We start from the raw sequence: 113,232 nt of genomic DNA on the forward strand, positions 1-113,232 counted from the left end.
ACGGGACTGACGCTGCTCCATCTCCTGGCGCTTCGCCCGCTTGGACTTGCGCGCCTTGGCCTTGGAGCCGCCGCGCCCGAAGGCACCGGCTGCGCCGCCACGGCGGGGTCCACCACCACGACCACCGCGCGGCGGACCGCCGGCGGGTGCGCCCGGACGACCACCGGCAGGTGCCGGGGTCTGGCTGGGCATCATCGAGGGCTTGGGACCACCCGGACGGGGAGCGGGACGCGCTGCGCCGCCTGCTGCAGGAGCTCCTGGGCGGGAACCGGCAGCGCCTGCCGGGCGGGGTGCGCCCGGACGCGGTGCGCCACCGGGTGCGCCCTGACCGCCGCGGGGACGAGGTCCGCCGCCGCGCTCAGTGCGCATGCCCTGCTGGGGTGCGAACGGGTTGTTCCCCGGACGTGGTCCGGCCGGCTTGGGTCCGGGGCGCGGACCGCCGGTCCCACCGGGACGCGGGGCCGCACGCTCGGCGCCCATCCCCTGGCTCGGGGCGTAGGGGTTGTTGCCCGGGCGGGGAGCACCGGGCTTCGCGCCGGGAGCGCCCGGCTTGGAGCCGGGCTTCGCCGCGGGGGCCTCGCTGGCCGCAGCCGGCTTCTCCGCCTGGGGCGCTTCAGCCTTGGGGGCCTCGGCCTTCGGGGCTGGCGCCTTGGCGGCGGGGGCTTCCGGTTCGGGCTTGGCAGCGGGCTTCGGGCCGGGCCGGGGGCCGGGCTTGAAGCCGCCGGAGCGCGGCGCGGAGGAGCTGGATTCTGACTGGGGCGAGCGCTCAGCGGCAGGCGCGGAGGCGCCGTCGGACTTCTTCGGAGCCGGACGAGCAGCGCCGTTGGACGCAGGGGCGTCAGCGGCGGGCTTGGCGTCAGGGAATGCCTGGCGCAGCTTCTTCGCCACCGGGGGCTCCACGGTGGAGGAGGGCGACTTCACAAATTCGCCCATGCCCTGCAGAGTTGCTAGGGCTTCTTTCGAGGTGATGCCGAGCTCTTTGGCGAGCTCGTGTACGCGGGCCTTGGCCACATTTCTCCTTGTCTGGCCCACGCTTCCCCGCCGGCACCAGCGGGGCTGATGTCAGCGGTTCATCGGCGAAGGCCTTTTGAACTGTTCTGAAACCTTGACGGAGTTGCCGTGATGGGTCATCGCTGCGAACTCATGCGTCGGTCTTCATCGGGGATCCATCTCTCTGAACCCGCTTTCTGGTCTCCCCCGCTGATCCGCCGCATTGCTGCGGCGAAGGCGGCGTCAGCCGTCGGTGCCAATAATGTCGTGCAGATCAAGTGCGCTCGGGTCCACTTTCCGGCGGAAGGCCCGGTTGAAGGCCTTGCGCTTGAGCGCGGTCTCGAGGCATTCGCGCTGCGGGTGCAGCCAGGCGCCTCGTCCGGGCAGTGCCCGGTCGGTGTCCCACACCACCAGAGGCGGTGCGGTCTCGGCGGTCTGAGCTGCGGTGAGTGCGAGCCTTATTGCCGTGTCCTGAGCGACCGCACGGCGACAGCCGATGCAGGTACGCACTGGAACCATGACAGTCTACCCCTTCCGGCGGGATCGAGCAGAAACGTGGGAGTCGGTCGTCTGCTCAGGACGCGGCGAGCGTCGCATCGGAGACGATGTCGATCCGCCAGCCAGTGAGCTTGGCCGCGAGCCGCGCGTTCTGGCCCTCTTTTCCGATCGCCAGGGAGAGCTGGTAGTCCGGAACCACCACGCGGGCGCTGCGGGTGGCCTCATCCAGGATGGTCACCGACTTCACCTTCGAGGGTGAGAGCGCGTGGGCGATGAACTCGGCCGGGTCATCGGAGTGATCGATGATGTCGATCTTCTCGTCGTTGAGCTCGTTCATCACCGCGCGCACCCGGGACCCCATCGAGCCGATGCAGGCGCCCTTGGCGTTGATCCCGGACTGGTGGGCGCGCACCGCGATCTTGGTGCGGTGCCCGGCCTCGCGGGCGATCGCGGTGATCTCCACGGAGCCGTCGGCGATCTCTGGGACCTCGTGTTCGAAGAGCTTCTTCACCAGTCCCGGGTGGGAGCGGGAGAGCGTGATGGAGGGCCCGCGCATCCCGCGGTGGACGTCGACGACGTACGCGCGGATCCGGTGCCCGTGGACGTACTCCTCGCCGGGGACGTGCTCCTGCGGGGGCAGCAGCGCCTCGACGCTTCCCAGGTCCACCTGGATCATGTGCGGGTTCCGGCCCTGCTGGATGGTGCCGGAGATCAGCTCCCCCTCGCGACCCTTGAACTGGCCCAGGACCTGATCGTCCTCGGCGTCGCGGATCCGCTGCATGATCACCTGGCGGGCGGTGGAGGCGGCGACCCGGCCGAAGTCCCGGGGGGTGTCATCGAACTCGCCGATGAAGGTGCCGTTCTCGTCCTGCTCCTTGGCCCATACCGTGACGTGGCCCGTGGACTGATCGATCTCCGCCCGGGCGTGCTGCAGTGCACCGGGTGATTTGTGGTAAGCCAGCACCAGCGCCTGTTCGATGGCGGGGATCAGCCGCTGCAGCGGGATCTCGCGCTCTTTGACAAGCATGCGCAGTGCGCTCATATCGATATCCACTTGTGCCTCCGGTTAAGCCAGTATCTACTGCGTGTGGGAAAACTCTACCTGCACTCGTGCGTGCGTGATCGCCGCGAAGCCGATCTCCATCGGGTCACCATGCTTCACCGGCATCCCCTTCTTCGGCGCCGGCTTCTGCTCGATCACCGTGATCGAGCCCTCCTGCACGGCCTGCAGCCTGGCCAGCATCGGAGAGTGCCCGGCCTGTGTGATCTCCAACAACCGGCCCACATTTCGCTCGAAGTGCCGCGGTTCGGTCAGCGGACGGGTCGCCCCGGGGGTGGACACCTCGAGGTCGTAGCTCTCGAGCTCGGGCAGCACATCTTCTTCGTCGAACCGGGCAGAGATCGCCTGCGAGATCTCGGCGACAGTGTCCAGGTCCACCTGCTCGGTGCCGCTGAGCAGATCCACCGAGACCTTCAGCGTGGTGCTCGGCCCGGTGGCGGTGAGCTCGACGTCTTCGAGGTAGAGCCCGTGCGCGGTGATCGTGGGGGTGATCAGCTCGGCGATCTTCGCGGCGCGGGGATCCTTGAAGCGCTGCTCGCCGGTGGGGCGGGGGGCGGTGGCCATGACGGTCCTAACGGTGGTGGTCTGCGGTGCGTCTCCATTGTGCCTGACCCTCCCCCGCTCGTTGCACCTGCCCCTGCCCCCCCTGCCGTTTTACCTGGCTCTGCGTGGTCTACCGGCCCTGCGGTTGTCTCGGTAGAACACGTGCGCCCCGGTAGAACGCGCGGAACGGGGAACTCCTGCGTTGCTCAACAGGCGCTGGAGTCGAGTGGAGTCCTGCAGGTCAGCCCAGGTGAAACGCACCACCCTGACCCCCAGCGAGCGCAGCCCGTCCTCGCGCTCCTTCTCCGCGATCACTGCCTGCGCAGGGTGGAGCCCGGAGAGCGTCATGGAGGCCCTATACTTCTGCAGCCCGTCGAACTCGCCCACGATTCCTGGATCCTCCCAGTAGAAGTCGGTCCGGCAGGTGACCCCGTGAGGGAGCAGGAACCGCCGCTGCAGCTCTGGTGCAGTGAATCCCAGTTCGGCGATGCGCACCCGAGCCCATGACTCCCCCACAGATTCCGCGCCGGCCTCGGAGAACTCCCACGCCACCTTCCAGCGCTCCCTGCCCCGCGCGGAGGCCACCAGAGACAGCCAGGGTTCGACGGCGGAGAGCGCCCCACCCGGCTCAGCCTGCGCGCCGAAGCGTCCGGCCCGATACGCATCGAGCACCGCCACCGCCTCCGCGAAGCTCATTCGGGGCACGGTGTCGGCCAGCACAAGCCCGATCGGCTCCAGCCAGGTCCACATGCCCGCGACGAGGGCCGCCGGAAGGCTCTCCGGAATCGGGAAACGCTGACGCACCAGGGCGTCCTGGTAGGGCTTATCCCATTCCTGTCCCAGTCCTTCGCGCAGCTGGTCCCGGAAGGCGCGCGGGTACTGGTGGCGCCGAGTGCCCAGGGCGCGCAACGCTGCCGGACTGGGGGCGCCGCCGTCGTGCGCCTCGGGGTGGGCCTCGGGGTGGGCCTGCAGCAGCCGCTGGATCGCGGAGGCGGAGGCGCGGCCGGTCAGCGCCGTGCCGGGGTGCAGGCCGACGGCGTCGTTGCGCGCCGTGCGCACCGTGACCGCCTCCGGGGGCCGCAGCAGGCCGAAGCCGTGCATCGCCAGTGCGGTGGTGCGGCAGAAGCGGGTGCTCGGTGACTGCAGGTTGACCGCCGCGGCGACGATCAGATGACGCTCCCATGGAGCCGTCTGCAGCCAGATGGAGGGCTCGATGTAGACGCCCCGCTGGACGCGCAGCAGCTGCCCGGCGTCGACCATCGCACTGAGCCTGCGTCCGATGTCGTCGACCTCGAGGAACCCACCGGTCAGCTCGGAGGAGCCGTAGGCGTCCCAGAGGTCCTTGGCGCGCAGGAGTCGCTTGCGGGGCAGGTCTCGCTGCGGGGTCTGCGGGGTCTGCGAGGTCTGCGGGATCTGCGGCGGCGTGGTCTGTGCGGTCATGGCAGAAGCCTGCCCCGCGCCGTCGGGAGCCGGGGATCACTGGGGCCGACTGTGGATAAACCTCCCACCCGCCCTGCGCGCCCCACCCGCCCCACCCGCCCCACCCGGCGTTTTACCGGGGCTGACGTGAAGTACCGGGCCAGCCAACGGCCCGGTGATCTACGCAAGGGCAGGTAAAACACCTAGGTGAGGAGCGACCCTTAGACTTGGGGCGGTAGAAGATCCCTTACCGGAAACGAGTTCACCTGTGCCGCTCCGCCTGTCTCATCTGTTCCTCCGCACGCTGCGGGACAACCCGGCCGACGCCGAGGTCGCCAGCCACCAGCTGCTGGTCCGCGCCGGCTATATCCGCCGCGCCGCCCCGGGCGTCTACACCTGGCTGCCGCTGGGCCTGACCGTGCTGCGGAAGATCGAGGCGATCGTCCGCGAGGAGATGAACCGGATCGGCGCCCAGGAGGTGCACTTCCCGGCGCTGCTGCCCAAGGAGCCCTATGAGGCCACCGGGCGCTGGGACGACTACGGGGACGGGATCTTCCGGCTCAAGGACCGCAAAGAGGCGGACTACCTGCTGGCGCCCACCCACGAGGAGGTCTTCACCCTGCTGGTGAAGGATCTCTACAGCTCGTATAAGGACCTGCCGCTCTCGATCTATCAGATCCAGACCAAGTACCGCGATGAGGCGCGCCCCCGGGCGGGGCTGCTGCGAGGCCGCGAGTTCATCATGAAGGACTCCTACTCCTTCGCGCTCACCGAGGAGGACCAGAGCGCGGCCTATGACGCGCACCGCGAGGCCTATCTGCGCATCTTCGATCGCCTCGGCCTGCCCGTGGTCCCGGTCAACGCCCAGTCCGGCGCGATGGGCGGCTCGGCGTCGGAGGAGTTCCTCTTCCCCTGTGACATCGGCGAGGACACCTTCGTGGAGTCCGACGGCGGCTTCCGCGCCAACGTCGAGGCCGTCACCACGCCGGCCCCAGAACCGCTGGACTTCTCCGAGCTGCCCGCCGCCCAGGTGCACCACACCCCCGGCACCGACACCATCGCCACCCTGGTCGACGCCGCGAACACCCACCAGCCCCGCGCGGACCGGGAATGGACCGCAGCGGACACCCTGAAGAACGTCGTCGTCGCCGCGGTGCTCCCGGACGGGACCCGCCGGATCGTGGTGCTCGGCGTGCCCGGCAACCGCGAGGTGGACCTCAAGCGCGCCGAGGCCACCATCGGCGGACTGCTCGGCGTCGGCGGCGAGGTCGCCCTGGAGGCCGCGAACGAGACGGACCTGAAGAAGCACCCCGGACTGGTGCGCGGCTACATCGGCCCCGGCCTCTCCCTGGATGCTCCGGTGCTCGGCACGGAGTCCAGCGGGATCAGCTACCTGGTGGATCCCCGCGTGGTCTCGGGCACCAGCTGGATCACCGGCGCGAACCAGGCCGACCAGCACGTGTTCGGCCTGGTCGCCGGGCGCGACTTCGGCTGGGACGGGATCATCGAGTCCGTCGTCGTGGAATCCGGTGACCCGGCCCCGGACGGCTCCGGGCCGCTGCGCACCCGCCGCGGCATCGAGATGGGCCACATCTTCCACCTGGGCACCCGCTACGCCGAGGCGCTGGGCCTGCAGGTCCTCGACGTCAACGGCAAGCTCGCCACCGTGACCATGGGCTCCTACGGCTTCGGCGTCACCCGCGCCCTGGCCGCCATCGCCGAGGCCACCCACGATGAGAAGGGCCTGATCTGGCCCGCCGCCATCGCCCCGGCCGACGTGCACCTGGTCGCCACCGGCAAGGGCGAAGAGGTCTACGCCGCGGCCGAGGCGCTGATCGCTGAGCTTGAGGACGCCGGTCTGAGCGCCATCTACGACGATCGCCCCAAGGTCTCCCCCGGCGTGAAGTTCGGCGACGCCGAGCTGCTCGGCGTGCCGATGCTGGTCACCGTGGGCCGTGGCCTGAAGAACGGCACCATCGAGCTCAAGGATCGCCGCTCCGGTGAATCCCGCGAGGTCCCGGTGGCCGAGGCCGCGGCAGAGGTGCTCGCACACGTCAAGGGCCTGCAAGACTCCAAGGGCGCGCGCTGAGCGAAGCCCTCGAGGCCGCCACTGATCTTCTCATCGGCGGCGGCCTCGAGATCACCTGGGTGACCCTGCTGCTGCTGATCGCGGCGGGCTTCGCGGCCGGGTGGGTGGACGCCGTCGTCGGCGGCGGCGGGCTGCTCCAGCTGCCGGCGCTGCTGATGGTCCCGGGGATCACCCCGGTCCAGGCGCTGGCCACCAACAAGCTCGGGTCGATCTTCGGGACGACGACGTCGGCGATCACCTACGCGCGACGAGTCAAGCCCTCGATGACCACGGCCCTGCCCATGGCGGCCGCCGCCCTGCTGGCCAGCTACGGCGGCGCAGTGGTCGCCGCCTCACTGCCAGAGCGGATCATCCTGCCGCTGATCCTGCTCGCGCTGATCGGGGTGGGCGTGTTCACCGCCGTCAAGCCCGACGTGGGCCAGCTCGAGAAGCTGCGCCACGCCAGGATGGGACACCTGGCCCGGGCCCTGACCATCGGGCTGATCATCGGTTTCTACGACGGCGTGCTCGGCCCCGGGACCGGGACCTTTCTGGTGATCGCGCTGGTCACCGTGCTGGGCTACAACTTCTTGAACTCCTCGGCACAGGCCAAGGTGGTCAACGTGGCCACCAACCTCGGGGCGCTGCTCTACTTCTTCCCCGCCGGCCACGTGTTCATCGGCCTGGGGCTGGTCCTTGGCGCGGCGAACATGGCCGGGGGCTACCTCGGCGCCCGGATGGCCATCGCCAAGGGATCGAAGTTCATCCGGGTGGTGTTCCTGGTGGTCGTCTTCGCCCTGGTGATCAAGCTGGGCTACGACGTCGCCGTCGACCTCTTCGGCTGAGCGGCAGTCCCGCGCTTCTCAGTACCGGACGACCGGCCCGGCCCCCCTCTCCCAGCGTTTTACCGGGCCTTACGAGGACTACCGGGCGGACGGACGGCCCGGTCAGCCACGTAGAGCCCGGTAAAACGCAGCAAGGGGTGGTCAGTCGAGGCTCTCGATGAGATCGGCGGCCTCCGCCTGGAGCTCCTCCGCGGCGACTTCGGCTTCCTCCTCGGACAGCGCCTCGGACAGCGGCACTGCCACGGTGACGATGTGTGAGCCGCTGCGCAGGGTGACCGCGGCGTCGTGCTCGCGCTCCCCCTCGGAGCTGATCCGCCGCGTGGTGCCCAGGGCGTCGTCTGCGGTGGAGGAGACATCCACGGTGTCCACGGAGGTCGAGACCTCTGGGGAGTCCTCGCTGCCGCGGCTGGCGGTGTAGGAGTCGCAGGACTCAAGCCCGTCCTTCTCTGCGGCGAGGTGGGCGTCGGCGGCGCGCCAATCGCGGAAGGTATAGATCACGGCCTGACGCTGCGCCGGGAGATCCACTGTGACCGGCTCTGATTCCTCCTCGGAATCATCCCCTCCGGAGTCGCCGTCACCGGAGTCACTGTCGCCGGAGTCGCCGTCACCGGAGTCACTGTCCTCGGAACCTTCGCTGCCGGAGTCGACCTCACCCTCGGAACCATCAGCGGAGTCTTCGCCATCACCAGAGCCATCCCCCTCGGGGTCCGCACCCTCGGAGCCCTCCCCCTCGGAATCCTCACCCTGCGGTTGCTGCTCCTGGTTGCTGGCGAGCTGGAATCCGGGCGCGGCTTTCAGCGCGCCGGCCTCCGGCTCACCCTCGGTCTCCGTGCCGGAACCCCCGCTGGAATCACCCTCAGAACCCTCACCAGAACCCTCACCAGGGCCCTCTGCCGCATCCCCGGGCTCGACGGTGCCATCGGCATAGGCCACCAGCGCGCCGGCTGGGACCGGCAGGGCCGAGCGCATCACGAATTGCTTGCACTCGGGCGGGTCGACCACCAGACGCTGCAGCTCGGTCTCGATATCGCGCAGCCCGGCCCAATAATCCTCGGTGTCGCTCAGCGCAGCATCTGGGTACCGGGACTCCAGCTGCTCGCGCATTTCATCGTGGGAGAGCTGGTTTCCCGCGGGTTCCGGGACCTGCTGCTGCACGCCGGCACCCCCGGTGCCCGGCTCGGCGGCCGGGGTTCCGGCCTGCTCCGCGGTGGAGGCACCACAACTGGTGAGCAGGAGCACCCCGAGGAGGCCGAGCGCGGCACCTGAGCTGGCTGCGGTCCTGGCGGAACCGCGGCGACGCAGCGGCGCCGTCCGGGGGAAGGGGAAGAAAGTCATCTAGAACAGTATGGTCGCGAAGGTCCCCACCTGAGTGAATCCAACACGCTCGTAGGTCCGAATCGCCGCGGTGTTATAGCTGTTCACATAGAGGCTGACGGTGGGCGCGAGCTGGAGTCCGCGCTCGACGACGGCGGCCATCCCCGGCCCGGCCAGGCCGCGTCCGCGGTGGCTCGGCCGCACCCACACACCCTGGACCTGGACCACTTCGGGGCTGACCGCACCGAACTCGGCCTTGAACATGATCTCCGAGGTCTCCGGGTCCACCGCGATGATCGAATGTCCGGCGTTGATGAGGCCGCGCACCCGCTCCCGGTACTGGCCGGCGCCCTGGGCGTAGGGCGAGAAGCCCAGCTCCTCGGTGAACATCGCGGCACTGGCCTGCTCCACCCGGGGGAAGTCTCCAGACCGGGAGAGCCGCGCACCCGCCAAGGGCTGCACGCCGGAGGCCTGCGTGATCGCCATCAGCGGCTGATCGGCCCGGACATCGCGCGCACCGGTCCACCCGGTGGCGTCGAAGATCTCCAGCACAGCCTCGGCGTCGCCATAGATCGAAGCCACCCGGCGGCGCATCGCACCGACCGCCACCCCGAAAAGCTCACCCTGAGCCGGGGTGGCCCCGACCGGGATGATGTTGCTGCCGGTCCAGCAGGCGGCGAGCAGCCCGTTATCGCCGTCGATGCCCAGCACCACGGCGCCGTTGCGGCCCTTGCCTGGTCCCGCCGATCGGCGGGCACGGATGGTGGCGCTGACCGAGACGTTGGCCACCGGGTCGGTGGCCAGCAGCCGCTCCAGAGCCGGGGTGTCCCCGTGTCCGAGCACGCGGACGCCGCCGCGGGTGGCGCGATGCACCCGGGCGGCTGTGGCGTCAGCTGACGGAGACCACAGGGGCACTTGCTGCCTGAGCATCTCCATCGGATTCGCGTTCCATCTCTTCGGCCAGCCGGTTGGCTTCTGCGATCAGGGTCTCCACGATCTGGTCTTCGGGAACAGTCTTGATGACCTCGCCCTTGACGAAGATCTGGCCCTTGCCGTTGCCCGAGGCCACCCCGAGGTCCGCGTCGCGGGCCTCACCGGGTCCGTTGACCACGCAGCCCATGACGGCCACGCGCAGCGGCACGGTCATGCCTTCGAGCCCAGCGGTGACATCGTCGGCGAGGGTGTAGACGTCGACCTGCGCGCGTCCACAGGAAGGGCAGGAGACGATCTCCAGCTTGCGCGGGCGCAGGTTCAGCGACTCCAGCAGCTGGTTGCCCACCTTGACCTCTTCGGCCGGCGGGGCCGAGAGCGAGACCCGGATGGTGTCTCCGATGCCCTGGGAGAGCAGCGCGCCGAAGGCCACGGAGGACTTGATGGTGCCCTGGAAGGCCGGGCCCGCCTCGGTGACCCCGAGGTGCAGCGGCCAGTCCCCGCGCTCGGCGAGCATCTGGTAGGCCTGGACCATCACCACCGGGTCGTTGTGCTTGACCGAGATCTTGAAGTCGTGGAAGCCGTGCTCCTCGAACAGCGAGGCCTCCCAGACCGCGGATTCCACCAGCGCCTCCGGGGTGGCCTTGCCGTACTTGTCCATGACCCGCTTGTCCAGGGATCCGGCGTTGACCCCGATGCGCAGGGAGACCCCGGCGTCGCTGGCGGCCTTGGCGATCTCTCCGACCTTGTCATCGAACTGCCGGATGTTGCCGGGGTTCACGCGCACCGCGCCGCAGCCGGCGTCGATGGCGGCGAAGACGTATTTGGGCTGGAAGTGGATATCGGCGATCACCGGGATCTGCGACTTCATCGCGATGATCTTCAGCGCCTCGGCGTCCTTGTCCGTCGGGCAGGCCACCCGGACGATGTCGCAGCCGGAGGCGGTGAGCTCCGCGATCTGCTGCAAGGTGCCGTTGATGTCGTGGGTCTTGGTGGTGGTCATGGACTGCACCGAGACCCGGTGATCGCTGCCCACACCTACCGACCCGACCTGGAAGTTCCGCGTCTTCCGGCGCGGCGCCAGCACTGGCGGCGGCGCGGAGGGCATTCCGAGATTGATCGCGGGCACAGACTCTCCTGATGCATCTTGGGCGTGGACGTCACGGAGACGTCGGGGTTCTTGGGGGCTCGGCGCCTGGCGTCCGCAGTGGACGTCGCCGCCGATTCTTCATGGTCACCGGCGAGGGTCACCCGCCTCCTCCATGGTACCGCCCGGTACGGGGGCGGCTAATCGAAGAGACGGATCGGGTTCACGATGTCGGCATAGATCAACAACACGCCCATCAGCAGCATCATTACGGCGACCACGTAGGTCAGCGGCAGCAGCTTGGAGATGTCGAAGGGCCCTGGGTCCGGGCGGCCCAGCAGCTTGGCCAGGCGCCGCCGCAGGCTCTCGTAGAGCGCCCCGGCCACATGGCCGCCGTCCAGCGGCAGCAGCGGGATCAGGTTGAAGACCATCAGCGCCACGTTGACCCCCGCCACCAGGGAGAGCAGCGAGACGAAGCGGGATTCCAGCGGAATCTCCTCCTGCGCGGAGAGCTCGCCGGCGATCCGTCCCACCCCCACCACGGAGAGCGGGCCGTCCGGGTCCCGCTCGGCGGAGGTGAAGGTGGACACGGCCACGTCATAAAGACGCACCGGCAGGTTCGCGACGACGGCGCCGACCGCCTTGGACTGCTCCCACACCACCGGTCCGGCCTCCCAGAACGGCTGCTGGACTATCTCCTGGTCCGCTCCCATCCCGATGAAGCCCACCGGTTCGGTGATCAGGGCGCCGTCGTCGTCGCGCTGGGCCCGGCCCAGCCCGTCGCTGATCGGGCGCTCGGTGAGGATCGGGGTCAGCGTGGTGGTGGTCTCCTCCCCATCGCGCAGGTAGGTGACCTGGCTGGACTGATCGGCGGATTCCCGGATCAGCGCGGTGAGCTCATCCCAGGTCCCCACCGGCTGGCCGTTGAAGGCCAGGATCTGGTCCCCAGGACGCAGCCCGGCCTCGAAGGCGGGACCGGCGGGGTCGTCCTGGCTGCATTCACTCTGGCCCGCGTCGGCGGCCTCCGCGGAGACCACACATTCGAAGACCTCACGCACCGTGGTGTTCGGCTCGCTGGTGCCGTGGAAGGAGATGATCCCGGCGGTCAGCGCCAGGGCGATCAGCCCGTTCATGGCGGGCCCGCCGAGCATGATGATGATCCGCTTCCAGGTGGCCAGCCGGTAGAACATCCGGTCCTCGTCCCCGGGACGCAGGTCCTCGGCCGCCACCTCGCGGGCGTCGGCGGAGAGCTGCTGGAAGATCCCGGTGGACTGCGAGCGCACGGTCTTGGTCGTGGTCCCGGCGGTTCCGGGCTCGGCGGAGTCAGGCGTGGAGTGTCCAGCCGACGACGACGACGCCGCGGGAGCCCCGTACTGGGCGCCGACCTCGCGCAGGTAGGGATCCCGTGGGGCGACGTCCTGTTCTGCGGCCTCCTCGGCGGCAGATGTCCCAGCAGACGTCCCAGCAGACGTCCCAGCAGACGTCTCCGCCGACGTCTGCGAAGACTCATGGTCACCCTCGGCGGGGTGGTTCATGGTGCCGGTCTCATCCGGGGGCGGGTACATCCCGATCATCGCGACGTAGCCGCCCAGCGGGATCGCCTTGACCCCGTATTCGGTCTCTCCCCGGCGCCGGGACCACAGCGTGGGGCCGAAGCCGACCATGTACTGGGTGACCCGGACCTTGAAGAGCTTGGCGGGAAGCAGGTGCCCGATCTCATGCAGCGCGATGGACAGCGCGATCCCCAGGGCGACGAGCGCGATGCCCGCGATCATCAGCAGCGCGATCATGCGCGCACCTGGACCTTGGCCGCGGCGATGTGCTCCTCGGCGGCGGCGCGGGCCCAGCGCTCGGCGTCGAGCACCTCATCCAGGGTGGGCGTCGCGGAGCTGCTCACCGCCTGGTGGCGCTCCAGCACCGCCTGCACCGTGGCGAGGATTCCGGGGAAGCTGAGGCCTCCGGCGTGGAACGCCTCCACCGCTTGTTCATTCGCGGCGTTATAGACCGCCATATGCGTCGGGGACGCGGCGCAGGCCTGTTTGGCCAGGGCGACTGCGGGGAAGGCTTGTTCATCCAGGGGCTCGAAGTCCCACTGCATCGCCTGGGTCCAGTCGATGGGGGCATCGATCTGCTCCAGACGCTCGGGCCAGGAGAGTCCCAGCGCGATCGGGATCAGCATCCGCGGGTGCCCGGCCTGAGCGATGGTGGAGCCGTCGCGGAACTGGACCATGGAGTGGATCCACTGCTGCGGGTGCACCACGGTCTGGATGTCGGCCAGCTCGATCTCGAAGAGCAGATGCGCCTCGATCACCTCCAGCGCCTTGTTGACCATGGTGGCGGAGTTGGTGGTGACCACCCGTCCCATCGAGTAGTTGGGGTGTTTCAGCGCCTGGGCGGGGGTGACCTCGGCCAGCGCGGCCGGGTCCCAGCCGCGGAAGGGCCCACCGGAGGCGGTGACCACCAGGCTGGAGACCTCCGAGGCCCCGCTGAGCCGGTCCTCACCCTCGGCGGGGACCGCGCAGAGCCCGCGCTCGTGGCGTCCCGAGCTCAGCGCCTGGGCCAGCGCCGAGTGCTCGGAGTCCACCGGGATGATCTGACCTGGTCGCTGCACGGCCTGGGCCACCAGCGCCCCGCCGACCACCAGAGATTCCTTGTTCGCCAGCGCCAGGGTGGCCCCGGAGCGCAGCGCGGCAAGGGTGGGGCGCAGCCCGATGGAGCCGGTCATGGCGTTGAGCACGACGTCGGCCCCGGACTCGGCAGCGATCTGCACCGCCGCCTGCTCCCCGGTGAGGATCTCGGGCTCACCGGCGGTGAGCGTCCCTCGCTCGCTGGCGGAGCTCAGCGCGGCCCGCAGCCCGGCCGCCGCGCCGGCGTCGGCGAGCCCGATAAGCCCGGCGCCGGTGGCGGCGACCTGCTCGGCCAGCAGTCCGGCGTTGGATCCGCCGGCCAGCGCCACGACCTCGAAACGGTCTGGGTGAGCGGCGATGACCTGCAGCGCCTGGGTCCCGATGGAACCGGTGGAACCGAGAATCGCCACGCGGCGCTTGGGAGAAGCCATAGTCCCCATTATGGCGCACCGAGCTCGCCCGTGATGGGTGTGCACAGTACGCTGGGAGCACAGCAGTTGCAGACCCATGCGGCCACAAGCCGATGAAGGAGCCTCACCGATGATCACACTGCGCGCAGTGGAGACCGAGGACCTGGAGCAGTTCTTCGTGTTCCAGCAGGATGCCGACGCCGCCCATATGGCAGCATTCGCCTCGACCAACCCCAAGGACCGCAGCGTCTTCGACCATCACTGGGGTCAGCTGCTGAACTCCGATGACACCATCGTGCGCACCATCGAGAGCGACGGCCAGCCCGTGGGCTCGATCGCCGCCTTCGAGGACGAGGCCAGCCGGGAGATCACCTTCTGGATCGAGAAGCGCTTCTGGGGCCAGGGCATCACCACCGAGGCGGTGCAGAAGTTCCTCACCGAGTTCCCGCAGCGCCCGGTCACCGCCCGGGTCGTGATCGACAACCTCGGCACCTTGAAGATTCTGGAATCCCTGGGCTTCACCGAGACCGGCGAGGAGTCCAGCTTCTCCAACGTGCGCGCCAAGGTGGTGCAGGAGAAGATCCTGCAGCTGGACTGACCCCCGCCGCGCAGCATCCCACCCGGGGCCGCCCCGCATCCACTTGCCGGCGTACCCCGTCGCGCAGCTGCGCACCCACGCAGCGCCTTGCCCCCGGGCACCCCCCCCGTTAGCTTCTAAGGACACCGTTTCTCCGGCAGGATGAGGGGTGTTGGCCGGTCCGGTCTCTGGGCATGATCGTTTGCCCCCAGTCACCCCATGATCCGGGGGGTGTTGTCACCCAGGGACTGGTCGCGGCGGAGCATGGATCGCTGATAGAGGCACGACACCCCAACGTTGGATGAAGGCGTTGAGGGCTTGTTTTCTAACGTGGATGCCGAGCATGACCCGCCCACCGACTCTTTGGACTGGATGACTGACTGCCACAGGCGTCGTGCCCGCGGTGGTGACGAGATCCGCAACGATGGGAGCCCGCCATGGCTTTTGATCTGCGCAGTTTCGCCCTCTTCATCGGCCTCGACGTGGGTAAATCGGAACATCACGCCACGGCCCTGACCCGTGACGGGGAGAAGGTCTACGACAAACCTCTGCCCAACGACGAGACTCGGCTTAGGGAACTCTTCGCCGGGCTGACCGGTGAGCATGGCGCAGCGCTGGTGATCGTGGATCAACCAGCCACGATCGGAGCCCTGCCCGTGGCAGTCGCCCAAGCCGTGCCTGGCATTGAGATCGCCTACCTGCCGGGGCTCACGATGCGCAGGATGGCGGATCTGCACGCCGGATCAGCCAAGACCGATGCCCGCGACGCGTTCATCATTGCCGAGACCGCTCGCACGATGCCCGCCGCGCTGCGTTCGATCGCGGTCTCAGATGAACAGGTCGCTGAACTCGCCGTGCTGGCTGGGTTCGATGATGACCTGCTGGGCCAGATGACCGCGGCCAGGAACCGGCTGCGCGGACTGCTCACTCAGATCCATCCCGCCCTGGAACGAGCAATGGGACCGCATCTGCATCAGGTAGGGGTCCTCGACGCGTTGGTCACCTGGCCGACCCCGCAACGACTCAAGAGCGCGGGGCGGGGTCATGTGCGCAATCGGATCAAGAAGCACAACCCACGATTGGCCGAGCGGGTCACTGAGGAGATCTTCTCGGCTCTGGAGGCCCAGACCGTGGTGGTCGCCGGCACCGGGGCGGCCGCGACGATCGTGCCGATCCTGGCGAGTCAGCTACAAGACCTGACCCGGCAGCGGGCCGGGGTTCTGGCCCAGGTCGAGGCTCTTGTGGAGGCCCACCCTCTTTACCGGGTCCTGACTTCGATGCCCGGAATCGGGGTCAGGACCGCTGCCAGGATCCTCACCAAAGTCGTGGGCAAGGACTTCAAAACGGCAGGCCATCTGGCCTCCTACGCCGGGATTGCGCCCACGACCAGGCGTTCCGGGACTTCCATTCGTGGGGAGTTCGCCAACCGCGGCGGGAACAAGCGGCTGAAATCGAGTCTCTACAACTCAGCGTTCGCGGCCCTGCACCACCCGCCCTCGAGGGCCTACTACGACCGGAAGGTCGCCGAAGGAAAGCGGCACAAGCAGGCCATCATCGCGCTGGCGCGGCGCCGTTTGGACACGCTCTATGCGATGCTGCGCGACGGGACTCTCTACCAAGACCCAGCCGCCCCGATCGCATCAGAACACTCCCTGGCGGCTTGACTAAAACCATAGAGGCACCCCCCCCGATTATCTCGACACATTCGTTGGTGCCGACCTGACCTGCGCATATCATGTGTCCTACGCCGCTGACGGTGGCGTCTTGAACCCACCAGGGGGTCACGCGCGTGAAAGCCAAAACCGCGGCGGTCGTGCTCGGCCGCGAACCGGAGCGCGCCAAGGTGCTGCGCGCGATCTACAGCACCCTCGCCGGTCGCAGCGCCGTCTGCCTGCTCGAAGGCACGATCGGCTCAGGCAAGTCAGCCCTGGCCGCTGAGGCCCGCGGCCGCGCAGAGGCCGCTGGACTCAGGATCGTCTCGGTCACGGATCTCTCCGCGACCCTGGATCTGCCCGAGGCCCTGGAGCAGCACGGCCCCGGGCCGCACTGTGTGGTCGCCGATGACCTGCACCGGGCATCGGCGAAGACCAAGCAGGCCCTGGATCGGCTGGTGGAGCAGGGCTCCCGGGCGCCGGGCGCCGCCCCACCGGTGCTGCTGCTGGCCACCGCCTCCCCGACCACCGATCCGCTGGTGCGCCGGCTCGCCAAGCTCGCCGCGCACACCGGCACCCGGATCACGCTGCGCGGGATCCCGCAGCCTGAGCTGGCGAAGCTGCTGGGGCAGCACGGGCATCACCTGAGCGAGCCGCTGCTCTCCGCCACGCATCGACGCGCCGCGGGCAACCCCGGGATCGCGCTGCGACTGATGAGCGCGGGCCTGGATGTGGCCGCCGTCGAGGCCTCCACGATCCCGCAGTCCTATCTGGAACCGGAGATCACCGGTCTGGAACCATGCCTGCGCACCTTCCTGGAGGTCCTCGCGCTGGACTCCGGGGGCTCCCGAGCCGAGATCGCGGCCGAGGCGGCGATCCTCGCGCTGCGCGCGGCCCGCCTGGACCTGCTCACCCCGCCGGAGCCCGGCGACCTGGTCGAGGCGCTGAGCCCGATCCTCTCCGGAAACGGCCAGGAGGTGCACCTGGCGGACCAGGCCTGGCGAGAGGCGGCGGTGGCGCTGATCGAACCGGTGCACCGGCGGCAGCTGCACAAGCTCCTGGCGGAGCGCACCACCGGGCTGCCGCGCGCCCGGCACCTCTGCGCCGCCGCTGCCCAGATGGACCCCACGCTCGGTGATGCCCTGGAGGCGCAGGGGCTGCAGGCGCTGGACGCCGGTGACTACTCGGCCAGCGCCGAATACCTGGCTCTTGCCATGAGCGTCAGCCATGGCGACGAACGACGACGCCGGATGGTCTCGGCCAGCCTCACCGTGGGCATCGCCGAGAACCCCGGAGGCGTCGTGGAGCTCTTCGCCGAGATCGAGCTGCTCGAGGACCCGATCCTGATCTCTTTCTTCCAAGCCGGGCTGGCGTTCTTCACCGGCGAGCTCGCCCAGGCCCGCCGCCTGCTCCTGGGTGTGCTGCGCAGTCCCGGCGCGCCGGAAGACCTCGAAGACCTCACCCGCTGGCGGATGCTGATCCTGCTGTGCACCGTGGAGATCGCCTCCGCCGAGGAACAGGCGGCGCAGGCCGCGGTCGCCGAGCTGCGAGAGCTCGACGTCGAACTGGTCTCCCCCATCGACCGGGTGCTCAGCCGGCTGCTGGTGATGCATGAGGTCTACGCCCTGTGGAACACCGGAGCCATCGAGGAGACGATCACTCGGCTCGATGTCTTCCTGATCGAGGCCGCCGGCACCGCAGAACACACCGACGCGCTGTACTTCCGGGGCCGGGCGCACTACTACGCCGGGCACACCGCGGCCGCGCTGGATGACCTGGAGCGGGCCGAGGCTGGCCGGCACCACCGTGTGGTCCCGGCCGCGGCTCAGCGCGGGATGGCGGAGCAGGCCATGATCGATTTCCAGCTGGGACGCTGGACCGACGCGATCCTGCGCGCGGAGCGGGTGATCGCGATGGCACGCACCAGTCAGGACTGGCGCGGCCTGGCCAGCTCGCATGCCGTGCTGGCCATGGTCGCCGTCGCCCACGCCGATGAGACCGCCGCCGCGGAGCACACGGATTGGCTGGCCCACCACGTGACCACCGCGAGCGCGCTGCCGCTGTACAACGTGATGATCGCGATGGCGTGGACTGCCCGGATGTCCGGGGATCATGAGCGCGCGCTGCAGGTGATCGCGGACTTCCGGCGCAGCCGGCTCAACAGCTGGTCCGATGCCGTGGGGCTCATCGGGTGGCGGGCACTCGAGCTCGATGCCCTCCTGGACTCCGAGAAGAACCTCTCGGCGGCGAAGCTGGCGGAGGCGGAGCGGCTTCTGGAGACGTTCTCGCAGAAGGTGGCGCTGCGCCCCGGGCTGCCGCTGCCCTTCGGCCACCCGGTGGCGGTGCGGGCGAAGCTGGCCGCTCGGCGGGGTGACCTGGTGCGCGCCGTGGCAGATTACCGGGCCGCGATCTGGCTCTCCACCGACTTCCCGCACACCCGGGCCCGGATGCACCACCTGCTCGGTGTGACCCACCGGGAACGCGGCGAGCACATCGAGGCCGACGAGCAGCTCGAAGCGGCGCGGGACATCTTCGCCCAGCTCGGCGCCTCCCCCGAACTGACCGCGGTGAAGGGCCGGCTTCTGGCGGTGGCCGGCCGCTACGCCTCGCTGACCCCGCGGGAGCGCGACATCGCTCACCTGATCTCGCAGGGCCGGACCAACCAGGAGATCTCCGAGGGCCTGTTCGTCTCGAAGAAGACCGTGGAGTATCACGTCTCGAACCTGCTGCCGAAGCTGGGGATGGGGTCCCGGCGCGAGCTCTGGACCGCCGCGGCGGTGGCCTCCCAGCGCACCAGCCCGCCGGCCCAGACACCGGGGTTCTCCCCCGGCGTCCGGGCCTGAGCGGCAGCTTCCTGCCAGGCGGTGCACGAACCCTTGAGGTTCAGCTCCTCGGCGGGCTGCCCACCTGGTCAGCGCTGGGGCCTACTCGAGGTCCTGCTCGACGTCCTCGGCGCTCAGCGGCACCCAGGGGGAGCTGTCCGGGTCGACCTGTGAGGCGTCCGGGCTGTCCCCCTCGGTCCACCATTTCGCCTCATAGGGGGTTCCTTCGGAGAGCACCCGGTCGCCCTTCTCGTAGGCCGACGACCCCTTCCACTCCGGGTAGGTTCCCTTCTCCACGGTGAACACCGGCATCGGGGTCTCTCCAGGCATCACCGGACCGATCAGCTCCCACGGGGTGTCCCAGGCCTCCAGGACGGGGTTGTCCGGAAGCTCCCCGCGGGTCCACCACTTCGCCTCATAGACGTTGCGGTGCCAGACGATCTTGCTGCCTTCGAGGTAGGAGGCCTCTTCGTTCCAGATCGGGTAGGGGCTGGTCTCGGGATCATCCTCGGCCGGTGCCGCCGCGGCCGGATCCGGCTCGGTCGTCGCCGAGGCCGCCTCGGCGGCGTGTCCGGAGTAGCCCTGGCTGAGCAGCTCCGAGAAGCGCGCATCCCCCTGATCGACTCCGCTGCAGGCATCCGAGACCCGCGAGGTGTCCGGGTAGTTCGACCCGCAGGTCACGTCGCGGTTCAGCGACCACATCGAGACCCGTCCGATGCCGTTTTCCACCGCGAACTCGTTGAACCGCTGCGCGTCCTCGAGCGTGAAGACCTCATCGACCACATCGTTCTGCCCGATCATCGGGGTCGCGCCGAGCTTGCCCCAGAGTGCGGCGCTGCTCAGCGGCAGGCCCGCCTGTTCGTAGATGATGCCCAGCTGGCGGTGCGTGGAGCGCATGGCCGCCGCGGAGGCGTCGAACATCGAGCGCGCGTCCCGCGCCTGCCCGTAGTTCATCGTCATCAGGTTCACCCCGGCCAGGTCCGTCCCGGACTCGAGCATCGCGATCACCACGTCTCGACCCTCACTGGTGAGTCCGCTGGGGATCACCGGCAGCGTGAGCCAGACCGCGAGCGGCTTGCCCTCGGCGCTGAGCTCCTCCTGGAGCAGCGCCACGGCCTGGGCGCGGAGCTTGACGCTCGCCGGGTCCTGCAGCGCGGGCCCCTCGATGTCCAGGTCGATGGTGTCCAGGTCATAGCGCTCGATCACTTCCCGGTAGGCTCCGGCGAGCTCCTCGGGGGACTCGCACACCGTCGCCAGCTCCTGGTTCAGGGCCCCGCCGAAGGAGACCACGACCCCGGAGCCCTGTTCGCGCAGCCGCTGGATCCGGCGGTCCAGGTCGAGCTCTGCACCGGCTTCATCCAGGCCGTAGTAGGTGCCCCAGCTGGGCGTGCAGGTGCCTTCCTCATCGGCCACGATGAAGGAGAGCACGACGTCGGAGACGTGGCCTTCGGAGTCGGCCGAGCCCTCTTCGAAGGCGTAGCTCGGGGTGGCGGTGACATCGACGTAGCCGGCGAACCATTCGGGCGCGGGTCCCTGGGTGGCGCGTGCCTCGTACATGCGTGCTCCTAGCACTCCGGCCACCACGGTGGCCAGGACGATGATGACGGCGAGGCTGACTCGCCACGGGGAGAGTCGTGCGGTGGAGCTCATGCCTTGGCCTCCTGGGCGCTGCGTGGGTCATCTGCCGGCGGCGTCGCCACGGACAGCGGCTGGAAGGTGAGTTTGTGACTGGTCAAGGGGTGCAGCACCGCCGGGGAGGCCGCGACGGGGAAGCCGCGCGGTGCCAGCGCGATGCTGGCTGCCTCCTTGCCTGCCGCCGTCCTGCTGGCGGCTCCCGTCTTGGCGGCTCCATTCGAGGCGGTCCCCCTCTGAGCGGTCGCCTTCTGCCCGGTCGCCTGCTGAGTGGTGCCGCGCAGCGTCGGTCCCAGGCTTGCCCGTCCCCGGGAGGCCGGTGCCCGGTGTCCCGACGCTGCGCCCTGCCGGGAGGCCGAGCTGGCCCCGAGGGTGCCCTCATCCAGCACGGCGCGCCAGTCCAGGGTCTCCTCCTGGGGTTCGTTGGAGGCGGCCTTGCGCCGGCCGCCCCGGGTGCGCTTGGAGGCCTTGGGCTGCTCGACGTAGAACCAGCCGCGGATCGCCAGGGCCACATCCACCAGCGCGTTGACGGCTCCGATGTAGGCGATGAACGCCCAGGCGCCCCAGAAGGCGTTGAAGGCGGCGAAGGCGGCGTTGCCCCAGTTCTGCTGGCCGATGTCGCGCCACAGGGTGAGCAGCGAGAACGCGACGATCAGCACCGGCGCCAGCGCGTAGAGCCAGGGAGCAGCGGTCCGGTCCTTGACCTTCGGGGTCCGGGCGAAGGGGATCTTCTCCCCGGTCAGCGCCTGCTGCAGCGACTTGATCACCCCGGCCAGGTTGACCGGGAGCAGGATCAGGTTGAACCCGTAGATCCGGAAGATGTCGGAGAACTTGTACCCGCACTCCCGCAGGTCCGCCCCCATGGTCAGGAAGTAGGGCACGGCCGCGAGCAGGATCAGCGGGCTGAGCAGTCGCGAGTCGTAGGGGTAGGCCAGCAGGAAGATCAGGCCCAGTGAGGCCCACGCGATCGAGGCCATGTAGTTCAGCCGCAGCAGCACCTCGGTCAGCCGGATCTGCTCACCCCGACGACGCCGAGCGCGCAGCTCCCGCACCAGCTTCGGCAGGATCAGCAGGCCCCCGTTGGCCCATCGGCGCCGCTGGACCACCAGCGAGCCGAAGTCGGGCGGGGTGGCGCTGTAGGAGAGCCGCTCGGGGTAGTTCATCAGTGTCCAGCCGTGGGTGCCGAGGTCGATGCTGGACTCGGTGTCCTCGATGACGGTGCGGTCCTGCACGAAGCGCTTGACCAGCACCCCGTTCTCCCAGCTGGTCTCCGCGATGTCCTGCAGCGCGGCGGTCCGGATGACCGCGTTCGCGCCCACCCAGAAGGTGGCTCCGGCGTGGCTCATCCCCTGGTGCAGCAGGTGCTGGATATCGGTGGTCGCCCCGGCCAGGCGCTCGATCCGGCTGCCGGCTCCGCGGAAGGAGGAGTACGGGGTCTGCGTGACGGCGATGCGTTCGTTCCCGGGCTGCTCGAGCAGGTGCACCAGTCGCAGGCAGTACTCCGGGAGCAGCAGCGAATCCGCGTCCAGGGTGAGCACGAACTCGGCATCCGGCACGCTGAGGTCGGGGGTCTCTCCGGGCTGGACGGGTCGCAGCGCGGTACCGGCGAAGCTCAGCTCCGCCTTGTACTCGCCACCGAGCAGCCCGAGGTAGGCGTTGAGGTTCATCGCTTTATTCGCCTCGTGGGAGAGGTTCGTGTAGGACTTGCGCTCGAAGCTGGAGAGCTTCGCGGTGAAGATCCAGGCCAGCCGGCGGTGCAGCTGCAGCATCCGCTCCGGGGCGGGGAGCTCCTGGGACTTCGCCGCCATGACCAGCGCGTCTGCGGTGGCCTCCAGCTCGGTGGCGAGGCTGCCCAGGACCTGGTCGCAGAAGAAATCGTCCACGTGATCCGCCCGGGATTCCTGGCTGGCCATCTGACGCAGCCAGCTTCCACCCCAGGAGTAGTGCCCGGCCAGGGTCAGCACCTGCAGCGAATTCACGTGCTGACCCTGGGCCAGACCCATCTCATAGACGACCTGGGCGTCGGACATCCGGGTCCCAGGCTTCTTCAGAGCGGCTTCGATCTCCGCAGAGAGGCTTCTGGTCTGCTCCAGCGCGGGACTCTGCGAGTCCGGGGCGTCGTCGATGAGCAGCGCCACGTGGATCTCGGGGTACTCCTGCAGCGCCGCCGACCACAGGGTCTGGCGCACCACGCCCGGCTCCTCGGCGTAGGAGGGCACCAGGACGACCATCGGGGCATCGTTCTCGGACCGCTGGGAGACGGCGCTGTGCCCGCTGAAGTGCGCGTCCAGCTCGGCCCGCGAGGTTCTGCGGTGTGCGCGGAAGCGCAGCAGCGCACCGTGCCGAGCCACCAGGTACATCAGGGCGGAGAAGGTCAGCATCGTGACCACCATCAGGTAGCCCACGGTCTCCATGGTGAAGCGGAAGTTCTGCGATCCGTACTCCAGGAACTGCCAGAGCACCGTGCTGACCACGTAGCCGATCCAGGCCAGGCCGGTGGTCAGGATCGCCAGCCGGCTCAGCACGATCCGACGCAGACTGGGCCGGGGGTGGACCACCGGCAGCGGCTCGGTGCGACGTTCGGCCCCGAGCTGGCGGCGTCGTCGGGGGCTCTTCGCGGCCTCGGCGGAGCTCGAAGCGGCGGCGGCTTCGCGGCGGGAGGAGCGAGAGCTGGAGGCCGACCGGGCCGAGCTGGGGGGAACAGACATGGGGAGACATCCTCAGGCTCAGGCAGGGGGACCTGCGAAGAGGGTGGGTCCGCCGGTGAACGGTCCGGCGGACCCTGGTGCGATATAGAGACTATTGTCTATACCCGGTGCCCGACCCTGGGGTCCCACCCTAGGGTTTCACCGACTGGCGGACCGATGTCCGAATTAGTTGCCCCAGGAAAACTCCTGCTCGGTGTATTCTCAGCCCCATGACTGTGAGCCAGACAACACCGCCGGCAACCGAGGAATTCCCCCAGGGCACGGGCACCACCCGACCCAGCGGGCTGCGCTGGGGCATCCTGGCCACCGGATTCATCGCCGGGCAGTTCACCGCAGACGCCCTGCTCGCCGGGCTCAACGTGCGCGCCGTGGGCTCGCGCTCGCTGGAGTCCGCGCAGCGCTTCGCCACCACCTACGGGATCCCCCGCGCCCACGAGAGCTATCAGGCGCTGGTGGCGGACCCGGAAGTGGACATCGTCTACGTGGCCACTCCGCATCCGATGCACCGCGAGACCGCCGGGATGGCCCTGGAGGCGGGCAAACACGTGCTCGTGGAGAAGCCGTTCACGCTCAACCGGGCCGAGGCCGTGGAGCTGCGCGAGATCGCCGCGCGCCGGGGGCTGCTGGTCATGGAGGCGATGTGGACCCGGTACCTGCCGCATATGCGCCGGATCCACGAGATCATCGATGCCGGGGGCATCGGGGAGGTCCGCACCGTGTTCGCGGACCACACCCAGTCGCTGCCCACGGACCCGGAGCACCGGATCAACGCCCTGGAGCTCGGCGGGGGTGCCCTCCTGGACCTGGGCGTCTACCCGGTCTCCTTCGCCTGGGACATCCTCGGTGAGCCGATCAGCATCCAGGCGGCCGCACACTTCGGCGCCACCGGCGCGGACACCGAGGTCGCCACCGTGATGACTCACCTCTCCGGGGCACTCTCGACGACGACGACCTCCTCGCGCGCGAAGGGTCCCAACACCGCCCATATCGTGGGCTCCGAGGGCCGGATCGACATCGATGGTGTCTGGTACACCTCTGCCGACTTCAGCCACCGCGCCGCCGACGGCACACTCGTGGAACGCTACGAGTCCCCCCGGCAGGGCGTGGGCATGCAGCATCAGGCGCTCGCCGCCGAGGACTATGTGACCCGCGGCGCGCTCACCGGAGAGCGGCTCAGCGTAGACGACTCGGTGCGGATCATGGGCACTCTGGACGAGATCCGGTCGCAGATCGGTCTGCGCTACCCGGGCGAGCCCCGCCTGCGCTGAGCTTCGGCTGCGCTGAGTCTCGTCCCACATGAGGCCCGGCCCGGGGCGGGTCTCGTCTTGTCGGGGCCCGCGCCGGGTCTCATCTTCCGCTGAGCCTCGTCTTGCGCTGGGTCTCGTCTTGCGCTGCGGCTCAGCTGCGCTGGGCGGTGACCTCCGGAGTGTGCAGCCGCTGCATGACCGCCTCGGTGTGGCCCGGCGGCTGCCCGGGTCCGAACCGGCTGACCAGCACGGTCACAAAGAAGGCCAGCGGGACGCACCACAGCGCCGGTGAGACCAGCAGCTGCAGCGGCCCGTCCTGGACCGGGCCCTCCCCCAGGGCAAGTCCCAGCACCTGGGCGAGGAGCGCGCTGAGCGCACCGACCAGCATGCCCCAGAACGCCCCCTGGGCGGTGAGCCCGCGCCACCACACCCCGAGCAGCATCACCGGAGCCAGCGCCGAGGCGGTGAACGTGAAGACCATCGCCACCGCGCCGGCCAGGGCAAGCTCGGAGGTCGCAGAGCCCACCACCAGCGGCACGGCGATCGCCAGCAGCGCACCGAGCCGGAACCCGCGCACCGTGCCGGAGAAGAACTCCTGGGAGAGCACCCCGGAGACCGAGACCACCAGGCCCGAGGTGGTGGAGAGAAACGCAGCGAAGGCTCCCCCGGCGATCAGCGCGGTGAGCATATCGCTGGCGAGACCGTCGAAGACCGCCGAGGGCAGCCGGAGGATGGCGGTGTCGTGGCTGAGGCCCCCGGTCCCGGCGAGCTCACCGGCCGCCGTCGCCGTGCCCCAGACCATCCGGGCGATCACGCCGAGCACCACCGGCAGCAGGTAGAACAGTGCGAGCAGGCCCAGCAGGAAGGTGGTGGTGCGGCGGGCGGCGCCGCCGTCTGGGTTGGTGTAGAAGCGGACCAGCACGTGGGGCAACCCAAGGGTTCCCATCATCAGTGCCACCAGCACCGAGAGGCTGCGTGAGAGCTCACCCCAGGCATCGCTCGGCGCCCCCGATGCCGCCAGCCCCGCCGACCAGGCGCCATGGAACTCTGGCAGCTCCAGCCGGTCCCAGATCCCGACCTGGAGCAGGATGAAGATGGTGGGCACCAGCAGAGCAGTGAGCTTGACCCAGTACTGCACCGCCTGCGCGAGGGTCACCGAGCGCATCCCCCCGGTGAGCACCACGAAGAGCACCACCAGGGCGACCAGCAGCGGCCCCACCCAGCCGGGTGCCCCGCCGGTGGCGGAGAGCGCGATGGAGGCCCCGTGCAGCTGCGGCACGATGTAGAGCCAGCCCGCGGCGACCACCACGATCACCGTCATGCGGCGCATCAGCGCGGAACGGAAGCGCAGCACCACGAAGTCCGGGATCGTGTAGGCCCCGGATCTGCGCAGCGGCGCGGCCATGAAGAGCAGCACGATGAGGAATCCTGCGGTGTAGCCCACCGGGAACCACAGTCCGTAGGTCCCGTGCGCCAGGATCAGGCCTGCCACCCCGAGGAAGCTGGCTGCGGAGAGGAACTCCCCGGCGATCGCCGAGGCGTTCATCCACGGCGGGACCCGGCGCGAGGCCACGAAGAAGTCCCCGGTGCTGCGGGAGAATCCGGGCCCGCCCAGCAGAAGGGTCACCGCGCACACCAGGGCGACGGCGCCCAGCACGGTGATCTGCTCCCCGGTCACCGGCCAGCCTGTTTCAACTGGAGTCCGAGCGTCTCGGCCCACAGCCGTTCGTTGGCCTCGGCGCGCCGGCGATACCAATAGGCCAGGCCCAGCAGGACCGGGAAGAACCCGACTCCGGGGACTGCCCAGGCCAGCGGGACGCCCCAGACCGTGAGCGCCCCTACGCCGGTGCTCACCAGCAGCAGCGCGACCAGCACCACCGTGCAGAAGAATCCGACGCCGAGGGTCAGTGCGAGCCGAAGCTGCGCCCGGATCAGGCAGCGCACCGCGTGGGAGCGCTGATCCGAGTCCTGTCCTGCGCTGCGCGCGTGATCGGCGGCCTGCTCCCGGGTCAGCAGGGCTTCCCGGACCGTGGGCACCGACTGCGGACCGTGGACTGGAACCCGCCGGACGGCGGAGCCGGGGGTGCGGGGCTGGGGTGGCTGGGGTGGCTGGGGCATCAGCGACCGGCTTCCAGGCGTTCGCGCACCTGCGGCATCAGGCGTCGACTGACCTCCAGCTCAGCGCCGGGGACTTCGATGATCATGTGCCCCTGCCTGCGGGTCACCTTCTGCACGTGCGCCACGTTGACCAGGGAGGATCGGTGGGTGCGCAGGAACCCATGCTCCTGCCACGCTTCGGCCAGCTCGGCCAGCGGGGTCCTCAGCAGGTAGGCCCCGGCAGGGGTGTGCAGCCGGGCATAATCCCCGTGCGCCTGGACCCAGCGGATGTCCTGCAGCGCGATCAGCACCGTGGAGTCACCCTGGAGCACCGAGACCCGGGGGGATTCCTGCCGCTCCTGCTCGGCGGACTCTCGCGCCGCCGTCGCACGGCGCAGCGCCTCGGCCAGGCGCTGCGCGCGCACCGGTTTGAGCAGGTAGTCCCGGGCCTCCAGCTCGAAGGCCTCCACTGCGGGATGGGCGTCTGCGGTCACGAAGATCACCTGCGGCCCGGGCCCGGCCTGAACTCCAGCTGATGACTGATCCCGCAGCCTCCGGGCCAGGCCGAGCCCGCTCATCCCGGGCATATGGATGTCCAGCAGCACCACATCGATGCGTCGCCGCTGAAGCTCCTGCTCGGCGCTGCGCGCATCGGTGGCGGTGAAGACCTCCCCGGCATGCGGCTCGGCGGCGAGCAGCCACGTCATCTGCGAGACCGCGAGCGGTTCATCGTCAACCACCAGGATGCTCAGACCCGGGGGACGCATAGCGACATCTGTCATGACGCTCCCAGATCCTCGCCTGGCTGCCGGGCCGGCGGGGACTGTGTCACCGGCTGACGCTGGGCGTTCGACGGCTCGGTCCGCACCGGGTCTGGCTGGAACTTCGGGACCCGCATGGAGACCTTCATCCCGGCTCCGGGGGCGGTCTCCACCACGAGCCCGGCAGCGGCGCCGTAGGCCTGGCGCAGTCGAAGATCCACATTGCGCACCCCGATGTGCGCATTGCTGGCCGCGCCGTGGAGCACCTGGCGGATCGCCTCCGGGTCCGCACCAGGACCGTCGTCCTCCACGCTGATCTCTGCATGGGTGGCGGTGTCCGCGGCGCGCAGCCAGACCGTCCCGGAGCCGGTGTCAGAGTCGACTCCGTGCCGCACCGCGTTCTCCACCAGGGGCTGCACGGCGAGGAAGGGGATCTGCACCCCGAGCACCTCCGGAGCGATCTGCAGCTTCACCTGGATCCGCTCCCCGAAGCGGGCCTTCTCCAGGAGCACATAGCTCTCCACGGCGGCGAGCTCCTCGCGCAATGTGGTGTACTCCCCCTCCGCGCGCAGGCTGTACCGGGTGAAATCAGCGAAGTCGAGCACCAGCTCCCGGGCCCGGACCGGGTCGGTGGGGATACTCGCGGCGATGGCGTTGAGGCTGTTGTAGATGAAATGCGGGGAGATCTGCGCGCGCAGCGACCGCAGCTCCGCCTCCACCAGCTGACGGCGCAGCGACTCCTCGGCCTCGCTGAGCTGTTCCCGGATCTCTGGAGAGATCACCGCCTGGCGCGCGGAGGCGGGGCCGGCGTCGTCGTCGTGGGTGCGGTAGAGCAGGACGGCAGCCAGCACCACCCCAGCCACCAGGGCCAGGGCGAGCACCAGGGGGCCGAGCTCTGCCAGGAAGTTCATCGCCCTCATCCTATGAGCCCGCGCACGGATCTGTTGCACAGCTCACGGCCGGTCCACCTCATACGAGGACGACCACTCATCGCTTATCCGGTGCCGCTCATCGCACAGACCAGCCACCAGCGCGACAGTGACCCGGATCACACTGCACTCTGGAGATACACCACCATGACCGAGGCCCGCTGCGGCGTGCCGACGCAATCCGAAGGAGTCGTCATGACACAGGTCGATGCCCCCAATGCGGGGCCTGTTGACTACCAGGAGGTGCAGGCGCGCGAAGACTTCCAGGAGCTTCGCAGGACGCATCGGAGCTTCGTGTTCCCGATGACCGCGTTCTTCCTCATCTGGTACATCGCATTCGTGCTGGTCGCCGCGTTCTTCCCCGACGTGATGGCGATCCCGGTCTGGGGGAACATCAACCTCGGCCTGGTGCTCGGACTCGCGCAGTTCCTCACCACGTTCGTGATCACCGGACTCTACGTCTGGTTCAGCAACTCAAAGATGGACCCCAAATCCTCGGCGCTGCGCACCGAGCTCGAAGCCCGGGGCGCGGGCCTTCCTGAGGAGGAGAAGCACTGATGAACTCCCTGATCAACGCAACCAGCTCCGAGGCGGCCGGGCTGCCGCTGGCCACCGCGGCCGCAGAGGCCGGCTCCGACGTGGGCAGCCCCCTGGCGAACATCGCGATCTTCCTGGTCTTCGTCGGCGTCACGCTGTTCTTCGTGATCCGTGCATCGAAGAACACCAGCACCGCCGCTGACTACTACGCCGGCGGACGCTCCTTCTCAGGCACCCAGAACGGCACGGCGATCGCCGGGGACTACCTCTCCGCGGCCTCCTTCCTGGGCATCGTGGGCGCCATCGCGATCTACGGATACGACGGCTTCCTCTACTCCATCGGCTTCCTCGTGGCCTGGCTGATCGCCCTGCTGCTGGTCGCCGAGCTGATGCGCAACACCGGCAAGTTCACCATGGCCGACGTGCTCAGCTTCCGTCTGCGCCAGCAGCCGGTCCGGATCGCCGCGGCGATCTCCACCCTGGCGGTCTGCCTGTTCTACCTGCTGGCCCAGATGGCCGGCGCCGGAGCGCTGGTCTCGCTGCTGCTGGGCATCGACAGCGGGATCGGCCAGTCGCTGATCATCGCCGTGGTCGGCGCGCTGATGATCTTCTACGTCTTCATCGGCGGCATGAAGGGCACCACCTGGGTGCAGATCATCAAGGCCACCCTGCTGATCGCGGGCTCCGCGGTGATGACCATCTGGGTGCTGGCCCTCTACGGCTTCAACTTCTCCGAGCTGCTCGGCGGCGCGGTGGAGAACACCGGCGAGGCTGCTCTGCTCGAACCGGGCCTGCAGTACGGCGCCGACCTGTTCACCAAGCTGGACTTCATGTCCCTGGGCATCGCCCTGGTGCTGGGCACCGCCGCCCTGCCGCACGTGCTGATCCGCTTCTACACGGTGCCCACCGCCAAGGACGCACGCAAGTCTGTGGTGGTCGCCATCGCCCTGATCGGCGCGTTCTACCTGTTCACCCTGGTGCTGGGCTACGGCGCAGCAGCCCTGCTGGACACCGAGACGATCCTCGCGGCGCCGGGCGGTCAGAACTCAGCGGCACCGCTGCTGGCCTACGAACTCGGCGGAACCTTCCTGCTGGGCTTCATCGCCGCCGTCGCCTTCGCCACCATCCTTGCGGTGGTCGCCGGGCTGACCATCACGGCCTCGGCCTCCTTCGCCCACGACGTCTACGCCCAGGTCATCAAGAAGGGCAAGATCGACTCCGCCGGTGAGGTCAAGGCCGCGAAGATGACCGTGATCGTGGTCGGGATCCTCGCGATCCTCGGCGGGATCGGGGCCCAGGGTCAGAACGTGGCCTTCCTGGTGGCGCTGGCCTTCGCGGTGGCCGCCTCGGCGAACCTGCCGACCATCCTGTACTCGTTGTTCTGGAAGCGCTTCACCACCCGTGGCGCGCTGTGGTCGATGTATGGCGGGCTGGGTTCGGCGCTGCTGCTGATCGCGTTCTCCCCCGTGGTCTGGGGCCGGGACACCTCCTTCTTCCCCGATGTAGACCTGGCGCTGTACCCGCTGACCAACCCCGGGCTGGTCTCGATCCCGCTGGCCTTCCTGCTGGGCTGGATCGGCTCGCTGACCTCGAAGGTGGCGGAGGACCCGGCCAAGCAGGCCGAGATGGAGATCCGGTCCCTGACCGGCGTGGGAGCGGAGAAGGCCGTGGAACACTGACCTGATCCTCCCCTCCTCCCCCTTTCGTTGAGGGGCGGATTCTACGAGTGATTGAGGCCGGCATCGGCGTCAGATACTCGCAGAATCCGCCCCTCAGCGGTGTGTGGTGAAGCTTTCCGGACGCCAACCCCGCTGCACCAGCGCACGCTGGATGCGCTGGACCGCGAGGCGTCCCTGATCACTCATATGGTCTGCGGTGATCCTCACCTCGACCCAGCCCAGCTCCTCGGTGATCTCGCTGCGACGCACGTCCTTCCGCACGCTCAGCGGGGTGGAGTGGAAGTCCTCCCCCTCGTACTGGATTGAGACGCGGAACTCCGGGATGGCCAGGTCGGGCTCGAAGGAGGGATATCCAGTGGGATCCCGAATCACCGGGTTCACCAGTGGCTCGGGAAGGGCGGCGAGGTGCATGAAGTACCGCAACCGGGACTCCTGCGGGGAGTCGACGCCGACCCGGACCAGGACCACAGCCTCACGGACGTGCCGAATGCCCTTGGTGCGACCACGCACCCGCACAGCCTCACGCAGCTCGTCGATGCTCGCCAGCGGCCCACCGGTCTCGCCGAATTCGCGGCGCGGGGAACGCACCGCCTGATCACCCAGGAGCACCGCACGTTCGACGGCGCGGCCCGCTGATGCGCTCGCGGCTGCGCGCAGCGAGAGGTCCAACCAGGTCCAGGCCGGGCTGGTGACCCGGATTCCGTGAAGGTCGACGACGAACTGATCCGGGACCGTGATCCGGTGCCCCACCACCAGTTTGGGCCGCTGCACCCGCGGGCCGCCTGCAGGACTGCTCAGGTGGAACGGCGGGGCGACCTCCCCGGGAACCAGTCCCCAGAGCCGGGCTGCCGTCTCGAAGCTGACCACCCGTGGGGTGGCCTCGGTGAGCCCCTGCAGCAGCGCGCTGATCGGATCAGACTCCGGCTCCTGCGGCAGCCCTGTGCCGGAATACACGCCGTGCGCCAGTCGGCGCAGGAGGTCGTTCGCCCAGGAATGCTCGAGATCGCGGCGCGTCATACCCTCGGCATGGAGCCGCGCCCGTCGTCGTCCGTCTGATGGCACGAACATGGCGGGGCGACGACGGCCATCCTGGGATCTGCTCGGTGACTCCACGGAGTCAGTGCACACCGGCTCGCCGCCTCGCCGGGGGCCCAGGGCTTGGCTGTGGAGAGTCCCGGCGGAACCCGAGGCTGGGGATGAAGCGGCGAAACCGTGCCACACACGTTGAGGGGCGGAATCTGCGAGCATCTAGGGCCAAAAACCCCATGAGATACCCGCAGAATCCGCCCCTCAACGAAAGGGAAAGGTAAGGAGAGGCTGGGTCAGCCGACGGAAGCCATGATCTCGGTCATCTTGTCCAGGAATGCGTCCACCTGGGCCTCGTCGTAGCCGTTGTGGCCGTGGGCGCCGGAGAAGGTCATGGTGCGGACCTCGTCCACGCTCATCGGGTTCTCCCCGTCGAGGTACTGCTCGAGCTGGCGGCAGAGTTCGTCGACCTGTTCCTTGCGGTAGCCGTTGGAGGAGGAGTGTGCCGGTTCTCGGAAGCGTTTGCCGTCCGGGCGGGAGAGCCGTCCGCGCAGCGGCTCCGCGCGTTCGGCGAGCATCTCATACCAGGCGTCCTCGCCATGGGCGTCGATGTACTTGTCCCGCTCGGCGCCGGCGAACGCGTCCTCGAGCCGGTCCAGCGCGCCGTCGACCTCTGCGGGGTCATAGCCGCCGCCGGTCATCGAAAAGCTCACGTCACGGATCTCGGCCAGCGCCATGCCCTCGCCGGAGTCATAGGCCACGCGGGCGCGTGCCATGAATTCATCCACCTCGTCGCGGTGGTAACCCTGCTCGCCCTCGTTGAGGAGCGTGAAAAGTGCCGTCTCGTTCTGCGCCATGCTCATAAGCCTAGTGGAACACCACCGGTATCCCCGCTGAACGCCACGACCACGAAGAACGCGGTGGGCATTGCGAAGACCAGCGAATCCAGGCGATCCATCACTCCGCCGTGACCCGGAAGCAGCCGCGACATGTCCTTGATGCCGAGTTCGCGTTTGACCATCGACTCGGAGAAGTCCCCGGCGGTGGAGGCGACCACCACGGCCACGGCGAGCACCGCTCCGACGAAGAGCGGCTCATCGAAGATCAACCAGGAGGCCAGCACCCCGACACCGGAGGCCCCGAGCAGCGAGCCCGCGAAACCCTCCCAGGACTTCTTCGGGCTGATCTTCGGCGCCATCGGATGCTTCCCGAAGAAGACCCCGAAGATGTAGCCGAAGGTGTCGTTGGAGACCACCAGCAGCACGACGACGACGAGCCGCCAGTCGCCTTGGTCAAGGTTGAGCAGCAGCACCGCGAAGGACATCATGAACGGCACCCAGCTGGCCACGAACACCGAGGCCAGGATGGAACGACCGGGGTCGCGCACCTTCCAGAGCGCCGCGGCGACGATGATCGCCAGCCCGGTGGCCATCAGCGCCAGCGTCAGCGCTTCCACCCCGCCGAAGTAGGCGGCGGTGGGCATGGCCACGGCGCCGAGGAACAGCGGAATCTTCGGCAGTCGCAGCTGGTGTCCGTTGGGTGCCACCCGCGTCTCGAGGGCGCGGGCCACCTCCCAGACCCCCATGGAGAGCAGGATGGTCCAGACGAAGATCAGCAGCAGCTCGAAGAAGAAGATCCCCAGGAGTGCCGGGACCAGCAGGACGACACCGGTGATGATGGCTGCGGGCAGGTCCCTCCCAGCTTTGCCTGACATCAGACCTCGAGCAGCTCAGCTTCCTTGCGCTTGCTCATCTCGTCGATCTTCTCGACATAGGACTTGGTGAGGCTTTCGAGCTCCTTGGTGCCGCGCTCGCCGTCGTCCTTGCCGACCTCGCCGTCCTTGATGGCCTTCTCGATGATCTCCTTGGACTTGCGCCGGGTGTTGCGCACCGAGACCTTGTGGTCCTCGCCCTTGGACTTGATCAGCTTGACGTACTCCTTGCGGCGCTCCTCGGTGAGGTCCGGGATCGTGATCCGGATCTGCTTGCCGTCGTTGGAGGGGTTGGCCCCGATCTCAGAGTCAGAGAGGGCGCGCTCGATGTCGCGCATCGCTGAGATGTCGTAGGGGGTGATCAGGATGGTCTTGGCATCCGGGGTGGAGAAGGCTGCCAGCTGCTGCAGCGGGGTGGCGGCGCCGTAGTAATCCACCAGCACCCGGGAGTACAGCGCCGGGTTGGCGCGGCCGGTGCGCACGGTGCTGAAGTCGACCGAGGTGGCCTCGATGGCTCGCTCGAACTGCTCCTTGGCATCTGCCAGGGTCTCATCAATCACGGGGGTCTCCTTATGGGATGACGTTGTGGGAAGACGTTGCGGACTCAATAGAGGTCCAGTCTAGTCCGGGCCACCAGGTCAGGGGGTGACCAGCGTGCCGATCTCCTCTCCGAGCAGGGCGCGGGTGACGTTGCCCTCGCCCTCCATGCCGAAGACCCGCATGTTCAGGTCGTTGTCATTGCACATGGTCATCGCGGTCTGGTCCATCACCCGGATGTTCTTGCGCAGCGCGTCGGTGTAGGTGAGGTGATCGAGCTTCTGCGCGTCGGGGGTGGTCTTCGGGTCCGCCGTGTAGATCCCGTCCACACCGGACTTGGCCATCAGCACCATGTCTGAACGGGTCTCCAGCGCGCGCTGGGCACAGACGGTGTCGGTGGAGAAATACGGCATGCCTGCACCGGCGCCGAAGACGACGACCCGGTCCTTCTCCATGTGGCGCACGGCGCGCAGCGGGATGTAGGACTCAGCGACCTGACCCATGGTGATGGCGGTCTGCACGCGGGTGGGCTGCCCGGCCTGCTCCAGGAAGTCCTGCAGCGCCAGGGCGTTCATCACGGTGCCCAGCATGCCGATGTAGTCGGCGCGGGCCCGGTCCATGCCGGCCCGGGAGAGCTCGGCGCCGCGGAAGAAGTTGCCGCCGCCGACGACGACGGAGACCTCCACCTGACCCTTGACGGCGGCGATCTGCTCGGCGATCCCGCGCACCGTGGCCGGATCCACTCCCACTGCACCTCCGCCGAAGACCTCTCCGGAGAGCTTCAGGAGCACACGGCGGCGGTGGGTCGGGGTCTCTGCGGTCATGGGTGTCCTCCAGGGGTTTGTGGGGCGGGGTGAGGTGGTCTCGGTCGCGGTGAGCCGCTCACTGGCGGCCGCTGCGACCGAAGCAGGTCGCGGTGGGCACAGAAAAGGGGGTGACCACCTCGTGTGAAGTGGCCACCCCCTTGACGTCTGAACTGTTGAGCTGCGACCAGTCTAATGGTCAGCGGCTCTGCAGTTCAGCTGCCGCGAGTCTCAGCGGCATCAAGCATCAGGCTCCGACGCGGAAGCGAGCCAGACCCTTGGCGGACGTGCCGGCGGACTCGAGGACCTGGGTGACGGTCTTCTTCGGGTCCTTGGCGAACGGCTGGTCGACCAGCACGTTGTCCTTGAAGTACGCGTTGGTGCGTCCCTCGATGATCTTGGTCATCGCCTGCTCGGGCTTGTTCTCGGCCCGTGCGGTCTCCTCGGCGATGCGGCGCTCATCGGCCACGGTCTCCGCGGGGACCTCGTCGCGGGTCAGGAACTGCGGGGACAGCGCGGCGGCGTGCACCGCGATGTCGTGGGCAGCTTCCTTGGCCTGGTCCGAGTCGGCGTCGACGGCGAAGAGCACGCCGACCTGAGCCGGAAGGTCCTTGGAGGTCTTGTGCAGGTAGGCGTCCACGAAGGAGCCCTCGACCGTGGCAAGACGACGCACGACGACCTTCTCGCCGAGGATCGCGCCCTCTTCGGTGACGAAGTCGACGAGCTTCTTGCCCTCGACGTCGGCCTCCAGGAGCGCCTCCACGGTGTCCACGTCGTGGGCGACGGCGGTCTCGAGGACCTTGTCGGCCAGCGCGACGAACTTCGCGGACTTGGCCACGAAGTCGGTCTCGGCGTTGATCTCGATCAGGAAGCCCTTGGTGCCGTTGACGACCTTGGCGGTGACCAGGCCCTCCACGGCGGAGCGGCCTTCGCGCTTGGCAGCACCCTTGAGTCCGCGGATCCGGATGGCCTCGAGGGCCTTCTCGGTATCGCCGTCGGTCTCATCCAGAGCCTTCTTCACGTCCATCATGCCGGCGCCGGTGCGCTCACGCAGGGCCTTGATGTCTGCAGCGGTGTAGTTCGCCATAGAAAAGCAGTTCCTCTCTTTACTTGGCTTCTTCAGCCGAAGCGTCGGTGGACTCGGTGGACTCAGCGGCGGGAGCCTCGGTGGACTGCTCAGCCTTGGCGGGCTCTGCAGCCTGCTCCGACTTCTCAGCCTCGGCGGACTTCTCGGTGGCGTGCTGCTCGAGCAGCTCGCGCTCCCACTCGGCCATCGGCTCGGCAGCCGCGCCGGAGCCGCCGCCGCGCTTGTTCTCGCGAGCCATGAGGCCATCGGCCACGGCGTCGGCGATCACGCGGGTCAGCAGGTCCACGGACCGGATGGCGTCGTCGTTGCCCGGGATCGGGTACTGGACGTCATCGGGGTCGCAGTTGGTGTCGAGGATGGCGATCACCGGGATGCCCAGCTTCTTGGCCTCATCGACCGCCAGGTGCTCCTTGTTGGTGTCGACGATCCAGACCGCAGAGGGGGTCTTGGTCAGGTTGCGGATACCACCGAGGTTCGACTGCAGCTTGGTGAGCTCGCGGCGCATCAGCAGCAGTTCCTTCTTGGTGTGACCCGAGCCTGCGACGTCGTCGAAGTCGATCTCCTCGAGCTCCTTCATGCGCTGCACGCGCTTGGAGACCGTCTGGAAGTTGGTCAGCATGCCGCCGAGCCAACGGTGGTTGACGTAGGGCTGGCCGACGCGGGTGGCCTGCTCGGCGATGGCTTCCTGGCCCTGCTTCTTGGTGCCGACGAAGAGGACGGAGCCGCCGTGGGCGACGGTCTGCTTGACGAACTCGTAGGCAGTGTCGATGTAGGTCAGGGACTGCTGGAGGTCAACGATGTAGATGCCGTTGCGCTCGGTGAAGATGAAGCGCTTCATCTTCGGGTTCCAGCGGCGAGTCTGGTGACCGAAGTGGACACCGGAGTCGAGCAGCTGGCGCATGGTGACGACAGGCATGGTATTTCCTTTCAATGCCGGGCTTAGAACATGCAGGACATGCCTGATGCAGCTCCGGCTGGGATTCTCGGTTGGACAATGGCCCGGTTCTCTCGGGCTCCTGGCAGAAGAGGGAGAGGCCTCGCGTTCTCGCCGCACGGCTGTTCCAGGGTCAGGGACAGCGATGTGGACCGATGAGAAACGCCCCGATCACTCGGGCAGCTCCTGCGCGTAGTCAGCTGATCCAGGCACGCCGGGGCACGCCAGTGTCAACTGCTGGGGTTCAGCTTAGCCGCTCGACGGCGTTTTCCCCAACCGTCGCAGGGATCCGCCGGGGGCCCTCACGCTGCACACTTCAGCGCGTTCGCGGGGATCGGGGTTCGCCGGTGGTCGAGGCTGGATGCATGGACGCGAGCGGGTGCAGATTCGGACGGCTGAGGGCAGCAACGCTGGGTCTCACGCTGCTGCTTGTTCTGGGGGTGTTGACTCCCGCCTCAGCCGGATCGCTGCTGCTGGGAATCGACCCTACGGAGCTCGACGCGCCATCAGCGACACGGGCGCTCTGGGTCCCTCCGGTGTCCGCAGGTGAGCTGCGGCCTTTCACCAGACCGCCCTCCCCCTGGGGTGATCATCACTAGGACGTACTAAGATGAGCAACATGTCTGAGCCATCAATTCCAGCTGCCATCTACGTCCGAATCTCCAAAGACTCCGAGGCCCTCGGCCTCGGAGTCGCCAGGCAGGAGAAGGAATGTCGGGAGCTGGCCGAGCGCAAAGGCTGGCAGGTCGTTGATGTGTTCAAAGACAATGACGTCTCCGCTACTCGCAGCAAGGTGCGTCCTCGCTACCAAGACATGATCAGGGCCATCGAAGCTGGGTGGATTCGCGGAATAGTCGTCTACGACGTTGACCGGCTCACCAGGACACCGCGCGAGCTTGAGGACGTCATCGAGTGGGCAGACCGGCACCAGCTGCACCTCGCCAGCGTCGGCGGCGTCATCGACCTCGCCACCCCGCAGGGACGGATGACGGCGCGTATCAAGGGCACAGTAGCTAAACATGAGGCCGAGCAGCAGTCGCGGAGGTTGAAGAGCAAGATGCGGGAGTTGCGCGAGGACGGCCGGTACATCGGGACGAAACCCTACGGTTGGGACTGGTCTGTCAACGAGGACGGGACCAAGGGCAAGGACCTGGTGCTCAACCCCGTCGAGGCCGCTGTGGTCAAAGAGTGTGCTGAGCGCACCCTCAACGGCGAGAAGTGTCATGCCATTGCGCAGGACCTCAATAAACGCGGCATCCCCACGATGAAGAACAGTCGGGGCTGGACTTCCAGCCACCTTCGCCGGATGCTACTGCGCCCCATCAACGCCGGGTTCACCATCCACGACGACGTCGAGTATCCGGGGAAATGGCCGCAGCTCACTACCCGTTCTCAGTACGACCGTCTCGTCGCCATCCTGACCGACCCGAAGCGAGTGGTGAATCGCGGGACCCCGAACCGGTACCTGCTGAGTGGCCTCATCCGCTGCGACCTGTGCGGCCAGGCGATGCGCCGGAACGTAGGCTCGAACGCGAAACGCTCGTACACCCTGTCCGACGGCACGATGAAGAAGTACGAGTACGAACGTGTTGAGATCTATCGCTGCGTCCCCCCTGGCTGCAACAAGGTCGGCCAGAACCGCGAAGGTGTCGAGATGATGGTGACTGAGTACGTCCTGCGGCTCCTGGAACGTGAAGGCGTTGAGATCTTCGGCGGGGACTCAGCACGCCTGGAGGCTGCGCACGAGCGCGTTGAAGGCCTCAAGGCGCAGATGAGGTTGGCAGCGGGCCGTGTCGCCGAGGGGAAGATGACCTTCGATCAATTGGAACAGTTCAATGCCACGGTTCAGCCGCAGTTGGATCAGGCTCAGGTCGAGCTGCGGCAGGCCACACCGGATGAATCCATGATCGAATTCACCGGATCATCGGCGCGTGCTGCGTGGAAGAAGGCGGATCTGGATAGGAAGCGCGAGGTCATCCGGTCCCTACTGAACCACGGTCTGCGCATCACCGTGGGCCAGCCCGGGCAGAAAGGCTCGCGTAGGAGGAAGATCGAGGGCCGGATGAAGACTTTCAATCCGGATACGGTCTACATCACAGCCGATTGGTGACAATTCTGGAATGAATTTTCTGCTGGTCTTTGAGCAGAATCGAGCCTTTAACCTGCGAGAACGGCGCAATGTAGTTGAGCAGTGTGAGCTAAACAGGTAAGCTGGTGAGTGTTCGGCACACGCCGGACCGCAGTTTTGATCACTGCGTCTCACCGGCAGGTGAGATAGCGGAGAAATAGTTGCGGCTATCACTTCGGTGATGGCTAGGTTGGTCAGTCGGCAGGCTGATCCGCTGAATAACAGTTGCGGGTATCGACCGCTGTAGGCGATACCACCGGCTCCTAGCTGGCAGGCAGGAACACCGGTAGAAATTAGTGCGGCCCTCGGGCCAGGCCACCGCGTCGGCAGGCGCGGATTCGGCTGAAAATTTGTGCAGATCTTGAATAACTGCGCCCATCGTCATATGGAGCGCTGCACATGCCTGCCACCATCACAGAAGACCTGACGTATATCAGGATCTCCGCTGCCGCTGCCAAATATCCGGTCAGCCGCAGCTCGATCGACCGCCTCATTCGCGAGGGGAACCTCCGCGCCCGAAAGCGCGGCACCATCCCCCGTGAGGTCTGCGTCGAAGATCTCGAAGCATTCGCCACTGAGCATCCCGTCGAGCCGGAGAATCTCTTCGCCAAGGCCGAGGCCGCCGTCGAGCGCGCCCTGGCCGCCACTCCCCCGCTGAGCGCCGACAAGCGCGCTGAGCTGGCTGCCCGCCTGAGCGGAGGCGGTGCCGTATGACAACAAACGAAAACCCCCACGCGGCGAACGTAGGGGTCTCCAACCATCTCACTGGTTCTTCAATTGTTGCTACTGATTTTACTTCGCAAGTTTACAGTGTGGCAACCCCTGCCCTGCTGCTGCCGAGTGCCGTTGTGCAGGCTGTGCAGGCAATCTTGGTTCGTCACAGAACAGCGTCTCGTGAGGTGGAACCTTTTCCGCCTGCACAGCCTGCACAGAACCTCCTGACCTGCGGTTTCGTCGTGAATCGTCTAGGCGGTGGTCTGTGATGATTGACGGCATTCTTGGCCGGCTCGACCGGGTCTCTGCTCCGCAGGTCGACACAGACAGCACCTCGTGGAAGGCCTGCTGCCCTGTTCACGATGATTCGAACCCCTCGCTGTCCATCACCGAGAAGGCAGACGGCACTGTCCTCGCTCACTGCTTCGCTGGATGCGATCAGCAGGATGTGCGCTCGGCGTTGGGCTTGCCGTCGCCTTCCACGAACACTGGGAGTGGTGTATGGATGCCTGGCGGCATCCAGCATGAGGAAACCTATGTTTATACCGACGCTGACGGTAAGCCGCTCTTTGAGGTGTTGCGGGGCCGACTGAAAGGAAAGAAAGAGATCCGGCAGCGCGTGCCTGACAGCTCGAAGCGCTACGGCTACTCCTGGTCGCTAAAGGATCTCGATCGGGACAAACGCAAAACTCTCTACATGCGTCCGGTTGTGGATACGGCCATCGATGAAGGGGAAAGGATCCTCGTTGTAGAAGGAGAAAAGGACGTCCACACCGCCTTAGCCCTTGGCGAGGTCGCTACGTGCAATGCCGGTGGTGCAGGGGGATTCGAGTTGCGCCATTCCCAGCAGCTCGAAGGTGCCCATGTAAACATCATTCAGGACAAGGATGACCCCGGGCGCAAGCACGGATCTCTTGTTTACCGCCTGCTTGAGGTTTATGCCGCGAGTGCCCGTCTGTTCGACGTGCACCCCAGCCTGCCTGAGAAGGCGGATCTGACCGACCACGTTGAGGCCGGTTTCGGTCTCGATGACCTCGTTGAAGTCGAGCCAGACGCGAGCGTGGGTCGCCCGTCGGGTGACTCATCTGACAACAGTGTGGTCCAGACCGTCTCCGAGTGGACCGACTCTGGTGTTTCTGAGCGGCTCGCCCAGGCTGTCGGTGATCGGTGGCGGTGGGTCGCCGGTGTCGGTTGGTACCGCTGGACCGGGAAAGTCTGGCAGCGCCAGGAGGACGACACGACCTTCGCAGAGGCGGTCCGGAAGTTCGCCTCCTCAGAGATCCAGCGTGTGCTCTCATCGGGTGGTGTCGTCGGAGAAGCCGCCAGGCTCCTGAGCAAGTCCAAAATCACCGCAGTCTCTGCGCTGGCCAAGGGCCAGCTCCACGCCAGCCTGCTGGACTTCGACACTGACCCGGACATCTTCGTCGCCAACAATTGCGTGGTTGACCTACGCACGGGTGAACAGATGCCGCACGACCCGTCACGTCTGGTTACGAAGTGCTCGTCGGTCAACTACCGACCAGACGCGACCCATCCGGATTGGGTCACAGCGCTGGGGGCGGCCGATCCCTGCGACGCCGACTGGTTACAGATCCGTTTCGGTCAGTCAATGACCGGGCATGTCCCGGACGACGATGTGATGCCGGTGCTCAAAGGTGGTGGCGAGAACGGGAAGTCTACGATTCTGGGTGTTGTCCTTGAGGTAGCTGGCGACTACGCCATGTTGGTGCCCTCGGAACTGCTGCTGGGTAATCCGAACGACCATCCGACCAAGAAGATGGTCCTCAAAGGTCTCCGCCTGGGTGTGAAGGAGGAGACCACAGAAGGACGCCGTCTCAACATGACAGGCATCAAGGAGGTCATGGGTACCCCCATGATCACCGGCCACTACATGCGCCAGGATGACATCACCTTCCGAGCGACCCACGCTCTGGTCGTCTCGACGAACCCGGAGCTGACGGTCGATGAGGACGATGACGGCACCTGGCGTCGGCTCGCCAAGGTGGAGTTCCCCTACCGCTACCGGAAGCCCGGAGAGGCTCTGGAACTCCCGAAGGACCGGCGCGGTGACCCCCTTCTGCGAGATCGGCTGCGGTCCGGTCAGGAGCAGCAGGAGGCTGTTCTGGCGTGGCTGGTCGAGGGTGCCCGCCGCTGGTATGAGGACGGCCGGCATATGCCTCCGCAGCCTCCAAAGGTTGCCGCGGCGACCGAGACGTGGCGTCGGAAGTCGGACCACTGGCGAGCATTCGCCGAGGACCACCTGGTCTTGGACGGTGCATCGGCCGTGTGGATCGAGGACCTGCACAAGGAGATGAACACCTTCCTCATGGGACGAGGTCACCAGCGGTGGGGATCGAATCTGTTCCGCGGCCGACTGGAAGAGAACTCCTGGCTGCAGCAGCCTGGTGTGTTCCTCTCCGGTCGTGAACGCCTGAGCACGCTGGGCAAACGCTTGGGCAACCCGGTGACGCTGGACCGCCCGCTCACCGCTGACCCCATAAAGTCTCCCCCTGTACAGGGCCAATACGTCGTCGGCGTCCGGTTCCGCGCTCCCGAGGACGATCTGGACACTGGGTCCCCTGCCCCCGCTGCGAAGCAGATGCCCGCGGAGCGTGACCGCCCGATGCCTGTCATCGCAGACGTGGACGAGGAGTCGTGATGAGGACCGTTTTCCTCGACATCGAGACCGGCTCGGCAAATGATCTGTACACCTACGGCCCAGGATTCTGCCGGCTGGCGGGCTGGGCCATCGACGACGCACCGGTGCAGCTGACCACTAATATGGACGAGCTGTGCGACGTGGTGCGCAGCGCCGACCGGGTGGTGGCACACAACGGCCTGACATTCGACCTCGCAGCCCTGGAACGCTGGCACGGCTTGGATGTCGGCAAGATGGTCGAGCAGGGTCAGGTCCGGGACACCCTGCTACTTGCTCGGCACAACGACCCGCCGTTCTCCGGTCACGTTGATGCGCGGCGATACAACCTCGACGCGATCGGCCAACGGCTAATCGGCGACGGCAAGGTCTCCGAAGCAGGTGAGTCGGCGTTGAAGAAACTTGCCAAGGAGTTCGGGGGCTACGATCAGATCCCCGTCGATCACGAGCAGTACCGCGAGTACCTGGTACAGGACGTCGAATTACTGCGCAGGGTGTTCGCCTACCTCCGGTGTGATGCATACGCACTCCGGGAACACCGTGTGATGTACCGGCTGAACCACATCTCACGACACGGGTTCCGTGTAGATGTGGCGGAGGCAAAGCGCCGCCTGGCAGCGCAGGCTGAGCGTATCGAGACTGCCAAGCAGAAACTGGCAACGTCATACGGCCTCCCGACTTCTGGTAAGGCTCCGCAGCGGACAAAGGCCGGCGTCACAGCCCTGGAACGGGCTTTCGCTGACTGTGGCATCGAGCCGCCCAGGACACCGAAAGGCGCGCTGGCGACCGGAAAGCAGGCGCTGGCCGATCTCCTCGACGAGCACCCTGAAAACACCGCCCTGTCTGAGCTGGTCGGCGTCCTGGGCTCCTTGAACGGGGAGCGCTCGGTGATCCAGACCGTCCTCGATCACACTGGCCCGGATGACCGTGTGCGTCCCTCCGTGGATGCCCGGCAGACCACCGGCCGCATCTCGGTGACCAATCCTGGCCTGACGGTGATGGGCAAGCGCGACCGCGGAAACGTCCTTGAACGGTCACTGCTGCTGCCGGACCCTGGTGATGTGCTCATCGCCTTCGACCTGTCCCAGGTCGATGCGAGGGCGATCGCCGCGCACTGTCAGGATGAGGGGTACATCGCCGCCTTCAAGCCGGGCTTGGACTACCACTCCGAGATGGCTGCAGAGCTGTTCAACGGCGACCGAAGCCGCCGTGATGATGCAAAACCCGTCACCCATGCGACCACCTACGGCATGGGAGCGAAGGGGCTCGCGACCGAGGCGGGCATCGGCCGCACCGAGGCCGAGCTGCTCTTGTCGAAGCTGGACCGTCGCTTCCCTCGGCTCGCACGATTCAAACAGAGCTCTCGGCAGGAGGCGGAGCGGCGGCATCTCCTGTTCAACGCGTTCGGGCGGCCGATGCGGATCGAACGCGGCCGCGAGTACACCCAGGCACCGGCAGCGCTGGGCCAGGGGACAGCCCGCGATCTGATGATGGAGGGCATCCTCCGGCTTCCCGACTGGCTGGTGTCCTGCCTGCGGGCCATCGTCCATGACGAGGTGGTACTCAGCGTGCCCGAGGGCCGCGCCAACGATGCCGAGACTGAGGTGCTGAGCGCACTCCAGTTCTCCTTCCGGATCACTGCCGATGCAGAGCCTGTGCAGATACTCGCGGACAAATCCGAGCGCGGCCGTGACTGGGCCGACTGCTATAGGGCCGAAAAGCACAAGTGGCCCGAGGTGGCCCGCGACCACCGCGAGCTTCCGTCCTGCGATGACGACGGCTGTACGTATACCCACAAGTTTCATTCCCGGGCGCTGGCTACCAGTGCCGATGCCAATGACGATCTACACAAGGAGACACCATGACTGATGATCTCACCCAGCGTGCGGACAAATTCTACGAGCTGCTCGACCAGGAGCGTCGCTACCTGGATGCCTATCGCGCCGAGGAGGCTGAGCGGAAGGCCACCGCACTCGCTGAGGCCAATCGCGCAGCCGATGATCGGCGCGCAGCGCGCGGCCTGCCACCTCTGCCGCGTCTTTCCGCGGCCGAGCAGCAGGAGATCCTCCGCGACGTGAAAAACGGCTGGGGTTACGACGACGATGGTGGCAGCGAGGATACCTGGCGTGCCGAATACGAAGCCGCCACCGCAGCGCAGTGGGACCCGCCCGATGAGCCCGATGAGCCCGACTACGTTCCCTACGAGGATTTCGAGCCGCCCGAAGAGGTCACCGTCGATATTTCGGCCTTGTCCGCGGTCGAGACTTACGACGAGTTCCACGACCGGATGCTCGCCACCGGCCACTTTGTCCGTGGTCACCGCCGCAAGTGGGTTGGCCATCCGTGCAACAGCGCTGCATCCTGCAGCGAGCTGAGTGACGTCTGGTGGCCGGTACGGCTTTGGTACCGGGATTACCGGCGGGAGGTGGCCATCCGCGACGCGGCAAGGATCGTCAATGCCGATCGTAGCGACGCGAAAATCGCCTGGGTGAATCTGCCCGTCACCATGTTCCTCACGGAAACCACCAATTCCGGGCTGAGTGAGCGGCGGCATGACCTCCTGGTCTCCCGGTTGGTCGAGCTGACTCGCGAAGTTCTGGAAAGCAGGAGTTTCGGAATCACGTCAGTTTTGGAACTGAACGCGCGGGACAACGACGCCCGGGTCCGCCGGCTGCTCGAGCAGACGGGCCGGGATTGGTCCCGCATGCCGGACCACGACGCCCTGATGCGCCGGCTGGTCGGGCAGGCGAGCCAGGATTGGTCCCACAACCAGCTTCACAATCCAACGATTGGAGACCATCGTGAGTGAGAGCAACGACAACGTTCTGTCCGATGACGGAACAGCCGTCGCCGAGCCTGCGAAGAAGTCGCGGCGTAAGCCGCCCAAGACTTTGGAGCAGCGTTTCCTGGAGAAGCAGCAGGAGGCTGAGAAGCTGAGGCTGCAGATCGAGGAGAAGCGCGAGGAGCTTCGCTCGGAGCTTGTCGATGCACTGTACGCGAAGTACGGCATCGACGCCCGCAAGGGCGACCCGACGGAGACTGGACGAATCAACAGGCTCCGCTCCGAACTCGGACTGTCTACTGTGTAGCAGTTCGAGCAGCAGCAGCTGAAACCCCCTTCGCCATGATTGGTGAAGGGGGTTTTGCTGTGCGTTGAGGTAAAAAGAGTTACTCCCGCAGCCCTCTGGGCTGCGGGAGTAACTCTTTGTTCAGTGCCACGTGTCGGTGGACTCGCCGACGGACGCGCTCAGGGTAGACCTGGCTACCATGCCAGCGGCCGCCCAGCGAGGACTCGGCCAACCGTTGCAATAGTGAGTGGCGTGCCGAGAATCGACCTCGTCCGAGAGTACGTAGTGCACGCCGCCGATAGCACCCTGGTTCAACTTCTCTGAAAGCGTGAACGCAGACTTCGACCAAAGGTCTGAGATACGGATAACAGAGTCGTCGACACTGAAATAGGCGTAGATCGTCCGCCGGGCACCGTGTCCAACATTCTCGAGAGTGTAGGTCTTGCCCCTGAACTCGGTAGTCTTTCCGCGATCGCGATGGCTCTTCCGCCGAAGGAACTTGAGCAGTGCACTGATGACGTGATCGTTGACGGGCTTGAAGGTGATCGAAGGTTCAGGCTTCACCGGCTTCTCCTTTGTCGTTTCGAATCTGAGGGTGGACCCCCTCGCAAGCTCACCCGGCGCAGGCCCCTGCCTGCGCCCGCACGCCCGGAGGGCGTGCTCAGTGAGCACTGCGGGTGAAGATTCGACGTCGAGGGGGTGGAAACCGAAGGCTGGGAGGTTCCAAGGAGGGCGGAAGTAGTCCTCCTTGGTGGGGTGGTGCAGGAGGGGCGAAGCCTATCCGCCGGGGTCGAGGGGCGGAGCCCCCGCAAGCAAAGGCGCGAAGCGCCGTCCCGACCGTACAGGTGAGCGAAGCGAAACCTGTAATACGGTCGGGTTGCTTGCCAGACACTGGAGCCCCGGTCATAATGGAAGCAAGTGAAGGTTCGCCAGAACCGAGGCCTTGGTCCATAGGAACGCCGGGGCTCCAGTGTCTTGGAGGAGGCAGGGATGAGCGCAGCGAAGACCGGAGCGCCGACGACCGAAGGCGAGACGCGCAGCGACGAGCAAGACACAGCCGGTGGCGGAGCCGCCGTCGAGAATGGTCTTGAGGCAAGGTCGGAGAGCGCGCCGGTCAGCTTCCGGATGACCGGTGAAGCGCTCGATGACCTTGGGTATATTGCTTCAACACTTGGTGAGAATCGTTCGGCAGCGGTTCGTTCAGCGATCACCTTGCTGGCCGACGCGCTGCGTTCAGCAGACACCGCTGAGGCCGCGCAGAAGGCGTTAGTGAAGCGACTCGGACAACAGCAGGTCGCCTCCGTGCCGATAGCACCGGACGTCGATCAGCAGGTGCTGCAGGACCTCCGCGACGCTCTGCGGGACCTCGATGACGGGTACCGGCAGCGTGCGCGGGAGCTGCAATACGTGGGCCACAACTGGAACCAGCTCGCCCGGTGGGCGAACAGTGGGAAGCGCGTCGATACCGATGCCATCAACGCCGTGAAGCGTGAACTGAACCGTATCGAGACGCGCATTGCCGAAGATTCCCGGCGCGATGTCGAGATCCGTAAGGCACTCTCATGGCTGGCCTGAGTCTGGCTCCCATCGTGGTGATGTCCCGCGCTCAGATCGCGGCCCGGATGCTCCGCTACCCGGAGAAAGAGAAGGACGGCACCGACGCTCCCCGAGTCCTCTACCGCGACGGCATCAACTGCCGTCCGGAGACGGCCGTCGAGGAGTTCGCAGCGCTTCGCCGCAAGCATGGCAAGCAGGGTGCGACGAGGAAATCGCCTGCTCGGTACGAGCTTCCCGAGGACGGCGAGACGCCGGTCTATATCCAGAAGCGCCGCCCTAACGGACGCAAGTACTGGGCCGTCGCTAAGGACGATGAGGAGGCCACCCACGTTCGCCACGAGGGTGAAGTCGTGCGTGAGTCAGAGGCCATTCATATGATCTTCTCTGCTGAGTTGGCATCAGTGAATCCCAACGATCCGAAGGACGTCCAGCGACTCTTCGACTACGTCCGGGACGTGGTCGAGAACAATTTCAGAGCCACCGATGGCACCTGCGGCGTCCAGGCGAAGTTAGTCGCGCAGGCCGATGGGCAGGGCATGATCGACGAGAACGGTAGGCGGCTCACGGACGGTGGTAAAACGCATGTCCATGTGGTGATCAACGCTGTGGCGATGAAGCAGATGACCGTCAACGGCGAGACCTGGGAGCCCGGCCGGAAGCTCTCGGGTGCCCTGACAGACATCGAGCAGATCAAAGACCGTCACGATGCATTTGCCCGTGAGCACGGCGCAGATCACGGCTTCCGCCCGCAGGAGAAATCACGCTCTGAACGCCGCGCTGAGACGCGCACGGTGACTGACCGCCGTATGGCTGCTCAGGGGAAGATGAGCAACCATGACACGATCCGCGCAGCCTTCGAGACCTCGATGGAGGACCACCGTTCCGTGGATCTCGATGGGTTCCGCGAAGTGCTCAAGGAGCACGACGTGGACATGAATGTGCGTGTGACAAAGTCAGGCAAGAACGTCGGTCAGACTAATCTCAGCTACCGCACTGGCGACATGAAGCAGTTCGTCCGCGGTGCCCGTCTCGGATCTCATTACGCCTTCGATGACACCGTCGATGAAGCGACTGGCGAGATCATCAGTGGGGTGGGGTCTCAGTTGGAAGCGAACGCTGCGGGAGCACCTCGCCAGGGGCGTCCTGCAGCGCATCAGACTGCGCCGCCTAAGCCTGACCCGGTCGCCTCAGATGAGGAGCTGGCGGAGGCCCGCGAGACGATGGAGAGGCTCGCCGCGCAGGAGCGTCTGGACGCCCGAGAGGACCGCTTGGACGCTTGGATTGACGAGTTGGCTCACCGTGAGAGAACGCGCAGGAAGGTGATGCTCATGCACCGCGGCCTGGACGACAGGACACCGGCTGGTCGGGCGGAACTGCACAGCATGATGGAGGTCGAGCTGGAACAGCAGGAGGCGGCCGCCGCGCCGGAGCCTGCACATGTGGCTGTGCCTGTGGATGTCCCGGTGCCTGAAAATGTGCCCGAGGATGTCGCGGACAGCGCCAAGGACGAGCGGCCGCGATCGCGCCCATCAGTGAGGCTCAACGCCAACCTGCCTCCGGTGGTCACCGTGGAGGACATCCTGCGCCGTCGCCAGGAGAAGCAGGAGCAGAGCACCGCCGAGATCGCTGCCTTCGAGGAGAAAGCCCGGGCAGCCCTGGAGACTGGCGAGGACATCGTGGAGGTCACCACAGATGCTGAGAGGACAACGGCACCGGAACAGCCAGAGCCCGCTGTGGAGCCTGTCAGGGCCGAGCGACCCGAGGAGACTCCTGCGGTGTCTGAGACCACCGAGGACGCCTCAGAGGACACTGAGGACACTCAGCAGGCAGTACGGCAGCAGCGGCAGGTCCGCGAACGGCAGCAGAGTGCCTTCCAGCAGCGTGAGCAGCAGCCTGACTTCTCCAAGCCTGCAGCAGCGCAGCCCGAGCCCGAGCCTGAGCAACCGAAGAAGAAGTCTGCCCGCCAGCTCGCCGAGGAGGAGGTCCAGCGGGAGCTGGACCGCCGCGGCCTGGGAGGTCAGCAGCCGTCGCCGGAGCCCGAGCCGGTGATGCCGCCTCCTCGCCGCCGCCGGAAGTGATGACAGAATGTCATCAATATTCCATCAACATTCTGCGCGATCTGTGCAGGATGGATGCAGGATTACGTCAGCGTGATGGCGATGGTCAGAATCGCCTCAATATCTCTTCAAGATTCCGCGCTAAGGACTCAGGACGGCATCAGGAACACGATGTCATCAAGATTCCATCAACATTCTGCGCTGTGGGATCAGAATTGCGTCAAGATGATGCAGCGGGCTATGGGGAAATGAGAAACCCCCGCACTGGACCATGCTCGGTCCTGGTGCGGGGGTTTCGATGTCAGCTAGTCAGTCAGTAATCCAGTTATCATTGGCGTCGAGCTGCCAGCCGTTGATGTGGCTTCGGACGATGTGCAGCTGACCTTCTGAGTCGACGTTGATGTCTGCTTCGGCGAAGTTGCCGAGCATGGCACGGGGTGGCGTATAACCGCCGTCAGTATAGGGGTCGTAGTCCTCGTCGACCGACGCCTCCTCACCATCGGGCGCGTCTCCCTCTTCCGGGACGGCGACTACTTCCTCGTGCCACTCGATCCTGTTGAACTGGATTTCGACAACGCTGCTCGAGTCGCCGCTGGATGCGGCGCAGTCAACAGGGAGCACGGCGGTCTGGAGGTCGTCGGAGAGCTGATCGCCGTCGTAATCGTCACTGGGCGACACAGTGGTGAGCCCCAGGGCGGAGGCGTGTCGGTATTCAACGGGGGTATCGGCGTAGTCATCGGCAATGAGAGTTATCTCATCCCATGAGATGGCTTCCTCCCAGTCACCGGATTCCAGTTCGTCCTCTACCCCGTCAGCGTAGAGGTATTCGATTTCCACGGCGCACTGTGCGTCGGGGTGCTCTGCTGCGCGGACGATGACAGCATCGAGCACCCGGTCCTCGCGGTAGGCGTCATCGGCCTGCAGCAGATCAGACGGGATCTCCACGAGGATCTCGTCCTCCGGCCCCCACACTGGCTCGTGGAAGCCGGCAGTGAAATCGAAGATGGCTTCTGCGTCGCCGGAGTCGCCGTTCTCTGCGGCCTGCTCCTCGCCACCACCACCGGCCTCGTCGTTGTCGTCATCGCCGCAGGCAGTGAGCGCCAGGAGCAGGGCGGCGGACAGGGCTGTGGTCTTGCTCAGAGTGGTGCTGCGCATAGATGTATCTCGCATTCTGTGGTCTGTGGTCTTGTGGGTCACTGCTGCGGTTGCGGCGGGGCAGGCTTCTTCTGCGCCAGAAGAGCGATCACGGACGCCCCGATGAGAAGGATGCCGAGGATGAGCATGAGTACTGCGCCGAAACCGACGGTGAGGTGGTCGTCTCCAGCGGCGACGAGGTAGATGATCGAGACGATGATGCCGATCAGCCCACTCAGCGCACCTGTGGCTGCAGCTGCCAGGCGCAGTATCGCCGTGCTGGTCACCAGTGAGGCCACCGCGAGGCCGATGGCTGCCACAAACAGCAGCAGCAGGATCACCCCAGCCGCGGTCATGTCGTGGGTGATGAAGTTCTGGGTGGTGTGCAACCCGAGTTCGTCCCGGGCGGCAGAGAGTTCATCGGAGAGTCCCAGCTCCTCAGCAAGTCCCTCGGCATACCCTTCGATGTTGTACTCATCCAGGACCCGTATCGCCGGGGTGAACAGGGTGATGAACCCAAGAAAGGCGATCACCGGCTGCGATAGCTGGACCCAGAACTGCCATGATCCCCGGTTGGCCTGGACCGTCCGTTGGGCGCTTCGTGTCGCCCCGGCAACAGCCGGGGCAGCGCTGTTGGTCCAGTAGTCCTTCGCACCGTCTGCGACCTGCCGGGCTCCTGCGGTGATCTGCTCCCCAGCGCCAGGACCCTGCTGCTGTGGCTGCCCCGCCGGAGGCTGAGGAGGTGCCTGCTGGCCCCGGATGTACTCGGCGAGCCCCGGATAGCAGTTCGGATGCTGCAGGATCTGCGGCCAGAGGTCCGCCCGTTCTGCGGCCAGTTGACGCAGGGTCTCCGCGTCAATCGCCGGGTCGTTCAGGTCATCGGATGTGTAGCTTCCTGAGTCTGTCATTCTCCATCTCTTCCGTTCCGTAGCTGCCGGGTGCTATAGCACAGCATGCGGAGCTATTTAGATCCGTATCCGGTGCTGATTTATCAGCATATACAAGATGAGCTGATAGCTATGCCAGATTCGTTCGACCCACCTGATCCCGATCTGGATCAGCTCCGCTTCATCATCGGCGCGGCAAGGGTAGAAGCGCGCTTCACCATCGATGAGCTGGCCGCTAGAGCGGGCGTAGGCCGACAGACGATCATCAATCTGGCTGCCGGCACGTATTACGGCGACTTGAAGACATGGCTCAAGATCTCACGGGCACTGGGAGTTGGCCTGGATGAATTGCTCGCTCCGGTCTGGGAGAGAACACACGGCTGCACTCCTTGATACACTGGGAGCCTGTCTGCATCAGCAGCGTCGCCAGTTGAGAACGCAGCACCACACTCCTTGATACACTGGGGTATCCCAGCGAAACCCCTGATCAGACCGGGAATATCGTCACTTTTCCGACAGGAAAAATGGCTTCCCGGGACTGGTCAGGGGTTCTCTATGTCTGCTGAGAAATCAGCGGATCAGTTAGTCGTCAGCCCATTGGATCGAGCATTTCGCACGGCCGATCGTTAGTGCAAAGAGATATCCCTGCAGTCTGGTGTAGACGCTCTCCGGCCAGTCGTGTCGTGCACCCGCACCACGCCCGTATGACTCACTGTTTGGGTAGAGTTCCAGCTCGAAGACGAGCGGTTGACTGAATATGGACTGCCACCGGGCCGAGATATCCAGCACGTAATCCGCATACTCGTTGAAATATAGGAGAGCGGAGTACACGTAGACAGCCGCCTCCGCGGAGGGCTGCTGACCCGGCTGCTCCCATGTCCGCACCACCGAGACGTCTACACCGCAGTGGTCTGCGATGTCGGCTGCAGTCAGGCCGACGAACTCTCTGATCGTACGGAACTCGGCACTGTGCATCCGGGGTCCTCCCTACTGGTAGACGTGAACATGTTGAGCATGGCGAGGGCCTGCCTGCTGAGCATCATCGCGCTCTTGGCCTGATACTCCACCTCGAACCAGCGCCGCCTGCTGGCGCGGAACTGACCGGCTAAGGGGCCTTCCAGCGGCGCGGTCACGTGCAGCTGGTGCAGCTGCCGCTGCAGCACGCAGAGATCGGTCTGGATGCGGCCCATGGTCTGCTCGGCATCGAGAGTCGTGGGTCTGGTGGACATGATGCTCCCCTTCCTCACAGGGACCGGAACACGTAGACGCCGCCGCCGGGAGCAGGCTCGGTGGTGTAGTCGTGGTGAAGGTCGTTTGTCCAAGAGTCCCAGTGGAAATATCGGGCGATCTCTTCTGGGACGCCGTCGAGCAGGCAGATGTCCTCGGCCAACTGATGCGCGTACTCGTCGAAGCTGTCCCACTCACCGCAGTAGCGCTCATCGAAGTCGCTGATGCTCGGCAAGTCGCCGGTCCCCTCGGCGACATAGTCACCTGAACGCACCCAGGCACACAGTGCCGGAAGAAGGTGGTCCTCGACTTCGTCGAGGCACCTGCCCCACTCGGCTGCGTGCATCGGCGACATCTCGCCTGATACTGGGATGCCCTCTGTATCAAGGCACCAGAGTTCTTCGCAGGCTGCATAGGAGCGGCCACCGCCGCGGTGGACATCGGCGAGGGTGACATCGTCGGCATCGATGGCGTCGAACCAGTCGCCCACCAGGGCACCGGCGTTATAGCAGGCCAAGCAGCCTATCCAAACGGCGGGAGTGATCTGCTGAGTAGTAGTGAACATGGCAAGTCCTCTCTCATGGATGAAGATTTCGCCAGCGATCCCGGCAGCGGCCTCCGCTGCGACCTGCTCTACGGGATCCAGGAGCCAGGCCGCAACCCGCCACAACACACGCAGTTGGGGGACCTCGGAGGGCGCAGCCAGACGGTGAGAGGAGAGTCGGTTGGGTCGGTTGGGTCGGTTGGATCCTCTCTACGCGTGAGGGTTTTTCTGTGTGGCTACGCGAGCCCGCCTGCGTTCTTTATGTGTGCGGCAGGCGCTGCGCGGGAACCGACCCAACCGACCAAACCGACCTTTGGGGGCTTATTACCCGTAAGTAGCCACGCTTTAGTCTCATGAAGAGCAGCACCGACTATGTGCATACCCTGACCACCAAAGGCGGGGGATATCGATTGCCCGCGCGAACCTTAGCATTGAGGGGCGAAGCCTTGCTCGCGCAGCAGGTCTTTGACCGGCTGATGGTCGCCTTGGATGTAGGCGATGGCCAGTGCGTCGTTGAAGGCGTCGGCGAGGCTCAGATCGTTCTCGTCGACAGGGATCGTGAGCAGCCGACCTGCGTTCTTGTTCAGCAGCAGCCCATTGGCGGCGAAGATCGCAGTGCGCTTGTTGCCGTCCTGGAACGGTTGGGTCTTGGCTGTGTTGACGAACAGCTCCAGCGCCTTCTCCTGCGGATCAGGACCAGAAGTGCTGCTCTCCACGAGGCTCTGCAGGTCTGGTTGGGACAGAGCTTTCGGCTCATGGCGGCCGTAGCGGGTGTTCACCCCGATCTGCTGGCCGGAGCTGCGCCGTTTCCCGGGGTTGATCGCTCCGGTACGGGTGATCTGCGCGTTCACTTCGCAGAGGTAGTCCGCATCGATCGAGCGTTGTCCCTGATGGTCGATGACGAAGGCTGCGACATCGCGCAGGTCCTGCAGCAGGGCGAGGTCGAAGCGTGAGGTTACCCCCTCGATGCTCCCGGAGTGCAGGAAGCTCTCGGTGTCCTGACGGCTGACCGAGAGCCCATCGAAGACTGTGCCCGCGGAGAACACCACTCCGGCCATATCAGCAACACTCATCTTTGGCACTGCGCTCTCCTCTCTGCCGTCATCCTACGGTCGGTGCTCCCTTGCCATGCCTGCCGGCGACCAGCTGGTCCCCCTCGTAGACATGCCGTCGCCTACCTACGTGGCGGTGACCCGCTTCTGCCCTCTACACGGTGGCGTCGCAGGTACGGGTATTAGTTCCGCTCCGATCATCACGGTCACCGGCCATGAGTGAGGAGGCGCGCTGACTCGTAGAACGCACGTGCGTTCGCCTGATCCAAACTGGACAGCAGGTCGGCAAGCGACACTCCGGTGTCTTGCTCACCTAGCTCGATCACCAGCAGTGCTACAGCTCGTTCGCCGGAGCTGAAGCCGAAGGAGTCGACAAGGGTCGGGGCACTGTCCAGCGCCAGCCAGGGAGTGTCGTCGTGCCGGGTCCTCACCAACGCGGGCCAGAGCTTCTCACGCTGGGGGCTGGAAGTCAGTAGGTGAACTGCGGCCATGAGCGGCAGCGAGCCTGAGGCCCACGCGTTGAGCTGGTTGATCTGCTCGGTGGTGAGGGTCATAAGGGTTCCTTTCAGAGTAGGGAGTTCTTCCAGCTCTTCTCCCGCAGCCACCTATGGTGGCCTCAGCAGACTCTCGTCGGCAGGAACCGGACGGACAAGAAAACGGCCCCACCTGACTTTGCGTCATGCGGGGCCGTCGTGGTTGTAGCAACCTGTGTCGAAGGTCAGCGCAGCGGCTCTCCGACTTCGCGCATGAACTCGAGGTGACGACGCAGTTCCTCAGCGGACTCGTACTCCTTACTCTCGATGGTGATGCCGACGCGTGCCTCCTGCCCATTCTCAGAGTCGGTCTCATTCTTCTTCCTAGGGTCGGCCACAGCTCGTCCTTTCCTTGTCATTTGATACGGAAGCGCAGATTGCATCTCCGAGGGTACGTCTACCGAGGTGTACCCTATTGGACACTATACTGGAGTGCGCTGTAGCGTGTCAAATAGGGTACTATTTAGAGTAAATAGACAACTATGACGGAGAGTCTAGAGATGAGTAGACACAACGGGCAGGTCGTTGGCTACGTACGTGTCAGCGCTGCCGACCAGAATGAAGAGCGGCAGCTAGAAGCGCTCGGCGACGTTGACCGGCTGTTCTCGGAGAAAATCTCAGGCAAGAACATCGATGACCGGATTCAGCTCAAGGAGATGATCAAGTACGTCCGCGATGGGGACACCGTCCGGGTGAAATCCCCTGACCGCTTGGCGAGATCGACGGTTGATCTACTGGACCTGATCAAACAGCTGCAGCAGAAGGGTGTTGGTGTCGAGTTCGTCGATAACCCTGCCCTCAACACCGATACACCGCAGGGAGAGTTCATGCTGACCATTCTCGCTGCGGTGGCTCAGCTGGAGCGTGCGACGATCAGGGAGCGGCAAGCGGAAGGCATCGCGATTGCTAAGAGGAAGGGAGTTTATGACCGCGTGCCGAAACTGTCCCCTGACCAAATCCAGCAGGCGAGCGAGCAGGTCGCATTGGGGGTACCCAAAGCGAAGGTCGCCCGGGATCTCGATGTCAGCCGTCAGACTCTTTATGACGCGCTGGCTGGTCGCGGCCGGTACGCCGAGGTCGGCCAGAAGTATGGAGAGGACAAATGATGGACGAGGTCGAAGAGTTGGCTAAAGGGTTGGCGGCTCTCGCAGATCGGAATCCGGTCAGCTTCCCGCTGGCCGTCTCCAATCTCGCCGAGGAGCGGCCCGATCTGGTGGAGATCCCGGTCTGCCTGGAACCTCCACCGAACGCTGGACCCTGGCAGCAGAGGTGGCACGAAGACGCCAAGCACCTCTACCGCGTGGTGGCGCTGGTCGGGGACTACGGCATCCAGCTCAGGCACCTCAAGCACACCCTTGGCAGCGTCGCCTTCCAGGAGGCGCAGAAGATCTTGCGCAGTTCCGGTGCCGTCGTCGAGTCCAAGGAACCGCGTCTGGGCATGGGCGACAAACGGAGGAACCTCATCGTACTGCGGACCCACGGAGCGGCTGACCAGCACGGCCGGCTTGGCTTCGACGAGTGAGAGGGGCCTATTTGGACGACTGTCTTTACTCTCTATGAGTGGAAGCAGTGCCGTCCGGTTCCTGCCCCTTATCCTCTCTAGTCCGGGAACGAACAATATCCCTGAGCCTGTCGGACATTTGCTTTTCGTCCTCGCTTGAACCGTCTTGGTCGCGCAGAACGAAAATGGACCTGGCTGCTTCGGACCGAATCAGCTCCCTGACGTCCTCGTGGATATTCACCAAGAACGGGTCCATAGTGGTCAGCACGAGTTCCCGCGCCTTGGCCTGGCGCTCTTCCTTCCGGTGCTGCCCCGCCTCTTTCGCAGCATAGAGAGCCCCGGCGAGGACTACAGCCGTCATGCCCAATCTGGTGACTACTTCACCCCACAGGCTCTCCCCACTGGGAATCACTGATGGCGAAGTAATGAACTGGAAGGTGCTCTCGATGAATACTCCCGCTGCAAGGACGAACAACACCACTGCTATCGCGCTCCACCAACCTGCCGCCCGGCGCTGCTGCTTGGCCCACTCACCATAGTTTTCCGCCGTGCTTCTCTGAGCCAGCGTGCCAAGTATTGCCTCGGCATCTTTCTCCTTACTTTCGATGCTGGCCACCAGGGAGTCAGTTCGGCCTGATGACTCGTTGTAGAACTCCTGGAAAGCATCGGCTTGCCCTTGCATTACTTCTTCAAACTGATCTGCTCTTTCCTGGCGTTCCGTCTGAAACTCCGTTTTTTGGGTCTTGATCGCTTCTTCGATGCGCCCCTCTGACTCAGAGACAGTTGTACTGACGGACTCGGACCTGTTCGTGAGGTTCTGGATCTCTGAACTCAGCTGTCCTATTTCCCCGCGGAGGTCTTCAAGGGTTTTGGCATGACTCGCACGTAGAGTATCGGCAGCTGACTCGCCTTCTTTCATCAGCTCTTCCATGTTCCGTGACGCTGACTCTTTGAAACCAGCCAGTGTGCTATCGAGCTGTTGCACCTGCTGCGTAAGTCCTACGAGTTTGACGCTTCCTCGTTGGGGCCATGAACGGAGGTTTCGAGCGAGTTCTTCGAACTTCGAGACTGTGCCCCCAGCGGGCGGCTTATAGATCCCCTCAATACCCGGGAGTTGCGAAGTTATCGTCTCCACCACTTTTCCCGTGTTCTTCCGCGCAGCGGGTGTGATGAGGACGTCAGGATGATCGCGGTAGCCAATCAAAATGGACAGAATCGCCCTTAACTGTTGGACACGAGCATCTGAGGTGTCTAGCGCCTCTGCACGGACATGCTCTTCCAGCACGCCTTGTGCCTCTTCGACACGAGCCCATAGGCCGTCCTCGCGATGATCATCTTCCCAAGACACGAAAATCCTCTAACTTCGAGAGCAGCTTCGCCTCGTAGACGTGCGCGGTCTTTTCCTTGGGCTTGGCCATAGATCAGACTCCTTGGGTGAGTCGCTGGTAGGCGGGGAAGAGTAGTTCCAGACGCTGTTTGTCCGTCCTGAGGCGGCGGGATGCCCCGAAAAGCTTGTCCACTTCGGTGTCGAGGGTGTCGTGGGCCTTCTGAAGGCTCTTGTGCCCGCCCATGAGGTAGGGGTCGTAGAGGTCGGCCAGGGACTGGTCGGGGCGTTCGGCCCGGGCGTCGATGATCTTTGTCCCGGCCTCAATGATTCGCTGGCGGGCGGTGTCGTCCAGGTCAGGCACGGGAAATGTGTTCCAGGTGAGCCTGTTGGAGAAGCGCAAGTCGGACTTGATACGACCGCCTACTGCACGTTGCCAGGTGATGAACATAGACGATGAGATCAAGGCGAAGAGTAGGCCGTCTTCATCGGGGGCTAGGAAGTTGGCGTTGCTGCAGATGACTTCGGGTCCGAACCGCGGAGCCGTCCAATATCGACGGTTGGCGCTTACGTGGATCGGAACGCAAAGATACGGCACATCGGGTTGTCGGACCTCGGTGAATAGGTGCGGGGTGTTCGCTGCCTCTTGAGTAGACTTCTTGTCACTCGATGCGCGTTCGGCTTTTACGGAATCGAGTATTTCTCGGAGTGCCGGCGACGATTTCAGATCTTTTGGCGTCAGGTCCTCCAGCCAGAGGCACCAGCGTTCGACGTTGTTGATGACCTCCTTGGCTCCGATGAACCGGCGCAGGTACTTGGCGGCGATGGGGTCTTGGTCGAGTCCTCGGGTGCCTTCTTTCGGTTTGAATACGAGGTGGCCGCCGTCGGCGGGCTTCGACCCGTAGCGCACCGGGGGCAGGACCGGTGAGAGTGGCTTGCTCACTCCATTGATGAAGACCTCAGGTCCGTCGATTAGGTAGGGGTTGATACTGCCTGTCACCCGCTGTGGTTCGGGGTCTGCGTTAACCTGGGCGTAGTCGTAGAGGCGGCGTCGGATATTCCGGTCCTTGCTGAATCCGACGACGACACAGTGCACAGCGGCCTTGCCAGGGGCTTCGGAGTCCCAGCCGAAGGTGCGGTGCGCGAACTTGATGCTCCAGCCCTCCCGGTAGAGAGGGCCGAACAACGCTGGGACAGGCTGTCCCTGGGTGATGCTGTTGGTGGTCACGTATGCGAATTCGCCGGAGCGCTCGGCCAACAGATCTTTCGTCTTCGCATGCCACGCGGTGACGTAGTCGAGATAGCCGTCGTAGTCCTTGCCCCACACCCGCTTCATGTCTTCGGTCTGCACCAGTGTCTTGGTGTATTGGCCGATGAACGGCGGGTTCCCGAAGACATAGGTCTTGCCGTCTGGCGCTGGAAGCGCCGCGCTCCAGTCCAGGTCCAGGGCATTGCCGTGGATGATCTTGGCGGTGGTCGTGATGGGAAGACGGTCGGGGGCTTGGCCGGTGCGAGCGGCGAGCTCACGGTTGGCTTGCTGGTCTACCAGGAACATGGCGGTCTCTGCGATCTTGGCGGGCCACCAGTTCAGCTCGAAACCGTAGAACTTGTCGATGGTCAACATCTGGTCCAGGGTGGCGTCCAGCGTGCCGGTGGTGGTGCCTTCGCGCTTGCGGCGCTCCACAATCAGGTCGGTCTCGATCTGGCGCAGCTGGGCGTAAGCGACGTTGAGGAAGTTGCCGGCCCCGCAGGCGGGGTCAATGTAGATGTTCGATGCCATCTCATTCAGTAGTTTGCTAATTGCCTCAGTGGACTCGGCATCCTTGTTGCGAATAAGTCGATCTGCGCGAGAACGGTACTCCTCTAGGAACAGGGGGCCGATGGTTTTGAGAATGTTTTTCTCACTGGTGTAGTGCTCTCCGTCGCCGCGGCGGGCGTCCTTGGACTTCACCAGCTGAAACATGGCACCAAAGATGGCGGGGCTAATTGCGGTCCAACGGAACCGGGCTGCGTCCAGGAGCACTTCTCTGAACTCAGGAGGAACTGAGTATCCGACCTGACTGGTGCCATCAAAAATGCCACCGTTGACGTAGGGGAACTTCGATTCCAGTGCGGGGAGGTTGTCCTTGAATTTCCTCTTTCGTACGGGGCCGCTGGTATTGAGCACCTCGAAGAGGCCGTCGAGTGCTGGTCCTATGTTCTTGGAGGCCACGGACTCGATCCACCGATAGAACAGGTCCTCCTCCCAAAGCCCTGCATCGTCGCCGTAGAGCAGGAACAACAGACGGGTCATGAGCACCGACGCGAGCTCGGTATCGTCGTCTTCTTCCTCCGGTGTGGTCGGTGCGTCATCACCAACTTCCTCGTCGGTATCTTCGCCGACCAGAGTATTGAAGAGATTGGCCATGAGCTTGGCGGCCTCGATGGAGGCGTTCTCCTGCTCACGCTTCGTGAGCGTCTCCACCCCGGCGAAGAAGAGCAATTGCTCTAGGTGATCGGGAACCTCGTCGATAGAGAATCGCAGGGTCCAGGATTCTTCACCGAGGCGGTCGAGGCGGAAGTTCTCGAAATCGGTGGCGATGATGAACCGGGGCCACTCGTGGGTACCTACGCTGCCACCGTTGAGGTAATCGATGGCCTGGTCGTAGGCAACGTCGAGGTCTTTGCCCAAGCTCTTCGCCTCACCGATGACCACCCCCGACCAAAAGAAGTCTATGAACCCGCCGCCCCCAGTCGAAGCACGGTCGGCATTGCGTTCGAAGACATCGATGCGTTCGGGATTGATCTCGAAGCAACGCATGAGGTCTGACCAGAACTGCTGGGCGTGACGTTTCTCTGTACCGGACTCAGTACCCCCTTCACGCCAGGATGCGATGCGCTCCTGCCAGTGCGCGGAAAAATCGATCAGCCGGCGGTGGATCGCCTCCCGGTCTACTACCTCTTGCATACACGCCCCTCAGCATTCGGCCAGATTCTATGAATCAGCCTATGCGAGGCGGAGGCCATACTGGCGGAACCACTACTCTTGGCGTTGACTGCACTGCTCCTCGTAGAAGCGCTCAACATACTCGTCCAACGTCACGTCCTCTATCGGCCAATATCCGTGACCGCCGATCCGGATGCCCTTGATGCCCCGCGCATAATCAGCGCGTATCTGCGACATGGGCCTGCCAATAGACCCTGCGGTCCTTGCCCTCGGTGAAGCCTAGACGTTTATAGCCTGCCAGCAGCCGGTCGTTCTGCGCCGCGGCCACGACCACGGTGCCAGCAGGTGCTGAGTCCCGCAGACGCAGCGCCAGCGGCAAAGCGCTGAGCCGGGTTCCAGGCCGCTGGGCGAGCCCTGCGATCTGCCACCGGTCCCCCGCTGGTGTCTCAGACCCGGTGGGCATCACCATGGATCCACGGGCCTATCGCCGCCAAACCGATACCCAGCAGGCCCATTCCTACCGCCCACAGAATTGATGCGTAGGTCGGGCCGAAAGTCACCATCACCCAGAAGTACAGAACCAGCGCAGGCAGGAGAAGTACCACGAGGATGGCCATGTCCTTGCCGAGCCTGTAGGGACCGAAGATCACCATCCCGTTACCGTCGGTGCTCTCATACACCTGTCGGCGGATCGCGTAAGGAAGCAGAATCATCATAGCGACCGGCACCGACAAGTAGGCCATGACCCGGTTGGGTGCAAATGCCAGTGACATCAGCCATGACAGAGCCGGGAGACGCGCCGGGGAGGCTGGAGAAGGCGTGGAACTCATCAAGACCACCATAATTCGAGCTGCGCTCATTGCAGTGATGTCGAGACTCTCAAACCACCACGCATCAGAGTGAGACCAGGCCGGAGACTCGGTTCGACCTGGGGTTTTGACGGAACGTTCATTAGTGAGTGCTAGTAAATATCTTCGTGAGGCGTAGGCGATAGTACGAAACTCCGCACTCACCCTGGACACCGCCGAGATCGCCGACTCATCAGCCGACGGCCTCATTGAAACCATGAGTCGCGGCCCGGGAGGAGATCCTGGCGTTCACCGCTTTCCCCAAGACAATCTTGCGCAAGATCTGGTCGAACAACCCCAACGAGCGGCGGAACAAAGAGCTCTGCCGGCGCACTGATGTCGTCGGGATCTTCCCCGATCGGGAGGCCATCCTTCGCCTGGTCGGTGTCATGCTGGCTGAGCAGCACGATGAATGGGCCGAGACTTGCCGCTACCTCAGCCTTGAGGCCCTTGCCCGTGCCAGAGCCCTCGGCACCGATACCGAGGATGTGACCCAGCCCCGCACTATCGAGACCATCGCCGCCTAACAAAAATGCACCCACGAAGGATCACGATACATACACCACCTCAATGGACTTGACCGCGCTGGCTGCCGACTATTGCGAGTCCAAACGCTGTCCGTGAGGTACTGTGAGTTGACGAACATGTGGCCGGCCGGACAGGGTTTACCTCAGTCCCGGACGAAGTCGACCGCGGGGCGCGGCGTGGTGTCCACTTGCAGCCGGAAGATGTCCGACCTTGAGTAATGTCCCACTGAGTCGAAGTCGAGGTGAGAGCGGGTCTTCACGGAGGGGTCGACCTCGGCTACCAGGATGGCATCCTCGTCGAACACTGGGCCTGCGAGAATCTTGCCTGTGGGATCCACAATGACACTGCCTCCACGCATGAGGACATCGCCGAGCTCCTGACCAAATGCGGGCGCGTAGTCCTCCGGGAAATCATCCCGGGTAATGTATTGGCACGCCGAAAGCACGAAGCAGCGGCCTTCCAGTGCGATGTGCCGCACAGTATCTTGCCAGGTATCCCGGTCATCAGCGGTGGGGGCACAGTAGATCTCCACCCCCTGGCCGTACATGGCCTGCCGCATCAGCGGCATGTAGTTCTCCCAGCAGATGACCGAACCTACCTTGCCTACCGGAGAGTCCACGGCGGACAGTGTTGAGCCATCGCCGAAACCCCAGACTAGCCGCTCCGCACCGGTAGGCATCACCTTGCGGTGATGGCCCACGAACCCTTTCTCTGGGTCGATCATCACCGCGGTGCAGTATAAGGAATGTCCCACTCGCTCGATAATCCCCATCACGACGAAAATCCCATGCGCCGCTGCCGTTTCGGCGAGCCTCTCCATTTCCGGCCCATCCAGGACGACGGCACCGTCGAAGTAGCGCCGATATTCGTCCCGACCCTCCTCCGTGCGGCGACCGATGGGGCTTCCGAAGGTTAGCCCCTTGGGGTACGTTCCAAGGAAAGCCTCCGGGAACAGCACCAGCTTAGCCCCGCTCTCGGCGGCCTGACCTATGAGTTTTAAAGCCTTCCGCGTGGTGGCTTCAGCGTCAAAGGGGACAGAGCTTGACTGGACCACTGCAACAGTTGTCATGATCTTCCTTCCTGGAGGTTCCGGTATGAGGGATTGGGTGTCTCGTGGTAGTGCCTGCCTCTGCTGTTCAAGATTTCTCAGCGTAGGTCTTGTCGGCAGAGTTTCGGTTAGTGTAAAGCTTCTTAATCAGCGAATCGTGGAACTCGTGTTGGATGGGTGTCGGACCGCGCGGGTCCAGGAGGCTGACCACGACGAACACGACACTACCGGTGATAATCCCGGAGGCGGCGGGGCCCATGGGGAGCGGCGAGTCCACGAGATACACCAGAGTAAGCGCGCTCAGCCCTGCGATGAGGCTGGTGATTGCGCCTAGTCGGGTGGCGCCGCGCCACATGAGGGCGCCGAACGCCGCCGGGCACATCTGGATGGCGATGGCAAAGCCTAGCGAGGACAACGGCACCAGGAAACCCTGGGCGGCGGGCGTGAAAGCCAGCACCACGACCATAATAGTGAGCCCTCCGACCGCGATCCGCCCAACATACGCTTCTCCACGCATCGTCAAGCCCGGATTGACGAAGCGCTTGTACAGATCAGTGGTAAGGATGTTGGCCGAGGTCAACAGCTGACTGTTGATAGTAGAGATCGCAGCCGCGATGATCGCAGCAATGACGATCGAGCCCAGGAGCGGGGCATGTGCGGCGAAGAACAGCGGGATGGTCTGGTCACTGTTATCGGCACTCAACCCCGGCACCAAACCCGGATAATGGGCCAGGATTCCGATGGTCAAAGCACCCAGCGCCATCAGCCAGGAGTTCCAGAATGGCGTCAGGAGCGAGGTCTTGGCCAGCACCAACGGGGAACGAGCGGAGTAGAACTTCTGCCACATGTGCGGCATCACCCAGAAGGCTAGGCCGAGACCGAGCGCAGTATCGAAAATGCCCCAAAAATTACCTTGGTTTACGAGAACCTCGGGGGAGACTTCGGAGATATTTCGGAAAGAGTCGAAGCCTCCGGAGCCAAAAACGAAGACCAAGGTGATGAGCAGCAGCACCGTTCCGAAGAACACGCCCATGAACGTGTCACCCCAGGCTGCACCGCGTCCGCCGCTAATCGCGACCATGGCGCCCACGAAGACACCCATCAGCGTCACGCCCACCCAGTAAGGCACGGCCCCTTCCGTCAGACTGGTCAGCGCACCAGCGCCACCGGTGACCTGAATGAGCATCACAGGCACCAGACAGACGATGCCGACGACGGCGAACAGAGTGCGCAGGAGTGGACTTCCGTAATAGCGTTCCACTAGCTCACCGGGGGTCACGAAGCCGAACTGCCGCCCTAACTGCCATATGCGGGCGCCGAAGAGCCAGATGAACAGGGCGTGTACGACAGTCCATGCCGCGAAGGCGATGAACCAAACACCTTCGCGGTAGTAGGAACCAATGGCGCCCAAGAGCGTCCAGGTGCTGAAGAAACTCGCACCAGTAGTCATCAGAAGCACGACAGTGCCAAGACCGCGGTTCGCTAAAAAGAAATCATCCGGAGTGGCCTTGTTGGACCTGGACGCCCGGTAGGTGATCAGGCCAAGTACGGCAAAAAACACAAACAGGACCACAAGCGTCATGATGGTAGTGCCCATCAGCGTATCCCCTCTTTCGTATCAGTCTCTGTATGGGCCATAGTCTTCTCCTCAGCGGCTATGCGCTCCGCATAGGGTCTGAAGTATCGGCGGTAGACGATGATCACCAGGACGGTGTTCAGGGCGTTAAGTCCGATCACCCAGGCCATAGGCAACGAAAGCGGCCCGATCCAGGTGAGTGAATTAAAAATCCCGAAGTTCGGCAGGAACGTCGCGGCATACGCAACGAAGAACACGGCGATGATGATGGCGTGTGTCTTTCGCACAGGTTGGCCTTTCTATTGGTGTGACTCGCAAGCTAGCTTGCCTCACACAAACGTTTACGTCAATCGATTTCCTTGTAGAGTCTTGTAAACAGTTTGTTACGGTCCACAGAGATTGCGATCAGGCTAAGCTGAGCGCCCAGGAGGTTGTCATGACACAGAGACTCGGCCGTGCTATCACTCAGCGCGGTCTGGCGAAGCTGGCGGGAGTCAGTATCGCCACCGTGTCCCGAGTACTCAGCGCTCCTGAGCACCAGCGCGGACGCTGGGCATCCCCAGAAACTGTGAGCCGTATCCTCGAGCTAGCCAATGAACTCGGCTACAAGCGCAACCCGCACGCGGCCAGCCTCCGGACTTCCCGCTCAGACCTCGTGGGCGTCCTCGTCCCCCGCTTGCAGGACTTTGTGCTCGCCACCATCTACGAGGGGATCGAGGAGGCCGGGATGGAGCTCGGCATCAACACCTATGTAATGAACTCTCACGACGATGTCGAACTTCAGCGCTTACGTACTCAGACGATGCTGGACCGACGCGTGGACGGTCTCATATTTGGTGACGCCCGCCTCGATGCACCGTTCCTCGACGAACTTCGGGAGCAAGGGGTCTCCTACGTGCTGACGTCCCGCCGTAAAGAGGGACATCTCTCGATTACGTGTGATGACTATGCCGGCGGACGAATGGTGGCTGAACATCTCATCGAACAAGGTCGTACCGATGTTGTCATTCTTGGCGGCCTGCAGTTCGCCTCCACCGCCCAGGACAGGACGCATGGACTGATCGACCGACTACGAGAGGCCGGGATCGAGGTCCCCCCGGAGCACATCGTCTACCGTGGCTTTGACACTGCAGCGGGGCGCAGGGCCATGGCGGAGATCCTCGAGGCCGGAATCAGCACCGATGCCGTCTTCGCCGCCAACGACTTCGCCGCCATCGGTGCTCTGGGGGTACTCCAAGACCACGGATACAGTGTCCCTCGAGATGTGGTCCTCATCGGTTATAACGACACCCCGTTGGCAGAATCGGTCGGCATACCGTTGACAACCATACGGTCTCCCATGCACCTCATGGGGCGAGAGTCGCTCCTGACGCTGTGTCGTTTGATGGCGGGCGAGCCTGTGGAGTCCCAGCGGCTAGCACCCGAGCTGATCGTCCGTGCCTCCAGTCGTGGCTAGCGCTGGAAGCAGCAGGTAGACGAGTGAAAGGACCGGATCCCCCATAGAAGCCGCGGTGATCCGGTCAGACTCAACTCGAACACGTGGAAGCAGGTCGAGAGGCTGGGATCCGCACGGGAACTGGCGAGACGGAATGCCGCTGACTCCTCTGCCGAGGCACTTCGTGGGCTCGTAAGGGAACCAAAGAGACGAACCCGAACACCTTTGACATCTCACCAAGTGGATGAGGTTCAAACCGGCCGAGACAGCGGTGAGAGCGTCGTGGGGATCACCAAACGACTCGGCGTGCATCGGGCCACAGTGTGTGAAAAGACGCGATCCTCAGCGCTGCGAGCAACCACAACCGAAGAGCACCGCCATGCATTGCTGTACTGACGGCGAATCCAAACAGCTATCTACGTGAGCGGCGTTCCGCCGCGCGGATAATGGTTAGCGGAAACGTTCATCGACCATTAGGAAGCGGCCCTCTTGTCCCCGGGCCTCACACGCTGGACAGCCAATAGACCCTGCGGTCCTTGCCCCCAGTGAAGCCTAGACGTTTATAGCCTGCCAGCAGCCGTTCATTCTGGGCGACAGCCACGACCACGGTGCCAGCTGGCGCTGAGTCCCGGAGCCGCAGTGCCAGCGGCAGGGCGCTGAGTCGGGTTCCCGGCCGCTGGGCGAGCCCTGCGATCTGCCACCGATCCCCCTCTGGCGTCTCGGAGCCGGTGGGCATCCCCATGGAACCACGGCCTATCCCAGCCAGACCGATACCCAGCAGGCCCATTACTACCGCCCACAGGACCGAGGCATGGGTCGGACCGAATGTCACCATCACCCAGAAGTACAGGGTCAGTACAGGCAGCAGAATCGCAGCGAGAATGGCGAAATCCCTGCCGAGCCTGTAGGGGCCGAAAATCACCATCCCGTTGCCGTCGGCACTCTCGTACACCTGCCGCCGGATCGCGTAGGGAAGCAGAATCAGCACGGCGACCGGCACCGACAGGTAGGCCATGATCCTGTTGGGCGCGAACGCAAGTGACATCAGCCACGCCAGAGCCGGGAGGCGCATCAGGGAGGCTGGAGCAGGCGTGGAACTCATCCAGACCACCATAATCCGGGCTGATCTGTCGATCAGGTGTTGGTCAGAGCAACCACACCCGAGAGAGGCTGACCGGTGCCAGGGTCCGGGCAGTCCGGCGCAAAACCAGGCCATGTGCGGCAGGTACGTCATAACCAGAGACACAGGGATCTCGCAGCAGCCTACGGTGCCGAGGTGTCTGATGGCATAGAGACCCGGCAGTCCTAGAACGTTGCCCCTACCTCCACAATGCCCATCATGCTTGACCTGGACGATGCAGACGGCTACCAAGAGCTGAACACCGCTCGCTAGGGCTTGCTACCCGTTTGGGTGGTGTGCAATGACTTCTGGTGCAGCGGTGGAGCGCGACACCGCAACCGTGTGGACGACGCCTTCCGGTGCCCCTGAGCGGCTGGTCTGGGGTGGCCGGCGGTTCCTTGTGGTGGCCAAGCCGATCCCGTGGGTGGACCGCACCGTCTGGTGGGATCTCTCGCCCCGGGTGCCTGTCGGCGGAGCTGCCCAGCTGCTGGAGCAACCGATGTGGCAGGTCCAGGCCAAGGCCCTGGACATAGGGGAGCTGCTGATCCTCAACCTGGCGGTTACCGACGGGCAGCACTGGCCGATCACCGCAGTCTTCGACTGAGGAGCGTGGCGGGGTTCAGTTCGCTCATCTGCACGTCGTCAGCGCTACACCTATCGCGCGCGAGGCTGAACGCTGAGTAGACTGAGGAAGATGAAGGGAGAGACGTTGAGCATCGGTCAAGATATGGAGCGGGCAGCTCTTCTGGCCTTATTGACGCGTTCTGAAAAGATGCGGTGGGCAGAGTACAGAGATGAACTCGCCACTGGGCGACAGCCCTCCGAAATCGTGGAAGCGCCGGAGCTGGAACGGGGCGGACAAGTACTTGCTGAGTGGCAGTCCGCTGTCCCTGCTGCCAGCTTCTACACCTACCTGGATGACGGTTACCCTCAACAGCTTCGGGACGTCTGGGACTTCCCACCGTTCGTATTCGTTCAAGGCGATGAAGCCCCTATGCACCGACTCAGCGGGGACTCTGGCGTCTCCATCGTTGGTTCCAGGGAAGCCAGCGGAGCTGCAATGCGGGATGTTGAGAGTCTCGTGCAGCTGCTGGCAAATGAGGACATCACCATCATTTCCGGGCTGGCAGGTGGTATCGACCAAGCCGCGCACACTGCAGCGCTGAGGTTTGGGGTAAGGACAGTGGGAATCATTGGAACGGGCATCGACCGCTACTACCCAGCATCCAGTCGAGACATTCAGCGTCGGCTTGCGGCCGGAGAAGGCATGGTTCTTTCACAGTTCAAGCCCGGATCATCGCCGAGTAAAAGTTCTTTCCCCATGCGCAACGCGGTCATGTCGGCTTATGGACGTGCGACGATCATTGTTGAGGCGGGAGAATCTTCCGGCACTCGGCACCAAGCGAGGAGCGCAGTTAAGCACGGTAGGCCCTTGATCCTGTCTGGTTCCGTAGTCAAGCACACGACTTGGGGGAGAGACCTATCCGAAGATAGGAGCCTGGATGTAATGGTGGCAGGTAGCCCTGAACAGGCAGCCCAATTCGCCAAAGAGATCCTGCGCCGCAGTGTATCCGCCCTAAAGCAGGAACCTGCCCCTTTCTGATGCAGCGAGTTCACACGAGGAGCCTCCCCCAGCTACGTCGAATATCCCCAATCATGACAAACGTAGGACGCTCAGCACGCGAGATTCAGTTAGAAGGACTCCTGGATATACCCGAGTTCTGCGGATGGTGTGGCACCCCAGTAGATGGGTATGAAGTCTGCTTTGGGTGCAAACAAATTAGTGACAGCACGAGTCAGTCGCTGCTTCCAGACAATATAGCGCTGCTTACCTATGCCATCCACGGCAGACAGTCTGCCACTGATGTCTATCGATATAAGGAGGCGGGGAAGCAATCAACTGTGAATGAAAGTCTGTCGCGGATGAAAATCCTGACCAACTTCTTCATTTACCACCATTCTGGATGCTTCCGACACGCAACGGGTTCCACGGTCGACTCCATCACTCATGTTCCATCGGGTAAGGGTCGGCATCCACACCCTCTTGAAACTCAGATCGAACAGCTCTTCCCGCCGGAGCTTAGACGCGTACGCCTCTCCCCAACAAAGGGGCCACGAACCGAAGGGCGGGAGGAGACTGTTGATCCGAAGGGGCACAATGTGGCTGATGGCGTAGAGGGAAGTCACGTTTTGCTGCTCGAAGATACATGGGTTCGTGGATTTAGTGCCCTAAGTGCAACTGCGGCCCTCAAAGAGGCTGGAGCGGATACTGTGAGCCTCTTGGTCCTGGCTCGGTACCTTCGGCCAAATTTTACTGCGACACAGACATGGCTAGCACAACAGGAACGGCTGACTCCTTACGATCCGACATTCTGCCCGGTCACCCGGTCGCAGACATGTCCGGGAGGCTAAGGTTGGGATCGTGCTGGCAGTTCCAAGCATCGAATCACTCTGAGCCCCACCTCGCTCACACCTCTGCTCTTCGTAGAGGCGATCGATGTACTCATCAAGCTTCTGAGAGAAAAAAGAATCCCCTCCCGCCGGGTAGGCAGGAGGGGATTCTGCGATCAGAGATCAGTCGTTGACCGTGACGCGGAAATTGGGATCGTCGAGATTGAACTCACACATAGTCCGCAGCGCATCCAGTGAGAACCCCACGTGCATCACTTCACTTTCGCGTACAACCACCGTGGCATCAGGTCCGTGCTCGGCAAGGAGTTCGACCGAACGGGCGAAACGCTGGACGTACTCGATGTAGTGGTCGGCGTTCCCCCTGGGATATTCGGGTAACACCTGATCTTCTAAGTCCCCCTGAACGTATTCCTCGCAGTATTCAGCCAGCGTCCAGAGATTCGCGAGCATTGACCCGTCAGCACCTCCATTACGTGCGTTCCAGGCGACCTCGTCCAGGTCGTGCATCGCATCCTCGATGCTGTTGTAGGTGTCGGACCAAGCGCCGCAGCCGTTAGCGATCAGACGGGGGCTGCTTACGGTGACAGTAGACATGTCGATCTTCTCCTAGAGTGTTTGTGAAGTGGCTTGTCCACCTCTCACAAACACTCCCGGTGCCGGCTCTGCCGGCACCCGGCGAGGGTGGGTGCCTACGAGCAGATCGACCTGGGAGTGCCGAAGACCGGGGTGGCTGGGCGCGGCCCCCTACGTCCGGGGTGCATCGAGCCCGCCGCCGAGAAGCTCGACGTGCCCTTCGACTAGATGTCGAGCGCGGTGGCACGGTGATAACACCTTTCTGGTCTTCGTATACGCGTAGTTTATCCGTCGAGATCCTGTTCTGACCTGCGGTTTTGGAGAATCTGCTCATTAGTACGTCCTAGCGATCCTCCCCGTGGGGTGCAGGTCACCGAGGAGCAGATTTGGGTCCGCTGGAGACCTCGGTGAGCATCCGTGCACCTGCCGAGGGTGAGGTCAGCTTCGTCGGCGTCGTCGTGGACCGGCCCGTGCTCTCCATCCGCCACGGCGACGGCTACCTCAGCTCCTTCGAACCTGTGGAGAGCAGCCTTCAGGTCGGGGATCGGGTCAGCACCGGGGATCCGGTGGCAACGCTGGCGGTCAGTCCGAGCCATTGCGCCACACCCTGCCTGCATTGGGGTGTGCGGCTCTACGGGGAGTACATCAACCCACTCCTGCTCACCGGTGATCTGGAACCCTCGATATTGCTGCCACTGGACGACCGGTGACGCCGCAGTTCCTGAGCGGCCGCGGCAATGGCAGAATATTCTCGCCCGCTGCCGAGAACTACCCGAGGAGGACTCGTGGCCCGCCGCCACCAGGAGACGACGCCGGAACATCCGCAGCGAGACACCGAGCAGCACCCGGGCCACGGCTCGGCCCCGGAGAGACGCAGCCGTGACATCCGAAGCCTGCTTCAACGTCCCGAGTTCATCACCGACGTGCTGCAGATCCTCAAGACCGTGATCGCCGGCACGGGCGCGTGGTGGGTCTCGACCGAGGTGTTGGAGTCCGAACTGGCGTTCCTCGCCCCCTGGACGGCGATCCTCACCGTGCACGCCACGGTGCACCGCTCGCTCACCCGCGGCGTCCAGACCACCATCGCCTCGACCCTCGGGGTGGGACTGTCCTTCCTGATCGGACACTTCCTCGGGGTCAGCCTGTGGACCTTCGCGCTGGCACTGCTCGTGGGGATCACCGCGGCCCGGGTCTCCTGGATCCGAGACGAGGGGATCGCGATCGCCACCACCGCGATCTTCGTGCTGGGCAGCGGCTTCGACGATCAGCAGCCGCTCCTGGATGATCGCATCATCGAGGTCGCCGTCGGGGTGGCCGCGGGACTTGTGGTCAACCTGCTGATCCTGCCGCCGCTTCGGGACAAACAGGCCGGGCGCTATGTGGACAGCATCAATGAGCGGATGGGCGGGGTCCTGATCAGCATCTCCGAGGAGTTCTCCGACTCCTGGGACACCGATAAGGCCGAGGCGTGGTTCCAGGAGACCGAATCGATGACGGCGGAGCTGAACTCCGCCTGGACCGTGGTGCGCTTCGCCCGTGAATCCCGCCGCGTCAATCCGCGCGCCCGGCAGGGCCGGGAGAGCCTGCAGACCAGCAGCTGGAACGCCGCTGAGGCGAGCTATGAGGAGATCCTGGAACGCGCTGACGAGGGTGTCTCACACCTGCGCCATCTGGCACGGACCCTGCGTGAGGCCAGCTACACCGAGGGCGAGTGGGACCACCAGTTCCGTGAACGCTGGGCACAGATCGTCGGCGACGCCGGGCGCTCCATCGCCGACCCGGACGCCGAGGTCGCCTCGCTGCACGAGAACCTGAGCTCGCTCTCGGCAGAGATGTCGGAGAACCAAGGCCTGCCGAGAGACACCTGGCCGCTCTACGGGTCCCTAATCTCCAGCGTGCGCCATATCGTGATCGTCTTGGACGACGTCGCCTCGGCACGCAGGGCCCGGGAGGGAACCTCCGAGAACCCGGTGGTCTCCGGCTGACACAACGGGCACAGCCACACCCTGCGTCGCGTGGGGATCTGCGGTGCGTGATCAGCAGTGCTTGATCAGCGGTGCGGGATCAGCCGCGTCAGGCTCAGCCGCGTCAAGATCAGTGTCCTCCCGCGCGGCCGTGCCCGGCCAGGCGCTCCCCCAGCGTGACCAGGGCTGCCGCCGACTCGGCCCAGGAGAACTGAAGGCTGCGGGCCCGCGCGGCGCCGGACGCGCGGCTGAACACCGCGGGCTGCTCAAGTCTGCGCACCGCCTTGGCGAAGGCGTCGGGATCCCGACCAGGAACCACCTGGACACCAGACTCTGCCACCGCGGCTCCCCCGATCTCGGTGAAGATCGGAAGCTCGGAGAGCACGCAGGGCGTTCCATGGGCCATGGCTTCCACCACCGGCAGTCCATAGCCCTCGGCCTGGGACAGTGAGACCAGGGCGCTGGCCCGTCGAAGCAGGACGCGGTACTCGGCGTCGGAGATCCCGTGGTGAAAGATCAGCTGGCCGGGATCATCTGCGAGCGCCCGGAGCGCAGCTTCTTGAGCGGGCTGGATCGGGCTGCACAGGTGCAGGGTATATCCGGGGAGCCGGTTCAGGCCCGCGATCACGGATTCGACGTTCTTATAGCCCATGAAGGAGCCCATATAGATGAGTTCACGGGTCGGATCTGCGGAGGCGTCTCGAGGCTGCTCCACGGTGGGCGGGGCATTGGAGATCAGCTCCACCGGACGGTGGGTCAGCCGGTGGCCCCGGATCAGCCCGCGCGTGGTCTCGGAGACCGTCGCCACGGCGTCGGCCTGGTTGAGCACCAGCCGCTGCGGCAGGTAGGAGAGGTGATAGGCCCGCCACCCCAGACGCACCAGGGCGGGAAGATCCGGGGGCGGCGTGCGATGGGCGTAGTAGATGAGGTCGTGCACCGTGAGGATCAACGGGTAGTTCCGGCCCCGGCCGCCCATGGTCTGCATCGGGGAGAACACCACATCGGGCCGGTGCGGGTTGATCTGCCGGGCGACCCAGGGCTCGCGGGCGGAGGTCGGCGCGGAGATCTGCAGATGCGGCAGCTCCGGCAGCAGGTTCAGCTGCTCCGGATCGCTGATCAGCATCGTGACATCGGCCCGCTCGGCGGCCGCCTCCACCAGGGAGGCGGTGAACCTGGAGATGCCGTCGTGGACCTGGGTCCGGGTGTACCGGCAGTCGAAGAAGAGCTTCAGCACGTCCTGATTCTGGCACAGCCGGCACCGCAGCGTCCGCGCGGAGACCTCTGGCATGATGAGTGTCATGAGCGAGTCGAGTGTCACCGGTGTCAGTGCAGATCTCCAGGGGCCTGATCGGACCTCGCACCCGTCGCAGACGTCTCAACAGTATTGGACCGAAGCCGCCCACACCGGGGCGCTGCGCGAGGTCGGTCTGCCTGAGCCGGGACCGGGTGAGCTGCTGATCGAGACGCTGTACAGCGGGATCTCTCGCGGCACCGAATCCCTGGTGCACCGCGGTGAGGTGCCCGCGAACATCACCGAGACCATGCAGGCGCCCTTCCAGCTCGGCGAGCTGCCGTTCCCGGTCTCCCACGGCTACCTCAACGTCGGGGTGGTCCGGCAGGGCAGCGAGTCCCTGATCGGAGAGACGGTCTTCACCCTGGCCGGTCACCGCGAGCATGTCGTGGTCCCCGAGGCCGCCGCCCATGTGGTCCCTGAGGGGTGCACCCCGCAGCGGGCGCTGCTCGCAGGGATTGGTGAGGTGGGACTCAACGGGCTCTGGGAGGGCCCGGTCCTGGTGGGCGACCGGGTCGCCGTCGTCGGCGGGGGCCTGATCGGGCTGACCACCGCGCTATTGGCCTCGAAGATGGCACTGCAGCGCCTGCAGGTGGTGGAGATCGACGCCGAGCGGCGCGGCTTCATCGCATCCCTGGGCCTGGAGGCCGTCGCCCCGGACGAGGCGTCGCCCGATAACGACGTGGTCCTGCACAGTACCGCCAGCTCCGCCGGTCTCACCAGTGCGCTGCGACTGGCCGGCGACGACGGCGTGATCGTCGAGCAGTCCTGGTACGGCACCACGGAGCAGCAGATCCCGCTGGGGGCCGATTTCCACGCCCGCCGGCTGCGGATCGTGGCGACCCAGGTCGGCCAGGTACCCGGGCCGCGCCGGATGCGCCGCACCCGTGGTGAGCGCCTCGCTACGGCGCTGGATCTGCTCGACTCCCGTTTTGAGATGCTGATCAGCGGGCACTCCCCGTTATCGGAGCTGCCCGCGGTGATGCGCGACGTCGCCGCCGGCGCGCCCTGGACCCGGGAGCAGATTCTGCACGTGATCGATCATCCGCTGGCGGAGCACCACGCCTTCGGGTGAACTTCGCCCCGCGCCGACCCCATCCCCCCCACCACCAAGGAGATCCATGAGCCGCTTCCGTCTGACCGTCGATGACCACATCATGATCGCCCACAGCCTGCAGGACCCGTTCTTCGGGCCCGCGCAGAACCTCCACGGCGCCACGCTGAGCATCCAAGCCAGCTTCTTCCGAGACGGCCTGAACGAGTACGGCGTGGTGTTGGACATCGGCGCCGCCTCCGAGCTGCTCGCCGCCACCCTGGAGCCGCTGCGCTATCAGAACCTCGACGAGGTCGACGCCCTGGCCGGGAAGTTCACCACCACCGAGGTGATCATCGAACACATCGCCGAGACGCTGGCCGCCGGGCTGCCGGCCGATCATGGTCTGACCGCTCTGGAGGTCCAGGCCGAGGAGCACCCCCGGGCGCGCGCCTCGGTCTGGGTTCAGCTCTGACCGGAGACCCTCGGTAGTATGTCCGAGTGTCCTCGTCTGGCGGCCTCGCGCGGCGGACGAGGCCCCGAGGGGCGTTAGCTCAGTTGGTTAGAGCAGAGGACTCATAATCCTTTTGTCCTGGGTTCAAGTCCCAGACGCCCTACAGACAGGCGTATTGACCCGCCGCGCACCGCATGTGATCGTGTTCACATGTGGAGCCAGCCTGAGAATCACCTCCTCGAAGCGGGGCAGCAGCGGCCCTCACCTCTCGTACGCCCGGCTCCCTCACGCCCGGCGACCTCGGTCCCGGCAGTCCCCGAAGCCCCGGCAGCCCCGGCCGCCCCGGCAGCCCCGGACCTCCGGCTCCCCGAGGAACCTGACTCACCCCTGGACCCGGAAGCCGGCCGGGTCAGCATCGGCATCGTCGGCGCCGGCCAGTTCTCCAAAAGCTTCGCCACCCTATGGCATCTGCACCCCCACGTGAGCCGGCTGAGCATCACGGATGTGATCCCGGAGCGAGCCGCCGCCCTGGCCGCCGAGTACGAGGATGCGCAGACCATCGGCAGCTACCAGGAGATGCTGGACTCGGACATCGACGCGGTCGCGATCTTCACCCAGCGCTGGACGCATGGCCCACTGGTGCTCCAGGCGCTGCGGGCTGGCAAGCACGTCTACTCCGCGGTGCCGATGGCGGTGGAGCTCACCGAGATCGAAGAGATCATCGCAGAAGTCCGACGCACCGGACTGACCTACATGATGGGTGAGACCAGCTACTACAATCCGGCCACGGTCTACATGCGCGACCGCATCCGCAAGGGCGATCTCGGACGCGTCTTCTACACCGAGGGTGACTATGTCCATGACATGGACCTGGGCTTCTATGCCGCCTACCGGTACAGCGGTGGACCCGGCTGGAAGGCCACCGCGAGCTATCCCCCGATGCTCTATCCCACGCACGCCATCGGCGGAGTCCTCGGTGCGCTGCCAGCCCGCGCAGTGAGCGTGAGCTGCATCGGCGTAGAAGATGATCGCGACGACGGCGTGTTCGACCGCGAGCTCAGCCAGTTCAACAACAGCTTCTCCAACGCCTCGGCGCTGTTCAAGCTCTCCGACGGCGGTGCCATGCGCACCAACGAGATGCGCCGGGTCGGCTACCCCTCCCCGATCAGAGAATCGCGCTTCCGATTCTTCGGCACCGAGGCCAGCTTCGAGCAGCTCGCGCATCAGACGGTCTGGAATGACAAACAGGAATCTCACGACATCTCCGCGGACTTCATCCCGGTGCGGCACCCTCAGCCCGAGGTCGCAGACCTCGACCCGGCCCTGCGCGCCGCCTTCAGCTCGGGAACGGCTGCGGTCCATGACCGCTCCAGGCTCCCCCGCGAGTATGACCACGCACCCAACGGCCACGAAGGTGCGCACCATTTCCTCGCCGATGACTTCATCCGGTCTCTGGTCACAGGAGAGTCCCCGCCGGTCAACGCGTGGCGGGCCGCGATGTTCACCGCCCCCGGGATCGTGGCACACGCCTCAGCCCTTGCCGGTGGCACGCAGCTGCCGATCCCGGACTTCGGCGCACCACCCTCGCCCTCGCTGTCGCCCCGACGCAACAGAACAACAGACCCGAGCCGGGGCCGCAGCTCATGAACTAGTGTCAGGTCATGGGACGTCCACCAGTGATATCGGCCGGAATCCTCACCTCGCTGCTGCTGGTCAGCTGCGCAGACTCCTCGGCGGAGCAGAACAGCGAAGGCGAGGACCCAGCTGCTGGGACCAGCACGGCCGAGGCGAGCTCCGAGGCGGGCGACACCGCAGACACCGGCGGCGCCCCCGAGGACGCGGAAGGACCCGACGCCGCTGAAGAAGATCCGTCGAGCTCCCCCGAAAGCTCCGACGCGGATTCCATGCCGTTCAGCGCCACCGAGCAGGGCAGCTACGACGCCCCCTGGGCGCTGGAGTTCCTGCCCGGCACCGAGCAGATGTTGATCACCAGCCGCTACGGTGAGCTCTTCCTGCGCAGCTCCGCCGAGGGCGCAGACGCCTCCGAGGACCTCAGCGTGGCCGGGCTGCCAGAGGACATCGTCGTCGAGGGTCAGGGCGGGCTGGGCGACGTCGTCGTCGCCCCAGACTTCGAGGAGAGCCAGCGGGTCTACCTGAGCTGGGTGAACTCTTCGGAGGCAGGGACCGGGGCGGTCATCGGTCACGCGCGGCTGGTGGACTCCGGGGACAGCGCGGCGCTGGAGGACCTCACGGTGATCTGGGAGCAGGACCCCAAGACCTCCGGCTCAGGCCACTTCTCACACCGCCTCGCGTTCAGCCCCGACGGCGAGCATCTCTTCGTGACCTCCGGGGACCGTCAGCAGCTGGATCCGGCGCAGGACCTCTCCAGCGGCCTGGGCAAGGTGATGCGACTGACCCCCGAGGGCGAACCTGCTCCGGGGAACCCCTTCGCCGAGGACGGGGACGTCACCGAGGAGATCTGGACCTACGGCCACCGGAACCCGCTGGGCATCGACTTCGACTCCGAGGGGCAGCTCTGGGTCTCCGAGATGGGCCCCGAGGGAGGCGACGAGCTGAACCTGCTCGAGGCGGGTGAGAACTACGGCTGGCCCGAGGCTTCCAACGGCTCCCAGTATGGGGGCGCCGAGATCCCCGATCACACCGAGGGTGACGGTTTCGCACCCCCGGCCACCTGGTGGACCCCGTCCATCTCTCCCGGCAGTCTGATGATCTATCAGGGAGAGATGTTCGACGACTGGGCCGACAGCGCTTTCCTCGGCGCGCTCTCCGGCGAGGCGCTGGTCCGGGTGGAGCTTGAGGGCGATCAGGCCGGGCAGCAGGAGATCTGGGAGCTGGGGGCCCGGATCCGAGACGTGGAACAGGCCCCGGACGGCAGCATCTGGATCATCGAGGACGGGGACGGTGCCGCCCTGCTGCGGCTGACCCCCGGAGAATAGCTTCCGAGGTCGACCGTGGCGGCCTAGCGCCGCAGGTGAGGACAGCAGCTGAGGACAGTGGATGAGGACCTGACCCCGCTCCGCTAGGGGGTTCGTCCCTCGATCCAGTCGGCTCCGCGGTAGAGCTTCTCGAAGGCATCCATCGTGGTCTTCAGGCTGTGCCGGCCGGCACGTTCCTGGCTGCGTTCGCCCATTCGAGTGCGCTGCTCCGGGCTCAGGGTGAACAGCTGCTCCAGCCGGGCCGCGAGATGTGCGGAGTTCCCTGGCTCGAAGAGATAGCCGTTGACCCCCTCTTCGACCAGGTGTGGCAGAGCCAGCGCGTCGGCGAGCACCACCGGCGTCCCGGCGGACATGGCCTCCAGTGAGACCAGCGACTGCAGCTCGGCGGTGCCCGGCTGGCAGAAGACGTCTGCCTCCAGATACGCCCGGCGCAGCGCGTCCTCACCGACGTGCCCGCGCATCCGCACCCGGTCCCCGAGGCCCAGCTGCTGGATCTGCGCAGCAAGCCCGGCGCGCTGCTCGCCGTCACCGACGATGTCCAGACCGATCCCGAGCGCAGGGTCGGTCTTCGCGATCGCCTCGATGAGCACGTCCACGTTCTTCTCCACCGCCAGCCGGCCCACGAAGAGCACCGTGGGGCGCGCAGGTGGGGTCAGCACGTCCTCGGGGCCCAGCCGGTAGTAATCGACGTCGATCCCGTTGGAGAGCGGAAGCACCTTTTCGAAGCCTGCCCGCTGCATCATGGTGCGCGCCGCCAACGGGGTCGGTGTGGTCACCACGGCTGCCTTGCCCATCAGCTTGCCCATGTCCCGCCAGGAGTTCTTCGCCACGATCCGGCGGAACCAGTCGGGGAACGGCAGGAACGGATCCAGGTTCTCGGGCATGAAGTGGTTGGTGGCGATGGTGCGCACGCCACGCTCCGCGGCCGCGTCGATCGCTGCCTTGCCGATCATGTAGTGACACTGCACGTGGACGACGTCGGGCTGCAGCTCATCCATCAGCCGTCCCATGGCCGGTTCCACCAGCCAGGGCAGGCAGAGCCGGATGTACTCATGCGTCGGGGCCTTGAAGGAACGGAACCGATGCACAGTCGCCTCATCGGTGTGTTCCACCATGTCAGGCCCGCGACTGGTTCGCGCCGCGGCGATGTGCACCTCGTGACCGCGGGCCGCCATGCTCTTCGCGAGCCGGTGGCTGAAGACGGCGGCACCATTGACGTCCGGAGGATAGGTGTCTGCCGCGATCAGGATGCGCAGCTTCGGCTCACCGTGATCCCCGGGGTTGGTCCCCGGTGTCGTCTGGGTCTTCTCAGAGGTCGCCTCGGAGGATGTCTCAGCGGATGTCTCGGCGGGCTCCTCACCGGGAGCATCGACGGGCACGGCGTTCACCATCAGGGGGTCACATCCTCCTCTACGCCCGGATGGGCCTGTTCGCGGCGCAGTCGCGCCGCCGTCTGACGGGCCTTGATGAAGTAATCGACAGAAGCAATGATATGCAGGGCTGAACCCAGGGCCAGCAGCGCCACCGCGAGGGCGGGGACCAGGCTCTCGCGCAGCATTCCGGTGGATCCCAGCAGCGCCAGGGGCAGCCCGACCAGCAGGCAGGCGGTCCGGATCTTGCCCAGCACGGTCACCTTCAGCGGCGGCGGGCCTTTGAAGAGCAGATAGGTGTTGACCGAGAGGACCAGGTCTGGGATGACCACCGCGAGCAGCACCCAGAGCGGTATCACGTCGAAGCCGACCAGGGTCGCGCTGACGATGATCAGAGCAAGCCGATCCGCCACCGGGTCCAGCCACTGACCCACCGTGGACATCTGATCGAAGCGCCGGGCGATGTACCCATCGATCCAGTCCGTGCTGGAGAGCACCGCGAGCACCCAGAAGGCGGCGAGATACTCACCCTGGGCCACCAGCCAGACGAAGATCGGGATCAGCGGGAACCGCAGCACCGTGATGATGTTGGGCACGGTCCAGAAGGTCTCGCGAACGGTGTACTCGAAGCCGTCCTGGGTCCCGGCGCCGATCAGTCTCACCGGGGAAGTTTACTTCTTCACAAGCTCACGCAGGAAGACCGCACCTGCAGCGGCGGAACCGGCGACCACCGCGAGCGGCTTCCACCGGGCGGCCACGAACTCGCCGGCCGCGTGGGCGCCCGACTCCTGGTCCGCAGCCGGGACGCCGATGATCTCGGGCTCCTCGGAGGTGACGCGCACCGGCTCACCGGCCACACCCCGGGTCTTGCCCGTGGGTGGGACCGGGTCCGCGGAGCCGCGCTTCTCCGGCTTCGGCTTCGAACCGCCGCGAGCCTTGGAGCTGAGCCGATCGGCCCGGTCCTTGACGTTCTCGGCCTTGCCCTTGACGTTCTCCGCGATGTTCCGGGAGCCGGAGGTGATCTGGTCCTGCAGGGAGGCCAGATGATCGCGGCGCAGGCCGGTGCGGCGCAGCAGCTCGCTGTAGGTGGGCGGCGTCGGGGAGCCGGAGCCGGGGGTCTTGGCGTCCTTCTTGGCCTGCTCGGCAGCCTGACGCTTGGCCTCTTCCTTCTTCCGGCGCTTCTCGGCATCGGCCTTGTCCAGGCTCTGCGGATCGAAGCGCGTACCCTCGCGGGCGACTCCGAGGTCGAGGCGGAACCCGCGGATCGCGTCCTCGGGCAGCAGCGGCATCGTCTTCTTCAGCTTGAGCAGTCCGATCAGCGCGAAGATCAGCGCGATCACCAAGAAGATGCCTGCCACGATCAGCGCTGCGGCCCAGAGCTCGAAGATCAGGGAGAGCGCCGCCACGGCGGCCACGATGAGCGCCACCACCAGGAAGGTCAGGAAGACGACGCCGACCACCATGAGCGCCACGGCGATGCCCGCGGCGACGCCCTTGGTCTTCATCTGGGAGATGGCCAGCTGGATCTCATCGTTGATCTGCTTGGGGCCAAGTCGCAGCACGACCTTGATCACATCGAGCAGCGACGTACGGGGCGGCGTGCCCTTCGTGCGGCCGGTTCCTGGCTGAGACAAGACTGCGCCTCCATATAAGTGATGGTGCTCAAGGGTGGGTGTTCAGTTCACTACAAACTACCACCTATACGATTGAGAACATGGCCGATCAGTACGATTTCGAAGAGCTCTACGCCAACACCTATACCGAGGCTGACCGGCGCGCTTACGAGTCCCAGCCGACCTCGAGGAAACGTTTTGCGATCGCTTGGCTCCTGACACTTCTCCTGGGTCCCGCAGGGGCTCATCGCTGGTATCTGGACCGGAGGGTCTCGGCGGTGCTGATGGCCGTGGTGAGCGTCGCCGCCGTCGTGCTGATGGTCCTGGGTCAGACCAGTCTGGGGCTGCTCTGCGTGACCGTGGCCTTCGCCTGGACCTTGCTGGACATGATCATGCTGCTCGCCGGGTCGATGCGGGACACCCAGGACCGGCGTCTGGCCGGACACCGCGAGCGCGCCGGGGTGTTCTCTGCGATCACCGTGGTGCTGCTGGCGCTGCTGCTGATGGCGGCGCTGGTCATCGGCACCAGCTCAGGAGTGGCGGGCTGAGCGAGATCCGCGACTGAGGACTCAACCCTCGAGCTGGCCCACCGGGGTGCGCTTCTCTGCCTGGAACTGATCCTCGATCCGCCCGTGCGCCCAATAGGCCGAGAGTGACATCGCCTTGCGATCCAGGCCCTTCTGGTCCACCAGCATCCGGCGGATCCGCTTCATCTGGGCGCGCTCGCCATGGACGAAGACCTGGACATCGCCCTCCGGAACGATCAGCTGCTCCAGATACTCCGCGAGCATCGTGGTCTCAGGGCTGAACTCCGCCTCACGATGCAGCCAGATCAGCTCCATCCCGGCGGGGACGTCCAGAGGCTGACGCTCCGTGGCGTCGCGGACCTCGACGACGGCGACGCCGCGCGCATCCTCAGGCATCGACTCCAGCGCGGAGGCGATCGCGGGCAGCGCCGCCTCGTCCCCGGCCAGAAGATGCCACTGGGCCTCCGCGCGCGGGGCGTAGCCGCTGCCGGGGCCGAAGAAGCTGATCTCATCACCGAGGCGCGCCTGCTTCGCCCACACCCCCGCCCGACCGACGTCCCCATGGACCACGAAGTCCACCCAGATCTGCTCCCGGGCATGATCCACGTGGCGGATGGTGTAGGTCCGGGTCACCGGCATCTGCTCGGTGCTCAGCTGCTCGCGCAGAGCCTCCATGTCATAGGGCCGGCGCAGGTCCACGCCCTGCGCGGCAGCGGCGTCGGCCTCGAGGTTCTGGGGCAGGAAAAGCAGCTTGATGTACTGGTCCGTGGCGGGAGACTCCCCCACGGACTTGAACTCGATCGCGGCGAACCCGGGGCCGCCCAGGACGAGGCGGATCATGTGTGGGCTGAGCTGCTTCACGTCCTGGACCGTGAGGACGTGCTGGACGCGCGTTTTCTTCGACTTGGACACTCCGGCACTCTAATCGAACCCAGCCCTCGAGCGAAGGCCACCCTCAGCTCAGAGCCGCTGTATTGCGTCAGGATGACCTGCTGGAATCGCGGAGTCGCTACGCAGAGTCTTGTCGGAAAAGTTGAGTGCATCATGCTCAACTTTGGAATATACTGGAGCCGGGTTCCGTTGGAACCCATGCCGCAAGGCGCTATACCTGTCCCCATAGAGCAATGAGTACAAGGAGCTGATTGCTGTGATCAACAACTCTCTGACCCGCCTGGACCCCTTCGCCCTGATCGACGACGTGTTCCGTTCCGTCCGGGCCCCCTCGATGGACGCCGCGCAGCGGCAGGCCGGATTCGTCCCGGCGGTCGACGCGCATCGCGACGGCGAGGACCTGGTGCTGCGCGCGGATCTCCCCGGCGTCGACCCGGAGAAGGATGTCGCGGTGGAGCTGACTGGCCGCACGCTGACCGTCTCCGGTGAACGCCGCAGCGAGACCGAGGCCGAGGGGCTGCGCGAGGTGCGCTACGGGTCCTTCTCCCGCACCGTCACCCTTCCGGGAGAGGTCTCCAGCGACGCGATCTCCGCGAGCTACGAATCCGGTGTCCTCACGGTCCGCGTGACCGGGGTCTACGCCACCGAACAGCCGCGCAAGATCACTATCTCCTCGACCGAGCGCGAGAAGAAGATCGAATCCTGACCCTCCCCCACCCCCTTTTCCGTTGAGGGGCGGATTCTACGGCTGATTCATGGGCGGAAAGGCCCTAACTAGTCGCAGAATCCGCCCCTCAGCGGAGGGAGGGGGGCAGAGAGGGAAGAGGCGCTAGAAGACGATGGTGGTGCCGCCGTTGCGGATCACGCGGTCTTCGCAGTGCCACTTCACGGCACGCGAGAGCACGGCGCGTTCGACGTCGGCGCCGAAGCGGGTGAGCTGGGCGACGTCGTCGCTGTGTGAGACCCGGATGACGTCCTGTTCGATGATCGGGCCCTCGTCGAGCTCCTTGGTCACGTAGTGGGCCGTGGCGCCGATGAGCTTGACCCCCCGGTCAGCTGCCTTCTGGTAGGGCCCGGCCCCGATGAAGGCGGGCAGGAAGCTGTGGTGGATGTTGATCACCGGAGCGCCCACCTGCTCGAGGAAGTCCTCGGAGATGATCTGCATGTACCGGGCGAGCACGATCATGTCGACATTGCCCTGCAGCAGCTCCAGGTGCCGGGCCTCGGCTGCCGCCTTGTCCCCGTTGACCACCGGCACGTGGAAGTACGGGATCCCGAAGGGCCGGACATCCTCAGCCAGGTCGGCGTGGTTGGAGATCACCATGACGATGTCCATCGGGATCTCACCCCGGCGGTGCCGCCACAGCAGATCCAGCAGGCAGTGGTCGGTCTTGGACGCGAAGATCGCCACCCGCTTGGGCTGATCCGCCGCGGTCAGCGAATACTCCATGGAGAAGCGGTCCGCCAGCTTGGTCCGGATCGCCTCCTCCACCGCGGGCTTGGCCGCAGCCAGGCCGGGCAGGTGGAACACAGTGCGCTGGAAGAAGCGCCCCTCCTCCACCCCGGTGGAGTACTGGTCCAGGCTGATGATGTTGCCGCCGACCTCCGCGATCAGCTCCGAGACCGCCGCCACGATCCCCGGCTGATCCGGGCAGGAGATGATCAGCCGGGCAATGTCATGGTTCTTCGTCTCAGGGGCGCGCATCTAGTCTCCGAATCAGATTCAGCAGGTCAGGGCCGCAGGACAGCCTCGCAGGAAAAACACTATGGCATGAAAAACGCCCCCGCCCGTGAGGGCGAGGGCGGATCTGCTCCCCCAGTTGGATTCGAACCAACAACCGCTCGATTAACAGTCGAGTGCTCTGCCGTTGAGCTATGGAGGATTGCGACTGAAAAAGTCTAGCAGGGGATCCCGGTGGCTGTGAAATCGCTGTGGAACTATAGAGCTGTGACCTCTATTTCACTGGACACCCCAGCATCCGCCCCTGCCCCTCGGTTCCATGCTCTCACGGTCTTCACCGGCTCCGCCTCCGGGGCCGACCTGGACTACACCGAGGAGGTCCGCCGCCTGGGCACCGCGCTGGCGGGCGCGGAGATCAGCGTGGTCTACGGCGGAGGCAAGGTCGGGCTGATGGGGCAGATCGCCGACGCCGCCTTGGAGGCCGGCGGTGAGGTGCACGGGATCATCCCTGAGGTGCTCATCGGCCGCGAGGTGGGCCACCACGGCCTGACCTCGCTGGAGATCGTTGAGGATATGCACACCCGGAAATCCCGGATGGCGGAGCTCGGCGACGGCTTCATCGCGCTGCCCGGCGGCATGGGCACACTCGAGGAGTTCTTCGAGGTCTGGACCTGGCAGTACCTGGGGCTGCACAACAAGCCGGTGGGCCTCTACAACGTCAAGGGCTTCTGGGATCCGCTGCTGGCGATGGTCGATCACATGGTCGACGAGGGCTTCATGTCCGCCTGGCGCCGGGAGGCACTGGTGATCAGCGCGGACCCGCAGGATCTGATCTCCCAGCTGCGTGCCTGGACGCCTCCCGCGGGACACTGACCTCCGCCCGAGAGACTCAGCCTTGGGGACTCAGTCCAGGAGACTCAGCCCCCGGAACTCAACCCTCTGGCTGGGGCTCCCTCGCACCGACCTCGGTCTCGCTCCCCGCCTCGAGCCCGGCCTGAAGCTCGGTGTCCAGCCAGCGGCCCAGCACCACCGTGTCCTGGTCGGTGTAGCCCAGTTCCCGGTAGAAGTCCTGGACTTCAGCGTTCTCCTGCCGAACCATGAGCATCAGCTTGGGCACTCCGCGCTGACGCAGCCAGTCCTCGGCCCCGGCGAGCAGCAACTTGCCAAGACCCTGGCCCTGCTGCCGGGAGTCCAGGGCGAGGTAGTAGATCCAGCCGCGGTGTCCGTCCTGGCCCACCATCACCGTGCCGGAGAGCCGACCTGCGGCGTCGAGCGCGGCGAGCACCGTGGACTCTTCCCCGGTGAGGGCTCGCCGGCAGTCCTCGTGCGGGTCGTTCCAGGGTCGGGTGAGCCCAGCCTGGTGCCAGAGATCCGCGGCGGCATCGATGAGCTCCTCGGGCAGCTCGATGACGTGCATATCGGTCACTTCTGGACCGGGCGGATGGAGATGCTCTCCACCATCGAGGCGTCCTCCATGTCCACCACGGTGCGCGCCGCCTCGGCGATGGCCTGTGGGGAGATGTAGATGCCGCCGTCGTAATTCTGGTTGCCCATGGAGTGCTGGAGTGCGACCTGCATATCTGTGTCCACCCGGCCGGGGTGGATCGAGGTGACCTTGATCCGGCCGCGCTCCTCCTCACGCAGCGCGTCGGTGAGCGCGCGCAGCGCGAACTTGGTCCCGGAGTACATCGAGCTCCCGGGTCCGGCGGTGAATCCGGCGCCGGAGTTGATGCTGAGCACCTGCCCGGAGGATTCGCGCAGCAGCGGCAGCCCGGCGCGGGTCAGCTCGGCGACGGCGAAGACGTTGACCGTGAACATCTCTTGGAACTGGGCCGGGGAGCTCTCCCCCACCGGGTTCATCCAGGCCAGCCCGGCGGAGTGGACCATCACGTCCAGCCGGGTGAGCGCGGCCTTCTCCAGCGCCGGGGCGATGGCCTCGAGATCGGTCAGATCCACCAGGAACGGCTCCGCGCTGGGCAGGGCCTGCACCACGGCGTCCACGGTCTCCGGGTTGGTCCCGCCGACCAGGATGTGGTGGTCGCGGCCGAGATCTTCGGCGATGGCCTTGCCGATGCCGCGGGAGGCTCCGGTGATCAGGGCGACTGGACGGGTGCTGGAGGTCTGCTTCTCGGTCATGAGATCAGCCTAGAGGATCCGTCCCGGCGCTCACCCGGCACGCGACCGGCGCTCAGCCGTGCACCTCTGACTCCGCGGTTCAGCCTCCCAGCAGCCAGCGGTGCAGCGCCGTGTGGCAGTCCCGCAGCGCCTGCGCGGTGACGTGTTCATCATCGGAGTGGGCCAGCAGCGGATCCCCGGGACCGAAGTTCACGGCGGGGACTCCCTGCGCGGAGAAGCGTGCCACATCGGTCCAGCCGTATTTCGGCATCGGCTCCCCTCCCACGGCGTCGATGAACGCCTGGGCCGCCGGATGGTCCAGCCCGGGGCGCGCGGCCGCTGAGCTGTCCGTGACCTTCTGCTGGTCTGCGCTGATCCCGGCTTCGGCGAGGACCTCGCGGACGTGGGCGTGGGCCTGCTCCTCGGTCTTGTCCGGGGCGAAGCGGTAGTTTATCTCCACCACGGTGGAATCCGGGATGACGTTTCCGGCCACCCCGCCGCGGATGCGGACCGCGTTGAGCCCCTCGCGGTAGTCCAGGCCCTCCACCGTGATGGTCTGCGGCGTGTAGTCGCTCAAGACCTGCAGCAGCCCGGCGGTGCCGTGGATCGCGTTCTCCCCCATCCAGGCGCGTCCGGAATGCGCGGCGACCCCCGGGATCGTGACCTCGAAGCGGCAGGTGCCGTTGCACCCACCCTCGACCACCCCGTGGGTAGGTTCCAGCAGCACCGCGAAGTCCCCGTCCAGCAGCTCCGGCACGCTGCGCATCACCCGACCGAGCCCGGACTTGCTGGCCTCGACCTCCTCGTGGTCGTAGAAGACCCAGGTGATGTCGCGGTCCAGGGACCCGCCCGCGGCCAGGTGAGCGGCGACGTCGTCGGCCAGCTTCAGCTGCACCGCCACGCCGCCCTTCATGTCGGTGGCGCCGCGGCCGTAGAGCACCTGCTCGCCGTCGATCTGCTCCCAGCTCGGCGGGACCGTGCCGCGAGAACCCGGGGTGCTCGGCAGCGGGACGGTGTCCAGGTGCCCGGCCAGGATGATCCGCTGCCCGGCACCGGTCTCGGTGCGCGCGATGATCGTGTCCCCGTCGCGGTGCAGACTCAGGCCGCCGAGGTCCTGCAGCGCCGATTCCACGGCGTCAGCCAGGGCCTTCTCATTGCCGGAGACAGATTCGCAGCCGATGATCGCCTCGGTGAGCGCGGCGACGTCGCCGGAGAGCAGAGCGCGGATATCCATCCGTTCAGCCTAGGCGAACCCCACCTCGGCGGGGACCCGCATGCCCGAAGCCCTGGGCTCCGGCACAGGAAAAAGTAGGATGGTGTCATGAGCACTGAGAATCGAACTGCATCCGGCCATGGCCTCGCCACGGTGACCACCGACGGCACCGTCCTGGACACCTGGTTCCCGCGCCCGGTGATGACCCCCCTGTCTGAGAACGATGACGCCGAGCTGATCGCCTCGCTGCAGGCCGCCACCGGCACGGATCCCGAGCGCGGCGTCACCACCGAGGTGGTCTCCGTGGAGTCGGATCTGGACTCCGAGGCGAGCTCCACCTCCGATGTGTGGCTGCGTCTGCACCTGCTCTCCCACCGTCTGGTCACCCCGCGCAGCATCAACCTCGACGGCATCTTCGGGCACCTGAGCAACGTGGTCTGGACCAACTTCGGCCCCTGCGCGGTGGCCGGGTTCGAGACCACCCGGCTGAAGCTGCGCGCCCGCGGGCACGTCAGCGTGCACTCGATCGACAAGTTCCCGCGCCTGGTGGACTACGTCACCCCCTCGGGTGCGCGCATCGGCGACGCGGACCGGGTGCGCCTGGGCGCACACCTGGCCGAGGGCACCACCGTGATGCACGAAGGCTTCGTGAACTTCAACGCCGGCACCCTGGGCACCTCCATGGTGGAGGGACGCATCTCCGCCGGAGTCGTGGTCGGCGACGGCACCGACATCGGCGGCGGCGCGTCCATCATGGGCACCCTCTCCGGAGGCGGCAGGGAGAAGATCACCCTGGGCGAGCGTGTGCTGCTCGGCGCGAACTCCGGTGTGGGGATCTCGGTCGGGGACGACTGCGTGATCGAGGCCGGGCTCTACGTCACCGCCGGCACCAAGGTCTCGGTGCTCGCCGATGACCGCACCGTGATGGAGACCGTGAAGGCTTCCGCTCTCTCCGGCGTGCCGAACCTGCTCTTCCGCCGCGACTCGCTCACCGGCGCCGTTCAGGCCGTCCCGCGCAAGGGCCAGAAGGTCGAGCTCAACGCCGCCCTGCACCGCAACTGATCAGCCCGTCCAGGCACCGTGGAACGGGCACGCCGTCGCGCCCACGCAGCCCCTGAACCGAGAGGTCCTCGATGAGCCCGCGCGCTGATCGCCCCATCACCGTCACCCGCACCGTCTACCGACGCCGTCGCCGAGTCAAGGCCGTTGCGGCGATCACCGTGGTCGCCGCCGCCGTAGGCGCCACCGGCTACGGGGCCTGGCAGTTCATCGAGGAGAACGAGTACCTCCTCGATGAACGCTGCTCGGTGACGGTGGGCGAGGTGGAGCATCGGCTCACCCCGGGGCAGACCTACTCTGCGGCGCATCTGGCCGCCGCCGCCGCAGAGCGGGAGCTGCCGGTGCAGGCGGCCACCGACGCGATCGCGATCTCACTCCAGGAGACCGATCTGGAGAACCGTGCGGGCCCCACGGCCCAGCCAGCGGAGGAGGACGCTGAGGCTGAGGAAGGCGACTCGGAGCAGTCCTCCCCGGCGCCGGTGCTCTTCGCCGACGGCGGACCACAGTGGGATGCCGTGAGCGCCACCAGCTCCACCCCGAGAACCGCCGAGGACTTCTACTCACGCCTGGTGGAGAGTCGCGACGGCGAAGGCGAGGGCGAGCTGGCATGGTCACCTGAGCTGGGGATGGAGGAATCTGCCGAGGCGCTGGGGCGGCCGCAGAATCCGACGTTCTATCCGCAGCACGAGGAGCTGGCGCGGGCCTTCGCGCGTCCGCTCACCGGGGTGCAGCCGATGGTGATGACCTGCCAGCTCAGCCAGATCGATGTCCCGGGCCCCGACGCCGAGGGCCTGCGCGGGGAGCTGGAGGGCGCACTCTCCGGCATGCTCGGAGCCGAGGCGGTGGCCGTGGCAGGCTCCGGCGAGTCGGCCATCGTGCGGGTCTCGGTCAGCGACGTCGAGGACGACGCCGGGGCCACCGAGGCGAGCTCTGAGGAGGACTCCGAGGACGCCGCGACCGAACGCAGCGAGCCGGAGTGGCTGCTCGCGCAGTGGGCCGTGGCCGCCGCGGAGACCTACGGGGTGCAGTCGGTCCACGCGGGGGCCTACCAGTGGCACCGCGACTCCGGCCGCTGGGAACGGGTGGAGTCGGTCAGCGAGGACGCCGTGGTGATCGGCTTCTCCCGGCGCTGACCGCCCCGCCAGAAGCACCGCCCCTCCGAAAACACCGCCCCGTCAAAAACGTAGAGCGGCGGATTCTGCGAACAGCTTGGGCCGTAAAGGCCATCAACTGCTCGCAGAATCCGCCGCTCAACGAAGGAGGGGTGGGCGGAGGGTCAGGCTCCGGGGTAGTTCCGCTCCGGCTCGCCGATGTAGAGCTGGCGGGGCCGACCGATCTTGGTGGAGGGATCCTCGATCATCTCGCGCCACTGGGCGATCCAGCCAGGGAGCCGGCCCAGCGCGAAGAGCACCGTGAACATCTTCTCCGGGAAGCCCATGGCCTTGTAGATCAGCCCGGTGTAGAAGTCCACGTTCGGGTAGAGCTTGCGCTCGATGAAGTAGTCGTCCTCCAGTGCCTTCTGCTCCAGGCGCTGGGCGATGTCGAAGAGCTCGTCGTCGCCGCCGAGCTTGGCCAGCAGGTCATCGGCGAGGCCCTTGACCACCCGGGCGCGCGGGTCGTAGTTCTTGTAGACCCGGTGCCCGAAGCCCATCAGGCGGACGCCGGCCTCCTTGTTCTTGACCTTCTCCATGAAGGCCTCCGGGCTGACGTCACCGGACTGGATCTGGCGCAGCATCCCCAGCACGGCCTCGTTGGCGCCGCCGTGGGCGGGGCCGTAGAGCGCGTTGATCCCGGCGGAGACCGAGGCGAAGAGGTTCGCCTGCGAGGACCCCACCAGGCGCACGGTGGAGGTGGAGCAGTTCTGCTCGTGGTCCGCGTGCAGGATCAGCAGCGTGTCCAGGGCCTTGACCATGTCCGGGTCCAGCTCGAACTGCTCGGCCGGCACGCCGAAGCAGCCGCGGATCAGGTTCTCCACCAGGGTGAGGTTGTTGTCCGGGTAGAGCATCGGCTGACCGATGGACTTCTTATACGCGTAGGCCGCGATGGTGGGCACCTTCGCGAGCATCCGGTAGGTGGAGCGCTCCACGTGGTCCTTGTTGAAAGGATCCAGCGAGTCCGGGTAGTAGGTGGAGAGCGCGGAGACCGCGGAGGAGAGCACCGGCATCGGGTGCGCGTCGCGGGGGAAGCCGCCGAAGAAGTCGCGCAGCTCCTCGTGGAGCAGGGTGTGCCGACGGGTGACGTTGTCGAAGTCGGTGAGCTGCTGCTGGGTGGGCAGCTCGCCGTAGATCAGCAGGTAGGAGACCTCGAGGAAGCTGGAGTGCTCGGCGAGCTGTTCGATCGGGTAGCCGCGGTAGCGCAGGATGCCAGCATCGCCGTCGATGTAGGTGATCGCAGACTTCGCGTTGGCGGTGTTCATGAAGCCGGGGTCATAGGTGACGGCTCCGGTGGTCTTCAGCAGGGGCGCGATATCGAGACCGACATTGCCCTCCACCGCGGACTGCACGGGTAGTTCCAGATCTCCCCCCTGATAATTCAGGCGGGCAGAGGTCTGCTCAGTCATGGGTCTCCTTATCAGACACACTCGGGGGACATCATGACAAACCTACCGTCTGGTCACCGTCGGTTGCCAGTTGTGTCCTGGTTCACCCGGTTCGAGTCAATCCCCCAGCTCAGGCGGTGAGCCGCTGTGCGGCGGCGGCGATCCGCTCATCGGTGGCGGTCAGCGCCACCCGGATGTAACCGTTGCCCTGCTCCCCGTAGAAGACCCCGGGCCCGACGAGGATCCCGCGCTGCGCCATCTGCTCCACCAGCGCCCAGGTGTCCTCTGCGCTGCGGGCAGCCGGCGCCGTCTCCTGCGGGCCGGCGGCGCGGCACCACAGGTAAAGCCCGGCGTGGGACTTCTCGATCTGCAGCCCGGCGGCTTCAAGGGCCGGCACCAGCAGTGCACGACGCCGGCGGTAGATCTCCCGCTGGGCGGCGACGTGGGCGTCGTCGTCCAGTGCCGCGGTCAGCGCGGCCTGGATCGGGGCAGGCACGATCATCCCGGCGTGTTTGCGGGTGTTGATCAGCCCGTGGATCAGCTCCGGGCAGCCAGCGGCGAAGGCGGCACGGTATCCGGCGATGTTGGACTGCTTCGAGGCCGAGTACACCGCCAGCAGACCCCGGTGATCGGGCTCCCCGGTCTCCGGGTGCACTCCGCAGACCCGCGGATCCAGGACCGAGGGGACGTCATCCCCGGCGACCTCCCAGGGCAGCTCGGCGTAGCATTCGTCGGAGGCGACCACGGCGCCGATCCGGCGCGCCAGCGCGACCACCTGACGCATCCACTTCACCCCGGCCACCGCACCGGTGGGGTTCGAGGGTGAGTTGATCCAGATCAGCTTCACCCGCTGCAGCGTCTCTTCGTCGAGGCCGAGCGGATCATCGGTGGCCAGCGGGGTGGCACCGGCGATCTGCGCGCCGATGTCATAGGTCGGGTAGGCCACCAGCGGGCGGAGCACGACGTCGGCGGCTCCGGCCCCGGCGCGGGCGCCGAGTCCCAGCAGGGTGGGCAGCCAGGCGACGAGCTCCTTGGAGCCCACAGTGGGCAGGATGTGCTCCGGGTCCAGCCCGGTGACCCCACGGCGCCGGGCGAACCAGGCCGAGATGGATTCGCGCAGCGTGCGCGTGCCGTGGGTGGTGGGATAGCCAGGGGCATCGGCAGCCGCGGTGAGCGCCGCCTGGATGACCTCAGGAGTGGGGTCCACCGGGGTGCCGATGGAGAGGTTGACGACTCCCTCGGGGTGCCGCTGGGCCTTCTCCAGATAGGGAGCCATCGCGTCCCAGGGGTACTCGGAAAGAGTGAGCATCGGTGCCTCCGCGGGGGTCGGTGATCAGTGCTGCGGGGTCACTGCTGCTGCGGCGGCAGGGCTGCCACGATCTCGTGGTCCTTGGGGATCAGTCCGACCTTGGCGGCTCCGCCGGGGGAACCGACCTCGTCGAAGAACTCGACGTTGGCGCGGTAGTACTCGGACCACTGCTCCGGGGTGTCGTCCTCGTAGTAGATGGCCTCCACCGGGCAGACCGGCTCACAGGCGCCGCAGTCCACGCACTCGTCCGGGTGGATGTAGAGCATGCGCTCACCCTCGTAGATGCAGTCCACGGGGCATTCATCGATGCAGGCCTTGTCCTTCAGATCCACGCAAGGAAGGGCGATGATGTACGTCATGGACTCCTCAGTCTCTCTACGGGTGCGTAACTAGAGTCTAGCGAGATGCGGCGCGGTCCCGCACCACGATCCACTTGACGAGGACCATGGCGACCAGGGTGACCGTCGCGGAGCCCAGCCACCAGATCAGCGAGGCCAGCGTGGGACCGGGCAGCAGCGCCATGGCCTCCGGGCTGTAGGGCACCACCAGCTGGTCAGGTCCTGGCCAGAGGTAGGCGATCGTGGCCACTGTGAAGGTGGTCGCTCCCATCAGCACCGGCTCGGCCAGCGAGCCGCTCTTCAGCCCGGCCCAGAGCTGCGCCATCAGGCACATCAGCAGGGCCAGGGCGGCGCCCCAGGGCAGCACGGTGCCGGTCTCGGTGGAGCCCAGTACCAGGATGTTCCCGTGCAGCAGGGTGCCCAGGATCCCGAGCACCAGTCCGGCGGAGAAGCACACGCCCAGCAGCGCTGGTCGCCGTGAGCTTCTCCGCGCGGGTGCCGCGGTCTGGTGCGGTGCCGTCATTACTGCGAGGCGCTCTTCTTCTTGCGTGAGTCACGCATGCGCTCGGAGGAGTTCAGGATGACCTTGCGGATCCGGATCGAGTCCGGGGTGACCTCGACGCACTCGTCCTCGTTGGCGAACTCCAGGGACTCCTCGAGGGTGAGCTTGGTCGGAGGGGTCAGGCCTTCGAAGGAGTCTGCCGAGGCTGCACGCATGTTGGTGAGCTTCTTCTCCTTCGTGATGTTGACCTCCATGTCGTCGTGGCGGGCGTTCTCGCCGACGACCATGCCCTCGTAGACCTCTTCCTGCGGGTCCACGAAGAAGGTGCCGCGCTCCTGCAGGTTGATCATCGCGAACGGGGTCGCGGTGCCGGTGCGGTCGGAGATCAGCGAACCGGAGGTGCGGTACTCGATCAGGCCCTTCCACGGCTCGTAGCCGGCCGCGTAGGAAGACGCGATTCCGGCGCCGCGGGTGTCGGTGAGGAACTTGGTGCGGAAGCCGATGAGCCCGCGGGCCGGGACCAGGAACTCCATGCGGATCCAGCCGGTGCCGTTGTTGGTCATCGTGGTCATGGTGCCCTTGCGAGCGGCCATGAGCTGGGTGATCGCACCCATGAACTCGTCCGGAGCGTCGATGGTCATGTTCTCCATCGGCTCGTGCAGCTTCCCGTCGATCTCCCGGGTGACCACCTGGGGCTTGCCCACGGTCAGCTCGAAGCCTTCGCGGCGCATCTGCTCGACCAGGATCGCCAGGGCGAGCTCACCTCGGCCTTGGACCTCCCAGGTGTCAGGACGCTCGGTGGGAAACACCTTGAGCGAGACGTTGCCGATGAGTTCCTTGTCCAGACGGTCCTTGACCTGGCGGGCAGTGACCTTCGCGCCCTTGACCCGGCCGGCCATCGGGGAGGTGTTGATGCCGATGGTCATGGAGATCGCGGGATCATCCACGGTGATGGTCGGCAGCGGCTTGGGGGTCTCCAGGTCGGTGAGGGTCTCACCGATCATGATGTCGGAGATCCCCGCGACGGCGACGATCTCGCCGGGCCCGGCGGAGTCTGCGGAGACCCGCTCCAGTCCCTTGGTGGCGAGCAGCTCGGTGATCTTCACCGTCTTCATGGTGCCGTCCTTGCGGGCCCAGGCGACCTGCTGGTTCTTCTTCAGCGTGCCGTTGAAGATGCGCAGCAGCGCCAGGCGGCCCAGGAAGGGCGAGGCGTCAAGGTTGGTGACGTGCGCCTGGAGGACCTCTTCGGCGTCGTACTTCGGTGCCGGGACGTGCTCCAGGATGGTGTCGAAGAGCGCCTCCAGATCCTCACCCGCGGGCAGGCCGCCGTCCTCGGGCTGAGTCTTCGAGGCGCGTCCGGCCTTGCCGGAGGCGAAGACCACCGGGACGTCCAGCACGGAGTCCAGGTCCAGATCGGGGTTCTCCTCGGCGACGTCGGAGGCCAGGCCGAGCAGCAGGTCCATGGTGTCGGAGACCACGCCGTCGATGCGGGCATCGGGGCGGTCGGTCTTGTTCACCACCAGGATCACCGGCAGCTGCGCGTTCAGTGCCTTGCGCAGCACGAAGCGGGTCTGCGGCAGCGGGCCCTCGGAGGCGTCCACGAGGAGCACGACGCCGTCGACCATGGAGAGGCCGCGCTCGACCTCGCCGCCGAAGTCGGCGTGGCCGGGGGTGTCGATCACGTTGATGGTGACCTCCTCCATGCCGGCGTGCGCGGTGGCGGCCGGACCGGAGTAGAACACGGTGGTGTTCTTGGCCAGGATCGTGATGCCCTTCTCCTTCTCGAGCTCACCGGAGTCCATGACCCGGTCCTCGAGATCGCCGTGGCCGCCGACCGACTTGGTCTGGGTGAGCATGGCATCGACCAGAGTGGTCTTGCCGTGGTCGACGTGGGCGACGATGGCGACGTTGCGCAGATCCTGGCGCTCGTCAGTGCCTGCAAGTGTACGAGCGGCAGCAGTGGTCATAAGAGGGGCAACGCCTTCCATAGAGGAGAGTGTGACGGTCGTTCCCGGGCGAGGTCATCGCGTGACTCGTCCGGGTCGCGTCGGGGTTCAACAGTGTGGATTCGGGTGGGTCAGAGCGCGCGGCGAAACCGCCGTGTCGCGACCACACCTTTCAAGTGTACGGCCTTGGGCCGCGAGACCGGCAATGATCCTGCTCACCCGGGCATGCACAGCGCCTCCGGACGGGGTGCTCCCCCGCCCAGAGGCGCGCGCCGGGTGTACAGCGCTGGATGTAGAGCGCCGGTGTGTGCCGGGCTAGTCGTGAGCGGGGACGACCTTCTCGTTCTGCTCCGCGTGGTGGCAGGCTGCGAGCTGGGTGATCTGACCTCGGGAGATCAGCTCCGGCTCCTGGGTGGCGCAGATCTCGGTGGCCTTCCAGCAGCGGGTGCGGAAGCGGCAGCCCGAAGGCGGGTTGGCCGGGTTCGGCGGATCCCCCTGCAGCACGATCTGCTCCCGAGCCCCGCGCATGGTGGGATCCGGCAGCGGCACCGCGGAGAGCAGCGCCTGGGTGTAGGGGTGCGCCGGAGCGGTGTAGATCTCGTCCTGGGTGCCCAGCTCCGCCAGCTTGCCCAGGTACATCACACCGACCCGGTCAGAGATGTGCCGGACCACGGAGAGGTCGTGGGCGATGAAGATGTAGCTGAGCCCGAACTCCTTCTGCAGGTCATCGAGCAGGTTCATCACCTGGGCCTGGACCGAGACGTCCAGCGCGGAGACCGGTTCGTCGCAGATGATCACATCCGGGTTCAGGGCCAGGCCGCGCGCGATCCCGATGCGCTGGCGCTGACCACCGGAGAACTGGTGCGGGTAGCGGTTGATGTGCTCCGGGTTCAGCCCCACCAGGTCCAGCAGCTCCTTGACCCGGTTCCGGATGCCCTGCTTGGGCTTCTCCTCCGGATGAAGCTTGAACGGCTCGGCGATGATGTCACCCACCGACATCCTCGGGTTCAGCGAGGTGTAGGGGTCCTGGAAGATGATCTGGATCTTCCGACGCAGCCGGCGCAGCTCATCGCCCTTGACCGAGAGGAAGTCCTCGCCGCGGAACTTCACGGTGCCGGCGTCGGGCTCCTCCAGGCGCATCAGCAGCTTCGCCAGGGTGGACTTGCCACAGCCGGACTCCCCCACGATGCCCAGGGTCTCGCCCTCGCGCAGGTTGAAGCTGACTCCGTCCACCGCCTTCACCGCGCCGACCTTGCGCTGGAAGACGATGCCCTGGGTGATCGGGAAGTGCTTGACCAGGCCGTCGACTTCGAGCACGGACTTCTTCTCCGCGAACGGATCCGCCGCAGCGGGTGCTGAGAGACTCATTCGGGTGCCTCCTGTGAGATCGCGATCATCCCGGCGCCGGTCGGTGACGGGCGGCGGGTGCGTGTGGCGGTGCCGGCGTAGACGTCCTCGGCGTAGTGACAGGCCGAGAGGTGGCCCTCGGCGACCAGGCGCAGCTCAGGACGTTCGGTGGTGCAGCGGTCGGTGGCGAACTCGCAGCGTGGGTTGAACGGGCAGCCCGGCGGCATATCGGTCAGCGACGGCGGCAGCCCGGAGATCGCGCGCAGCCGGCCGCCCTCGTCGTCGATCCTGGGGATCGAGGCCAGCAGCCCCTGGGTGTAGGGGTGTCCCGGCCTGCCGTAGGTCTCGTAGACGTCGGCGGCCTCCATCACGCGGCCGGAGTACATCACCGCGATCTTGTCTGCCACGTCGGCGACCACGCCGAGGTCGTGGGTGATCAGGATCAGGCCCATGTTGAACTCGGTCTGCAGATCCTTCAGCAGCCGCATCACCTGGGCCTGGACGGTGACGTCCAGCGCGGTGGTGGGCTCATCGGCGATCAGCACATCGGGGTCCAGGGCGATGGCCATGGCGATCATGATGCGCTGGCGCATACCGCCGGAGAACTGGTGCGGGAAGTCCCCGGCACGCTCCTCGGCGCCGGGGATCCCCACGCGCTGCATCATCTCCACGGCCTTGGCCCGGGCTTCCTTGCGCTTGAGCCCGCGGTGCACGCGGAACATCTCCGCGATCTGCCAGCCCACCGGGAGCACCGGGTTCAGCGAGGAGAGCGCATCCTGGAAGATCATGGCGATCTTGACCCCGCGCAGCTTCCGTCGAGAGTCTTCCTCCATGGTGAGCAGGTCATCGCCGCGGTACCGGATCTCCCCGCCGGCGATCCGGCCCGGGGGCATGTCCAGGATGCCCATGATGGTCTGGGCGGTCACGGACTTGCCCGAGCCGGACTCACCCAGGATCGCGAGGGTCTCCCCCGCGTGCAGGGTGAAGTTCAGCCCGTTGATGGCTTTGGCCACGCCGGCCTTGGTGCGGAACTCCACCTGGAGGTCCTTGACCTCCAGCAGGGGTGCATCGCCGGGTCGGGTTCCCGGGGTGAACCGGGTCGAGGTCTGGGATTCAGTCATGAGATCCAGCCCTTCACTTCTTGGATTTGGGATCAAGGGCGTCGCGGATGGCGTCGCCCATGGTCATGAATGCAAACACCGTGAGCCCGACGAAGATCACCGGGAACAGCAGCAGGTGCGGGACGGTCTGCAGGAACGGCTGCGCGTCGGAGAGCTGGAGCCCCCAGGAGATCGCGGGCAGCTGCAGGCCGACGCCGAGGAAGGTCAGCGTCGCCTCGGCGCCGATGATGATCCCGGTGAAGACCGTGGCGTAGCCGATCACCGGTCCCAGCGAGTTCGGCAGGATGTGCCGACGCATGATGGTGATCGGGCCGGCGCCCAGGGCGCGGGCGGCGAGCACGAACTCGGAGTTGACCACTGAGATCACCGAACCGCGCATCAGGCGCGTCATGGTGGGCCACATGAAGATGATCAGCACGAAGGCGACCTCGCGGACGCCGCGGGACTCCAGCACGTTGAGGAACACCAGTGCGCCCAGGATGTAGGGCACGGCGAAGACCATGTCGGTGAAGCGGGAGATCACGGCGTCGACCCAGGAGCCGAAGTAGCCGGCCACCAGGCCGAGCACCACAGCGATGATGAAGGTGCCGATGGCCACGATGAAGCCCACCGCGATGGAGTTCCGGGCGCCGTGGATCACCCGGCTGTAGTAGTCACAGCCCTGGATGTCGGTGCCGAACCAGTGTTCCGCCGAGGGTGCCTGGCGGCTGCGTCCCAGCAGGCACTCCCGCGGGTCGGTGCTGGTGAACAGCTGCGGGAAGATCGCCATGGACAGGAAGAGCACCAGCAGGACCCCGGAGATGATGAACCAGGGGTTTCTGCGCAGCGAGCGCCAGGCGTCGGCGAGCAGGCTCGCCTCTTCGACCTTCTTGGTCTTGGCCGGTTCGCCTGCGGGTTCCAGGGTGGAGTCGATCGGCTCCACGCGCGCTTCGGGGCGGTGTATCTCACTCATAACGGATCCTTGGGTCGAGAAGGCCATAGAGGAGATCAACGATCAGGTTGATCACCACGAAGAAGAGCACGAAAAGGGTCACGATGCCGACGACGACGGTGCCCTCCTGCCCCTGGATGGAGGCGAACACCTGCTGGCCCAGCCCGGGGAGGTTGAAGATCGTCTCCACGATGATGGAGCCGGCCATCATGCTGGCCAGATCCGCACCGATGAAGGTGACCGCGGGGATCAGCGAGTTGCGCAGCCCGTGCCGGGTGATCACCCGGGTGCGCTTCATGCCCTTGGCGGTGGCGGTGCGGACATAGTCAGACTTCAGCGAGTCCAGCAGTTCGCTGCGCACCAGCCGGGCCAGGATGCCGGTGGAGACCGCGGCCATGGTCAGCGCCGGCAGGATGTAGCTGGAGAGGCCGTTGTTGACGCCGGCGATCGGGAACCAGCCCAGGTTCAAGCCGAAGATCAGCTGCAGCAGGAAGCCGATCACCAGGGTGGGCAGCGCCACCATGGCCACGGTGGAGACCTGCACGAATCGGTCGAAGAACCGGTCGCGGTAGAGCGCGGCGAGGATGCCGGCGATGATGCCCATGATGGTCTGGATCACGAAGGTGACCAGGGCCAGGGTCGCGGTGACCGGGAGCCGCTGTTCGATGATGTCAGTGACCGGGCGGCCGTTGAAGGTGGAGCCGAAGTCCAGGGCGGTGATGATGCCCCAGATGTATTTGAAGTACTGGACGAGGAACGGGTCATCCAGGTTGTACTGCTCGCGCAGGGTCTCCCTGACGGCGTCGCTCATCGGGCGGTCTCCGGCCAGAGCCCGGATCGGGTCACCGGGAATGGCGAAGACCAGTGCATAGACGATCAACGTGGAGATCAAGATGACCGGGATGAACTGGAGCAGACGCCGAATGATATAGCGGGTCATTGCTGTCCTTGTGGGTGCGGGTGATGGCGCGGGTGCGCCGAGCGTCTGTCTCGGCGGAGAGGTCTTCTCCTGAGCCGGGGGCGACGCCGCGATCAATGATAGGGACTCAGACAGGATTTCTGAGAATCCTGTGCTGCCGACACGGCAGAGGCGCGACCTGCGAAGACTTCGCGCAGGCCGCGCCTCTGCCGTGGGCTGTGAGGATTACTCCTCGGTCACCACCACCTGCTCCAGGCGGGTGAAGGTGGCCTGATCCATGAACAGGGACTCGCCGTCGATCCGGTCGCTGTGCACGACCTGGTAGTTGGTGAACCACATCGGGATGACCGGCATGTCCTCGAGGAGGATCGCCTCGGCGTCGGTGTAAAGCTCCGCCGCGGTGTCGGGATCAGTCTCGGCATTGGCCTGGCTGATCAGGTCGTCGAACTCCTCGGAGGAGTAGTCGGCGTAGTTCGAGGAAGCGCCGGTGGAGTAGATCGGCTCCATGGCGTACTGCGCGCTCGGGTAGGACAGCGTCCAGCCCAGCCGGTACGGTCCGGTGATCTCCTGCTCATCGTGCAGACCCAGGTACTGGGCGAACTCCAGGGACTCGAAGGTGATGTCCTCGATGCCCAGGTTGTCGCGCCACTGGTTGGCCACGGCCTCGACCCAGTCCTCGTGACCGGCGCCGGAGTTGAAGTACACGGTCAGCTCATCGGGGCCGCCTGCCTCCTCATAGAGCTCTGCGGCTGCCTCAGGATCGTACTGGCAGAACTCGCAGGTGTTCTCATTGCCCGCGATCAGGTCCGGGGGAATGATGTTCTCCGCCGGGGTCTGGGCGCCGTCGAAGATGTTGTCGATGATCAGCTGGCGATCGATCGCCATGGAGAGCGCGTGGCGCACATCGGCGTCCTGGAACTCCTCCTGGTACAGCGGGAAGCCGAGGTAGGTGAAGGCAGAGGTGTCGAAGTCTTGCGCGTTGTCACCGAAGTCGGCCTCCACGGTGGTGCGACGGTTCGGCGGGGCGGCGTCGAGGATGTCGAGGTTGCCGGCCTGGACGTCCAGGTAGGCGGTGTCGACGTCGGCGTAGATCATCCATTCGATGCGCTCGGGAAGGCCCGGGTTCTCCCCTGCCCAGTCCTCGTAGCGGTTGACCGAGATCTGCTGGTCGTGCTCCCACTCGCCGTCCATCATGTAGCGACCGTTGCCGACCGGAGCCTGCTCGAAAGCCTCGATGTCGTCATAGGCGACCGAGGGCATAGGGTAGAAGGCGGTGTAGGTCAGCATGTCGGGCAGCGGGGAGAAGGGCTCGGTGAGCTCGATCTCGAGGGTGTAGTCATCCACCGCGCGGACGCCTTCCATCTCCTCGGCGTCGCCGTCGACGACCTCCTGGTAGCCCAGGAAGTTGTCGAAGAAGTTGGCGCTCTGCTGCGCGTTGTCGGGATCAACGGCCCAGTTGTAGGTGTCCACGAAGGTCTGCGCGGTGATCTCTTCGCCGTCGTGGAAGGTCCAATCCTCACCCAGGGTGAAGGTCCAGGTCACGTTGTCCTCGGTGTCCCAAGACTCCGCCACGCCCGCAGTGGGCTCGTAGGTGTCGAAGTCGGTCTGGGTCAGGCCGGTGAACAGCGAGCCCAGGACCCAGGATCCGCAGACCTCGGTGGAGTTCGCCGGGACCAGGAACTGGGGTTCGCAGTTGTAGGCGGAGACGGTGCCGCCGCCTTCAACGCCCTCAGCGGCTTCGCCGTTGCCGGCGCCGCCATTGTCGCCACCGCCGCAGGCCGCGAGCGCCAGAGTGGCGGCCGCGGTCACGGCGACAGCGCCCGTCGCGCGAGAGCGACGGGATGTCTTGTTGACGTGCATATTCGATGACTCCTCGAGAAGATGCGAGCTTTCTGGGCATACGGCGACCCCAGCGAGTGTGTTGCGTGGGTCACCTGTGGGAGCGAGTTTAGCAGGGCAACTTTTCAGCTGTGTTTCAGGTCCTGTTCATCTGACCGTGTTTCATGTGCTACTCCCTGCCGCCCAGGCGCGCTCCAGGGCGCACTTCTCGACCGCCCAGCTCGCGCGCTCAGCTCAGGGCGGCGAGCAGCCGTTGGCGCTCGGTCCGGCGCCGAGCCTGCACCTCGGGGTTCGGCACCGGAGCCGCGGCCAGCAGCTGCTGGGTGTAGGACTCCCGGGCATGACGCAGCACCTCATCGGTGGTCCCCTGCTCCACGGTGCGTCCCTTCTGCATCACCAGCACCTTATGCGCCAGGGAGTCCACGACTGCGAGGTCATGGCTGACGAAGAGACAGGCGAAGCCGTACTGCTGCTGCAGCTCGGAGAACAGCTCCAGCACCGCGGCCTGCACCGAGACGTCCAGGGCCGAGGTGGGCTCGTCGGCGATCAGCAGCGTGGGATTCAGGGTCAGCGCGCGGGCGATCGAGATGCGCTGCCGCTGACCTCCGGAGAGCTCATGCGGGTAGCGGTTGAGCACGCTGGAGGGCAGCCTGACAGCATCCAGCAGCTCCCGGGCCCGGGCGGCGCGGGAGTTCTTGTCCCCCTCCTTGTGCACCACCATCGGCTCGGTGATGATGTCACCGATCGGGAATCGTGGGTCCAGCGAGGCGGCCGGGTCCTGGAACACCACGCCGATCTCCCGCTTGAGCGCCTTCTTCTGCTTGGCAGGAAGCGTGGGCATGTTCTCACCGCGCACGCGCAACTCACCTTCGGCGATGTCGAGCAGGCCCAGCACCGCCTTGGCCACGGTGGACTTGCCCGAACCGGACTCCCCCACCAGGCCCATGATCTCCCCGGGCTGCACCGTGAAGTTCAGATCGTGCACCACTCGAGTCGCCTTGCGCCGGAACTTGTACTCCAGCGCGACATCCTTGGCCTCGAGCGCCGGAGGCGCAACCGAAGCCGCACCTGAAGCTGCGCCCGTGCTCACGCCAGCGGTTGCGCCGGGGCTGTTCTCACGCATGGCACGCTCGGTGACTCTGACACGCTCGCGTTCTCGGTCCTGCTCCAGCGCGGGGTCCCCTGCCTCCCGCAGCAGCGGCATCGCCGCGAGCAGGCGACGGGTGTAGGGGTGCTCCGGGTGGCCGAGGATCTTGGTCACCGGTCCGGTCTCCACCACCTCGCCGTTGAGCATCACCACCACGCGGTCCGCCATGTCCGCGACCACGCCCATGTTGTGCGTGATCAGCAGGATGCCGGTGTTCAGCTCCTGCTTCAGCTCACGCAGCAGATCCAGGATCTCGGCCTGCACCGTGACATCCAGTGCTGTGGTGGGCTCATCGGCGATGATCACCTTGGGCCCGCAGGCGATCGCCATCGCGATCACGATACGCTGGCGCTGCCCTCCGGAGAACTGGTGCGGATACTGCCGGATCTTGGTCCGGGCATCGGGGATGCCTACGCGCTCCAGCAGCTCGACGGACTTCTCCAGAGCGTCTGCGCCGAAGGCCACGTCGTGGACCTGCAGCGCCTCCACCAGCTGATCCGACACGCGCAGCACCGGGTTCAGCGCGGTCATCGGCTCCTGGAAGACCATGCTGATATCGGAGCCGCGCAGGCGGCGCAGCTCAGCGGTGGACATCTGCAGCACGCTGCGACCTTCGAGCAGCACCTCACCCTCGACGGTGGCGTTCTCCGGCAGCAGCCCCATGGCCGTGGAGGAGGTGACGGACTTGCCGGAGCCGGATTCTCCGACCACGGCGACCACCTCACCCGGCATGACCTCGAAGGAGACTCCCTTGACGGCGTCGACATCGCCGAACTCGGTGGCGAAGCTGACGCGGATGTCCTTATAACTCAGCACTGGTTCGGGCATCAGGAGTCCCTCTTCTTCTCATCGGTCGGATCATGCCCGAAGTCTGGGCCGTGGTCGGCCATTCCGGCGGGCGGCTGCATCTGGGTGGGCCCACCGGAGAGCTCGCTGACCTGCTTGCCCGAGCGCTCCTCGGCGGCGGAGCGGCCGAGCAGGCCGAAGGCGGTCCGCCAGCCGGGCCGGCTGGCCCCGGTACGCTTCTGCCGCGGATCGATGGCGTCCCGGAGGCCGTCGCCGATGAAGTTCACGCTCAGCGCGATGGCGATGATGAAGAGCCCGGGGAACCAGAAGAGCCAGGGCCGGGTGGTGAAGGCGTTCTGGTTGTTCTGGATCAGGGCTCCCAGCGAGGTCTCCGGGGCCTGCACGCCGAATCCGAGGTAGGACAGCGTGGTCTCCAGCAGGATCGCAGCCGCGATGGCAAAGGTGGCGTTGACCACGATCACCCCGATGCTGTTGGGCAGCATGTGCTTGAGGATGATCCGCGCCGGATGCGAGCCCATGGCGACGGCGGCTGAGACATATTCCTTCTCGCGCAGCGAGAGGATCTCCGCGCGGACCAGACGGGCGGTGCCGGTCCAGGTGGCCAGGCCGATGGCGAGCGCCAACGTGAGCGTGCCACCGGGCAGGCCCTGGGCGTAGGCGCCGAAGACGGCGGCGAGGGCCAGCAGCGGGACGACGATGACCACATCGGTGATACGCATCAGCACCGCCTCGACCCAGCCGCGGAAGTATCCGGCCAGCGCCCCGACCAGCACTCCGAGGAAGGTGGAGGACAGCGCCACTCCTATGGCCACGAGCAGCGACTGCTGGGTGCCGCGCATCACCATGGCGAAATAGTCCCGGCCGATGCTGTCCTGGCCGAAGGGATGCTCACCGAGGAAGCCGTCGTTGAACATGGTGGGCCGGCCGCCGTCGACGGTGAGACCGGTGGACAGGAAGCTCTTCGACCACCAGCCGGTGCCCTGTCCGGAGAACCCGATCGAGGTGATCGAGATCAGGATGATGAACACAAGCACCGCCATGGAGACCACGGCCGGCTTATGCGCGAAGAACCTGCGCCGGACCAGCTGGCCCTGGGAGTAGGACCGCTGCGCGCTGGCAAGCTTGGCGTCCTCGGCCTCGGCGGCGCTGCGCACGTCCTCGGGCGGGATGGGGGGTGTGGACTGGCTCATACTCTAATCCTCGGATCCAGGACCGCATACATGAGGTCCGCAATCAGGTTGAACAGCACCGCCGCGGCGCCGGTGATGAGGGTGAACGCCATGACGGGCGCGGGGTCTGAGCTGCTCAGGCCGGTCACGAACATGTTGCCCATGCCGGACCAGCCGAAGACCTGCTCGACGACCACGGCCCCGCCGATCAGACCGGCGAAGTCGAAGGCCACGATCGTGGTCAGCGGGATCATCGAGTTGCGGAAGGCGTGCTTGAAGACCACCGTGCGCTCGTTGACGCCCTTGGCGCGTGCCGTGCGGATGTAGTCCTGGTTCACGGCCTCCAGCATGGAGCTGCGGGTGTACCGGGTGTAGGTCGCCACCGAGACCAGCATCAGGATCGTGGTGGGCAGCACCAGCTGTGTTCCCTGATCCAGGGCGACCTCCCAGAAGTCCCCGCTGAAGTTCGGCGAGGAGGACCCGATGGTGGCGATTGGGCGTGGTTTCAGGCCCAGGAACCCGGGCCAGGCCCGCATGAAGTGATCCAGCAGGACCATGACCGCGAACAGCGCGGCAGTGATCACGCTGACGGCGACGGCCTGACCCTTGGCGTGGCCTCCCATGGTCCGGCCCACCAGCACGGCGACGGCGATGGTGACCAGGAACAGTCCCGCGATGGTCAGCCAGCCGCCGGGCGGGTCGATCAGCAGCCAGAAGGTGGCGTAGTAGGAGACCAGGCCGATTCCGACCACGGTCAGCGCGGAGTACAGCACCCGCCGGTTCCGCAGCCCGGAGAGCAGCGCGGTCAGCCCGAAGGCCAGTCCGATGCCGAGCAGGGTGATGACCGCCGGGCCCAGCCGGGGTTCGCGGGCGTAGTTCATCGAGTCCATCGCCGGCATGACCACCATGACGAAGCCGAACATCACGGCCCCGGTGAGCAGCCGACGTCGGGCGGAGCCGCCGATGATCAGCGGCACCAGGATCGCTGCGACGGCGGCGACGATGATGATCTGCGTCCAGGTGAAGTTCGGTTCACGCAGCCAATTGTTGTACGTGATGCCCATCCAGTCCTTGGCCAGCACCGCGGCCCAGAAGACCGGGAGCGAGAAGAAGAGGAAGACGAAGAAGGAGACGGCGTAGTCCAGCGAGGAGTACTGCCTGATGGCGGTGACGATGCCGGTGAGGATGCCGATGATGATCGAGAGGATGGTGGCCAGGAAGACCAGGCGCAGTGTGGAGGACGCGGAGTTCGCGACCATCGCGCCGACGTCCTGTCCACTCATGTTGGTGCCGAAGTCGCAGGCACCCACGGCGCAGCCGGCGATCCCGGTGAGCCAGATCCAGTATCGGGAGTACCAGGGCTCATCCAGATTCATGAAGGAGATCCGCTGCTGGATCAGGAACTCCACGTTGTCCGCATTGGACTCACGCAGCTCTTGGAGCGGATCCCCGGAGTTGATCACCAGGACGAAGACGAGCAGGGAGGCGCCGAAGAGCACCGCGATGGCGCTGAGGAGACGCTTGAGGACATAGCTGTACACGGGGTGGTTGTACCTTCCACGAGCTGTGGGCGAAGCATCGGTGGGGTTCGATCCGGAGTTCTTCCGGGTCGAACCCCACCGATGTCTACGGTCCTGAGCTCAGCTGAGATGCTCGGCTGGGCGGGACCTGGGGACTGCTGAGATCACTCGGCGCGCTGCCACTGCTCGGCGTTCCACACGATCTGGTCCTGCGAGGCGGTGTCGCGGACGTTGCTGATCGAGATGTCAGAGCCGGAGAGCTGCGGGTGCACATAGAGCGGGATCCCGAACAGGTCTCCCCAGAGCTCCTGCTCGATGCCGATGATGATCTCCTGCTGCTCGTCAGCTTCTTCTGTGGTGGCGAGCTGGTTGAACAGGTCATCCACGGTCTCGTTGGAGTAGCCGCCGTAGTTCTGCGGGCGATCCGTGGAGTAGATGTTCTGTCCCGAGACCACCTGGCCGGAACCGGCCCAGGCGAAGAGTGCGACCTCGTAGTCGCCGGTCTCCTGGGCGCCGCCCGGTCCGAAGAAGTCCTCGGACCCGGAGTCCACGATCTCGAAGCCGGCCTCGTCACAGGAGGCCTTGATCTCGGCCACCGTGTCGGTGCGGCGCGGGTTCGGAGCGGCGTAGCCGATGCGAACCTCGGTGCCCACCGCGTCCTCTGCCTCGAGGATCTCGGCGGCACCTTCGATGTCGACCTCGTCATAGGTGCCGTCGTAGCTCTCGGAGACGATGTCCTCGTAGTTCTCCTCGAAGGTCAGCGACTCACGGGCGTTGAGCACCGTGGCCTCGGGGTTGACCGGCTCGACCAGGTTGGACACGATCTGCTGGCGCGGCACGCACATGGCGAAGGCCTCGCGCAGCTCCAGGCTGTCGGCGAAGGCTCCACCTTCGATGAAGTTGAAGTCCAGGTGCTCCCAGGTGGCGGCTTCGCCCTCGTGCAGCACGATCTGGTCTTCGAGCCGCTCAAGCTGACCGCGGGTGTCCACGGTGGCTTGCGGGCGGGCGACATTGAGGTCACCGTTCTCCAGGGCCTGGACGTGCTGACCGTCGTTGACGAAGCGGAAGACGATCCGCTCGGTGCCCGGTGCGTTGCCCCAGTATTCCTCATTGGCGGTGATGGTCAGTGACTCACCGGCCTGCCAGTTATCCAGCGTGTACGGTCCGGTGACCGGAATGAGCTCTTCATCGGGCAACGTGCCGGGGTCGGTCAGCCAGCCCTCGTTCCAGAACTCGGCTGCGGGCTCCAGTGCGTCGGTGTCCGCCTCGCGCACCGCGGTGACCAGCTCGTCGAGCTCCATGTCGCTCTGCTCGGCGACCACATGCGCCGGGAGCGTGGAGTTGACCATGATCTCCCAGTCGGCAAAGGGCTCGGTGTATTCGATGGTGAAGGTCTTGCCCTCAGGATCGCCCTGCGGGCCCTCAAGCACACGCTCGCCGTAGGTCTGCGAGATGCCGTTGAACAGCGGCTCATCATCAGAGTTGGTCAGGGAGGCGTTCTGGTAGGCCCAGTCCAGCACGTAGTCGGCCACGGTGACCGGGGTGCCGTCGGACCAGGAGACGTCCTCGCCGATGGTGTACTCCACGGTGAACGGGTCCTCGCTGACGACCTCGTAGGAGCCGAAGTCCTCGTTGGCGTACCAGACGTTGTCGGTGCCCCAGTAGCCGAAGCCCTCGAAGATCCGGTTCACCACGGTGGAGTTGTAGACGCTGTAGCTTTCGGGAGTGCTGCCGTTGTAGCCCACGAACTCGATCTCACCCATGGAGACCGAGATCTCGTCGTCCATGGTCTCGAGGTCACTGGTATCGGCCTTGCCGGTGTCCTCGGGCTCCGTGGTGAACTGCTGGCCCTCCGCGTTGAACGCGTCGGTGTTGCCGCTGGTCTCGCCGTTGCCGGTGTCCGCGCCGTCGGCGTCGCCGTTGTCGCCGCCCGGGGTGCATCCGGAGAGCACAAGTGCGCCGGTGGCCAGAAGGGCCGTCGCCGCAGAGAGTTTCCTCAGTTTCACAGTTGCTCCTCATCCTTCAATGCGATGTGACCGGCGCCGATGTCTTCCCTCATCCCTCGAGAAGGTGACTCATCTAACACCGGTTCAATGTGCGAACCAGACTACGGTCGGCGCCACGCACCTGAGGACGTTTTCCTGCTGCGTGTCTGAATCGTTACCCGGTGCAACCGCCAGAGATATGACCCAGATCACCCACCCAAGGCGGGTGCTTCAAAGCCCCCAAAACATGTGTGAAACATGCAACCACCCACCGTAGATAAAGAAACTCCCGTGCAATTCCGGCTTAGGAATTGCACGGGAGCTGCCAGGCGGTCAGGTGTCCGCAATTTTTGTGAGCCGGACCACTCTGCTAGTTGTAACACGTATGCAACATCCGGCTGCGACTGCGGCTACTGATCAGTAGCCCGGCCTGACCTGCTAATAAGTCACAGTGTTACGCGAGCCAGCTCGAAGGCAGCCTCAGCGCCGCCAGGAGTCCTCAGGATCCGAGGTCTCACCCTGGGTCAGTCGCAGTGCGCGGCCCTGGGCGACCAGGTCCTCATACTTCTTCGACTTCTTCTCCGCGGCGCTCATATCCCGCGGCGGGAGCATGATGGTGCGCTCTGCCTCGATGCCGCTTTGGAGCTGACGTCCGCGCTCCAGCTCGGCGTCGAACTCGGCTCCGAGCAGCAGCACCAGATTCATTATGTAGACCCACAGCAGGAAGATGATCACGCCGGCCAGCGCCCCGTAGGTGGCTTCGTAGCTGCTGAAGTTCGCCACGTAGAAGAACACTGCGGTGGTGGCGAGCACCATGACCAGGATGGCCAGCACGGCACCCGCGGAGATCCAGCGGGCTCCGGGCTGACGCAGGTTCGGCGTGGCGAAGTAGAGCATCGCGATGCAGGCCGCGGCCACCAGCAGCAGTGCGGGATAGGTGCCCCAGTTGAAGATGGTCACGGCGGTGTCCCCGAGTCCGACGGTGTCTCCGACGGCGCGGGCGATCGGGCCGGAGGTCAGCAGCAGGAAGATCGCGGTGGCGACCAGCACCAGCAGCCCGGCGGTGACCAGGTAGAAGATCGGCCGCAGCTTCAGCATGGAGCGACCCTCCTCCACCTCGTAGATCCGGTTCATCGACCGGGAGAAGGCATTGACGTAGTTCGAGGCGGTCCACAGCGCGGTCAGGATGCCCAGTGCGAGCCCGATTCCGGCGCCCTGGACGCTGGTGATCGCGATGATCGGCTCTCGGATCTGCTCCATGGTGTCGGATTCCACCATCTGGGCGGCGGTGGAGAGCAGGAACTCCTGGGTGCGCTCACTCTCACCGACGAAGGACATCAGCGAGACCAGCGCGATCAGCGCCGGGAAGACCGAGAGCACCGCGTAGTAGGTGAGCCCCGCTGCCAGGTCGGTGCAGCTGTCCCGTCCGAATTCGGTGAAGGTGCGTTTGATGCTGTACTTCCAGGTGGTGCCGGTCAGCTTCACCGGTGAAGAGGTCTTCTTCTCCTCGGTGTCACCGGCGGTGGCCGCCTCGAAGTCCTCGCGCTGCCGGTTCTTGACCATATAGGGCTGATCCGCCGCGGCGGAGAGGGTCCCCACCCGCAGCTGACCGTTTTGATGCACGGTGCCGCCGGAGCGGCCCTGATCCTCGATCTGATGCCGTGGGGCGCGGTGAGCCTTCAGGGCACCGGCGACACGGCTGGCCGGACTGGAATCGTCTGATTGACCCTGCGGGTCCGAATGAGCGCTCATAGACTCAAACTATCCGCATGTGACCCCATCACCAACTGTCCATTAGCTGCTGGATTCGCTGCGTCTGGTCATTGCCAGCTCGTCGATGTGGGTGATCGCTGCCGGAAGGGCGTTGTTGAGGTACCCGGCCCGGGCGATGGCCATGGAACCCACCGCGGAGGTCAGCAGCTGAGCGATGATCGCGATGATCGCCTTGATCAGGTTCAACCCGCTGAAATCCATCAGCAGCGCCCCGAAGACGATGGACGCGACACCCAGTCCCGCGGAGGTGCCCACGGCCGAGGCGCGCAGGTACAGATCCGGAAGCTTGAACAGCCCGATGGCCGAGATCACGATTGTGGCGATGCCCAGGAAGATGAACACCAGGCCGAGGATGTCGGCGAAGTCGGTCAGAGTCATCAGCGGCGGCCTCCAGATCCGAGTCGTGCCATGGACAGCGCCGCCATGAAGCCCAGCAGCGTGGCGATCAGGATGATGTCGAAGAGCGCCTCGATGTTGGTGCGCAGTCCGATCAGGGCGACGAAGCCGATGGTGGCGAAGAAGATCAGGTCCGCGGCCACGGCGCGATCCATGGTGCGCGGGCCGAGCAGTCCACGCACAGAGGCGATGACCATGCCGATCGCGAGCAGGATCAGCGCGATCTCGAGAGTCCACTCGGAGATCATCGGCTCTCACCTGCCTCATCCAGCGGGCGGACCACCGGCAGCTGGGTGGGACGAGTCAGGTCACCGGGGGCGCGGCGCATCGCGTGCAGCATCCGGTCCTCCATCTCCTGGATCTCGGCGACCAGCTCCTCGCGGCTCTCCACGAACATCCCGTGCACGTAGAGGATCCCGTGCTCCCGGGAGATCGTGATGGTCAGCGTGCCCGGAGTCAGGGTGATCAGCGAGGAGATCAGCGTCCACTCGCTCTCGCTGCGCGAGGCCGCGGGGACTGCGACGATCGCCGGACGCATCTTCGAGCGTGCCCGCGGGCGCAGCACCTCGGCGGTCACCGAGAGGTTGGCGCTGACGAATTCCTTGGCGTACCAGAAGAGGAATCCGATGATCCGGAAAGGCCAGCTCATCATGCTCCACTCACCGCCCTCACGTAGTCCATTGGGTTGAGCAGGTTCTCCGCCGCGGTCTCTGACCAGCCCATCAGCAGCTCCGCCCCGAGGCCGAAGAACAAAGTGATCGCGGCCAGCAGGATCGCCGGGAAGATCAGCTTGAAGGGCACCTTGACCGCCTGTTTCCCGGCAAGCACCGCGGAGGTGGTCGCCGTGGGGGGCCCGATGGTCAGGGTGGGCGTCTCTGCCTGGGCCTGGACCCGCAGGTAGCGCTTCCCGTGCATCCGCTGCTGGTAGGTCAGTGCCCGCTCCTGCAGGTCTGCGGGCTCGGATCCCATGAAGACCCCGGTCCAGATCTTGAGCATCGAGAGCAGCGTGAAGACCGAGACCACCACCGCGACGGCGGCCACCCAGTAGTGGGATTCGGCCAGGGTGGCCTGGATGATCGCGAACTTCGCGACGAACCCGGAGAAGGGCGGCAGGCCGGCGAGTGAGAGCGCGGCCACCATGAAGGTCACTGCGATCAGCGGCTCGCGCTTGAGCATGCCGCCGAGCTTGTCGATCTCCCCGGTGCCGTAGGTCTCCTCGATCGCGCCGGTGGAGAGGAACAGCGAGGCCTTCACGATCATGTGGTGCAGCAGGTAGAAGATCGCGGCCGTGAGACCCAGCAGGGTGAACAGTCCGACGCCGATCAGGATGTAGCCGATCTGGCTGATCATGTGGAAGACCAGGATGGAACGGGTGGTCTTCTCCCCCACTGCGCCGAGAACGCCGATGAGCATGGTGGCCGAGGTGATCAGCAGCGCCACCCAGAGGAAGCGCTCGTCGCCGTCGAAGAGCAGCGAGTAGATCCGGTAGATCGCATAGATCGCGACCTTGGTGTGGATCCCGGAGAACAGGGCGGTGACCGCCGGGGAGGTCATCGCGTAGGTGCGGGTCAGCCAGCCGTGCACCGGCACCACCGCGGCCTTGATCGCGATGGCGGTGAGCACCACGCCACCGGCCAGGGCGACGGCGGGGTCCTCCTTGCCCGCCCCGTGCAGCTCGGCCAGGTTCACCGTGCCCGCGGTGGCGTAGACCAGCGCGATGCCCACCAGCAGCAGCGTGGAGGCCAGCAGGTTCACCGAGACGTAGATCCGGGCGCCGTGGGCGCCGAGCTTGGCCCCCATCATCGCCAGCAGCCCGTAGGAGGGCAGCAGCATGACCTCGATGAAGACGAAGAGGTTGAAGATGTCACCGGTCATCAGCGCGCCGGAGACCCCGGCCATGAGCACCAGCACGAAGGGGTGGAAGAACCGGGCCCGGGCCTCGTGGGTGGCCATGGCGAAGAGCACGCTGGCGATGGCGAGCACCGACATGATCATCAGCACCAGGGCGGAGAGCGCGTCGACGACGAACGGGATCGAGACCCCGTAGTCCCAGAGGCCCACCTGGTGGACCAGCACGGTGCCGTCGCCGGTGGCGATGACCAGCAGCACCGCGAAGACGAACAGGACGGCCAGGGTGCCGAGGCTGATCATGTGCCGGGCCAGGCGCTTCTTGCGCAGCGCCACTCCGAACGCGGCGAGTAGCAGCGGCACACCGACCGCCAGCGGAAGCAGCGGAGGAAGGATCTCGGTCATCGGGTCTCCCCCTCCCGGGTCGTCTCAGCCTCTGGGGCTTCTGCGTCTGGTGTTGCCGCACTGGGTGCGGCGGGGTCGGAGTTCTCCACCCCTGAGGCCATGCCCGTATCGGAGGTCTTCTCCGGCCAGGGGTCCCCGGTCTCATCCTCCCCGCGGTCCACCACGATGTCACCGGACTCCGTGGTCAGGCCGAAGTAGCCGGCGTCGTTGGTGTCGCCGCGGTCCGCGGCGAGCAGCCGGGCCGGAGAGACCTCCACGTCTTCGGTGTCATCATCGGTGGTGGTGGTGATCGCCAGGGTCACCATGAACATGGTGATCGAGAAGGCGATCACGATGGCGGTGAGCACGAAGGCCTGCGGCAGCGGGTCCGCCTGCTCACCGACCTCGCCGGAGCCGATATAGGGCACGCCCCGGTAGGCGGTGTTGCCTGCGGCGAAGAGCATCAGGTTCGCGGCGTGGCTGGCGAGCACGAAGCCCAGCACGATCCGCACCATCCCGCGCTGCATGAACAGGTAGACGGCCGCGGCGGTGAGCAGGCCTACAGCGATGGCGATGCTCATCGGTCGTTCACCCCTCTCGGGTCATTCTCGGTGTGGACCCCTGGCCAGGACTCGTCGGCCTGGACTTCGAAGGGCAGATCCCCGGGGTCCGCGTGGTAGCCGGCGGGGGCCTTCACCGTGGAGAGCTCGGCCTCGCTGGTGCCATGGGCCCGGCGGTGCGCCTTCAGCAGCTCCGCAGGGTAGCGCTGCGCCTGTCCCAGCCGGTCCAGGGCCACCAGCACCGCACCGATGACGGCGAGGTAGATGCCGACGTCGAAGATCAGCGCGGTGGTCAGGGAGAAGCCGGCGTCGGAGCCCCAGGGCATGGGAAGTCCTTCGGCGATGACCACCGGGCGCAGATAGGAGCCTTCGAGGTAGCCGGCGAAGCCGATGGCGGCGCCGGTGATGATGCCTCCGACGATGACCAGCGCGTAGTCGAAGCGCAGCTTCACCGAGGTGTCCGAGGGGGCGACCAGGTAGCGCAGGGCGAAGAAGCCGCCGGCGACCAGCGCGGCGATGAACCCGCCGCCGGACTCGTAGTGACCGCGCAGCAGCAGGATCAGCGAGAGCAGCACGATGAACGGCGCCATCCAGTTGAAGACGCTGCGCATCGCAGTGGTGTTGTCCCCGGCGTGGTCCAGCGGGGTCCCGGACCACTGCCGGGAGGCCGGCGGCTCGTTGTCCGAGGTGGCGAAGGAGGAGTTCAGCAGTGCCAGGATCGCGAAGCCCGCGACGCCGAGCACGGTGAGCTCACCGAAGGTGTCCAGTGCTCGGAAGTCCACCAGGATCGAGTTGACCACGTTCAGCGCGCCGGTCTCCTCGTAGGTGTTCTCCAGGTACCACTCGGCGATCGGTGCCTGTCCGCGACGCCCGGTGAGCGCGAAGGTCGCGGCGAAGGCCATCACGCCGAAGGCCAGGGCCACGGCGATGGAGATGCCGCGTCGGGTGCGGGTCACCTTGTGGAAGCGCTTGGGAAGCTTGCGCAGCACCAGGACCAGCACCACCACGGTGAGGATCTCCACGAGCAGCTGGGTCATGCCCACGTCCACCGCGCCCAGGGCGAAGTACCAGGCGGCGACCACGAAGCCGGCACCACCGGCGAGCACCACCGCGGCGGCGCGGTTCTCCGTGGCCACGGTGCCGGCGAGGAAGCAGACCAGCAGCGCGATCAGCACCCAGTCGGTCATCCGGGTGTGGCCGGGGTCGAAATCCCCGACCACCGGGGCTGCGATCATCCCCGCGATGAAGAGACCCGCGAGCAGGATGCCCGGGGCAGCCAGGTGCACCCCGTGCATGTCGGTGCGGG

At 65.7% G+C, this 113,232-nt stretch carries 104 protein-coding genes, 2 tRNA genes and 2 pseudogenes (2 of these 108 cut by a window edge); 36 read left to right on the top strand and 72 right to left on the bottom strand.

What is annotated here, in order from left to right; genetic code table 11:
* The 5 genes from infB to HNR24_RS06220 form a co-directional block, all read right to left on the bottom strand.
* Window positions 1–1,011: the 5' portion of a translation initiation factor IF-2 gene (infB, locus tag HNR24_RS06200; RefSeq protein WP_182495331.1), read on the bottom strand. Its footprint begins 1,839 nt before the window's first position; 1,011 of the gene's 2,850 nt are visible here — the first part of the coding sequence; the start codon lies at window positions 1,009–1,011; the stop codon falls past the left edge of the window.
* A 222-nt stretch (window positions 1,012–1,233) separates the two neighbouring features.
* Complete coding sequence (locus HNR24_RS06205; protein ID WP_083504801.1) at window positions 1,234–1,509, bottom strand: YlxR family protein; 276 nt, start codon at window positions 1,507–1,509, stop codon at window positions 1,234–1,236.
* 55 nt (window positions 1,510–1,564) lie between these two features.
* On the bottom strand, window positions 1,565–2,542 hold the full coding sequence (nusA, locus tag HNR24_RS06210) for a transcription termination factor NusA (RefSeq protein ID WP_058888526.1): 978 nt from the start codon (window positions 2,540–2,542) through the stop codon (window positions 1,565–1,567).
* Between the two features lie 24 nt (window positions 2,543–2,566).
* Window positions 2,567–3,112, bottom strand: coding sequence for a ribosome maturation factor RimP (gene rimP / locus HNR24_RS06215; RefSeq protein WP_182495332.1), 546 nt, complete (start codon window positions 3,110–3,112; stop codon window positions 2,567–2,569).
* 90 nt (window positions 3,113–3,202) lie between these two features.
* Window positions 3,203–4,531, bottom strand: a complete 1,329-nt coding sequence (locus HNR24_RS06220; protein WP_182495333.1) for a hypothetical protein — start codon at window positions 4,529–4,531, stop codon at window positions 3,203–3,205.
* A gap of 247 nt (window positions 4,532–4,778) precedes the next feature.
* Between HNR24_RS06220 and HNR24_RS06225 the strand changes: the two genes are divergently transcribed.
* Window positions 4,779–6,599, top strand: a complete 1,821-nt coding sequence (locus HNR24_RS06225) for a proline--tRNA ligase (protein ID WP_058888523.1) — start codon at window positions 4,779–4,781, stop codon at window positions 6,597–6,599.
* Between the two features lie 32 nt (window positions 6,600–6,631).
* Window positions 6,632–7,423 carry a TSUP family transporter gene (locus tag HNR24_RS06230; RefSeq protein WP_058888522.1) on the top strand — a complete coding sequence of 264 codons (792 nt, stop codon included), beginning with the start codon at window positions 6,632–6,634 and terminating at the stop codon, window positions 7,421–7,423.
* A 141-nt stretch (window positions 7,424–7,564) separates the two neighbouring features.
* On the opposite strand, the gene HNR24_RS06235 is transcribed toward HNR24_RS06230, so the two are convergent.
* The 5 genes from HNR24_RS06235 to dxr all read right to left on the bottom strand — a co-directional run bounded on the left by HNR24_RS06235 (window position 7,565) and on the right by dxr (window position 13,812).
* A complete protein-coding gene (locus HNR24_RS06235) occupies window positions 7,565–8,758 on the bottom strand; it encodes a hypothetical protein (RefSeq protein ID WP_182495334.1) in 1,194 nt (397 codons plus the stop codon).
* Window positions 8,759–9,610: a GNAT family N-acetyltransferase gene (locus HNR24_RS06240; RefSeq protein WP_058888520.1), complete on the bottom strand. Its 852-nt coding sequence runs from the start codon at window positions 9,608–9,610 to the stop codon at window positions 8,759–8,761.
* A 16-nt stretch (window positions 9,611–9,626) separates the two neighbouring features.
* Window positions 9,627–10,775, bottom strand: coding sequence for a flavodoxin-dependent (E)-4-hydroxy-3-methylbut-2-enyl-diphosphate synthase (gene ispG, locus HNR24_RS06245; RefSeq protein ID WP_218849931.1), 1,149 nt, complete (start codon window positions 10,773–10,775; stop codon window positions 9,627–9,629).
* A gap of 179 nt (window positions 10,776–10,954) precedes the next feature.
* Window positions 10,955–12,544, bottom strand: coding sequence for a M50 family metallopeptidase (locus HNR24_RS06250; RefSeq protein WP_182495335.1), 1,590 nt, complete (start codon window positions 12,542–12,544; stop codon window positions 10,955–10,957).
* A complete protein-coding gene (gene dxr / locus HNR24_RS06255; RefSeq protein WP_259392418.1) occupies window positions 12,541–13,812 on the bottom strand; it encodes a 1-deoxy-D-xylulose-5-phosphate reductoisomerase in 1,272 nt (423 codons plus the stop codon). The genes HNR24_RS06250 and dxr overlap by 4 nt, the downstream gene beginning before the upstream one ends.
* 109 nt (window positions 13,813–13,921) lie before the next feature.
* On the opposite strand from dxr, the gene HNR24_RS06260 reads away from it, so the two are divergent.
* From HNR24_RS06260 to HNR24_RS14255, 3 genes are all read left to right on the top strand, one after another.
* A complete protein-coding gene (locus tag HNR24_RS06260) occupies window positions 13,922–14,389 on the top strand; it encodes a GNAT family N-acetyltransferase (protein ID WP_058888516.1) in 468 nt (155 codons plus the stop codon).
* A 416-nt stretch (window positions 14,390–14,805) separates the two neighbouring features.
* Window positions 14,806–16,032: an IS110 family RNA-guided transposase gene (locus HNR24_RS06265; protein ID WP_182495337.1), complete on the top strand. Its 1,227-nt coding sequence runs from the start codon at window positions 14,806–14,808 to the stop codon at window positions 16,030–16,032.
* A gap of 125 nt (window positions 16,033–16,157) precedes the next feature.
* Window positions 16,158–18,863, top strand: a complete 2,706-nt coding sequence (locus HNR24_RS14255; RefSeq protein WP_157075422.1) for a helix-turn-helix transcriptional regulator — start codon at window positions 16,158–16,160, stop codon at window positions 18,861–18,863.
* Between the two features lie 81 nt (window positions 18,864–18,944).
* On the opposite strand, the gene HNR24_RS06275 is transcribed toward HNR24_RS14255, so the two are convergent.
* Window positions 18,945–20,492 carry a chitinase gene (locus HNR24_RS06275; protein WP_182495338.1) on the bottom strand — a complete coding sequence of 516 codons (1,548 nt, stop codon included), beginning with the start codon at window positions 20,490–20,492 and terminating at the stop codon, window positions 18,945–18,947.
* Window positions 20,489–23,182 carry a glycosyltransferase family 2 protein gene (locus HNR24_RS06280; RefSeq protein ID WP_182495339.1) on the bottom strand — a complete coding sequence of 898 codons (2,694 nt, stop codon included), beginning with the start codon at window positions 23,180–23,182 and terminating at the stop codon, window positions 20,489–20,491. Before HNR24_RS06280 ends, HNR24_RS06275 begins: the two co-directional genes overlap by 4 nt.
* Before the next feature lie 209 nt (window positions 23,183–23,391).
* Between HNR24_RS06280 and HNR24_RS06285 the strand changes: the two genes are divergently transcribed.
* Window positions 23,392–24,450, top strand: coding sequence for a Gfo/Idh/MocA family protein (locus tag HNR24_RS06285; RefSeq protein WP_182495340.1), 1,059 nt, complete (start codon window positions 23,392–23,394; stop codon window positions 24,448–24,450).
* A 130-nt stretch (window positions 24,451–24,580) separates the two neighbouring features.
* Here the strand turns inward: HNR24_RS06285 and HNR24_RS06290 are convergent, their stop codons facing one another.
* The 4 genes from HNR24_RS06290 to HNR24_RS06305 are packed head-to-tail and all read right to left on the bottom strand — an operon-like array spanning window position 24,581 to window position 28,198.
* Window positions 24,581–26,107: a sodium/solute symporter gene (locus tag HNR24_RS06290; RefSeq protein WP_157075421.1), complete on the bottom strand. Its 1,527-nt coding sequence runs from the start codon at window positions 26,105–26,107 to the stop codon at window positions 24,581–24,583.
* On the bottom strand, window positions 26,104–26,547 hold the full coding sequence (locus tag HNR24_RS06295; protein WP_182495341.1) for a hypothetical protein: 444 nt from the start codon (window positions 26,545–26,547) through the stop codon (window positions 26,104–26,106). Before HNR24_RS06295 ends, HNR24_RS06290 begins: the two co-directional genes overlap by 4 nt.
* Window positions 26,547–27,308, bottom strand: coding sequence for a LytR/AlgR family response regulator transcription factor (locus HNR24_RS06300; protein WP_182495342.1), 762 nt, complete (start codon window positions 27,306–27,308; stop codon window positions 26,547–26,549). The genes HNR24_RS06295 and HNR24_RS06300 overlap by 1 nt, the downstream gene beginning before the upstream one ends.
* Window positions 27,305–28,198 carry a sensor histidine kinase gene (locus HNR24_RS06305; RefSeq protein WP_375139266.1) on the bottom strand — a complete coding sequence of 298 codons (894 nt, stop codon included), beginning with the start codon at window positions 28,196–28,198 and terminating at the stop codon, window positions 27,305–27,307. Before HNR24_RS06305 ends, HNR24_RS06300 begins: the two co-directional genes overlap by 4 nt.
* A 213-nt stretch (window positions 28,199–28,411) precedes the next feature.
* On the opposite strand from HNR24_RS06305, the gene HNR24_RS06310 reads away from it, so the two are divergent.
* Together HNR24_RS06310 and HNR24_RS06315 are read left to right on the top strand one after the other, a co-directional pair.
* A complete protein-coding gene (locus tag HNR24_RS06310; RefSeq protein WP_182495344.1) occupies window positions 28,412–28,774 on the top strand; it encodes a DUF485 domain-containing protein in 363 nt (120 codons plus the stop codon).
* Entirely contained in the window at window positions 28,774–30,432 is a 1,659-nt protein-coding gene (locus tag HNR24_RS06315; RefSeq protein WP_058888508.1) for a monocarboxylic acid transporter, read from the top strand. The genes HNR24_RS06310 and HNR24_RS06315 overlap by 1 nt, the downstream gene beginning before the upstream one ends.
* A 93-nt stretch (window positions 30,433–30,525) precedes the next feature.
* On the opposite strand, the gene HNR24_RS06320 is transcribed toward HNR24_RS06315, so the two are convergent.
* The 7 genes from HNR24_RS06320 to rpsB all read right to left on the bottom strand — a co-directional run bounded on the left by HNR24_RS06320 (window position 30,526) and on the right by rpsB (window position 36,512).
* On the bottom strand, window positions 30,526–31,545 hold the full coding sequence (locus HNR24_RS06320; protein WP_182495345.1) for a type IV toxin-antitoxin system AbiEi family antitoxin: 1,020 nt from the start codon (window positions 31,543–31,545) through the stop codon (window positions 30,526–30,528).
* Window positions 31,546–31,754: 209 nt separating this feature from the next.
* On the bottom strand, window positions 31,755–32,315 hold the full coding sequence (locus tag HNR24_RS06325) for a DivIVA domain-containing protein (protein WP_058888506.1): 561 nt from the start codon (window positions 32,313–32,315) through the stop codon (window positions 31,755–31,757).
* 2 nt (window positions 32,316–32,317) lie between these two features.
* Window positions 32,318–33,172 carry a phosphatidate cytidylyltransferase gene (locus HNR24_RS06330; protein ID WP_182495346.1) on the bottom strand — a complete coding sequence of 285 codons (855 nt, stop codon included), beginning with the start codon at window positions 33,170–33,172 and terminating at the stop codon, window positions 32,318–32,320.
* Window positions 33,172–33,729 (bottom strand): ribosome recycling factor, encoded by a 558-nt coding sequence (frr, locus tag HNR24_RS06335; RefSeq protein ID WP_058888504.1) that lies wholly within the window; start codon window positions 33,727–33,729, stop codon window positions 33,172–33,174. Before frr ends, HNR24_RS06330 begins: the two co-directional genes overlap by 1 nt.
* Window positions 33,730–33,807: 78 nt before the next feature.
* The gene (gene pyrH, locus HNR24_RS06340) at window positions 33,808–34,530 is read right to left on the bottom strand and encodes a UMP kinase (RefSeq protein WP_058888503.1); all 723 of its coding nucleotides are present in this window, start codon (window positions 34,528–34,530) and stop codon (window positions 33,808–33,810) included.
* 226 nt (window positions 34,531–34,756) lie between these two features.
* On the bottom strand, window positions 34,757–35,596 hold the full coding sequence (tsf, locus tag HNR24_RS06345) for a translation elongation factor Ts (RefSeq protein ID WP_058888502.1): 840 nt from the start codon (window positions 35,594–35,596) through the stop codon (window positions 34,757–34,759).
* 19 nt (window positions 35,597–35,615) lie between these two features.
* Window positions 35,616–36,512 carry a 30S ribosomal protein S2 gene (rpsB, locus tag HNR24_RS06350; protein WP_058888501.1) on the bottom strand — a complete coding sequence of 299 codons (897 nt, stop codon included), beginning with the start codon at window positions 36,510–36,512 and terminating at the stop codon, window positions 35,616–35,618.
* A 628-nt stretch (window positions 36,513–37,140) separates the two neighbouring features.
* Here rpsB and HNR24_RS06355 point away from each other — a divergent pair.
* The 6 genes from HNR24_RS06355 to HNR24_RS06380 all read left to right on the top strand — a co-directional run bounded on the left by HNR24_RS06355 (window position 37,141) and on the right by HNR24_RS06380 (window position 45,117).
* Window positions 37,141–38,640, top strand: coding sequence for a recombinase family protein (locus HNR24_RS06355; RefSeq protein WP_182495347.1), 1,500 nt, complete (start codon window positions 37,141–37,143; stop codon window positions 38,638–38,640).
* 417 nt (window positions 38,641–39,057) lie between these two features.
* Window positions 39,058–39,372, top strand: coding sequence for a helix-turn-helix domain-containing protein (locus tag HNR24_RS06360; RefSeq protein ID WP_182495348.1), 315 nt, complete (start codon window positions 39,058–39,060; stop codon window positions 39,370–39,372).
* 268 nt (window positions 39,373–39,640) lie between these two features.
* On the top strand, window positions 39,641–42,031 hold the full coding sequence (locus HNR24_RS06365; protein ID WP_259392566.1) for a phage/plasmid primase, P4 family: 2,391 nt from the start codon (window positions 39,641–39,643) through the stop codon (window positions 42,029–42,031).
* Window positions 42,031–43,893, top strand: coding sequence for a DNA polymerase (locus tag HNR24_RS06370; protein WP_182495350.1), 1,863 nt, complete (start codon window positions 42,031–42,033; stop codon window positions 43,891–43,893). The genes HNR24_RS06365 and HNR24_RS06370 overlap by 1 nt, the downstream gene beginning before the upstream one ends.
* Window positions 43,890–44,837, top strand: coding sequence for a hypothetical protein (locus HNR24_RS06375; protein WP_182495351.1), 948 nt, complete (start codon window positions 43,890–43,892; stop codon window positions 44,835–44,837). Before HNR24_RS06370 ends, HNR24_RS06375 begins: the two co-directional genes overlap by 4 nt.
* Entirely contained in the window at window positions 44,830–45,117 is a 288-nt protein-coding gene (locus HNR24_RS06380; RefSeq protein WP_182495352.1) for a hypothetical protein, read from the top strand. Before HNR24_RS06375 ends, HNR24_RS06380 begins: the two co-directional genes overlap by 8 nt.
* 120 nt (window positions 45,118–45,237) lie before the next feature.
* Here the strand turns inward: HNR24_RS06380 and HNR24_RS06385 are convergent, their stop codons facing one another.
* Window positions 45,238–45,660, bottom strand: coding sequence for a hypothetical protein (locus HNR24_RS06385; protein WP_182495353.1), 423 nt, complete (start codon window positions 45,658–45,660; stop codon window positions 45,238–45,240).
* Window positions 45,661–46,086: 426 nt separating this feature from the next.
* Here HNR24_RS06385 and mobC point away from each other — a divergent pair, with 426 nt between their 5' ends.
* Together mobC and HNR24_RS06395 are read left to right on the top strand one after the other, a co-directional pair.
* Entirely contained in the window at window positions 46,087–46,671 is a 585-nt protein-coding gene (gene mobC / locus HNR24_RS06390) for a plasmid mobilization relaxosome protein MobC (protein WP_182495354.1), read from the top strand.
* Entirely contained in the window at window positions 46,659–48,731 is a 2,073-nt protein-coding gene (locus HNR24_RS06395; protein WP_182495355.1) for a relaxase/mobilization nuclease domain-containing protein, read from the top strand. Before mobC ends, HNR24_RS06395 begins: the two co-directional genes overlap by 13 nt.
* Window positions 48,732–49,019: 288 nt before the next feature.
* Here the strand turns inward: HNR24_RS06395 and HNR24_RS06400 are convergent, their stop codons facing one another.
* Window positions 49,020–49,865, bottom strand: coding sequence for a hypothetical protein (locus tag HNR24_RS06400; protein ID WP_182495356.1), 846 nt, complete (start codon window positions 49,863–49,865; stop codon window positions 49,020–49,022).
* 38 nt (window positions 49,866–49,903) lie between these two features.
* The gene (locus HNR24_RS06405) at window positions 49,904–50,752 is read right to left on the bottom strand and encodes a variant leucine-rich repeat-containing protein (protein ID WP_182495357.1); all 849 of its coding nucleotides are present in this window, start codon (window positions 50,750–50,752) and stop codon (window positions 49,904–49,906) included.
* Between the two features lie 45 nt (window positions 50,753–50,797).
* Between HNR24_RS06405 and HNR24_RS06410 the strand changes: the two genes are divergently transcribed.
* On the top strand, window positions 50,798–51,124 hold the full coding sequence (locus tag HNR24_RS06410; RefSeq protein ID WP_259392419.1) for a helix-turn-helix transcriptional regulator: 327 nt from the start codon (window positions 50,798–50,800) through the stop codon (window positions 51,122–51,124).
* Between the two features lie 189 nt (window positions 51,125–51,313).
* Here HNR24_RS06410 and HNR24_RS06415 read toward each other — a convergent pair whose 3' ends face one another.
* The 6 genes from HNR24_RS06415 to HNR24_RS06440 all read right to left on the bottom strand — a co-directional run bounded on the left by HNR24_RS06415 (window position 51,314) and on the right by HNR24_RS06440 (window position 54,425).
* Entirely contained in the window at window positions 51,314–51,706 is a 393-nt protein-coding gene (locus HNR24_RS06415) for a helix-turn-helix domain-containing protein (protein WP_182495358.1), read from the bottom strand.
* A complete protein-coding gene (locus HNR24_RS06420) occupies window positions 51,661–51,960 on the bottom strand; it encodes a hypothetical protein (protein ID WP_182495359.1) in 300 nt (99 codons plus the stop codon). Before HNR24_RS06420 ends, HNR24_RS06415 begins: the two co-directional genes overlap by 46 nt.
* Before the next feature lie 14 nt (window positions 51,961–51,974).
* Complete coding sequence (locus HNR24_RS06425; protein WP_182495360.1) at window positions 51,975–52,523, bottom strand: antirestriction protein ArdA; 549 nt, start codon at window positions 52,521–52,523, stop codon at window positions 51,975–51,977.
* Window positions 52,524–52,927: 404 nt separating this feature from the next.
* Window positions 52,928–53,575: a Fic family protein gene (locus tag HNR24_RS06430; protein WP_220477171.1), complete on the bottom strand. Its 648-nt coding sequence runs from the start codon at window positions 53,573–53,575 to the stop codon at window positions 52,928–52,930.
* 185 nt (window positions 53,576–53,760) lie between these two features.
* Window positions 53,761–54,108, bottom strand: a complete 348-nt coding sequence (locus HNR24_RS06435) for a hypothetical protein (RefSeq protein WP_182495362.1) — start codon at window positions 54,106–54,108, stop codon at window positions 53,761–53,763.
* A gap of 164 nt (window positions 54,109–54,272) precedes the next feature.
* Window positions 54,273–54,425: a hypothetical protein gene (locus HNR24_RS06440; protein ID WP_182495363.1), complete on the bottom strand. Its 153-nt coding sequence runs from the start codon at window positions 54,423–54,425 to the stop codon at window positions 54,273–54,275.
* A 162-nt stretch (window positions 54,426–54,587) separates the two neighbouring features.
* On the opposite strand from HNR24_RS06440, the gene HNR24_RS06445 reads away from it, so the two are divergent.
* Together HNR24_RS06445 and HNR24_RS06450 are read left to right on the top strand one after the other, a co-directional pair.
* Window positions 54,588–55,193: a recombinase family protein gene (locus HNR24_RS06445; protein ID WP_182495364.1), complete on the top strand. Its 606-nt coding sequence runs from the start codon at window positions 54,588–54,590 to the stop codon at window positions 55,191–55,193.
* On the top strand, window positions 55,190–55,609 hold the full coding sequence (locus HNR24_RS06450) for a hypothetical protein (RefSeq protein ID WP_182495365.1): 420 nt from the start codon (window positions 55,190–55,192) through the stop codon (window positions 55,607–55,609). The genes HNR24_RS06445 and HNR24_RS06450 overlap by 4 nt, the downstream gene beginning before the upstream one ends.
* A 25-nt stretch (window positions 55,610–55,634) precedes the next feature.
* Here the strand turns inward: HNR24_RS06450 and HNR24_RS06455 are convergent, their stop codons facing one another.
* The 4 genes from HNR24_RS06455 to HNR24_RS06470 form a co-directional block, all read right to left on the bottom strand.
* Window positions 55,635–56,936: a hypothetical protein gene (locus tag HNR24_RS06455; RefSeq protein ID WP_182495366.1), complete on the bottom strand. Its 1,302-nt coding sequence runs from the start codon at window positions 56,934–56,936 to the stop codon at window positions 55,635–55,637.
* Between the two features lie 73 nt (window positions 56,937–57,009).
* The gene (locus tag HNR24_RS06460; protein WP_182495367.1) at window positions 57,010–59,859 is read right to left on the bottom strand and encodes a DNA methyltransferase; all 2,850 of its coding nucleotides are present in this window, start codon (window positions 59,857–59,859) and stop codon (window positions 57,010–57,012) included.
* A gap of 196 nt (window positions 59,860–60,055) precedes the next feature.
* Complete coding sequence (locus tag HNR24_RS06465; protein ID WP_182495368.1) at window positions 60,056–60,301, bottom strand: hypothetical protein; 246 nt, start codon at window positions 60,299–60,301, stop codon at window positions 60,056–60,058.
* Window positions 60,285–60,668, bottom strand: a complete 384-nt coding sequence (locus HNR24_RS06470) for a hypothetical protein (protein WP_182495369.1) — start codon at window positions 60,666–60,668, stop codon at window positions 60,285–60,287. The genes HNR24_RS06465 and HNR24_RS06470 overlap by 17 nt, the downstream gene beginning before the upstream one ends.
* Window positions 60,669–60,913: 245 nt before the next feature.
* Between HNR24_RS06470 and HNR24_RS06475 the strand changes: the two are divergent.
* Window positions 60,914–61,213, top strand: a pseudogene (locus HNR24_RS06475) (transposase); the annotation flags it as partial.
* A gap of 143 nt (window positions 61,214–61,356) precedes the next feature.
* Here HNR24_RS06475 and HNR24_RS06480 read toward each other — a convergent pair.
* The 3 genes from HNR24_RS06480 to HNR24_RS06490 form a co-directional block, all read right to left on the bottom strand.
* On the bottom strand, window positions 61,357–62,283 hold the full coding sequence (locus HNR24_RS06480) for a carbon-nitrogen hydrolase family protein (RefSeq protein WP_182495370.1): 927 nt from the start codon (window positions 62,281–62,283) through the stop codon (window positions 61,357–61,359).
* A gap of 67 nt (window positions 62,284–62,350) precedes the next feature.
* Window positions 62,351–63,859 (bottom strand): sodium:solute symporter family protein, encoded by a 1,509-nt coding sequence (locus HNR24_RS06485; protein WP_182495371.1) that lies wholly within the window; start codon window positions 63,857–63,859, stop codon window positions 62,351–62,353.
* The gene (locus HNR24_RS06490; RefSeq protein WP_182495372.1) at window positions 63,859–64,125 is read right to left on the bottom strand and encodes a hypothetical protein; all 267 of its coding nucleotides are present in this window, start codon (window positions 64,123–64,125) and stop codon (window positions 63,859–63,861) included. Before HNR24_RS06490 ends, HNR24_RS06485 begins: the two co-directional genes overlap by 1 nt.
* Before the next feature lie 149 nt (window positions 64,126–64,274).
* On the opposite strand from HNR24_RS06490, the gene HNR24_RS06495 reads away from it, so the two are divergent.
* Complete coding sequence (locus HNR24_RS06495; RefSeq protein ID WP_182495373.1) at window positions 64,275–65,294, top strand: LacI family DNA-binding transcriptional regulator; 1,020 nt, start codon at window positions 64,275–64,277, stop codon at window positions 65,292–65,294.
* Window positions 65,295–65,775: 481 nt separating this feature from the next.
* On the opposite strand, the gene HNR24_RS06500 is transcribed toward HNR24_RS06495, so the two are convergent.
* A complete protein-coding gene (locus HNR24_RS06500) occupies window positions 65,776–66,375 on the bottom strand; it encodes a hypothetical protein (RefSeq protein WP_182495374.1) in 600 nt (199 codons plus the stop codon).
* Window positions 66,376–66,694: 319 nt separating this feature from the next.
* Here HNR24_RS06500 and HNR24_RS06505 point away from each other — a divergent pair, with 319 nt between their 5' ends.
* Window positions 66,695–66,997, top strand: coding sequence for a hypothetical protein (locus HNR24_RS06505; RefSeq protein ID WP_182495375.1), 303 nt, complete (start codon window positions 66,695–66,697; stop codon window positions 66,995–66,997).
* 90 nt (window positions 66,998–67,087) lie between these two features.
* Entirely contained in the window at window positions 67,088–67,996 is a 909-nt protein-coding gene (locus HNR24_RS06510) for a DNA-processing protein DprA (RefSeq protein ID WP_182495376.1), read from the top strand.
* Window positions 67,997–68,967: 971 nt separating this feature from the next.
* On the opposite strand, the gene HNR24_RS06515 is transcribed toward HNR24_RS06510, so the two are convergent.
* Entirely contained in the window at window positions 68,968–69,399 is a 432-nt protein-coding gene (locus tag HNR24_RS06515) for a hypothetical protein (protein WP_182495377.1), read from the bottom strand.
* 33 nt (window positions 69,400–69,432) lie between these two features.
* Here HNR24_RS06515 and HNR24_RS06520 point away from each other — a divergent pair, with 33 nt between their 5' ends.
* From HNR24_RS06520 to HNR24_RS06530, 3 genes and pseudogenes are all read left to right on the top strand, one after another.
* Complete coding sequence (locus HNR24_RS06520) at window positions 69,433–69,606, top strand: hypothetical protein (RefSeq protein WP_182495378.1); 174 nt, start codon at window positions 69,433–69,435, stop codon at window positions 69,604–69,606.
* A gap of 152 nt (window positions 69,607–69,758) precedes the next feature.
* Window positions 69,759–70,088 (top strand): annotated as a pseudogene (locus HNR24_RS06525) (M23 family metallopeptidase); the annotation flags it as partial.
* Window positions 70,089–70,163: 75 nt separating this feature from the next.
* Window positions 70,164–71,363 carry an FUSC family protein gene (locus tag HNR24_RS06530; protein ID WP_232301752.1) on the top strand — a complete coding sequence of 400 codons (1,200 nt, stop codon included), beginning with the start codon at window positions 70,164–70,166 and terminating at the stop codon, window positions 71,361–71,363.
* A 109-nt stretch (window positions 71,364–71,472) separates the two neighbouring features.
* Here HNR24_RS06530 and HNR24_RS06535 read toward each other — a convergent pair whose 3' ends face one another.
* Complete coding sequence (locus tag HNR24_RS06535) at window positions 71,473–72,573, bottom strand: glycosyltransferase family 4 protein (protein ID WP_182496120.1); 1,101 nt, start codon at window positions 72,571–72,573, stop codon at window positions 71,473–71,475.
* 67 nt (window positions 72,574–72,640) lie between these two features.
* Here HNR24_RS06535 and HNR24_RS06540 point away from each other — a divergent pair, with 67 nt between their 5' ends.
* The 5 genes from HNR24_RS06540 (at window position 72,641) to HNR24_RS06560 (ending at window position 77,077) form a co-directional block, all read left to right on the top strand.
* Complete coding sequence (locus HNR24_RS06540) at window positions 72,641–73,708, top strand: zinc-dependent alcohol dehydrogenase (protein ID WP_157075418.1); 1,068 nt, start codon at window positions 72,641–72,643, stop codon at window positions 73,706–73,708.
* Between the two features lie 46 nt (window positions 73,709–73,754).
* Complete coding sequence (locus tag HNR24_RS06545) at window positions 73,755–74,141, top strand: 6-pyruvoyl trahydropterin synthase family protein (RefSeq protein WP_058888499.1); 387 nt, start codon at window positions 73,755–73,757, stop codon at window positions 74,139–74,141.
* Between the two features lie 68 nt (window positions 74,142–74,209).
* Window positions 74,210–74,283, top strand: a tRNA-Ile gene (locus HNR24_RS06550).
* A 47-nt stretch (window positions 74,284–74,330) separates the two neighbouring features.
* Window positions 74,331–75,767 (top strand): Gfo/Idh/MocA family protein, encoded by a 1,437-nt coding sequence (locus tag HNR24_RS06555; protein WP_083504793.1) that lies wholly within the window; start codon window positions 74,331–74,333, stop codon window positions 75,765–75,767.
* 14 nt (window positions 75,768–75,781) lie between these two features.
* Window positions 75,782–77,077, top strand: coding sequence for a PQQ-dependent sugar dehydrogenase (locus HNR24_RS06560; protein ID WP_083504792.1), 1,296 nt, complete (start codon window positions 75,782–75,784; stop codon window positions 77,075–77,077).
* Window positions 77,078–77,160: 83 nt separating this feature from the next.
* Here the strand turns inward: HNR24_RS06560 and HNR24_RS06565 are convergent, their stop codons facing one another.
* The 3 genes from HNR24_RS06565 to HNR24_RS06575 are packed head-to-tail and all read right to left on the bottom strand — an operon-like array spanning window position 77,161 to window position 80,081.
* Window positions 77,161–78,468, bottom strand: a complete 1,308-nt coding sequence (locus HNR24_RS06565; RefSeq protein WP_083504791.1) for a glycosyltransferase — start codon at window positions 78,466–78,468, stop codon at window positions 77,161–77,163.
* Complete coding sequence (locus HNR24_RS06570) at window positions 78,468–79,109, bottom strand: CDP-alcohol phosphatidyltransferase family protein (protein ID WP_058888498.1); 642 nt, start codon at window positions 79,107–79,109, stop codon at window positions 78,468–78,470. The genes HNR24_RS06565 and HNR24_RS06570 overlap by 1 nt, the downstream gene beginning before the upstream one ends.
* A 9-nt stretch (window positions 79,110–79,118) precedes the next feature.
* A complete protein-coding gene (locus tag HNR24_RS06575) occupies window positions 79,119–80,081 on the bottom strand; it encodes a phage holin family protein (RefSeq protein ID WP_083504790.1) in 963 nt (320 codons plus the stop codon).
* Between the two features lie 80 nt (window positions 80,082–80,161).
* On the opposite strand from HNR24_RS06575, the gene HNR24_RS06580 reads away from it, so the two are divergent.
* Window positions 80,162–80,608 carry an NINE protein gene (locus HNR24_RS06580; protein WP_058888496.1) on the top strand — a complete coding sequence of 149 codons (447 nt, stop codon included), beginning with the start codon at window positions 80,162–80,164 and terminating at the stop codon, window positions 80,606–80,608.
* Window positions 80,609–80,629: 21 nt separating this feature from the next.
* Here HNR24_RS06580 and HNR24_RS06585 read toward each other — a convergent pair whose 3' ends face one another.
* On the bottom strand, window positions 80,630–81,499 hold the full coding sequence (locus HNR24_RS06585) for a siderophore-interacting protein (RefSeq protein WP_310735398.1): 870 nt from the start codon (window positions 81,497–81,499) through the stop codon (window positions 80,630–80,632).
* Between the two features lie 235 nt (window positions 81,500–81,734).
* Here HNR24_RS06585 and HNR24_RS06590 point away from each other — a divergent pair, with 235 nt between their 5' ends.
* Window positions 81,735–82,184, top strand: a complete 450-nt coding sequence (locus HNR24_RS06590) for an Hsp20/alpha crystallin family protein (protein ID WP_182495380.1) — start codon at window positions 81,735–81,737, stop codon at window positions 82,182–82,184.
* 123 nt (window positions 82,185–82,307) lie between these two features.
* On the opposite strand, the gene purU is transcribed toward HNR24_RS06590, so the two are convergent.
* Window positions 82,308–83,183 carry a formyltetrahydrofolate deformylase gene (purU, locus tag HNR24_RS06595; RefSeq protein WP_182495381.1) on the bottom strand — a complete coding sequence of 292 codons (876 nt, stop codon included), beginning with the start codon at window positions 83,181–83,183 and terminating at the stop codon, window positions 82,308–82,310.
* Between the two features lie 106 nt (window positions 83,184–83,289).
* Window positions 83,290–83,361: transfer RNA gene (locus HNR24_RS06600), tRNA-Asn, on the bottom strand.
* Between the two features lie 65 nt (window positions 83,362–83,426).
* Between HNR24_RS06600 and HNR24_RS06605 the strand changes: the two genes are divergently transcribed.
* Entirely contained in the window at window positions 83,427–84,032 is a 606-nt protein-coding gene (locus tag HNR24_RS06605) for an LOG family protein (protein WP_310735399.1), read from the top strand.
* A gap of 58 nt (window positions 84,033–84,090) precedes the next feature.
* Here the strand turns inward: HNR24_RS06605 and HNR24_RS06610 are convergent, their stop codons facing one another.
* From HNR24_RS06610 to dapE, 3 genes are all read right to left on the bottom strand, one after another.
* Window positions 84,091–84,576, bottom strand: a complete 486-nt coding sequence (locus tag HNR24_RS06610) for a GNAT family acetyltransferase (RefSeq protein ID WP_182495382.1) — start codon at window positions 84,574–84,576, stop codon at window positions 84,091–84,093.
* Window positions 84,577–84,581: 5 nt separating this feature from the next.
* Window positions 84,582–85,295, bottom strand: coding sequence for an SDR family oxidoreductase (locus tag HNR24_RS06615; protein WP_182495383.1), 714 nt, complete (start codon window positions 85,293–85,295; stop codon window positions 84,582–84,584).
* A gap of 79 nt (window positions 85,296–85,374) precedes the next feature.
* Window positions 85,375–86,508 carry a succinyl-diaminopimelate desuccinylase gene (dapE, locus tag HNR24_RS06620; RefSeq protein ID WP_058888492.1) on the bottom strand — a complete coding sequence of 378 codons (1,134 nt, stop codon included), beginning with the start codon at window positions 86,506–86,508 and terminating at the stop codon, window positions 85,375–85,377.
* Window positions 86,509–86,595: 87 nt separating this feature from the next.
* On the opposite strand from dapE, the gene dapD reads away from it, so the two are divergent.
* Window positions 86,596–87,549, top strand: coding sequence for a 2,3,4,5-tetrahydropyridine-2,6-dicarboxylate N-succinyltransferase (dapD, locus tag HNR24_RS06625; RefSeq protein WP_182495384.1), 954 nt, complete (start codon window positions 86,596–86,598; stop codon window positions 87,547–87,549).
* A 71-nt stretch (window positions 87,550–87,620) separates the two neighbouring features.
* A complete protein-coding gene (locus tag HNR24_RS06630; protein WP_182495385.1) occupies window positions 87,621–88,679 on the top strand; it encodes a hypothetical protein in 1,059 nt (352 codons plus the stop codon).
* Window positions 88,680–88,822: 143 nt separating this feature from the next.
* Here HNR24_RS06630 and HNR24_RS06635 read toward each other — a convergent pair whose 3' ends face one another.
* The 21 genes from HNR24_RS06635 to HNR24_RS06735 form a co-directional block, all read right to left on the bottom strand.
* Window positions 88,823–90,106, bottom strand: coding sequence for a citrate synthase (locus HNR24_RS06635; protein ID WP_058888489.1), 1,284 nt, complete (start codon window positions 90,104–90,106; stop codon window positions 88,823–88,825).
* A 109-nt stretch (window positions 90,107–90,215) separates the two neighbouring features.
* Entirely contained in the window at window positions 90,216–91,394 is a 1,179-nt protein-coding gene (dapC, locus tag HNR24_RS06640) for a succinyldiaminopimelate transaminase (protein WP_182495386.1), read from the bottom strand.
* Between the two features lie 38 nt (window positions 91,395–91,432).
* Entirely contained in the window at window positions 91,433–91,753 is a 321-nt protein-coding gene (gene fdxA, locus HNR24_RS06645; protein ID WP_058888487.1) for a ferredoxin, read from the bottom strand.
* A 37-nt stretch (window positions 91,754–91,790) separates the two neighbouring features.
* Entirely contained in the window at window positions 91,791–92,255 is a 465-nt protein-coding gene (locus tag HNR24_RS06650) for a hypothetical protein (RefSeq protein ID WP_157075417.1), read from the bottom strand.
* Window positions 92,255–94,201 (bottom strand): translational GTPase TypA, encoded by a 1,947-nt coding sequence (typA, locus tag HNR24_RS06655; protein ID WP_058888485.1) that lies wholly within the window; start codon window positions 94,199–94,201, stop codon window positions 92,255–92,257. The genes HNR24_RS06650 and typA overlap by 1 nt, the downstream gene beginning before the upstream one ends.
* Before the next feature lie 294 nt (window positions 94,202–94,495).
* Window positions 94,496–95,548, bottom strand: coding sequence for an ABC transporter ATP-binding protein (locus HNR24_RS06660; RefSeq protein WP_058888484.1), 1,053 nt, complete (start codon window positions 95,546–95,548; stop codon window positions 94,496–94,498).
* On the bottom strand, window positions 95,545–96,648 hold the full coding sequence (locus tag HNR24_RS06665) for an ABC transporter ATP-binding protein (RefSeq protein WP_058888483.1): 1,104 nt from the start codon (window positions 96,646–96,648) through the stop codon (window positions 95,545–95,547). Before HNR24_RS06665 ends, HNR24_RS06660 begins: the two co-directional genes overlap by 4 nt.
* Before the next feature lie 13 nt (window positions 96,649–96,661).
* Window positions 96,662–97,600 carry an ABC transporter permease gene (locus HNR24_RS06670; RefSeq protein WP_058888482.1) on the bottom strand — a complete coding sequence of 313 codons (939 nt, stop codon included), beginning with the start codon at window positions 97,598–97,600 and terminating at the stop codon, window positions 96,662–96,664.
* Window positions 97,593–98,519 (bottom strand): ABC transporter permease, encoded by a 927-nt coding sequence (locus HNR24_RS06675; protein WP_058888481.1) that lies wholly within the window; start codon window positions 98,517–98,519, stop codon window positions 97,593–97,595. The genes HNR24_RS06670 and HNR24_RS06675 overlap by 8 nt, the downstream gene beginning before the upstream one ends.
* Window positions 98,520–98,723: 204 nt before the next feature.
* Window positions 98,724–100,358 carry a peptide ABC transporter substrate-binding protein gene (locus HNR24_RS06680; protein WP_058888480.1) on the bottom strand — a complete coding sequence of 545 codons (1,635 nt, stop codon included), beginning with the start codon at window positions 100,356–100,358 and terminating at the stop codon, window positions 98,724–98,726.
* A 208-nt stretch (window positions 100,359–100,566) separates the two neighbouring features.
* A complete protein-coding gene (locus HNR24_RS06685) occupies window positions 100,567–102,312 on the bottom strand; it encodes an ABC transporter ATP-binding protein (protein WP_182495387.1) in 1,746 nt (581 codons plus the stop codon).
* On the bottom strand, window positions 102,312–103,481 hold the full coding sequence (locus HNR24_RS06690; protein WP_083504788.1) for an ABC transporter permease: 1,170 nt from the start codon (window positions 103,479–103,481) through the stop codon (window positions 102,312–102,314). Before HNR24_RS06690 ends, HNR24_RS06685 begins: the two co-directional genes overlap by 1 nt.
* The gene (locus HNR24_RS06695; protein ID WP_058888478.1) at window positions 103,478–105,001 is read right to left on the bottom strand and encodes an ABC transporter permease; all 1,524 of its coding nucleotides are present in this window, start codon (window positions 104,999–105,001) and stop codon (window positions 103,478–103,480) included. Before HNR24_RS06695 ends, HNR24_RS06690 begins: the two co-directional genes overlap by 4 nt.
* 143 nt (window positions 105,002–105,144) lie before the next feature.
* Window positions 105,145–106,986, bottom strand: a complete 1,842-nt coding sequence (locus tag HNR24_RS06700) for an ABC transporter substrate-binding protein (protein WP_182495388.1) — start codon at window positions 106,984–106,986, stop codon at window positions 105,145–105,147.
* Window positions 106,987–107,445: 459 nt separating this feature from the next.
* On the bottom strand, window positions 107,446–108,717 hold the full coding sequence (locus HNR24_RS06705) for a YihY/virulence factor BrkB family protein (RefSeq protein WP_198144707.1): 1,272 nt from the start codon (window positions 108,715–108,717) through the stop codon (window positions 107,446–107,448).
* A 42-nt stretch (window positions 108,718–108,759) separates the two neighbouring features.
* The gene (locus tag HNR24_RS06710) at window positions 108,760–109,116 is read right to left on the bottom strand and encodes a cation:proton antiporter (protein WP_232301749.1); all 357 of its coding nucleotides are present in this window, start codon (window positions 109,114–109,116) and stop codon (window positions 108,760–108,762) included.
* Window positions 109,116–109,382 carry an MrpF/PhaF family protein gene (locus HNR24_RS06715; RefSeq protein WP_058888476.1) on the bottom strand — a complete coding sequence of 89 codons (267 nt, stop codon included), beginning with the start codon at window positions 109,380–109,382 and terminating at the stop codon, window positions 109,116–109,118. Before HNR24_RS06715 ends, HNR24_RS06710 begins: the two co-directional genes overlap by 1 nt.
* Window positions 109,379–109,786, bottom strand: coding sequence for a Na+/H+ antiporter subunit E (locus tag HNR24_RS06720; protein WP_083504787.1), 408 nt, complete (start codon window positions 109,784–109,786; stop codon window positions 109,379–109,381). Before HNR24_RS06720 ends, HNR24_RS06715 begins: the two co-directional genes overlap by 4 nt.
* A complete protein-coding gene (locus HNR24_RS06725; RefSeq protein ID WP_083504786.1) occupies window positions 109,783–111,387 on the bottom strand; it encodes a monovalent cation/H+ antiporter subunit D family protein in 1,605 nt (534 codons plus the stop codon). Before HNR24_RS06725 ends, HNR24_RS06720 begins: the two co-directional genes overlap by 4 nt.
* Entirely contained in the window at window positions 111,384–111,947 is a 564-nt protein-coding gene (locus tag HNR24_RS06730) for a sodium:proton antiporter (RefSeq protein ID WP_083504785.1), read from the bottom strand. Before HNR24_RS06730 ends, HNR24_RS06725 begins: the two co-directional genes overlap by 4 nt.
* A protein-coding gene (locus tag HNR24_RS06735) for a DUF4040 family protein (protein ID WP_232301748.1) crosses the window boundary here: on the bottom strand, window positions 111,944–113,232 show its 3' portion. Its footprint extends 1,687 nt past the window's final position; the window shows 1,289 of its 2,976 coding nt (coding positions 1,688–2,976); its start codon lies off the right edge, out of view; its stop codon occupies window positions 111,944–111,946. Before HNR24_RS06735 ends, HNR24_RS06730 begins: the two co-directional genes overlap by 4 nt.

It is taken from the genome of Nesterenkonia sandarakina, assembly GCF_014138825.1.
Taxonomy (GTDB): domain Bacteria; phylum Actinomycetota; class Actinomycetes; order Actinomycetales; family Micrococcaceae; genus Nesterenkonia; species Nesterenkonia sandarakina.

What these genes read in the sequence shown, in the direction of transcription:
- HNR24_RS06205 (WP_083504801.1), bottom strand. Translation starts at nt 1,509, where the DNA reads ATGGTTCCAGTGCGTACCTGCATCGGCTGTCGCCGTGCGGTCGCTCAG.
- rimP (WP_182495332.1), bottom strand. Translation starts at nt 3,112, where the DNA reads ATGGCCACCGCCCCCCGCCCCACCGGCGAGCAGCGCTTCAAGGATCCC.
- HNR24_RS06220 (WP_182495333.1), bottom strand. Translation starts at nt 4,531, where the DNA reads ATGACCGCACAGACCACGCCGCCGCAGATCCCGCAGACCTCGCAGACC.
- HNR24_RS06235 (WP_182495334.1), bottom strand. Translation starts at nt 8,758, where the DNA reads ATGACTTTCTTCCCCTTCCCCCGGACGGCGCCGCTGCGTCGCCGCGGT.
- ispG (WP_218849931.1), bottom strand. Translation starts at nt 10,775, where the DNA reads ATGCCCTCCGCGCCGCCGCCAGTGCTGGCGCCGCGCCGGAAGACGCGG.
- HNR24_RS06250 (WP_182495335.1), bottom strand. Translation starts at nt 12,544, where the DNA reads ATGATCGCGCTGCTGATGATCGCGGGCATCGCGCTCGTCGCCCTGGGG.
- dxr (WP_259392418.1), bottom strand. Translation starts at nt 13,812, where the DNA reads ATGGCTTCTCCCAAGCGCCGCGTGGCGATTCTCGGTTCCACCGGTTCC.
- HNR24_RS06260 (WP_058888516.1), top strand. Translation starts at nt 13,922, where the DNA reads ATGATCACACTGCGCGCAGTGGAGACCGAGGACCTGGAGCAGTTCTTC.
- HNR24_RS06265 (WP_182495337.1), top strand. Translation starts at nt 14,806, where the DNA reads ATGGCTTTTGATCTGCGCAGTTTCGCCCTCTTCATCGGCCTCGACGTG.
- HNR24_RS06275 (WP_182495338.1), bottom strand. Translation starts at nt 20,492, where the DNA reads ATGAGCTCCACCGCACGACTCTCCCCGTGGCGAGTCAGCCTCGCCGTC.
- HNR24_RS06280 (WP_182495339.1), bottom strand. Translation starts at nt 23,182, where the DNA reads ATGTCTGTTCCCCCCAGCTCGGCCCGGTCGGCCTCCAGCTCTCGCTCC.
- HNR24_RS06285 (WP_182495340.1), top strand. Translation starts at nt 23,392, where the DNA reads ATGACTGTGAGCCAGACAACACCGCCGGCAACCGAGGAATTCCCCCAG.
- HNR24_RS06295 (WP_182495341.1), bottom strand. Translation starts at nt 26,547, where the DNA reads ATGCCCCAGCCACCCCAGCCACCCCAGCCCCGCACCCCCGGCTCCGCC.
- HNR24_RS06300 (WP_182495342.1), bottom strand. Translation starts at nt 27,308, where the DNA reads ATGACAGATGTCGCTATGCGTCCCCCGGGTCTGAGCATCCTGGTGGTT.
- HNR24_RS06305 (WP_375139266.1), bottom strand. Translation starts at nt 28,198, where the DNA reads ATGAACTTCCTGGCAGAGCTCGGCCCCCTGGTGCTCGCCCTGGCCCTG.
- HNR24_RS06310 (WP_182495344.1), top strand. Translation starts at nt 28,412, where the DNA reads ATGACACAGGTCGATGCCCCCAATGCGGGGCCTGTTGACTACCAGGAG.
- HNR24_RS06315 (WP_058888508.1), top strand. Translation starts at nt 28,774, where the DNA reads ATGAACTCCCTGATCAACGCAACCAGCTCCGAGGCGGCCGGGCTGCCG.
- HNR24_RS06325 (WP_058888506.1), bottom strand. Translation starts at nt 32,315, where the DNA reads ATGGCGCAGAACGAGACGGCACTTTTCACGCTCCTCAACGAGGGCGAG.
- HNR24_RS06330 (WP_182495346.1), bottom strand. Translation starts at nt 33,172, where the DNA reads ATGTCAGGCAAAGCTGGGAGGGACCTGCCCGCAGCCATCATCACCGGT.
- pyrH (WP_058888503.1), bottom strand. Translation starts at nt 34,530, where the DNA reads ATGACCGCAGAGACCCCGACCCACCGCCGCCGTGTGCTCCTGAAGCTC.
- tsf (WP_058888502.1), bottom strand. Translation starts at nt 35,596, where the DNA reads ATGGCGAACTACACCGCTGCAGACATCAAGGCCCTGCGTGAGCGCACC.
- rpsB (WP_058888501.1), bottom strand. Translation starts at nt 36,512, where the DNA reads ATGCCTGTCGTCACCATGCGCCAGCTGCTCGACTCCGGTGTCCACTTC.
- HNR24_RS06355 (WP_182495347.1), top strand. Translation starts at nt 37,141, where the DNA reads ATGAGCAACATGTCTGAGCCATCAATTCCAGCTGCCATCTACGTCCGA.
- HNR24_RS06360 (WP_182495348.1), top strand. Translation starts at nt 39,058, where the DNA reads ATGCCTGCCACCATCACAGAAGACCTGACGTATATCAGGATCTCCGCT.
- HNR24_RS06365 (WP_259392566.1), top strand. Translation starts at nt 39,641, where the DNA reads ATGATTGACGGCATTCTTGGCCGGCTCGACCGGGTCTCTGCTCCGCAG.
- HNR24_RS06370 (WP_182495350.1), top strand. Translation starts at nt 42,031, where the DNA reads ATGAGGACCGTTTTCCTCGACATCGAGACCGGCTCGGCAAATGATCTG.
- HNR24_RS06375 (WP_182495351.1), top strand. Translation starts at nt 43,890, where the DNA reads ATGACTGATGATCTCACCCAGCGTGCGGACAAATTCTACGAGCTGCTC.
- mobC (WP_182495354.1), top strand. Translation starts at nt 46,087, where the DNA reads ATGAGCGCAGCGAAGACCGGAGCGCCGACGACCGAAGGCGAGACGCGC.
- HNR24_RS06395 (WP_182495355.1), top strand. Translation starts at nt 46,659, where the DNA reads ATGGCTGGCCTGAGTCTGGCTCCCATCGTGGTGATGTCCCGCGCTCAG.
- HNR24_RS06400 (WP_182495356.1), bottom strand. Translation starts at nt 49,865, where the DNA reads ATGCGCAGCACCACTCTGAGCAAGACCACAGCCCTGTCCGCCGCCCTG.
- HNR24_RS06405 (WP_182495357.1), bottom strand. Translation starts at nt 50,752, where the DNA reads ATGACAGACTCAGGAAGCTACACATCCGATGACCTGAACGACCCGGCG.
- HNR24_RS06410 (WP_259392419.1), top strand. Translation starts at nt 50,798, where the DNA reads ATGCGGAGCTATTTAGATCCGTATCCGGTGCTGATTTATCAGCATATA.
- HNR24_RS06415 (WP_182495358.1), bottom strand. Translation starts at nt 51,706, where the DNA reads ATGCACAGTGCCGAGTTCCGTACGATCAGAGAGTTCGTCGGCCTGACT.
- HNR24_RS06420 (WP_182495359.1), bottom strand. Translation starts at nt 51,960, where the DNA reads ATGTCCACCAGACCCACGACTCTCGATGCCGAGCAGACCATGGGCCGC.
- HNR24_RS06425 (WP_182495360.1), bottom strand. Translation starts at nt 52,523, where the DNA reads ATGTTCACTACTACTCAGCAGATCACTCCCGCCGTTTGGATAGGCTGC.
- HNR24_RS06430 (WP_220477171.1), bottom strand. Translation starts at nt 53,575, where the DNA reads ATGAGTGTTGCTGATATGGCCGGAGTGGTGTTCTCCGCGGGCACAGTC.
- HNR24_RS06435 (WP_182495362.1), bottom strand. Translation starts at nt 54,108, where the DNA reads ATGACCCTCACCACCGAGCAGATCAACCAGCTCAACGCGTGGGCCTCA.
- HNR24_RS06445 (WP_182495364.1), top strand. Translation starts at nt 54,588, where the DNA reads ATGAGTAGACACAACGGGCAGGTCGTTGGCTACGTACGTGTCAGCGCT.
- HNR24_RS06450 (WP_182495365.1), top strand. Translation starts at nt 55,190, where the DNA reads ATGATGGACGAGGTCGAAGAGTTGGCTAAAGGGTTGGCGGCTCTCGCA.
- HNR24_RS06460 (WP_182495367.1), bottom strand. Translation starts at nt 59,859, where the DNA reads ATGCAAGAGGTAGTAGACCGGGAGGCGATCCACCGCCGGCTGATCGAT.
- HNR24_RS06465 (WP_182495368.1), bottom strand. Translation starts at nt 60,301, where the DNA reads ATGCCCACCGGGTCTGAGACACCAGCGGGGGACCGGTGGCAGATCGCA.
- HNR24_RS06470 (WP_182495369.1), bottom strand. Translation starts at nt 60,668, where the DNA reads ATGAGTTCCACGCCTTCTCCAGCCTCCCCGGCGCGTCTCCCGGCTCTG.
- HNR24_RS06480 (WP_182495370.1), bottom strand. Translation starts at nt 62,283, where the DNA reads ATGACAACTGTTGCAGTGGTCCAGTCAAGCTCTGTCCCCTTTGACGCT.
- HNR24_RS06485 (WP_182495371.1), bottom strand. Translation starts at nt 63,859, where the DNA reads ATGGGCACTACCATCATGACGCTTGTGGTCCTGTTTGTGTTTTTTGCC.
- HNR24_RS06495 (WP_182495373.1), top strand. Translation starts at nt 64,275, where the DNA reads ATGACACAGAGACTCGGCCGTGCTATCACTCAGCGCGGTCTGGCGAAG.
- HNR24_RS06500 (WP_182495374.1), bottom strand. Translation starts at nt 66,375, where the DNA reads ATGAGTTCCACGCCTGCTCCAGCCTCCCTGATGCGCCTCCCGGCTCTG.
- HNR24_RS06505 (WP_182495375.1), top strand. Translation starts at nt 66,695, where the DNA reads ATGACTTCTGGTGCAGCGGTGGAGCGCGACACCGCAACCGTGTGGACG.
- HNR24_RS06510 (WP_182495376.1), top strand. Translation starts at nt 67,088, where the DNA reads ATGAAGGGAGAGACGTTGAGCATCGGTCAAGATATGGAGCGGGCAGCT.
- HNR24_RS06515 (WP_182495377.1), bottom strand. Translation starts at nt 69,399, where the DNA reads ATGTCTACTGTCACCGTAAGCAGCCCCCGTCTGATCGCTAACGGCTGC.
- HNR24_RS06540 (WP_157075418.1), top strand. Translation starts at nt 72,641, where the DNA reads ATGAGCGAGTCGAGTGTCACCGGTGTCAGTGCAGATCTCCAGGGGCCT.
- HNR24_RS06545 (WP_058888499.1), top strand. Translation starts at nt 73,755, where the DNA reads ATGAGCCGCTTCCGTCTGACCGTCGATGACCACATCATGATCGCCCAC.
- HNR24_RS06555 (WP_083504793.1), top strand. Translation starts at nt 74,331, where the DNA reads ATGTGGAGCCAGCCTGAGAATCACCTCCTCGAAGCGGGGCAGCAGCGG.
- HNR24_RS06560 (WP_083504792.1), top strand. Translation starts at nt 75,782, where the DNA reads ATGGGACGTCCACCAGTGATATCGGCCGGAATCCTCACCTCGCTGCTG.
- HNR24_RS06565 (WP_083504791.1), bottom strand. Translation starts at nt 78,468, where the DNA reads ATGGTGAACGCCGTGCCCGTCGATGCTCCCGGTGAGGAGCCCGCCGAG.
- HNR24_RS06580 (WP_058888496.1), top strand. Translation starts at nt 80,162, where the DNA reads ATGGCCGATCAGTACGATTTCGAAGAGCTCTACGCCAACACCTATACC.
- purU (WP_182495381.1), bottom strand. Translation starts at nt 83,183, where the DNA reads ATGCGCGCCCCTGAGACGAAGAACCATGACATTGCCCGGCTGATCATC.
- HNR24_RS06610 (WP_182495382.1), bottom strand. Translation starts at nt 84,576, where the DNA reads ATGCACGTCATCGAGCTGCCCGAGGAGCTCATCGATGCCGCCGCGGAT.
- HNR24_RS06615 (WP_182495383.1), bottom strand. Translation starts at nt 85,295, where the DNA reads ATGACCGAGAAGCAGACCTCCAGCACCCGTCCAGTCGCCCTGATCACC.
- dapE (WP_058888492.1), bottom strand. Translation starts at nt 86,508, where the DNA reads ATGGATATCCGCGCTCTGCTCTCCGGCGACGTCGCCGCGCTCACCGAG.
- dapD (WP_182495384.1), top strand. Translation starts at nt 86,596, where the DNA reads ATGAGCACTGAGAATCGAACTGCATCCGGCCATGGCCTCGCCACGGTG.
- HNR24_RS06630 (WP_182495385.1), top strand. Translation starts at nt 87,621, where the DNA reads ATGAGCCCGCGCGCTGATCGCCCCATCACCGTCACCCGCACCGTCTAC.
- HNR24_RS06635 (WP_058888489.1), bottom strand. Translation starts at nt 90,106, where the DNA reads ATGACTGAGCAGACCTCTGCCCGCCTGAATTATCAGGGGGGAGATCTG.
- dapC (WP_182495386.1), bottom strand. Translation starts at nt 91,394, where the DNA reads ATGCTCACTCTTTCCGAGTACCCCTGGGACGCGATGGCTCCCTATCTG.
- fdxA (WP_058888487.1), bottom strand. Translation starts at nt 91,753, where the DNA reads ATGACGTACATCATCGCCCTTCCTTGCGTGGATCTGAAGGACAAGGCC.
- HNR24_RS06650 (WP_157075417.1), bottom strand. Translation starts at nt 92,255, where the DNA reads ATGACGGCACCGCACCAGACCGCGGCACCCGCGCGGAGAAGCTCACGG.
- typA (WP_058888485.1), bottom strand. Translation starts at nt 94,201, where the DNA reads ATGACCACTGCTGCCGCTCGTACACTTGCAGGCACTGACGAGCGCCAG.
- HNR24_RS06660 (WP_058888484.1), bottom strand. Translation starts at nt 95,548, where the DNA reads ATGAGTCTCTCAGCACCCGCTGCGGCGGATCCGTTCGCGGAGAAGAAG.
- HNR24_RS06665 (WP_058888483.1), bottom strand. Translation starts at nt 96,648, where the DNA reads ATGACTGAATCCCAGACCTCGACCCGGTTCACCCCGGGAACCCGACCC.
- HNR24_RS06670 (WP_058888482.1), bottom strand. Translation starts at nt 97,600, where the DNA reads ATGAGTGAGATACACCGCCCCGAAGCGCGCGTGGAGCCGATCGACTCC.
- HNR24_RS06675 (WP_058888481.1), bottom strand. Translation starts at nt 98,519, where the DNA reads ATGACCCGCTATATCATTCGGCGTCTGCTCCAGTTCATCCCGGTCATC.
- HNR24_RS06680 (WP_058888480.1), bottom strand. Translation starts at nt 100,358, where the DNA reads ATGCACGTCAACAAGACATCCCGTCGCTCTCGCGCGACGGGCGCTGTC.
- HNR24_RS06685 (WP_182495387.1), bottom strand. Translation starts at nt 102,312, where the DNA reads ATGCCCGAACCAGTGCTGAGTTATAAGGACATCCGCGTCAGCTTCGCC.
- HNR24_RS06690 (WP_083504788.1), bottom strand. Translation starts at nt 103,481, where the DNA reads ATGAGCCAGTCCACACCCCCCATCCCGCCCGAGGACGTGCGCAGCGCC.
- HNR24_RS06705 (WP_198144707.1), bottom strand. Translation starts at nt 108,717, where the DNA reads ATGAGCGCTCATTCGGACCCGCAGGGTCAATCAGACGATTCCAGTCCG.
- HNR24_RS06710 (WP_232301749.1), bottom strand. Translation starts at nt 109,116, where the DNA reads ATGACTCTGACCGACTTCGCCGACATCCTCGGCCTGGTGTTCATCTTC.
- HNR24_RS06715 (WP_058888476.1), bottom strand. Translation starts at nt 109,382, where the DNA reads ATGATCTCCGAGTGGACTCTCGAGATCGCGCTGATCCTGCTCGCGATC.
- HNR24_RS06720 (WP_083504787.1), bottom strand. Translation starts at nt 109,786, where the DNA reads ATGATGAGCTGGCCTTTCCGGATCATCGGATTCCTCTTCTGGTACGCC.
- HNR24_RS06725 (WP_083504786.1), bottom strand. Translation starts at nt 111,387, where the DNA reads ATGACCGAGATCCTTCCTCCGCTGCTTCCGCTGGCGGTCGGTGTGCCG.
- HNR24_RS06730 (WP_083504785.1), bottom strand. Translation starts at nt 111,947, where the DNA reads ATGAGCATCGCCATCGCTGTAGGCCTGCTCACCGCCGCGGCCGTCTAC.